Source organism: Halobacillus sp. A1-3, from assembly GCF_050971765.1.
In the GTDB taxonomy this organism is placed as follows: Bacteria; Bacillota; Bacilli; order Bacillales; family Halobacillaceae; genus Halobacillus; species Halobacillus mangrovi_B.
On the sequence record NZ_JBPCEO010000004.1, the window covers coordinates 230,686 to 346,028 of the forward strand.

The following is a 115,343-nucleotide window of genomic DNA, read 5'->3' on the forward strand; positions in this document are numbered from 1 at the left end:
CGGCACTGAAGAGCAGAAACGAGAATTTTTAACTCCACTAGCCAAAGGAGAAGCACTTGCTTCGTTCGGACTTACAGAACCAAATGCTGGGTCTGATGCAGGAGGAACGAAGACTCGTGCCGAATTAGAAGGTGACCACTATGTGATTAATGGAGAAAAATGTTGGATTACTAATGCTGAATATGCCCGCTCCATTACTGTTACAGCGGTCTCAGGAAAGCGAGAAGACGGAAAGAATATCATATCTGCCTTTATTATCCCTAAAGACACCCCTGGAATGAAAATTACAAGCCCTTACGACAAAATGGGTGTCCGTGGATCTAACACGTCTGAAATTATCCTTGAAGATGTAAAAGTTCCAAAAGAAAATATCCTCGGGGACCCGAGCAAAGGCTTCAAACAGTTTCTTCATACATTAGACGGTGGGCGGATTTCTATTGCGGCTCTAGCTGTTGGAATTGCTCAAGCTTCTTTAGACCGTGCTTTGGCGTATGCAAAAGAAAGAAAACAATTCGGACAGCCGATCTCTAAATTCCAAGCCATTCAATTTAAGCTTGCAGATATGGCGATGGAAGTGGAGCTAGCTAGAAATATGGTATTAAAATCAGCCTGGCTTAAAGATGAAGGAAAGAACTTTACGAAAGAATCGGCTTACGCTAAGCTGTTCGCTTCTGAAACCGCTTTCCGATCGGCGAATCAAGCAATCCAAATCCATGGTGGATATGGCTACATGAGAGAATACGAAGTTGAAAGATTTTTGCGTGATGCGAAGTTGCTTGAAATTGGTGAAGGTACATCTGAAATCCAGCGTATGGTCATTGCCCGTCAGCTTGGGTGCTAATTATTTTAAAGGAGGTCCACTGAATGTCCCTATTAGAATTAACCGTTGGTGAATTATTAGAAAAGCAGGCTGAAACCTATCCAGATCATGAGGCGTTTATTTACCCTGAGAAGAACTTGAGAAAGTCCTATGCCGAATTTAATCATATGGCCGATGAAGTGGCGAAAGGTCTCATGGCCCTCGGTATTGAAAAGGGTGAGCATTTCGCAATCTGGTCTGACAACAAGCCGGAATGGCTACTTTCCCAGTTTGCATCAGGCAAAATGGGAGGCATATTAGTTACTGTAAATACTAACTACCGCGCCCAGGAACTTGAGTATCTGCTAAAACAGTCTGACTCTTCAACTTTAATTCTTGCAGAAGAATTTAAAGGAACGTCCTATATAGATATTTTAAAAGAGATTTGCCCGGAATTAGAAAGTTCAGAAAAAGGAGATCTGCAAAGTGAACGGCTTCCATTTCTGAAAAACATCGTCGTTTTAAGTGATAAATCCTATCCCGGGTGCTATAACTGGCAGGACCTTGTGGACATGGGAATGACAATTAGTGATGAAGAATTGGATGAAAGAAAAGCGACCCTATCCTACAGGGATGTGATTAACATGCAATATACATCCGGGACGACTGGATTTCCCAAAGGGGTTATGCTGAGTCACTACAATATCGTCAACAATGGGAATCAAGTGGCAGACTGCATGCGTCTCACGGAAGAAGATCGATTATGCATTCCTGTTCCTTTCTTCCACTGCTTCGGTTGTGTCCTGGGGACATTGGCTGCCGTATCTAAAGGATCCACAATGGTCATCCTTGAACAATTCGATCCCAAAAAAGTCCTTCAGGCTGTCAAGGAAGAACAGTGTACAGCATTACACGGAGTTCCAACCATGTTCATAGCAGAGCTTAACCATCCTGATTATGAAGAATTAAAGCCAAAGACTCTTCGGACAGGAATCATGGCTGGTTCGACATGTCCGATGGAAGTGATGAAAAGTGTCATAGGAGATATGGGAGCAGAGGAAATTACTATTGCTTATGGACAAACGGAATCTTCCCCAGTTATTACACAAACGAAAGCGGATGATCCTATTGATTTACGCGTCAGCAGTGTCGGCCAAGCTCATCCAAATGTAGAAGTGAAAATTATTGATCCTGCAACAGGAGAGCAAGTAGAAGAAGGCATACCTGGTGAACTTTGTACAAGAGGTTATCTCGTTATGGAGGGCTATTACAAAAACGAAGAAGCAACAAGTGCAGCAATTGATCCGGACGGCTGGCTTCATACTGGTGACATTGCTGTGATGGATGAGAATGGGTACGTAGAGATCACTGGCCGAATCAAAGACATGATTATACGTGGTGGGGAAAACGTCTACCCTCGGGAGATCGAAGAATTTTTATACCAGCATCCAGATGTTCTTGATGTTCAAGTCGTTGGTGTTCCTGATCAAAAGTATGGGGAAGAAATCATGGCCTGGATCATACCTAAAGAAGGGAAAAAGCTAAACGAAGAGGACATTAGAAAATTCAGCGAAGGTAAAATATCTAAACATAAAATCCCGCGCTATATTTCGTTTACTGAAGAGTACCCGATGACAGCAAGTGGAAAGATCCAAAAATTCAAGTTAAGAGAAGAAGCCCTCGATATGATGAACTTGAAATCCTAAGATAAGGAGTGATGAGCTTGTTTGAAAAAATTTTAGTTGCCAACCGTGGAGAAATCGCCTCGCGTGTCATACGTACATGTAAAGACATGAATATTAGAACCGTTGCAGTCTACTCAGAGGCTGATCAAAACGCGCCTTATGTGTCTTTAGCTGATGAAAGCTATCTGATTGGTAAGCCAAGAGTGAATGAATCTTACTTGAATATCGAAAAAATATTGAAAGTCGCCAAAGAATCAGGAGCACAAGCCATCCATCCTGGTTATGGACTGTTGAGTGAAAATGCAGAGTTTGCCAAAAAAACTGAGGAAGCAGGTCTGACATTCATCGGTCCTGACGCAAAAGTCATCTCTATGATGGGAGATAAAATTGCTGCACGGGCAGAAATGAAAAAAGCGGGGGTACCGATTATTCCAGGAACTGATGAAGCTGTAGCGTCCGCTGATGAAGCAAAGGATTGGGCGAACCAATTTGGTTATCCTGTCATGCTGAAGGCTGCTGCTGGTGGTGGAGGAATTGGGATGCAAGCCGTCTATAACGATGAAGAGCTGGAAAAAGCTTTTGAAGGAAATTCGAAACGAGCTCAAACCTTTTTTGGCGATGGAAAAATGTTTATTGAAAAGTTGATTGCGGACCCTCGCCATATTGAGATCCAAGTGTTAGCAGACAAACAAGGAAATGCTGTTTATTTGTTTGAAAGAGAATGCTCCATTCAGCGCCGCCACCAAAAAGTGGTCGAAGAAGCTCCTTCGCCGGTATTGTCTGAAAAAACACGTGCTCAAATGGGGGAAAGCTCTTTAAAAGCCGTGCAAACGTTAGGCTATTCGCATGCGGGAACGATTGAATTTATGGTTGATGACCAAGAAAACTATTATTTCCTTGAAATGAATACGAGATTGCAAGTCGAGCACCCCGTAACAGAGGAAATTACAGGCATCGATCTCGTGGAGCAGCAACTAAAAGTCGCTGCGGGAGAATCGTTAACGATTACTCAAGACGATTTGGATATCCGGGGCCATGCGATTGAAGTTCGCATTTACGCCGAGGACCCGAACACCTTTTACCCTTCGCCAGGTCAAATTACTAAGCTTGTTTTACCGGAGGGAGAAGGGATCAGACATGAAGTCGCCGTAACAGGGGATTCTCAGGTCACTCCGTTTTATGACCCTATGATTGCAAAGCTGATCGCTTATGGAGCAAATCGGGATGAAGCAATTGAACGTCTGACAAAAGCTATCCATGAGTATGAGATTGAAGGCATCAAATCGAACCTGACCATGCTGAAACGCGTCATCACTCATGACAAATTCAAAGCAGGAGATACGAAAACCACTTTTATCCAAGACTATTATCTACCAACATTAACGAACCATTAAGGAGGAAATAACATGAACGAAGTTAAAGCATCAATGGCAGGAAGTGTATGGAAACTTGTAGCAAAGCAAGGGGAAGAGGTAAGCGAAGGACAAGATATCGCTATCTTGGAATCAATGAAAATGGAAATTCCGATCCCATCTGAATCCTCAGGTACCGTCAAGGAATTGAAAGTGGAAGAGGGAGACTTCGTCAACGAAGGCGACGTTATTGCCATCATTGAATAAGTAGGAGCGGATTAGATGCTTGAATTACCGAATCACGTCATGATCAAAGAAGTAGGGCCCCGGGACGGCCTTCAAAACGAGCCTAATGAAGTGCCAACAGAGGACAAAATTGCTTGGATCAATCAGCTTTCTGAAGCAGGATATAAATATATCGAATTCAGTTCCTTCGTCCACCCAAAATGGATCCCTCAGCTGAAAGATGCAAAAGAGGTCGCTGCTTCAATTGAACGTAAACCTGGTGTCACTTACGCTGCCCTGGTCCCCAACATGAAAGGGCTTGAAGGGGCGCTCGAAACAAATGTGGATGAGATTTCCGTATTCATGTCTGCAAGTGATACACACAACAAAAAGAATATCAATAAGACGATTGAAGAGACTTTTCCTGTCCTCAGAGAAGTTGTGACAGAAGCGAAGCAGGCGGGAAAAACTGTTCGAGGTTATCTGTCGACTGTGTTTGGCTGTCCGTATGAAGGAAATATTCCAGTTGAGCAAGTGATTGAAGTAAGCAGAAAGCTGCTTGATATGGGAATTGATGAGCTGTCTTTAGGGGACACGATCGGAATTGCTAACCCCAAACAAGTGGATACTGTGCTTGCTCAGTTGAAAAAGCAATTGTCTTTTGATGAGATTGCAATGCATTTTCATAACACGAGGGGAATGGCTCTTGCGAACGTTCTTGTCTCTTTGGAGCATGGCATTACAACATTTGATGGTTCTCTTGGGGGTCTTGGAGGCTGCCCATACGCAAAAGGAGCTTCCGGTAATCTTGCAACCGATGATCTTGTGCACATGCTCCATCAAATGAATATAGAAACAGGCCTTGAGGAAAGAAAACTAGAAGAAGCAGCTGTTTTTATTCAGTCGAAGCTGGATAAGGCTTTACCCAGCCATCATATGCAAGTATTGAATAAAGGAGGAGGTGTGTCCAATGGGTGAACTTGTCACTTTAGAACAAGTCGAAGATCATGTTCTCCTGATGACGCTGAACCGGCCAGAAGCTGCAAACGCTTTGTCTAAAGCTATGCTTGAAGAGATTGCCTTAACTGTTAAGGATATAGAAAAGCGTCCGGATATCCGAGCCGTTATGATTACGGGAAGTGGAAACAAAGCCTTTTGTGCAGGTGCTGATTTAAAAGAAAGAGCGGGTATGTCGGATAACGAAGTGATTAAGACGGTGGAAAGTATTGGTGATACCATCCGCCTGATCGAACAAATTCCAGTTCCAACGATTGCTGTCATCAATGGAGTTGCTTTTGGAGGAGGACTAGAGCTCGCGCTTGCCTGTGATTTAAGAATCATGAGTACGTCAACCAAAGTAGGCTTAACGGAAACATCCCTGGCCATTATCCCAGGAGCCGGCGGAACTCAGAGATTGACCAGGCTTATTGGACTTGGAAAAGCAAAAGCGATGATCTACTCGGCAAGACCTGTAGAAGCTGAGCGTGCTTTATCGATTGGTCTTGTTGAATACATCCACGAACCTCAGTTCTTACTTCAAGAATCTAAAGACTTTGCCTGTGCGATCGGAAGAAACGGTCCAGTTGCGCTGAGACAAGCCAAAAAAGCGATCAATTACGGTATAGAAACTGATTTAACGACAGGGCTTGAGTTTGAACGTCTTTGCTATCAGAAAACGATTCCGACTTATGATCGAACAGAAGGCTTGCAAGCGTTCAAAGAAAAACGCAAACCCGTGTATAAAGGAGAATAGAGGTGGAAAAAACGATGACCATTAATCAAACTTTAGAAGAAAAAGCTAAAAAAATCGCTTCAGGCGGTGCCGAAAAATATCATGCGAAAAACGCTGAAAAAGGAAAACTTTTCGTCCGGGAACGGTTAGAATTGCTCTTTGATGAAGATTTGGATATTGAAGATGCTTTTTTTGCCAATTGTCAAGATGAAAAGCTTCCCGCGGATGGAGTTGTAACCGGTATTGGCAAAATCAATGGAGAACAAGTCTGTGTCATGGCGAATGACTCTACCGTAAAAGCAGGCTCATGGGGCGCACGTACAGTTGAAAAGATCATACGCATCCAGGAAACAGCTATGAAACTCAATTTACCTATGCTTTATTTAGTTGACTCAGCTGGTGCGAGAATTACAGATCAAGTGGAAATGTTTCCGAATCGCCGTGGTGCAGGGAGGATTTTTCATAATCAAATTAAACTGTCAGGGCGAGTACCTCAAGTATGTCTATTATTCGGTCCATCAGCAGCCGGAGGCGCCTACATACCAGCCTTTTGTGACATTGTAGTGATGGTTGACGGCAACGCTTCCATGTACTTAGGTTCACCACGAATGGCAGAAAAAGTTATAGGAGAGAAAGTGACACTGGAAGAAATGGGCGGAGCAAATATGCACTGTTCTGTTTCTGGATGTGGGGATGTCCTTGCAAAAGATGAAAAAGAAGCGATTGAGTTTGCAAGAAACTACCTCAGTTATTTTCCGCAAAACTATAGCGGACTTCCGAAGCGCAAGGAGACTCTAGTCCCTTCTGATTTCGACAAATCTATTGAAGAACTTATTCCTAAAAACCAGAATGCTCCTTTTGATATGTATCAATTGATTGATCGGTTAATTGATGAAGGATCTTTTTGTGAGATTAAGAAAAAGTTCGCTCCTGAGCTAATTACTGGGCTATCTCGAATTGACGGTCGTTCAGTGGGGATTATTGCCAATCAGCCCCGAGCGAAAGGCGGGGTATTGTTTCCTGATTCAGCGGATAAATCCGCAAAGTTCATTCAGTTGTGTGACGCCTTCAATATTCCCTTATTATTCCTGATGGACATTCCTGGCTTCATGATCGGGACAAAAGTCGAGCGGGCAGGGATCATTCGCCACGGAGCCAAAATGCTTTCTGCAATGAGTGAAGCGACGGTGCCGAAAATCTCTGTAGTAGTCAGGAAAGCATACGGGGCGGGCCTCTATGCGATGGCAGGTCCAGCGTTCGAGCCTGACGCTTGTCTGGCCCTTCCTACCGCACAGATCGCTGTAATGGGGCCTGAGGCTGCTGTGAACGCAGTTTATGCCAACAAGATTGCAGAGCTTCCTGAAGAAGAACGCCCAGCATTTATTAAAGCGAAACATGAAGAATATAAGGAAAACATTGATATTTATAGGCTAGCTTCTGAGATGGTGGTCGATGACATTGTACAGCCAGATCGACTACGGGATGAACTAGCGAAACGTTACGAAGCCTATGAGAATAAAGGGGTACAATTTACAGAGAGAAAGCATGGGGTTTATCCTGTTTAAAATGTAAAAAGCCTTCGGAGTATTTAACTCCGAAGGCTTTGTTGTGTGCAAGAGAACTCCCTGTAATAAGGGAGCTCTTTCATTTATTTTCTGATATGAACGGTTTTACCGATTTCTTGAATTTGATTGACGGCATCTGGATTTTCAAGAGCGCTCAGATCTCCTGACTCTTTATTAAGATAAGCGGATTTTATGGCCCGGCGCATGACCTTAGCGTTTCGCGTTTTAGGAAGATCGTCAACGACAAATACTTTCTTAGGAGCTAAAGCCTTTCCAAGCTTCTGATCCAAATGCAGTCTGATTTCATCAATTAATTCCTCAGTGTTCGCTGCTTTTGGAGATAGAACGACAAAGGCGACAGGTTCTTCTCCTTTCACTTCGTGAGGAATGCCAATGACTCCCGCTTCAATGATGGAAGAATGCTCAACGAGCACAGACTCCACTTCAGCAGGTCCGAGCCTTTTTCCGGCAACGTTCAATACATCATCGGAACGCCCTGTAATCGTGTAATAGCCCTCGTCATCTAAAATGACCCAGTCACCATGAACCCACGTATCTTTGAATCGGTTCCAGTACGTATTTTCATAGCGTTCATTTTCTTCATAAAATCCATGCGTCATTCCTACCCAAGGTTTTCGTAAAACGAGCTCACCGACCTCATTGGATAACGATTGGCCGTTTTCATCATAGACACCCACGTCCATCCCTGGCAATGCTGCATTGAAGGTGACCGGTTGTATCGGTTTAACGAGAACATTGCCTAAAATGCCTCCGGAAATTTCAGTGCCTCCGGAATAATTGAAGATAGGGACTTTTGAGTTTCCAGCGTGCTTAAACAGCCAGTGCCATGGTTCAGGGTTCCATGGCTCACCCGTAGACCCAATCAATTTTAATGAACTTAAGTCATGCTGTTTGATCCATTCTTCTCCGTGCTTCATCATAGAACGAACAAGGGTTGGAGATATCCCCAAGTGGGTAACCTGATACCGTTCCACAAGCTCCCATAAGCGGTTCGGCTTTGGGTAATCAGGAGTGCCCTCGAACATGACGATGGAAGATCCATTTAATAGCCCGCCGTACACAAGGAACGGACCCATCATCCATCCCATATCCGTATACCAGAAAAGAGTGTCTTTTTTTGTTACATCCATACATACGCCCGCATCAAATGCTGCTTTGATCGGAAACCCAGCATGTGTGTGAACTGCTCCCTTCGGCCTTCCAGTCGTCCCAGAGGTGTAAATCAGCATAAATGGGTCATCCGCTTTTTTTACCTCAGCTTTGTAAACGGTTTCATTTTTTCGTAAGCTTGACCACTCAATATCACGGTATTCGTTCCATTCAACTTCACAGCCGGCACGCTCGACGACGATTACGTGTTCGAGGGATGGACACTGATCCGCTGCCATATCCGCTTCATCTTTCATCGAAATCGTTTTTCCGCGACGGAAAAACCCGTCAGCGGTTATGAGGGCTTTTGCTTTCGAAGCTTGTATTCTAGTAGCCACGGCATTTGCTTTATAACCTGAAAAAGCAGGGGAGAAAATGGCACCAACCTTTGATATCGCTAGCATAGCAATCAGAGTCTCAGGAAGCATCGGCATATAGATGGTTACGACATCTCCGTTGGAAATCCCAAGATTGTCTAACCCATTTGCTACAGCATTTACTTCTTTAAGCAGTTCTTCATAAGTGTAGGTGATGCGATCTTCGTTGTCGCCCTCCCAATACAGGGCTATGGAGTCTTTTTTATCCTCATTATTTGCCCATTTATCAAGGGCGTTGTGCACAACGTTGATTTCGCCTCCGATGAACCAGTTCGGATAAGCGATGCCTTTTGAGAGATCTAAGGTTTCTTCGTACGGGGTGTACCATTCAATACCTAACTCTTTAACTGCTTCATCCCAGAACCAATCAATATTTTCAATCGATTTTTTATGAAAGTCATCGTAATTTTGATATCCTTGTTTATCCATCCACTGGAAAAGTCTCGTTTGTTTTACTTGTTTCTCTGAAGGTGTCCACGCCTTCTCGTATGTAGCCATATAAACTTCCTCCTCCTTAAGCAAAAATTCAGAAATATCCCAATTTAATTATACCTTAATCACGGGAGACAATGAATGATTGTACAAATTTCACAAGTGAATTATCTATAAAAGAAGATTTATTCGAAATATGTTGAAAAATAGGTGAAACTTTTTAAGGGTTGTAATCGATATGTAATATACATCCCATTTTTTACATAAGTTTTTGAAAAATGGTAGATCAATTTTAAGAAGGAGTTGAAGAACTAATATGCTAGAAGGAGCACTATTTTTAGTCATTTTAGGAATTATCGGAGCCGTCGTGCTCGTCGGCGGGATTGTCACATTCGTTATTTTCCGTCTTCGCTACAAAACAGCGAGTTCAAATGAAGCACTTATTGTAACAGGACCAAAACTTGGAGATCCGGAAAAAGAGAAGAATGTGTTTGAAGATGATAACGGCCGTTCTGTAAAAATTATACGTGGCGGAGGCTACCGCCTCAGGATGTTTCAAACAGCTACACCTATTGATTTGACCTCATTCCAGCTGCAAGTCAATTCGGAGAAAGCGTACACGAAAGAAGGCATCCCGGTAAGAGTAGCAAGTACGGCTGTAATCAGTATCGGCAGTGAGCTTGAAATCATGGCTAATTTTGCTGAGAAGTTTCTTGGGAAAAAGCAAAAAGAGCGTGAATCCGAGTTAAAGGATGTATTGAATGGACATTTACGTTCCATCATCGCCTCACTTCCTATTGAAAAAATCTACAATGATTTTAAAGAAGTCAACACACAGGTCAAAAAGATTGCAGAATCCGATTTGAAAGGGATGGGCTTTGAAATTACTTCATTCGCTTTAAACGACGTGGAAGACGTAGATGTAGAAAACGGCTATATAGACGCTTTAGGTCGTCCTCATATTGCTGAAGTGCAGAAAAAAGCCAACATGGCAGAGTCTGATGCAACGAAGGAAACCCGAATTTATCAGGCAAAAAACGACCAGGAAGCTCAGGACGAGGAAAACCGCCGATTGACTGCGGTAGCTGAATCTACAAAAAATAAAGACATTAAGGAAGCGGAATTCCAAAAGGATACGAACAGAGCCAAAGCAAATGCCGATCAGGCCGGAGAACTTGAACGTCAAAAACTGGCCCAGCAGATCAAAGAAGAAGAACTTAAAGTCCAATACATTGAAAAGCAGCGAGCAGTTGAACTTGAAGAAGAAGAAAATAAACGTCGCCGTTCCGTTGCTGATGCCGAGGCTTATGAAGTGACGAAACGTGCACAGGCTGAAGCAGATAATGAGCGAATCAAGGGTGAATCCGAAGCAGAAGTTATCCGCCAGCGTGGTATTGCTGAAGCAGAATCTAAAGAACGTATGGCAAAAGCAATGGAGCATTATGGAGAAGCGGCGATTATGGAAATGCTAATCAGCGTGCTTCCTGAATACGCAGAAAAAATTTCTGCCCCATTGTCACAAATTAAAGACATGAAAGTGATTGATATGGGAGGCTCAAACTCTCTAGGAGGTTCAGCTAAAGTTGCGAACAGCGTGACTTCGACGATGCTTGGAATTCAGGAATCACTGAAAGAAACGACAGGCATGGATTTAAAGGCCATGCTCGAGAGTTACGTCTCTCGAGGTAACGTAAGTAATTTTGACACGGCTAAAGCGCCTGCTTATGAGCAAGCATCTGCGACAAAGGAAAACATGGATAACCGTCTAACTGAAGACGATGACCATACATCGGAAGAAGAGAGTCGAAACGAAGAAGTTGCTAATTCATCAGATAAAAATGCTTAACAGTCCATTGCGGTGCAGTCATTTAACTAGGCTGCACCTTTTATTATCTCTACACCCTGGTTTTGTAATGGTTAACCAAAATTATTTAGGGTTGACAAGACCGGTGGTATTCTTCTACTCTTAATCTAGCATCAAGAGAATAGGAGATGGAAACATGTCATTAAAAACGATGGTGTATGCTTCATTATTTGCAGCAATTGTAGGAGCTCTTGGTCTGTTACCTCCGATTGCATTACCTTTCACCCCCGTACCGATAACGGCACAAACTCTAGGCGTAATGCTGGCTGGTGCGCTACTCGGAGCTCGACGAGGTGCGCTGAGTTTACTTGTGTTTATTTTACTTGTTGCGATTGGCGTTCCATTATTATCAGGTGGCCGTGGAGGGATTGGAGTGTTCTTTGGTCCTTCAGGCGGGTACATTTTAAGTTGGCCGATTGCAGCTTTCGTTATTGGATTAATGGTAGAAACCTTTTATCATCGTCTACATATTAGTTGGTTGATCTTAGCAAATGTAGTCGGAGGAATTATTGTGGTTTACGGGTGTGGAATCACCTATTTATCACTGATCACAAATACCCCATGGACGAAAGCCGCGATTAGTGCTCTTGCTTTCATTCCAGGAGACTTCGTTAAAGTCGTTGCTGCAGCATTTATTGCAAAACAAGTTCATCGGGCATATCCCCTCATCGAAAAAGGGCGGAAGGAGAAAAAATCCAAGCAAGCAGCATAACCACAAAGACAGGCCATCCATGAGTGGCTTGTCTTTTCTTTTTTACAGATTGGAAAGGTGGAGGATAGTCATGATTGGAGATTTGCCTCAGACATTGGATGAAAAGAAAGCTATAATTTGTGGCAAAAAGAATGTGACGTATGCGGAGTTAATCGAAAACCAAAAGTACCTCGAAGGTAGATTGAAATATAAGCTAAAAGATGTCAAAAATAAAAAGATCGCTTTCTTATTGGAGAATGGAATCGACTTTATTCAATTATTTTTAGCTGTATGCCGTGCTGGCGGAATAGCTGTCCCTCTGGATCCAAAATGGAAACGAGAGCAACATACATACGTTCTTCTTGATTCCAAACCAGATCTTGTCATCGTTCATGAAAAATTCAAACCGTGTATTGTGGACTCACCCTCTGTCAACTTACATACGTGGGAGCAATTGTATGGTGATAAGAATTTACCTTGTCACGATAACCATACGTCAGTGCCACCAGAAGGCAACGATCTTTTTTACATCGGTTACACCTCAGGTACAACGGGGCGACCTAAAGGTTTTATGAGAACCCATATGTCCTGGGCGGAGTGTTTTCCTTATTGCAGTGATGTTTTTCATCTAGGAAGTGAAGATCATATTCTTTCGCCAGGTCCGCTTGTTCACTCTCATTTTTTGTTTGCTGCGATGCAGACCCTTCACTCAGGGGCCACATTATATTTATGTGAGGTGTTTGATAGAGAAGAAGTGTTTCAGGTTTTGAATCGTTTACCGATTAGTGTCATGTATATTGTCCCTACGATGTTTGAATCCCTGTTAGTCCATAAACAGACAGAATTTTATGGGGTAAAGAGGATTTTATCTTCAGGTGCAAAGTGGGATAAAGGTTCGAAAAATAAGGTCCGTTCACTATTTCCTAATGCAGACATCATTGAGTTTTATGGAGCTTCAGAACTAAGTTTTGTCAGTTATCTTCTAGATAGAGACCATAAAGCAAAGGGACACACCGTTGGTCGCCCGTTCCCGAAAGTTCAAGTGAAAATTATAAAAGAGGACGGTTCTGAGGTGAGTCCAGGAGAAGTCGGTCTTTTGAGTGTCAAAAGTCCCTGGTTGTTCGATGGGTACTTGAATCTACCAGAAGAAAGTAGACAAGTGATTCATAACGGTTGGGCAACTGTTGGAGATTTAGCCTTTATGGATGAGGATGGATACTGCACGATTATAGGCCGAAAACACAATATGATTATTAGCGGTGGACTGAATATCTATCCGGAAGAAGTAGAAAACGTCCTTATACAGCTATCTGAAATTAATGAAGCTGCGGTGATTGGTATTCCTGATTCTTATTGGGGTGAAAGAGTGGTTGCTGGGGTATCGGTGAAAGAAAACTTTGAATGGAATGAGGATCAAGTGATCAACTACTGTAAAGGTTTACTGCCTAGCTATAAGTGTCCGAAACGATTACTAGTCATTGAAGAATTCCCTTATACAAGCAGCGGGAAAATCGCCAGAAGAGAATTAAGAGATAAGTTAATTGGTAGTCATTTAACTGAAAGGATGGAGACTCATGAGTGAACCCGTCATCATTACCGCTAAAAGGACAGCTATCGGAAAGGTAGGAGGAATGTTCAGTCTTGTTCCTCCTGAACAGTTAGTAAGCCCTCTAATAAAAAATATCCTCGAGGAAACCTCCCTCGATCCGAGAGAGGTCGATGATGTTATTTTGGGAAATGCTACTGGCCCTGGGGGAAACCTCGCCAGGTTATCTGCTCTAGAAGCGGACCTTCCTTTTTCGGTACCTGGAGTAACCGTAGACCGTCAATGTGGTTCAGGTTTAGAGGCCATTCAAATGGCTGCTCGGTTCGTTCAGGCAGGAGCAGGAGAAGTTTATTTGGCAGGAGGAGTAGAAAGCTCAAGCACGGCACCATGGAAGATAGAAAAACCTACGGATTTATACTACCCTGCCGGACCTTCCATTTTTACGAAGGCACGCTTTTCACCTGAGAAGATTGGCGACCCTGGTATGGGACAAGCAGCTGAGAATGTAGCTGAACGCTATGGTATTTCCAGAAAAGATCAGGATGAATATGCCTTTTACAGTCACCAAAAAGCAACGGAAGCTATAGAGAATGGACGATTTAAAGAGGAAATTGTGCCTATTCAAGGAATAGTGCAGGATGAGTGTGTTCGATGGAATACATCAATAGAGAAACTTGCAGATCTCCCCCCTGTTTTTAAAGAGCATGGAACCGTAACAGCAGGAAACGCATGTCCGATTAATGATGGAGCGGCACTCGTTTTAATTATGTCAAAAGAGAAAGCTAAGGCACTCGGTTTAGATCCTGTTTTAACATTCAAAGATTCAGCTTGTTGTGGTGTCGATCCTCATTATCTTGGTATAGGACCGATCCCTGCTGTTACTCGTTTATTAGGAAAACAAGATCTTCAAGTGGATGACATTGATACCGTAGAATTCAATGAGGCATTTGCTTCTCAAGTCCTTGCGTCTATACATTATCTATCCATCCCTATTGAGAAAGTCAATCGAGGTGGTGGAGCCATCGCTTTAGGTCATCCATATGGAGCGTCGGGGGCTATCCTTGTAACAAGATTATTCCATGAGATGAGATCAGCGAATTTCAAACGAGGATTAGCAACGTTAGGTATTGGTGGAGGCATGGGTCTAGCTGTATTATTCGAATTTGGTTAAGGAGAGGATGGAATGGAAACTCTAAAAAATGAGGTTGTCATTATTACCGGTTCAACAAGAGGAATTGGAAAAAGTATTGCTCTGTATTTAGCCGCTTCTGGAGCGGCAGTCATTATAAATGGAAGAGATGCAGAGGCTGTTCACCACGTTGTTGAAGAGGTGAGATCTTACGGAGGGAAGGCTACCGGTGTTCCTGGATCAGTGACAGAAGAGAAAACCGGAGAGAAACTTGTAGACTCTGCCATTAAGGAATACGGCAAAGTTACAGGCTTAATTAATAACGCTGGCAATGTAAACGACAAGATTTCTTATCGCATGAGCTTTGATGAATTTAAGGAAGTTATCGATGTCCATATCAATGGAGCTTTTTCTTCTACACTCCCTTTTATTAGAAACATCCGTGAACGTAAACCAAAACAGCAGTCTGTAATTATAAACATGTCTTCATCATCAGGATTAACCGGAAATATAGGTCAGGTGAATTATAGTACAGCAAAAGCAGGTCTAATTGGATTGACCCGAACACTTGCAAAGGAAATGAACAAGTATAGAGTATCTGTTTATGCCGTAGCTCCTGCAGCCTTAACAGATATGACACGTCCTTACATAGAAATGGCACAGAAACAAGCTTCATCACAAGGAAAAGACTTACCTGATTATTGGAAAGTTGGGTCGGCAGAACAGGTAGCCGAATATATTGCGGAAATGTTTTATGCACCCGATCAGTTTGAGAGTGGAGAGGTTTATGCAGTTAACGGCGAGCAGAGAAGCTATTGGACGCCTTCAGAACAAAGATTTTTTGACTCTCATTCAAAAGACTAATAAACAGGTAGTGATTGTTGTTTGTTTTAATGCTTAATAAAATGATAAAAACTGGAAATTATAAACGATTCCTAGTGCCTTGTAAAGTACTTTAACAATTAATTTATTGTTTCAATAACAATTTAATGGTAAAGTCAAAAACGAAAGAGTTTCCCGAATTTTGTAGAATACACAGATAATAGAGAGCATAAGGATTTCATTACCATGGTTATCGTAAACAATGTTATTCTATATAGGGAATGATTATGCTAGATGTAACTAGGAGGTAGATTATGAGAATTATTGTAGCAGGGGGAGATGGTTTTTGCGGTTGGCCGACTGCACTATACCTATCCAAGCAAGGACATGATGTAACCATCGTAGATAATTTAGCACGTAGAAAGATTGACGACGAGCTTCATTCCAACTCTGTAACACCGATCGCTTCACTTGAAGACCGTGTAGCTAAGTGGAAGGAAGTAAGTGGCAAAGAAATCAAAACATTCATTGGAGACTTGAATCATTATGATTTCCTAAGCGAAGTATTCCGTCAAGTAGAGCCAGAAGCGTTTGTTCATTTTGCTGAGCAGCGTTCAGCTCCATATTCTATGATTGATCGTGAACACGCCGTGTATACTCAAACCAATAACGTAATGGGTAATTTAAACGTACTATACGCTATTAAAGAATTTGCTCCTGAATGTCACCTGATCAAATTAGGTACAATGGGCGAATATGGCACACCAAATATTGATATTGAAGAAGGCTATATTGAGATTGAACATAAAGGCCGTAAAGATGTTCTTCCTTATCCTAAACAACCGGGTTCTTTTTATCACCTATCTAAAGTGCATGACAGCCATAACATCATGTTTGCTTGTAAGATCTGGGGAATCCGCGCAACAGATTTAAACCAAGGTATCGTATATGGTCTACATACCGAAGAAACGAAATTAGATCCAGTCCTCGCAAACCGCGTGGACTATGATGGAGTATTCGGTACTGCTCTAAACCGTTTCATCAATCAGGCTGCAATTGGACATGATATAACTGTATATGGAAGCGGTGGACAAACGCGTGCGTTCTTGAACATTGAAGATACGGTTCGTTGTGTAGAGATCGCTGCAGAAAACCCTGCAGATAATGGGGAATTTCGCGTATTCAACCAATTCACTGAGTGGTTCTCCGTACAGGAACTTGCCGAACGCGTGCAAAAAGTTGCTAAAGAGGAAGGGTTAGAAACAGAAGTTAAGAAAATTGAAAACCCTCGTATCGAGAACGAAGACCACTACTATAATGCAGTAAACACGAAACTTCGTGATCTAGGCCTTGAGCCACATTTACTGACGGACGATGTTATCCGCGATATTCTACGTACAGCACTTGATCATAAAGACCGCATTATCGTAGAAAACGTACTGCCGTCAATTACCTGGAAGTAAGGAGTTTTCCGCTTTGAAAATCGCCATAATTACAGAAACATTCCTCCCATCGACGGATGGAGTAGTAACTAGATTGAAGGAAGCAATCAAATATCTACGAAACCAAGAGCATGAAGTTGTCGTCATTGCTCCAGACCTTGGTGTGAAGGAGTACGAAGGGGCGATTGTCGAAGGCGTAAAAACGACTAAGTTGCCTTTCTACAGGTCGAAGGAATTTTCCATGCCTCAAAGAAAGGTAAAGGATTTATTAATCAAGCATGATCCTGACTTGGTACATGTTGTGAATCCAGCTTTTGTCGGAGTATCGGGAGTGTATTATGCGAATAAGCTTAATTATCCTCTGATCGCTTCTTATCACACGCATGTACCAAAGTATATGGATTATTATCGATTGTACCCATTAAAACCAGCTGTTTGGTGGTATTTCCGTAAGCTTCATAATTTCGCAGATGTGAACCTTTGTACATCAAACGCGATAAAGAAAGAGCTGGATGCCAGGAACTTCCATAATGTTAGTGTTTGGGATAGGGGCGTAGCGGTGGATCACTACCATCCTCGACATAAAAACGAGGAAATGAGAAACCGTTTGTCCGATGGGAAGGAAGATAACAAACTTCTTGTGTTTGTCGGGCGACTGGCAGCTGAAAAAGAAATCCACAAAATAAAGCCCTTGTTAGAGGAGCGGGATGACATATCCTTAGCGATTGTAGGGGATGGTCCTGTCAGAGGGCAGTTAGAGGAGACCTTTAAAGGAACGAACACGGTATTTACAGGTCTTCTACACGGGGAAGAGCTTGCTCAGGCGTTTTCTTCTTCAGATGCTCTTATCTTTCCGTCTGTTACCGAAACGCTCGGACTTGTCATACTAGAATCTATGGCTTCAGGACTTCCAGTAATCGCTGCGAAAAGCGGGCCGACAATGGAGCAAGTGGAAGATGGGAAAACTGGCTTGTTATTCGAAAATGAAAAGACCGACACCATGATAGATGCCATCAATCGACTCGAAGATGAGGATCTATATCAGGAATTGTGCAGGAACGCTCGAAAGGAAGCAGAGAAGTACAGCTGGCAAAAACCTTCAGAACAAATACTCGATTATTACCACGAAACCTTAAGAGTATTTCAAAAGAACCAGTCGCATTCCTCAAAAAAATCAAAGGTTAAAGTCACAGAGTAAGCCTCTGTGACTTTTCATTTTGTAGAGGCCATTTTAGTTAATAGCGTAAGAGTTGTTAATCCTATGATTCTGATTCATACATAGTAGCAACTCCGAACAATAAGAAATATAAACCTCAAAAACCAACAATAAATTTCGCCTCCAATGGATATCCCCAAACCATTCCTCTTACAACTTAGTAGCAACTCCGAAGATAAATCCAAAAACAAATCATTAAGTTATATGGAAGCGATCAAGGAACGAAACAAATTGTTGTTCTTTTGACCCATTATTTTGATATAAAGCATAGATAGACGCTGTAGGTAATTCAATGAAGGGTGCATCAATAGCCAGCAAACGTCCTTCATTGATTTCTCGTCTTATTATGAAAGTGGGGAGGAAGGAAACTCCCATACCTTCTAAAATAAACCGTTTAGCCGAATGTGATTGAGAAACCGAAATAAAACGATAACCTGATATATGCATTTGTATATCACGCTTCAACCGTTTCCAATACACCGGGTGGTGGTCTGTAAAAATAATCGATTTTGATAAGAGTTCATACGGATCTATAGGAGGGGCTACTTCATCGTCCCATCCATCATGAATAGTAACCAGTGAGATTGTATCTTCAATTACTTTATCGCATACAAGGCTCGAATAGACTGAAGGGAGACATGAAAAGGCTAAATCTACTTCTGATGCTTCGACCATCTTCTGTAAATCTGCTGATTCCGCAACTTTTATGGGAATTTCTATGTGAGGGTAAGTTTCCGAATACTTTCGCAGGATGGTTGGAAACAGACTTTCTACTAACAATGGTGTCATAGCAATGGAAAGGGTGGAGGAGTACCCTTGCTGGTGCCGGTGCACTCTTTGAATCACTGTTTCGTAATGTTTTAAAAGATCATTAGCCTCAACGCGAAACGCTTTTCCAAACTCCGTTAATTGAATGTGCCTGCCTTGCTTTTGAAAAAGCTTTGAACCTAAATAATCTTCTAATTGACGAATATGCAGGCTGACGGCTGGTTGTGTAACAAATAATTGCTCTGCGACTTTACGGTAGTTCAGCTCTTCAGCAGCCAATAGAAACGTGCGCAGCCATTTGAAATCCATATCGAATTCCTCCCATAAATTTTGGTTATTGATTATATAATAAATACTTAATTTTGTTTATTGATAAAACCTTATACAATTAAATTAACATAAAGAGGAGGGAAGACGTTATGTTTGAACCTGGTTTAAAAGGGGTTACAGCTATCGAAACGTCGATCAGCCATATTGATGGAAAAGATGGAGTATTACAATATCGCGGAGTTCTTGCTAAAGAACTTATTGGAAAGTACAGATTTGAAGAAGTCAGTTTCTTTCTTCTGAAAGGATACTTTCCAGATGAGAAAGAACTTGAACATTTTTCACAAGCTTTAGTAAATCACAGGTTTTTAAGTGATGAATATAAGAAACAGTTAGAATTAATCATTTCTCAACAATCGTTAATTTCCGCTATTCGTTCAGCAGTATCACTACTTGATCAATCGACTGACGTATGGCCAGTAAATCTTGAAGAAGGTATTCAATTAATCGCAAAAATGCCAACGATCATTGCGTATATTTATAGAAAGAAAAAAGGGTTAAATGAAATTGAACCTGAAACGAGCTTAAGGCATACGGCAAATTTCCTTTATATGCTTTTTGGAGAAGAGAAATCAGCAAATGAACTGGATGCATTAGAAGCTTATATGATTCTAACAGCTGAGCATGGTCTGAATGCATCAACCTTTGCAGCAAGAGTGGTCACTTCAACACAAAGTGACCTTTTCTCAGCAGTAACAGCAGCCATAGGTGCTCTGAAGGACCATTACACGGCGGTGCACCATCAGGTGTAATAGAGTACATGAAAGAAGCCCAGAAATCATCTGTTAACGAAATAATTAGAAAAAAACTAACTAATGGAGAGAAAATTATGGGTTTTGGACACAGAGTATACAAAACTAGGGATCCACGAGCTGAAGCATTAAAAATTCAATTTAATTCCATTAATCCAAAACCAGCATGGGCAGATTTTACTTTAAAATTAGAAAAAGAGACGGTAAACCAATTACAGCAATTAAAGCCTGGTCGAGAGCTTTATGCGAATGTAGAGTTTTATGCAGCAGCTATAATGAAAGCAATTGGAATTCCTAATCAATTGTTCACACCAATTTTTTGTTGCAGTCGGATGGTTGGCTGGGTCGCACATATTAAAGAACAATCAGAACATAATGTGATTTTCAGACCAAATGCACAATACAAACCATTTGTGTAATTTTTATTTCTGTCTCAATATCATAAGTATACTTAGGTATTGAGACAGAAATATATTTTTCACCTTAGCTTCCTAGAATTTATATTATGTTAACTAGATAAAAGTTAAAAAATATGGTGAGTATTTAATTGTTACTCTCCTACTCTTTACATACCATTCGAAATAATTCTTTCCACTGAGACGCGAAAATCTTGATCTTCTTTTGGCCACCTTCGATAAGTGTTTAATTGAATTCCTACAATTTCACAAGCAGCATCAATATGAGATTTGTGCTTCGAAATTTCTCCATAAACAATGTGCTTTCTATCAGATATTTGATTTACATCTATTTTTTTATTAAACTCATCTAATTTTCTTTTTATTAGAAGATCACTTTATTGTAAATCCAATATTAAAAATTGTTTAATTGATTTTCTTCCGTTGATATAGATTCTGAAGTGAGTGATTTATTAGAGTGCATTCAATGTAATTCGATCAAGTTTGTGCGCATAATTTTACTATTAATTATTAATAAATGAACACCAGTCTTCATGTATGCCATGTTATTCGACCACGTCCTGAAATACTGTTCATTTACCTTATATTCACGTCTCCAGCTTCCTTTTGGCCTCCGGTCGACCTTGTGTTTACTTAAAATCTGATTGATCAACCTTACCGATACATTTGCTTTTTCAGCTATGGAAACTGTTCGTTCGCCAGACTGGTACTTTTTAATGGTTTCCTCATCAGTTAATGTACGTTTTCTCAATAATATTCAGCTCCCTCCTCTTGATATTCTTATCATATCGAACATTTGTTCGTATAGGGTGAAATAAGCATTTAAAAATATAAAATTCGATTCGTTTCACTAAAAAAAACAGCATCCCTGCGTTAGGTTGCTGCTTTTTCGAATCCCTTCAATTGTTCTGATGTTGCAAAGACAATCAATAAATCATTTTCTTGAAACGTTTCGTTTCCCTCAGGGTTACTGATGATTTTATCATTTCTTTTAATCGCAACGATATTGACTCCAAATGATTGTCTTATCTCAGATTCTTTAATTGATTTATTCAATAACGAGGAAGTATTACGGATGAGAATTTCTTCGATATTATAATCATTAAGAGGGTCATGGAGAATCGTTTCAACATATTCCACACTTACTGGCTTTGTAATCGCAGTTGCCATTCGTTTTCCGCCTATGTTCGATGTATTGATTACTTTGTCTGCACCTGCTCTGTAAAGCTTTTCTTCCGAAAAGTCTCTTTCTGCTCTAACCACGGAATAAATATTAGGATTCATCCCTTTTACGGTTAAAGTTATAAAGACATTATCAGCATCATCCGGTAGAGTGACAATGACTCCCTTAGCACGGTCGACTCCTGCTTGAATCAGTACACGGTCTTCTGTTGCATTTCCTTTAACGTATAGAGCATTCTCAGGCAATTGTTCTATAACGTTTTCATCCATTTCCACTACGACCAGAGGCTGTTTTTCATGGCGCAATTGCTGAAAAACTTGCTGGCCGACCCGACCATAGCCGCATAAAATTATGTGCTGGTGAAGATCTTGTATCTTTAATGTCATTCTTCTCTTCCTCACTTCGTTGGATAGTTTACCGCCTATAATGGCGCCCGCCAGTTGAGCCAACATATAAGTTGTCAGACCAATAGCGCTTGGTATTAAAACCAAGGTAAGCAGCTTTCCCCCATTGGATTCAGGAGAAATATCTCCATAACCAATCGTCAATACAGAAACAATCGTAAGCCACAACGAATCGAAGAAAGCCAGGTCTTCAAAAAACATGTATCCGAAGATTCCTAGCAAAATAATTATATGTAAAAGGATTATTGAAACAAGGATCTTTCTATATTCCATTACTCCACCTCTGTTGAATCCTTATTCATTAAACCACTCTTCTCCATCATACCAATTTTCCCGTTCAGTTATCTACTTTACATAATGTTATTATAGTATCTAAACCACATAATGCTTAATCTGTATCTAAAAGTTTGAAGCTTAGATGTCTTATTCTGATAAAATGAAGGAGCGCTCTTTATGCGAGTATTCATACATCCACTTACAATTATGTTATAATCGAACCTCCAATAGGATATAGAAAATAGAGTCCAGTAAAGCAAAGTGAGGAATATCATGCGTAGAAAATCTTTTTTTGCTGTTTTAGCTTTTATGATTAGTTTATTAGGTTACATATTCTTGCCAAAGAAAGTGAAAGCACCTACCATACACACAAACCCTGACACCTACCCTGGCACGGATATTACTATTGAACCAGGGGATTTGCTATTCTCTCCATTAGGAAAAAGCGAATCTAAGTATGTGGGTCATGTAGGTATGGTCAATCATGCTAAAAAGGTTGTTCATTCTATCCCTGCTGGTTTAGTTCAAGATGATGTTCTCTCCTACTATCATAAATTCAGATCAATTAAAATCTATGCACCACGAGTTTATTCTCACGGACATTTGGCTGCTACGTATCTTGAAAAGCTTTACTTAGATCATAAGAATGCCCATTATCGAATAATGACGCCCATAGGCTCAAAAACGGATGAGCAGTATTGCACTAAAATTGTTTGGCAGTCCTACTATTATGGTGCTGGAGTCAACCTCGGAGATTTTAGTCAAAAAGCGAAAGCTATTCATCCAGAACTCTTAAAGGATAGAAATTATATCCTGCCAAAAAAACTTATTTAAATATGCTAAAAACACGAGGGCTGGAACGTTTGTTCGTATATTTAAGTGGTTTTTGATTTGAATAGTATTCGGAGTTACTACTATGTATGAATTAAAACTGGCAGGTCGACCAAATACTCATAATAGGACTTTTAGCGTCATTTATCACTGTGATCTTCACGAAGTGAAAAAGCTGCAGAAAGGCTCACCTTAGTTGGATGAGCCTTTCAATTTCTTCGTAAAATCTTTCTCTGGTAGTACTTCTATAGAATGACCTTGACTTAACAATGTTTCCACTCTTTCTAATTTAGTGCTTTTTTTCCCCGCTAAATAATTCTCATAGGCTTTATTTCCAACCACTACATAATTCGTATTAGAATCGATATTGTGATGGAAATGGCCGCCGGCATTAATCACTTGCCGGATGGCTTCCTCTCGCTTCAAAGCATCTAATCTTCCAGTAAAAGCAAAAGAAGACCCATAACAAGGATGAGAACGATCAAATTCTGTAGTGGCTGCTATATAGGAGTTTGCCTCTGGCTTTCTCGAACGCTTTTTTCCATTCAAACGTGCTGGTTCATAACCCTTATCGTACATCATACCATTCAAAGTGCCAGTTTTATTTACTAAATCTTTAATATTGGAGGCTTCAAGGTGCTCTCCTGCTTTCATTAGAATTTCACCAGCTGCTCTCGCATCATCTAATGCGTGGTGGTGATTCAATTGAATCCCTAAGTGATCTGTGACAGCTTTTAAATTATATTTCGGTAATTTCCACGTCTTTTTTGAAATGTTTACTGTACAGTTATAGGCAAGCATAGGGTATGGCAAATTGTACTGGTCAAGTACGGCTCGTAATACTCCCATATCAAATTGGGCATTATGAGCAATAAGGAATTTGCCCTCTATCAGATCCTTAATTTCTTTCATCCACAACTCATCGAATTCATATGCGTCTTCTACATCCTTTTTTGTAATTCCATGAATATTTATATTCATTGGAGAAAAATAATTACGCTTCGGTTTGACTAACCGATAATATTCGTTCTTTTTATACCCCTGTTCGAATTCTACCAACCCAATTGAACAGACGCTTCCTCTAGATGAGTTTGCTGTTTCAAAATCAAGAGCAACAAAATTCATTTCCAGACTCCTTTATACAAATATACCTCTATCATAAAGTTTATAAAGAGACTCGTCTATCATCATGTTTTAAGCGTCTGAAAATCATTTTTTCGTACGGTTCACAGAATGAATAATTAACTTCTTTACATTATCACTATACACAAAATACAGGATGCTATTTATTTCGATACAGCATTGAAGAATCCTGTTATAAATCCTTCCACTTCGAATAAGCCATGATATTTCGATGATACTAAGCTAAAAGGAGGAATAAGCAATGTCATTTGATTATGCTAACCTTTCCCAAGATAAATTAAGTGAGATCAAATTGCTGGAAAGTAAATTAGGAGTTGTATTAATAGCTTTTGACGAGAAATATAGAGAAAAATCAGATGAGAAGCCTGCAAAGCATTAGAAAAAAGGCTTTCTCATTTAAGAAGTGCGCCTATGAGCATGTGTTTTCTGTTTAGTAAAATGATATATGGCTCCAGTTCCTATTAATACGCCGCACACAATTAAAATCAGCCCAATGATGTGGTTCACCATGATTTTCTCACCTAAGAAAAAGGACGCACCTAAGATAGCAAAGAATGTGTTGAAATTAATAAATATAGCAGACTCAGCCGGACCTACTTGTTTGATCGCAAAATTGTAAACCATATGTCCAAAAGCTGTACAGATAAACGCACTGAACAGAAAAACCCCTAATAATTTGGCATCAATGAGTTGAATAATTTGAGCTGGATCTGATTCGATAACAAGGCTTGTTAGAAAAATAAAAACAGAGCCGATAAGCAGCATATAGCCTGTTAAAAGTCGAGGATCCAGCCTGGGGTTTAACTTTCCTATCAATATGAAACTGAAGGCTTGTGCGGCAATTGATAAAAGGATCAGTACATCTCCCAGTGAGACACCGCTAAAGCCTTCTGCTCCTGTAAGTGTTGTAATGACTACACCTACAAATCCTAGTATGAACCCAAAGGTTTTAAAAAGGGTTATCTTTTTGCTAAGCATTATTGTAGATAAAATCATCGTTAATAGTGGTCCTAATCCAACAATTAATCCGGCATTAACTCCAGAGGTATATAAGAGCCCCACTCCCATTAAGGCATGGTGCAGCACAACATTAAACAAAGATATGTATAAGATGATGGCGAATTCTCTCTTTGAGGGTTTTCTCAATAACCTCATAAAATACAAGGTTATAAGAACACCCACACCAGCTGTAAAAATTCGAATGGATGTAAGAAGAATAGGATCGATATTGGCTACGAGAACTTTAATGGCTGAGACATTAAATCCCCAAACCATCATTACAAGCAGTAAAAGTATGTAGATTCTTTTCAACTGATCACCCTGCTTTCATTCGTTACTCTATCATTGTACGGAGTCTTAATGAACCTGTCTAATGAATGAACTGAAATGGAATTAAAATAGGAATACAAAGCATATGAATATTCCGGTAAAAGTAAGAGCTTATAACAAAAAAAGCACACCCTAACGTGGGCGTGCTTTTTGCTGTTTAGTGTTTGTTTTTGTATATCGTCAGCTTTTCTTCTATAGGTGTACGCTGTTTCGGCTTCGGCTGTTTATCAAAATAACCAAGGTGTAAGAACCCTACAATTTTTTCTCCTGGTTCTACATTTAATAATTCGCGAACTTTTGGTTCGTGAATTTGAGTATTTGTTTTCCATACGACTCCTAATTGTTTTTCCCAGGCAAGCAGTTGAAAGTTTTGAATGAAACAGCTGATCGCTCCAAAGTTTTCTTCCCATTGCTTTTGACGAGGGTCTTCCTTCATAACAGCAATAAGAAACGCAGCAGGCTGGCTGAAGTAGTTTCTTCTATTTTCTTGCATGTCTTTCGGGAAAGTTTTTACCAAATCTTCAACGAAGCCTTTTGTCTCTTCTGTAGGGATATAAATGAAACGCCATGGTTCTCTAAGGCCATGGGTCGGCGCATAGCTGGCATCCTCCAATAGCTCTTTGATTAAATCTTCAGGGACTTCTCTATCTAAGTATCCACTCTTTACGGAGCGGCGTTCGCGAATGATTCTAGCCAAATCTGTTTTAGTGTGTTCCATATTCTCTCACCTTCAAATCTATTATTCTGTTACGATAATGATAATCGTTCTCACCATGCATGTCAAATGTCTCCACATGTCCTCAAGATTATAAATGCTTAGACATCACAAGGTCTGTAGTATCAAATTTCATTTTATTATAGAGATGAATCGCACGCTTATTATGACCAAAAACGTGAAGGGATAACTTCTTTATCCCTTCTTTTCTCATATGCTTTTCAAGTTCTTCTAAAGCCTTTCTTCCATAGCCTTTACCTTGATGACCATCGAAAATAAGAAAGTTATAAATGAACGCTTCCTTTTGATTGTTGGATTCATTAGCAAAATGGTACCAGAAATACCCTACATTCAAACCATTATTTTTAATGGACAAAAAGTAATGATCAGAAGTCTTTAATCCATCAGGCAATAAGTTATTAAACGATTCATTTGATTTCTCAAAAGCTTCCTCTTTAGTCCACGTCCCTGCTTTCACCTTTTCATCTGCGTAGTCTTTAATTTGCGCTACTTTAATAGCATCGTATTCGTTTTTAGTCATCGGAGATAAGGATATCATGAATGAAGCACTCCTCCTTCTGTGAAGCCATCTTTCTAATATTGTATATTAACGGAAATTCGAATTAATGGCAATGTTCAGAAAAATAAAAAGGAGCTATAGTTCCATAGCTCCTTTTGAAGAATTTACGATTTAAATTCGTCTAAAAATGCTCCATAACCTCTTGCTTCCATTTCCCCTTTTGGAATAAATTCTAGTGCGGCTGAATTCATGCAATAACGTAAGCCAGTGGGTTCAGGGCCATCTTTAAACACATGTCCTAAATGGGCGTCTCCTTCTTTACTCCGGACCTCTGTACGCATTCCAAAAATTCCAGGATCTTTTTTCGTTACAATATTTTCTTCTACCAGAGGTTTAGTGAAACTCGGCCATCCTGTTCCAGATTTATACTTATTCTCAGAACTGAATAATGGTTCTCCTGAAAGGAGATCAACATAAATGCCTTCTTCTTTATTATCCCAATATTCATTTTCAAAAGCTTGTTCTGTCCCATCTTTTTGAGTGACTTTGTACTGAATTGGACTCAGCAATTCTTTCAAGTCTTGATCTGTGTAGGTAATTTTATCGCCATTGTACTTCTTTACGGTTAACTCATTTGTTCTTTCCATATCTTCCTTCCCCTCTCCGGAAAGCTTTGTGAAAGATAACGTACCCACCACAGCTAAAAGGGCAATGCCTAGTACATAAAGCACACTTTTCATATCCCTTCTTCCTCCTTTTACTGATCTATGAGGAACTTATCTTTATTTTATCACCATCTAAGATGTGAACGAATTATAATGCTTACCACATCTCCATCACTTATTTATGAAATGATGAACTTTAGGCAATCCTATGAAAAAGAATGAGTGGAGGGATAGTCGTGAATAAGAAAATCATGTTGGTAACAGCGATATTAGGTGCGTCTTTGACTGCGTGTAATGATAGCGGGAAGGAATCCTATACGCAAGAAGTTGATGATACCCCAAGACCGATCAGTTACGAATACACGGAGAATAATTTAAGAGAAGAAAATCAGTTTACATTTAAAGAGTTCGATCTTGAAGTGGATTATGTCGATCGTATTTCATACGAAATCGAATTCCATCAGTCCAAAAACACCATAAAAGCTACCATTAATGATTTGGACCAGCAAAAAGTTACTGGGCAAGAAGCTTATAATCAATTGTCGCCGCTATTTCAGGAAATGAGTTTTGATGAAGACAGTTCAGAGGAAGAAGTTATTCAAGATGTCCTTGATGTTTTAGACCTTGACCAAACTTATAAGGAGTTTGAATTGGATGTTACGTATAAAAATGGAATAGAAAAAGAATACGAAGATTAAATCAAAAAGCCTCTCGATTTGTTCGGAGGCTTTTTCTTATTGATTGTTTTTTTATTTTGAAATTCGGAGTTGCTACTAAGTTTGAATCAAAAGCGCCTAGTGTTTGATAGTCGTTTTTCCATCGTTCTGTTCGATTTTTCCTGCTTTCATCAATTGGCCAATGGCACGCTTAAATGCTGCCTTACTAATGTTGAAGGTGTCCCTGATCTCTTGAGGATCGCTTTTGTCATGGAGATGCATAACTCCATCATTTTCCAGGAGGTAATCATAAATTGTCTCAGCATCCTCTTTCATGCTTTCTTGTTTTAACGGTCGTAAGGAAACGTTAATCGTACCATCTTCTTTCACATCGATAACCCGACCTTCAATTGTTTCGCCAAGCCTCGGCTCTTCTTTTCGTTCATGAGGATGAATAAACCCTCGATACCCTTCTTCTGTTAGAATAGCCGAGCCTGCCTTTGTTGAACGGTACACTCGTGCAGTGACAACCGTGTGAATCAGAGATTGTGGGGCTTGTTCCAAATCATCGAGCACCTCTTGTTCGGTGATAGGCTCAGCCAATAGCCTGCCTTTTTTATCTAGCTCTAAACTTACGAATAAAAAGTCTCCTTCTTTCGGCCACACAGACTTTAACAAAGGAAGATTGTCACTCGAGACTAAGATATCCTTATCTTCCAACCCAATATCAACAAACACTCCTAAGTGAGGAAGTACTTCTGCAACCGCAGCCCAGCCATAGGAATCTCTGGTCGCTTCAGGAAGATTCATCGTTGCTACAGCTTGTCCTTTTTTATTTTCGTAGATGAAAACTTCAACTTCTTTTTCCAATTCGACTTCTTCAGTGGCATGTTCGTCTGCAAGAAATAGTTCTGCTTCCTGTACACTGATCGTAAATCCTTTTGTAATCTTCTTTAAAATTTTAGCTTTGTGAACAGTTCCAAGTAGTTGGTGATTCATTTCATTCCATCCTTTAAAAGTCATAATGTATTTTATTATAGCGTACAAACCGTTCGAATGAAACGAGAAGCGTAAAGTACCTAGAAAATCGAAAAAAGCGTGGCATACGCCACACTTTTATCAATTAATACCACCAAGCAGCTCCTACAATAATTAGGAGAATAAACAAAACTACAAGAAGCGCGAATCCGCCGCCATAACCTCTACTCATTCCAATTCCCCCCCTTTACTTCTTTATATGCCGATAAAGGGTGCAAGGTATGGGTGAAAGTAGGATAAATGAAAGGGATTGGGCAAATGCCTATAATTTAAAGATTCAATTCCTTTGCTAAAAGCCGGTAGGATTCCTTTTTCTTCTCAAAATCATATACATTCGTAATAATAAGGAATTCATCAGTCTCATAAGCTTCTGCTAGTCGAAGCAGTTCCTTATGTACTTGATCAGGGGTACCAATAATGCTGCGTTCCCTATTCTTATTAATCTTTTCCTTTTCTCTTAATGTAAAGGTGTGTTCTTTGACTTCTTCTACAGGAGGAACTCGCGTTTCAATTCCCTTCTCTACTTGAAGCAGCCACATATCTTGACTTAATGCTAATCTTTCAGCTTCTTCCTCCGTTTCAGCACAAACTACAAACACACAAGCATTAACTCTTGGAGAAGCCAAGCCTTTTGACGGTTTAAATTTCTCTCTATATGCAGTTAGAGCTTCCACTGCCTGGGCAGGGTTAATAAAATGACCGAATGTAAAGCCTGTTCCGTTCACAGCTGCATGGCGTGCCCCTCTTTCCGTTAACCCTAAAACCCATAAGTCTGGTTGAGCAGAAGTGTCCGGTCTTGCATGAACACCAAAATGAGATTCACCTTTGGAAAACGAGTCATATAAAAACTTCTGTAATTCTTTTACTTGTCTTGAAAAAGAACTCAACGGTTTTTCAACATTGTCAGTAAGCGCAAGACGTGTTTTTTGCCCTCCACCGGGTGATCTACCGAGACCTAGATCAACACGTCCCGGATAAAAGCTTTCAAGCATACGAAAGGTCTCAGCTACTTTAAGCGGACTGTATTGTGGCAGCAACACACCTCCAGAACCTACTACAATACGATTTGTAGAAGCAAGGATTTGTCCAATGAGGATTTCAGGCGACGTGCTTGCTAGACCATTTGTGTTGTGATGTTCTGCTACCCAATAGCGGCTAAAACCAAGTTGTTCAGTGAATTTAGCTAATTCGATCGACTGCATTAATGCTTCTTTTGCCGTTTGCCCCTTTGAAATAGGACTTTGATCCAGGACTCCTAGTTTCACAATTGCCACCTCTTCGATGAAAACTTATTTGTAAACGTCCTTCATAATTTGATTCAATACTTGTAATTGCTCTTCAAATAGGATTTTATATCTTTTCTTTAAAACATCAAATTCTTCTTTCCCCTGATCCGTTAAATAATACCAGTACACCTTTTGTCTCTTCTTATCATGTGATTTATAATCTTCTTTGCGATACAATAAACCTTCCTCTGTCATCTCATGGAGAGTGTCCAGCAGCGTGGATGGTGCAGGAATCCAGTTCTTCGTCAATGCTTTGAATTTTCCTTTAAAGTGTTCACTGATCATTGGCTGATGAACTTGCAACAAATGCATAATGTAAAACTTCGTGAATTGGGCCGCACTCATATTTAGTGCAAAGCGTTTCGGATTGTTCTTATGAGACAAAATTATCCACCCCTTCGCCAATAAAGTCTTTAACTTTATTTTACAATAAGGGATGGATGATTTGTCCAGCTATACGCACATTCGTTCGATATTAAATTAAATATGGTTTTTATTCAGTATTCTGAGTTGCTACTAAGTTTTAAGTAGAATTACCTGAGAATCATTTTTTGTCGATTAAAGAAAATTTAGCCCTCAATCTTAAACCCGATTTTCCCGAAATTTTTCGTATCCTGTAAATATTCAAAAGCTTCTCTGTATTCCTCCAATTTAAACAATCGATCTAGTTGCGGCTTGATTTTGTGTTCTTCTACAAAGGAAAGCATCTCACGGAACTCTTCTGCGCTTCCCATGGTAGAACCAAGCAAGTTGTATTGACCGTAGAAAAATTCTCGTATGTTTATCTTTACTTCATCGTTTGTCGTGGCTCCAAAAGTGACGATGGTTCCACCTTTCCTAATGATATGAAGAGATTTTTCAAACGTGGCTTCGCCAATACTTTCTATCAGCAAGTCTACGCTTTCATCAGAAAGTTCTTCGGTCCAGTTACTATTTGTATTTATCGCACGATCTGCCCCCAACGCTCGTGCTTCTTCTAGTTTCTCATCTGATCTCGATGTAACAATTACGCGGGCTCCTTTCGCTTTAGCAAATTTTAAAGCGAAAGTCAGTACACCACTGCCTATTCCCGGAAGCATGACCGTTTCCCCAGCTTTTAGCTGCCCCCTTGTTATAAGAGCACGATACGCCGTTAATGCTGCTAAAGGCAACACACCCGCTTCCTCAAAATTTAAATGGGACGGTTTCTTTTCAACGTGATCCTCCGTACATTTATAATACTCTCCGAATGTTCCATGATCAGGTAATCCGACTATTTCAAACCCTTTAGGAGGTGCGTCACTCTTTTCCTGCCACCCAAGACCTGGATTAACGACGACTTCTTCTCCTGTATGAAATTTTGTTACAGATTCACCCACTGCTTCAATAACTCCCGCCGCATCAGAGCCTGGGATAAGTGCTGGGTCTTCGGCTTTATGCCGCTTCGTTACCACAGCAACATCTCTTCGATTCATTCCTGCTGTATGTACTTTTACGATTACATCTTTATCTCCAAGCTTTGGCTTTTCTACCTCTTGCACCTTTAACCCTTCAAATCCATTCTTTCCCTCATGGACAATCGCTCTCATAATAAAACACCTTCCTTCTCTAGATTTGCTCTTAGTCTACCAATAACCACTCATAACCTAAAGCAAAAAGAACAGGAAAAACCCACTTTTCGTCGAAAAGTGGGTTTTATATATAATATAAAAGCAAATTGCTTCCAATTATTCACTTAGTACTTGAACTTTAACAGACTTGCGTCCGAATTCTAGTGCATCTTCACGATCTGGCATGAAGACGTCGATACGGTTTCCGTTGATTGCTCCGCCTGTATCACCAGCGATTGCTGTACCATAACCTTCTACATAAACTTTAGAACCTAGTGGAATAACATCCGGGTCTACAGCGATTACTTTCTGGTCAGGATTAGCACGAAGGTCAATTCCTGTTGCTGTTACGCCGCTGCATCCTGTGCAGTAAGCTGTGTAAGCTGTTGCTTCAGCAGTAAATTCTTTTACAACTTCTTCGCTGGAACTATCGTTAGAGCTTGTCTCAGTTGCGGAAGTGTTACTTGAGCTATTATTGCTTGTTTTCGTTGATGCTGGAGCTACTTCTCCTTTAACAGAGAATTTGTCTCCAGGATAAATCATTGTAGAAGAAAGATTATTCCAAGACATCAACTGATCAACAGAGACTCCAAACTTCTGAGAGATTTCCCATAGTGTGTCTCCTGATTTAACTGTGTATGTGGATGCATTGCTAGACTGATTGGATGAATTTGATGTTTTAGAATCGCTAGAAACGGTTAATTGTTGATTAGGATAGATAAGATTTGAATTTAAATCGTTCCAAGATTTTAGTTGATCGACGGATACATTATATTTCTGAGAAATACCCCAAAGAGTGTCACCTTTATCGATTGTATATTCCTCTGCACTGACAGACGTTGCGAATGCTCCTGTTAATGCTACAGTAGCTGCTACAGTAAAGACTGTTTTTTTCATAATGAGATTCTGCCTCCTCTAAAAGTGTTACTTAATCATGTGATTGCGCGTTGTTCATTCACAATTACTAGATTATCAGAATCTCAATAGATTTTAAGAACAGGAAGCTAACAGTTTGATTTCAAAGTTAACATCCACATTTCATAAACATTACAAACCGCTAATTTTTGCTTATACTATTACATATTTAGTGTAATAATGCATCTTTAAGGGTGATTTTTCACATAAAATACTTATAAAAAACGTTCTATTTTTGTCGTTTAAACATGGTAATTTTTAGTTGTTAAGGTAGAAAAATAAAAAAACCTGCCAGTTAATGGCAGGTTTTTTACATTATTCAGCTAATGCTGCAGAACGTTTTTGGATCTCTGGATCTGCTAAATATTCATCATAACTCATCTCTTTGTCAATAATTCCATTCGGTGTAATTTCAATAATTCTGTTCGCGATCGTTTGAATGAACTCGTGGTCATGCGATGCGAAAATGACAGAACCTTTGAAATTGATAAGACCTTTATTCAATGAAGTAATTGACTCAAGGTCAAGGTGGTTGGTCGGCTCATCCAGAAGAAGAACATTTGCTCCGGAAAGCATCATTTTAGAAAGCATGCATCGTACTTTCTCTCCCCCAGACAAGACATTTGCTTTCTTCAGCGCTTCTTCACCTGAGAAGAGCATACGACCTAAGAAGCTTCGCAGAAAGGTCTCTGTTTCATCTTCAGGAGAATATTGACGGAGCCACTGCACAAGGTTTAAATCAGACCTTTCAAAGAAGGCAGAGTTGTCTTTAGGGAAATAGCTTTGAGATGTCGTTACACCCCATTTGAAGGTGCCTTCATCCGGTTCCATTTCGTCCATAAGAATTTGGAATAAAGCCGTTTTAGCTGTTTCATTTGACCCGACCAAAGCAACTTTATCATCTTTATTTAACGTAAAGCTGACATTGTCCAGGACTTTCACTCCATCGATGGTTTTAGACAGATTTTCAACTGTTAATAAGTCATTTCCGATTTCGCGATCTGCTTTAAAAGCAATATAAGGGTACTTTCTTGATGAAGGTTGGATATCATCAAGGGTAATTTTATCGAGCAGCTTCTTCCTAGACGTTGCCTGTTTTGACTTCGAGGCATTTGCACTAAAACGCGCGATAAATTCCTTTAGATCTTTTATTTTTTCTTCTTTCTTCTTATTCTGCTCTTCTGCCATTTTCATGGCCAATTGACTGGATTCATACCAGAAATCATAGTTACCCACATAAATTTGAATTTTTCCAAAATCAAGGTCTGCAATATGGGTACATACATTGTTAAGGAAGTGACGATCGTGTGAAACGACGATCACCGTATTCTCAAAATCGATTAAAAAGTCTTCAAGCCACTGGATCGCTTTAATATCAAGGTGGTTAGTCGGCTCATCCAGAAGAAGAACGTCAGGATTACCGAATAAAGCTTGGGCTAAAAGTACTTTAACTTTCTCAGATCCCGCAAGGTCTTTCATTTGCTTATCATGCAAATTTTCATTAATTCCTAGGCCTTTCAACAAACGAGCAGCATCCGAATCTGCTTCCCATCCATTCATTTCAGCAAATTCACCCTCAAGCTCTGCGGCACGCATACCGTCTTCTTCCGTGAATTCACCTTTCATGTAGATTTCATCTTTTTCCTTCATCACTTCGTACAATCTTGTATGACCCATGATTACTGTTTCCAGAACCTTGTACTCGTCATATTCAAAGTGATTTTGTTTTAAAACGGCAAGACGCTGGTCATTCTTCAGAGAAACGTCTCCTGTTTGCGGTTCGATTTCCCCACTAAGGATCTTAAGAAAAGTTGATTTTCCTGCTCCATTAGCTCCAATCAATCCGTAACAGTTGCCCGGTGTGAATTTTATATTGACGTCCTCGAACAGTTTCTGATCACCAAAACGAAGACTTACGTTATTTACTGTTAACATAGTTAAATCCTCCAGTTTCACGAATGTATAACATTAAAATTATACCAAACTACAGGAGGATATAACAGGTGTGCGTTAGGATTTAAAAAATTCTTGTTCTCTCAACCATTCGTTGAAGAGCTCGTAATCCCTTTCCACAATATCCTGGTAATGATCTGACCATAAACTGAGCTGATGGCGGAAAAGCTTTTTCTTTGAGCCGATTGCTTCAAGGATGGCATCTTCACTGTGATAATTTAATATACCTTCTTCAAGATCCGCATCTGCACGAGAGTGGATTTTGGCACTGATTTTCGCCATCGTTTTAACGGCACGCTTCATCCCTTTATAATCCTTTACATCTTTCTCTTTCAGATCCTTGGAATAGGGGGAGCGCTCTCTTACATAGAAATCACGGCTGTTCATAGAAAAATATCCAAGATAAGGATCAGCTCTGTGGTGCATGGCTCTTTGAGTGTGGATGACCCTTCGTCCTTGATGCTTATTATCAGACCAGAATTGTGCATCATACGGGAAGAAATAAGCAGGGATCGGTGTTCTTGCCTCCTTAGCTTCTAGTATGATGTCATCATGATGGGATTTTTCCGCTTCTCCTTCTATTAAAATGTAGTACCTTTGAAGGCCTGTTGACCCTATACCTGAACCTTTTTTCTTCACGATATCTTTTATTTGATAAAAAGCATCCTCTCGCTTGGAATCACGATTAAGTGATGCAATGTAATCCTTCCACGCTGAAGCTATTTGATCACGCTCCTGCTTTGAAACGGAAGAGAGTTTTTCTTTGCCGATATCAAAGGAGCGAATTGAATCATGGTCAATGACCGTTTGCTTGTCTAATTCATGCGATGCTTTTCTTTTTTCAATCTTCTTTAATACCTTCTTAATCGGTTTTTTTGTATTTTCGACAGTAAATTGCAAAGAAAGCGGCTCTGCTTCTCCTTCTTTAAACGCGTTCAGTTGTTTGACATAGGTCTTCAAATAGTGATCGACAAACTCATCCTGTTCTTCTTTTGTAAACTCTCCCTGTTTGGCAAAAAGCCGAATACTTACGACCATTCTTAACACGTCGTATAAATAGGAGCCTAAATAGCCTTCATCGAAATCATCGACGTCAAATACGATATCATGGGATTCATTTTGAAAAGCACTGAAATTATCAAAATGCATATCTCCCATAATCCACGTAGGCTTGTCCTCTGGAGTGTGGAAGGTAAACGGATAATCAATCACATCGTAAAAGAACAAGTAAGCACTTCCACGAAAAAAGCTGTACGTATCCTGGCGCATTTTATCATATTTCTTCTTCCTGCTTGACTGGGATAAATTCATTATATGTCCATCAAACTGCTCTAAGATCGTAGATAGAGTTTGTTTTCTTAACTTGTTTTTTGTGGAAAGCACCCGCTCCAGCTGCTGATCCATTCTGACCCCTCCCATTTTCTTCAGTACTAAATCACCATTCCCTTTATAGGGGCATATGAAAACAGAAAAAGCGATTGCTTTTGGCAATCGCTTTTGTTTAGTCTTGCTTATAATAAAGGCTGTTGTTTTCTACGACTTGAAGAACTTTGTTTTCTTCTTCCATTTTACTTCCGCACATCGGACAAATATTCTCTTCATTTGTTCTGAAGTTGTCTCTCATCCAGCAGTTACAATCGTCGGAAGTACACACCCAAATTTTTGTTTCTTCTTCTTTAATTTCTGTCTGATTCTTTTTACCGAAAGCCATTTATAAAGCCTCCTCTAGACATGAAAATTATGTAAAAGAGACTGACTAACGAGCCAGTCTCTTTTATATTTTACGAATATCGTTCGTTTTTTAAATTATAGTTTAGTTACGTTCGCAGCTTGTGGTCCACGGTTACCTTCAGTGATTTCAAATTCTACGGATTGACCTTCTTCAAGAGATTTGAAACCTTCTTCATTGATTGCGCTGAAGTGTACGAATACATCATCTTCGCCCTCGATCTCGATAAAACCAAAACCTTTTTCCGCGTTGAACCACTTCACTGTACCTGTTTTCATGTAATTGGATCCTCCATTGTTTCTTAAAATTAATATGCGTTTTACCATCATAATGAAAAAATCACATATTATAAAAAGTACCAATAATGATTGATCACTCTTTATAATAGGTGACTCGAAAAATCGAATTCATGTTATTGGTAATTCTTTAACCTTATAAACCACTATACTATGACTCACCGGTGAAGTCAAGCACAGCTTCTTAACAACCCTACAAGGTTAGTATATACAATCATATTGACATTTATACCATAAATTTACGATCTTTCTATAATTGCACATGCAATCCGCTTTCCTGAATCCCCGCTTGGCTGTGATTGATAATCATCAGGTCCTTCGTGGATAATGACAGCTTTTCCGATGATATCCTTTACCTGAAACCGGTCCGTAAAAAAGATCATCCTTGCCCGCCCCTGGTTGGAGAATAACACAGGAAAATCCCCTACATGGTTTCCGTGAGGCTGATCGTCAGGATTCCAATGACCACCTGCTGATGCAAAAGGATCTTTTCCGTCTCCTATTTCACATACTCCTTTTTCATGTATGTGAAAACCATGAGGTCCGACTTGTTTGCCGTTTTTCTTTTTCTGAAACTCCGGCAGTCCCTCCACCTGCACGAATACTTCAACTCCATAAGGCATCTGATAAAACATCATGGTACCTTTTAGTTCTGGTGCTAAAGGGCTGCTTCTAAACTTAGCTTGAGCGGTTTGAGAAGCATATGTCTGCCTGTAAGTAACTTGCTGTGGATGATAATACATTTGTCTTCCCTCCTTTCCTAAGATAATTATGCATTAGCCTCTACTTTCATTCCTCGTTTCCTTCTATAGGAAATAATTTACAAGTCATAACCTTTGTGCTACACTCCCCTTAAATGAGACATCAAAGGAGAGCAACTGGATGAAAAAACTATTCAAGACTTTAGCAATTTTGATCATCGCTGTCTTTGGACTCACGGCCTGCAGTTCAGGGGAAGAAACAGAATCAAACAAGGGTCAGGAGCAAGAAAAAGTTAAGAGTGCGGAAACTGAAACGGACGAGCTGCAAGGCAGCGGACCAGTTGCGGTCGTCAATGGGGAAGAATTGTCCCGAGAAGACTTCAATGCTCAATATAAAAGCATGAAGGAACAGTACTCCCAGATGGGTATGGACCTTGAAGGAAAAGAAGAACAATTGAAAAAGAGTATCGTGGATCAAATGATTGGTTCTGAATTGTTAATCCAATCCGCAGAAGCAGCTGGAATCGAAGTCTCAAATGAAGAAGTTGAAAAAAAATATTCAGAGTTCTCCCAGCGTTTTGAAAATGAAGAACAAATGAAGCAAGCTCTTGAAGAAAATGATACAAGTGAAAAAGAGATTAAAGAACAGTTAAAGCTTCAGGTCAAGGTGGACGAATTTATCGCCAATAATACAAAACAGCCTGAAGTAACAGAGGAAGAACTAAAGAAAGAATACGATGCTCTTAAGAGCCAACAGGAAGACGTAGAAAGTTTCGAAAAAGTTAAACCAGCGTTGGAACAGCAACTTCAATCTCAAAAAAAACAGCAGCAAGTCGTAGAACTTGTTCAGAAACTGCGTGAAGATGCAGAAGTCGAAGTAAAAATTTAAGTAATAAACAGTCTGATTCTTCATCAGGCTGTTTTTTCATGGAAAAGCCCCCATCTAAGAAGGAGGAAGTAGTCCTTAGATGGGGGTTAGTTTTTTATAGCATATGTGCGTGATTTTAATTTAGAACAACATGCTTTCCATTTCTTTTTGTGCTTTTTCAATTTTTGTCGTGTCTAAAGGATGCTCGAGGTTATAAGAAAGTCTATCAAATGTATGACGAACTTGACGTTCCCATTCCCCTTTATACGTTTGCGCCCTCACTTCATAATACTTACAGTAATGATCATTTACCACATCTAACGCTTGCTCGAACGCTGTCTTTAATAAGGGAGAGACCATAGAGGAAAGATCCTCTTTCATCGATTCTTTTTCATTTTTCTCAAAAAAAGCTTTTGTCGATTTGAATTGTTTAAGAATGGCATTTGATTTTTTCTCATCTAACTGAACAGTACTACTAAAGCTCGGAAGGTCCAGCGGTTCCCACTCCACTTCATTTAAACGCAGGCTTTTACGGGTTTTTTTCAATTCCCGCTGAATATCTTCTCTCCGCTTCCTAATCAAATCTTCCATTAGCCGCTCGATTCTGAGACTAATCGCTCTTAACTCCTGCTTCATCTCAAAATTAACTTCTTCCACAAGCTTGTCCTTTGCTTCATTCAATTGAGAGGAAATGTCCTTGTCTTTACCATTAATTGTAGCAGGATTAAAATGCTGCTTGAATAAATCGTTAAACTGAAGCATCAGACGTTCATGAGCGTAAAATACCTGTTTTTCCGCTTTATTTTTAAGCGTCTCTGTCCCGCGTCCCATTCCTTTATCGCGTAGGGTCGAAATAGCTTCGTTTTTCTGCTCTTGGAATAAGGATAATTGGTACTCCCGCTCGTTTTCTCCGAGTTCAGCATTTTTGATAAACTCTTGAAGGGTTGCTGATACTTCCTCTATGACCTGACGGATGGAATGAATAAGAACCTCAGCAAGCTCTTTTTCTAAAAACTGATGGAATTCGGTCTCGAACACATCCAGGTTAGAGGGCTCGGTTCGTTCCCCCTGCTTTTCTTTTAATCCGTTGAGGCTTGATACGGAGTAAAGACGGGGGTTTCGAATCTGGAATCTAACTAACTGATCGATAAGATATTCTTCCACACTGTTCAATTCTCGTACAGAATTGGCCAGATCTTTCGCGTTGATGATAAAAAACATCTTGTCCATCGCAAAGCTGTCTTTCACACGGCCTAGCTGTGTCAAAAAAGCTTGGTCAGCTTTTGAAAAAGGATGGTTGTAATAAGTGACGAATAAAACTGCATCTGAATCTTTAATATATTCAAACGAAACGTCGGTGTGTCGTGCATTTGCCGAATCTGCTCCGGGTGTATCCACAAGGGTAACCCCGGCCCTCGTTAAAGGGCAGTCATAATAAAGTTCCATCGACTCGATAAAACAAGAAGTTTTCTCTTCTGAGACATATCTTGAAAATAGCTCCCATGGAATAGTAATGGTTTGATTTATATGCTGCTTCATATCCGGAAACCCTTCTAAGAAAGCCTGCAAGAATGAATATTGTTTATGCTCAAGGTATTCTTTGTTTTTTTCCGGCATTGTAAGCAGGGCATGATAAACGGATTCCAAATCAGTCTCATTGACACCAAGGCGTTTGAGTAGATTTTTTAAATCATCCATCATTTGAGATTCCGTTTTTACATCGACCTGAATAGAACAATCTGGATGTTTCTCAGTGGGCGGAGAAATTCTGTTAATAGTTGCGGTTGTTGGATTTGGTGAAACGGGAAGTACTTTATCTCCGAGTAAAGCATTGGCAAACGAAGACTTACCTGCACTGAACGCTCCGAATAGAGCGACCGTGTAATGTCTGTTTCTCAGCCGTTCCTTTTTATTCTTTAACTGATCAACTAATTCCTCTAGCCCTTTAATATCTTTGACATTCGAAAGAGTCCTGTCAACGTTGTCTAAAACAGATTCAATTGACTTTTCCTCATTTGTACGTGGTGTGGATGTGTCGACGTCTTTAGAGATTTTGTCTTTTGGTTCTTCTGGTTTCTTTTCTGAGCATCGTTTCGTTCCCACTTGAATCTGTTCGTTCCGCTTCTTCAAATCACGTTCGACCAGTTCTCTCTCTTCTTTAGACGCTTCTGACTCGAGTTTGAAGTACAGCTCATCCCGGTACTTTTTCAATCGATTGTCAAAGTGATCCAATTTCGTTTTGACTTCAGCAGCCTTTTCTAATGCATCATAGGCTTCTTTATGTTTCTGGTAGTCGCTATCCTTCTCTTTTTGAATAGCCGCTTCCATCTGCTTTTGCAAATCTGTTGAAAAGCGACGCGCTTCTTTCTTTATGTCACTCGCTACTTGATCGGTATATCTTAATATATACTCACCAGTCACTTCAGCTCCCTCTTGTACTAGATCAGCTAGCCGATCTTTTTTATAGTTAAAAGGAAACTCCTGAATCATTTGGATGAAATCAGCCTCTGTCACCTCATGTTTTTCTGCTATTTCCATCCAACGGTCTCTTAGCGGCCATTTCAAGTTCTTTTCAATGACTTCATCAAGGTGATGAAAGAATTTCTCTTTACGGATTCTTTTCTCCTCTTCCGTTTTCTTGTTAGAGAAAAGCAACCCAACTTTAAATTCTTTCTGTTTGGATTCAAGAAATGCTTTGGCATCTTCTCTAAGTGCACTCGGCATAAGGTAAGCATTTGGAATAAATGAAAATATTCTTTTTTCAATGTCTTGATTGGCCTGTTGCAATGATCCCTCGGTAGTGGAAGGATGATCTATACTTAGGTGGCTGTTCTCAACGATGGTCTCAAGCTCCCGTTTACGTTCAATGAGTTCCTGTTTGTCTTGATCAATATCTTCTTTCGCTTCTCTTACACACTCATGTACAATGGACTGAACATCGAGCTTTGCTTGATTTTCTATAAGCTCATATGGCCGTTTGAACAACGCTTCAAAATCAGCTTTCAATTCCTCAAAGCCATTATGAGGCAAATCAAAATCTCTCATCGAAGTGTAAAAAATCTTTTCTGCCGCGATTCCCCACTGATCAAGAGAGTTTTCGACGCTCTCACAAAAGCTCTGAAAACTGATTTCTTTTTCGTTATGTTTGTCGATCTGATTGATGACGAGCGAAAAAGGTGTCCCCCGCTTTTGCATTTCCCATAGGAATTGAAGGTTTACTTCAGATTGCACATGATTGTAATCCATTACATAAAACATATGATCCATTAGATGCAAGGAAGACTCTGTAATTAATCGGTCCGCATCATTGGTAGAATCGACCCCTGGAGTATCAAGAACAGTGACATCTTCAGGCAGACCGCTCTCAGGGTGGCTTATGTCTACTCTTGTAATCTCTTCGCCATCTTTACAGAGGGCTTGGACAAGGTCAAAATCAACCGTCCCTTCATATTTCACAGGAAGCTCATTATGAAAATAAGCTACCGTAAAAGGCTTGCCGCTTTTTAGCTGTACAATGTTCGCACTTGTCGGAATGGGGCTAGAAGGAAGCATTTCCCTATTTAAAAGAGTGTTAATTAAAGTTGATTTACCTGCAGAAAAATGACCGGCAAAACCGATCATCATTTTGTTGTTATCTAGCTTTTCAATAATATCTAAGATTTTTTCACTATGATTCATACCAACGTGTTCTTTCATATAAGCATATAAAGATTTCATAGATTCTACTGCATTTTCAGTGGTGAGAGCCATTCGAAGAACTCCTTCATAAAATTAAGTGTACATCGATATTTTACGCTTAGACGGGCTTACTTCTCAAGTAGGAACCTAGCAAAATGGCATAAAAAAGTAAGCGATTCAATTTTCTATATAAGGGAGGGGCTCGGTGGTATCAAGCTTCCCTAAAATTCGCTTGAGTGGCGTTTTTCCATTTTCCAGCCAGCGCTTAAAAGAAATGAGAACAGGGCTCGCATCCCCACCTAATCCAAACATCATAGATCCCTCCACAGGAAAGTAGCAGCTCGTGTGAATGGTTCCTGACCAGCGGCTATAGTTTTTGGAGAAGATCGGCTGTGAGGTGCGGTTTAGAAAATAAAACGCCTCTTTTCCCGTGTTGATCGTGCCGTAAAACTGTTCTAAACGGTCCATTCGCTCCATCGAGTCAGTAAGATGTTTTCTATTCTCCGAGGCAAGTTCATCAAAATGATTCGTACAAACCTGACCTGTTTTCACTTTGACTCCTCTTGGGGAGCCTTCAATGATTCTGCTGTTCCCTTCTCTATCATAGAGAATATAGTTAAAGGAATGGCGATGTGGCAGTTCAGTTAATAACTCTACCGCTTCCCTGACGTTTTTCGCAGTTTCTAATATGATCCGTGTTATTGTGCAGCAAATGAGTCCATCTTCAGGCTTGATGCGATTGACAAAATTATAGCCGATGCATAGCCCGTGCTCATTCATACCATCCGTTCTTCCTATGAGCCGCTGGCCAGGCCCAATGGACGCAAATCCATTGTTAGGCTTAAAGAGAAGAAAGCGGCCTTCGTAAGTTTTCGGATGATAATCATAATTCCTTGCGAAAAAACCTTCCCCAGTCATAACTGAACATCCTGACCTTACCCAGTCCTGTTGAAAGCCACTGTATTCATGAAGGACTTCTGCTAACCCCCACCCTAATCCATCCGCAAGACCTTGCAGTTCTTCCCATAATCCAGGAGCATAATGGATAAAAAATCGGCGAACTTCTTGCTTGTTAATAGTATAGCGGCGTATAGATTTTTTTCTGCGATTCTTATGAACTTGATAAAGTGGGGTTTTTTTGAAGTGTTTTGCCTGGTAAAGACCGAAGTCATAATCATTCCCTTGGAACTGAATAACTTCGGAATATACTTGTTTCATCTAGGTTTCTCCTAATTTATATAATTTCTGCAAACCTGCAGTGAAAATCGTTATGGTGAAGGATATGATTATGGTCGGTTCCTTCAATTATTTCAAGTTGTAAGTCAAATTTATTTCTGTACCATGCTGCTAATTTTTCTGCAACAACGACTTCATCTTGATCACCTACAAAAGTAAACACCTGTTCTTCGATTCCTTCGAATAAATCATCAGGTATAACTTCCAAGAATCTTGAAGCCATCAGCCTAAAGCTCAGCTTAAGAATGCCGCTGTCATCAAACTCATCCGGAATGACAGCGACTGTTTTATGAGAAAAACGGTCTATGTTCATTTTGTATAAAGTCATAAGCAGCATAACTCTTTTTTGATAGACAGTATAATCCACGTCTGTTTCCGGTTTATATTGGTCTGTTGCATCATCTCTATAAACAGAAAGGTTTGGGTGGAAAAAGGGCGAAACGAAAACAATACGGTCGGCGATTTTCTTATTTTTGTTCAATAGGCGAAGAATATTAGCGCACCCCATAGAATGACCGATCAATATTACCTTCTCATAACCTTTCTTTTTTACAAAATGAACAAAATCAAATAAATCATCGTCGTAATGCCCCATATAACCCAGATCTCCACGTTTACTCATCTGATCGTATCCTCTCAGGATAGGTATAAAAACGTCGCCCTCAATATTTAAGGATTCTGCAAATTTTTCCTGATGTGAAAGCTCAGCTGTGATTCCGTGGATGAGAATCACAGCAGCTTTGGCCTGTTTGTCTATAGGTTCGTGACACACATACTGCAACCTTGTAAAATCCCTTGCTATATAAGTTTTCCATGTCGTTTGGACCATATTAAGTTGCTCCTTTACTTCATCTCAGATAAATATTTTTCAAAACCTTTAACAGGTAAGTCCTCCATAAACCTTTTCTCAAGACTATTTATATAATCTGCCGATAAATAGGAAGAGCCTCCCCGATGAATTTCCCTCGCATAGTGAAGAGGCGGGATCAAGTCTGTTTTCTTTTCAACTACGGTAAACGAAAGAGCCGAAACGATTTGGTCATTTAATTCAACCTCTACAATAACTGGGCGGTACCCATTGCTGTAAACCCCTTCGCGTTTATACAAGTAATGAAGTGCCTCATGGGAAATTTCATAGACAATACCTTCTACTCTTTTTCCCTGTTTTTCTATGATGTCCGCTCTTCCTCCATCGTGTTTATGATGAGAGAAAATGAGATCATATCCATCGAGTTTCCCGCACCCTAGCGCATTTGTAAACAAATGGTCGACTTTTCCGTCCCTGAATCTCTCCTGGTCCATGCACGATCCAAATGCAAAATACTTCAATTTTTCCTGTTTCAGCATACGAGCAACTTTCCAGTTACCATGTGGGACGGGCGCCCCGTTTTTTTTATGGGGGTAAAAATAGGTGTAGGATTCAAATGATTGATCCTCAACGAAGACGGTTGCTTTCTCCCTCAGAAATAATGAGTCTGGAGCTGATTTTTTGTATCCCTCCAGTCTATCAAGTTTATTTAATGTATTTTCATCAACTTCATACAGCTCACCGAAGGTTTTTGCATGAGGGTTCTTTACTAGTAGAGGGTAATAAGAAGAACCTGAGAAGAGTTCACCATACAGCCACGCTTGTTCGGATAATAATTTGGCATCTTTTAAATAATGATGATTTTCCAAACCTTTACACAAAGATCCATAAACAAATACTTTCATATCCATCCCTTCCTTTTATAGCAAATCTTGATAAGAAACTAATCCATAAGCCGTTTCTGCAGATTTTACAGCATTGACCACCGCTTTTTCCACCACTTGAACACTTAAAGAGGCAAGGCTATTTAAATCGACTTCTATATCATTAGTAGACATCGTAAATAACGTATCCCCATCTACAAATGTATGGGAAGGCCGAATTGTTCTCGCCAGACCATCATGGGAAATTGAAGCCAACTTGTTTGCTGTGGCTTTGTCTAATGCGGCATTGGTTAGAATCGCTCCAATAGTCGTGTTACCGCTGAATCGGTTAGTTTCGTTATCGTGTAATTGATTTATAAGCACTTTTTCTGTATTTAGAAGTGTTTTCTTCTCATGTACACCCGCTATGAGCTTACCAACGGCTGGGTCAAAAACATCCCCAAAGCTATTCACGGCAATCACGGCGCCTATTTTTAACGAACCAATTTGGACCGCATAACTTCCTACCCCTCCTTTCATAGAATGTCGGGGACCAAGCGCTTTTCCGACCGAAGCTCCTGTACCCGCTCCATAATTTCCATCCTTAAAAGTTTGATTGAGAAGAGCATCTTTACATGCCCTATAACCCATTTCTTTGTCTGGTCTTCTACCAGATTCCCCTACCAACATGTCAAAAAGGATCGCGCCTGGAACGATAGGTACTCTTGCTACAGACACATCAAAGCCTATATCTCGCTCTTCAAGAAATTTCATCACTCCCGAACCTACATCCAAACCATAGGCACTTCCACCAGCTAAAAAACAGCCATGGATCCGCGGAACGAGGTTCTCCGATTGTAAGAGATCTGTTTCCCTGGTTCCAGGTGATCCTCCTCTAACATCTACTCCTGCTACAGCACCTTCTTCACAAAGGACTACTGTGCAGCCAGTTCCTGCTGACTCATCAGACGCTTGGCCAATGCGGAAGCCTTCCATTTCCTCTATCGTAAGTTTTTTCATTTGGTTTCGATCCTTTCATGTTTTTAATAAAAGCCCTTGAGGGTAACCTGTCTATATACGTATGTAGGAGGTGTTTCAATGGCTAGAAGTCATATCGTCGTGCACGGACGCGTCCAAGGTGTCGGTTTCCGAGCAACGACAAAACAAATCGCGGAACAGTTAGAGCTCAAAGGATGGGTGAAAAACAAAAGTGATGGTAGCGTCGAAATTGAAGCAGAAGGAGATGCAGCCAACTTAAAAGAGTTTGTCGATCAACTGAATGAAGGTCCCACTCCTTTCGCAAAGGTCCAAGCGATCGATATTGAGGACTTTGACTCTGAAGAAGGCTACAAAAAATTCAAAGTGAAAGAGTGAAGGTAACCGCAGGGAATCAACTCCCTGCGGTTTGTTTTTATCGAACTGTTATTTCTTGTGCATGGGTCTTACAATCACTTCATTGACATTCACATAATCAGGTTGTGTAACGGCATAAGCCACTGCTCTTGCGATATCATCTGCCTCCAACGGATCCATTTTCCGGTCCTTGAACATTTCGATGACATCTCCATCCGTAATGTGATCAGTCAATTCTGTATCGACCGCTCCTGGCGAGATGTTCGTTACGCGTACACCGGAGCGAGACAATTCCTTCTCCATCCCCATAGAAAGAGCTCGAACAGCATATTTTGTGGCACTGTAAACAGTACTTGATGGAAATACTTCGTGTCCTGCTACAGAGGATACGTTAATAATGTGACCGGACTCCTGCTCGATCATGCTTGGAAGAGAGGCATGGATTCCGTACAAGACTCCTTTAATGTTTACATCAACCATTTGTTCCCATTCATCAACATGGTCGTTTTTTAAGAAGGACAGAAGCATAACTCCAGCATTATTAACAAAGATGTCTACCGTCCCGAATTCTTCTTTCGTTCCATTCACTAACTCTTCTACATCTTCTTTTTTCGTCACATCTGTTTCAATAATTTTTACATTAACATCATATTTTTCGGTAATTTCATCAGATAATTCTTTTAACTTTTCAGATCGACGGGCAGCAAGCACTACATTTGCTCCTTCTTCGGCTAAGTGATGAGCGATGGCCCTTCCAATTCCACTGCTGGCACCTGTGATGATGGCGGATTGATTTTTCAATTGTGTCATGATAAATTCCTCCTATTCTAGCAGTTTCACATATGTATCTACCCATTTTTATAAAGCTGTATGCATTTAAATGGGCTTTGGTCTTTAATGACAAATAAAAAACCGCCTCTTTCAAATAAGAGACGGTTTCGTTATGTGTGTTATTGTTCTTCAAAAAACTTACGGTTAATTTCGATGTATTCTGTTTCCTCTTCAGGGACTTCGTCCTCTATATAAATAGCTTCAACCGGACACACAGCTTCGCATGCGCCGCAATCGATACAAATCGCAGGATCGATGTAGAACATATCTTTGCCTTCTTCAATACAATCTACAGGGCACACATCTACACATTCACCCGCTTTTTCATCTTTACAAGGGGATGTTATTACAAATGCCATCGATATCTCCTCCTTCTAATTGATTTAAATGTGCTTATAATACTCTATAAACGAATATCGGTTCCAATAAACACAACTTCTATAATAACGATTATACATAAAAATCGCAATTCTTCATTAAAATTCGACAATTCTTTCAAAAATTGGGCAGATCAATCTTCCCAAATACGCTCAACTGTGTACTCTCCACCCTGCTTTTGAACGAGAAATACATCCGGTCTAGTTAGCCGTTTCCAGTCATAAAAACCGATCTCCCGGTTGTATTTCTGGAGTAGTAAGGCTAATAAGTTTCCATGCGTAACGAGTACAACGTTTCCGCAATCGTCATTTTCCAGCTCATCAATTAAAGAAATCACTCGTTCCTTTGCTTCATCAGAAGATTCTCCTCCATTGAGTTTTAAGCTGGGATCTTGAAATGTATCGTGAAGGACTTCTTCCCAATCATCGAGAGGGTCATGGCTTAAGATACGCTCTTCCAAACGTTCATCTGCTTCGATGGACATCCCTTTTTTCATTGCATAAGGTTTGATTGTCTCAATCGCCCTTAAAAAAGGACTGGAAATGATGCGATCGACCTCAAGACCAGAACGATTCAGAAAAGAAGCTAACGATTGAGCCTGGCGTACTCCCAGCTTTGTCAGCGGTGAATCCTCATGCTGTCCCTCCGTCTCACTGTGCCGCACTAAAATTAGTTTGTCCATACACAACCATCCTCCCTTTCCTTCACCTTATCCTTATTATCGCTGATGGACCGAGTGTTGACAAGGAAAGCAAGGGAAAATTGTCACTTTTTATACACTTGTTTCCCTCTATGCCAGGTTTCCAGAACTTTAATATTGTGGATCTCTTCATCAGCAACATCTAAAGGATTACGGTCAAGCAGTACGAAATCCGCTTGATAACCAGCTTCTATTCTGCCCTTTTCTTCATCTTTGTATTCCAGTTCCGCTGGTGTTTTTGTAAAACCTTGATAGGCTTCAGCTAAGGAGATCTTTTCTTGAGGCATCCATCCTCCTTCAGGATTCCCTTCCAGATCCATCCGGGTGACGGCCGTGTACATACTTACGAAAGGATCGAGAGCCCCAATTGGGAGATCTGAGCTTAGCGTAATCGGAATATGTTCTTTAACGAGGCTGTTGAAAGCATCGCAATACGGCACGAGTTCTTTAGGTGACCATTGATCTTTTTTATCCCACTCGCCTAACAAAAAGGATGGTTGTGTTTCTATATATGGTTTCAGTTCTCTAAGTCGTTCGATAAGATCAGGGCCAAGCGTCTGGGCATGGATAATTCTATGCCTCAATTGCTTCGTGTTCGCTGCCTCTTGTTCAAGTGCCGTAATGGCTTGTTCTATAGCTCTATCTCCTATGGCATGCATGGCTACTTGCATGCCATTTTCGGAGGATACTCTTATCATCTCATTTAACTGCTCTTGACTATAAATCAGCGTTCCATTTGTTGAAGGAGCTACAGGATAAGGATTTCTCATAGCTGCCGTATAAAGCCGCTGAGTGCCATCTAAAAATATCTTAACTGAGCCTACTTTAACTTGATCGGTCCCATCACCGGTACGCATCCTACTTCTTTCTAAATAATTATTCAAATCGTTAATATTAAAGATGTAGTGATGCAAATGCGCGTCAATAGGAAGCAGTCCTTCGCTCTCTAATTCTGTGTAAGCCTGCCAGAGTTGTTCATAAGACCCAATAAAGTTAATGTCATCACTGTGAACAGAGGTAATACCATATTCACTGAGATAAGGAATAGCTTTCTTCAGTGCTTCTTTAGCATCTTCTACAGAACGGCCCCAAAAATGGTGCTTAATGTAGTGAACGGCGGTATCCTTAAAGCGCCCATTCCAATTTCCGTTTTCATCTGTTTCTTTAAATTCGTCCGGTTCATCTTCAAATGCTTCCTCTTTTTCTAGCAGCTCAAGGGCCTTTTCACTGACAACACATTCGTGTCCATCTTCGTGCATGAAGTAGATATAGGCATTGACTTGAATTTCACTTAGGTCCTTGGCTGTGAGAAGATGGTCGATATCATCAAATTTGGAGTCATCAAAACCTTTACCAAAAATCCAGTCGTACTCTTCCATTTCATCGTAGTGGTTTTCCACAAGCTCTTTCATCTCTTTCCAGCTTGTTACTTCGGTAAGGTCAAGCTCCTTTTTTAATAACCCGAATCTCAATAGATGCATGTGACTATCATTAAAGGAAGGTGTCAGTACTTTCTCCCCTCCATCAATAACCTCTTTGCTGCCTGTATAAGGGGTAGGGAGGATGGCTATAATTTTTCCTTCTTCGATTTCAACTGCATGAAGCCCTTCTCTTTGATAAGGCCTGGACGGATCATAGATGTATACATTGTCAATAATCATTTTCTGTGACTCCCTTCTACACTTTTCTCCTATATCAAAACTACCCTATAAAAGTTATCCCTTAAACATGCAAACAAGTACTGGAAAACCATCCCATTATTTTTTTTGAAACTTATTCATATTTAGTATTTTTATTTTGTATCATCCTTCGTCGAGCATACTATAAGCTGACTTATAGTTTTTCGGATGATCTATACTGTATTGACCCGGATTGAGTTCTCGTGGTAAATAAAAAGAACCGTAAGTGAGTCTCACTTACGGTTCTTTTTACACTTCTTTAAAATAGTCTTTGTAAAATCCACCCATTCGCCCTGAGTTGTCAATGACGAAATAAAATTCTTCACTTTCGTTTTTAACGTCATACACTTTTCCTGGAGTCAGGACATTTTCAACTACAAACTTTTCTGCATTATTATGAACACATTCGACTTTTTTAAGTGTTGGGTTGTTTTCCCATGTTTTATGAATCATCGATACATCCTCCTTGTTCCTTCGTGCTCCTATCATACAATGAACGTGTCAATGACTCAATAACCATCTGGTTACAATTGTTCTTTATACCAATTGGCAGCTTCTCGAACTTCTGCTTCCGTCAGCCTATGACCCATTTTCTCCCAGTAATTCGTCACTATGGCTCCTGCCCCCTCAAGTAGTTCTGTTAAGTCATCCGTTTCTTGAGCAGGGCATATCGGATCGTTTTCACCTGCACCGATAAATACAGGAAGTCCGTGAAGATCAGGAAGTTTAATCCCTCGCCGCGGAACCATCGGATGGAACAAAATAGCGCCGTCAAGGCTTTTTTCAAAATGGAATAAAAGACTTCCTGCAATATTTGCACCATTAGAATATCCAACAGCTACGACTTTATCTCTATCAAATCCGTATTCTTCAGCCGCTTCACTTAAAAACGTGTTCAATTCATTGGTCCGTTCAACTAAATCTTCTTCATCGAACACGCCTTCTCTTAGCCGCTTGAAAAACCGTGACATGCCATTTTCAGAAACATTTCCTCTTACAGATAGTACAGAGGCTTCTTTATCAATTAGGCCTGAAAGCGGCAGCAAGTCCTCTTCAGTACCGCCAGTGCCATGCAAAAGCAGCAACACACGATCGGAAGTTCCTTGTTTGAAAATATGCTTCATATTCATGTCTTTTTGCCTCCTTAAAATCGTGAAGTAGATTAGTAAGATGATAACTAATGAAATTTTATCTTTAATTCGAGATAATGTCAAAGTTCATGTACCCTAGGCAGGATTTTTTGAAATAAAAGGGGCAGCACCATGACTATGAATAATAGACGAATCATCTGTAAAGAACTGACAAGCGCCGGTTGTGCTCCCGCTTCAGTTGCAGTGATAGACATCTCTACTAACCCTCCTGGAGCCAAACTCAAAACAGCCGTTGCAAAATCCATCCCTGTCCACGACGTTAGCAGCCAGCCTAAGAAGATCCCTAAAGTGATGATAATAATGGATAAACCGAAATATAAGCTGCAATACTTTCCAGCAATAACCAAGTCACGGATACGAATGGAATTACCTAAATGTACCCCAATAATCACCTGCGCACCAATATAGAATACTTGTGGCAATTGGTATAATGGAAAGCCGAATGCCTGCAAGAGACCTATGAGAAGCATCGGCAAAATTACACAGGAGGCAGGTATACGGTCTTTGAAACGGTACCCTAATCCAAATGCGGCCAAATAAATAAGTGTCGTCCAAAGAGGACCTTGACTGCTTTCACTACTGATAACAGCCTTCTGAGCCTCAGAGCCACTCAAAAAATGAGTAGCGATAAACGGGATTATAAACAGAACGGATAGAAGACGAATCGTATGGAATATGGTCACTAGTACTGTATTCCCTTTCAGTGATTCACTTACTGCCAACATAGCAGAGAGCCCTCCAGGTGCACTGCCAATCATACTTGTCTTCATATCTATTGCGGTTTTCTTAGCAATAAGATAGGCTAAGAACAAACTTGTCGAAATTAATAGTAGGGACAGGACCGTATAAGGCAGCAAATAAGGAAACACGAGTGTGAACGTCTGTGCAGTGAAGGTAAGACCAATTTGGACTCCTAAAATGGTAAATCCAATGTCCCTTGCCGACCTGACCGTGGAAGTCTCATAACTCAATAGTAGTTTTAGCAGCAACAACCCCGTAACTGGACCTAAAATCCAGGGAAGAGGCAAATGTAAGCTTTTAAATCCGATGCCTGAACAGAGAGCAATACCATAAGTAACAAACGTTTCTTTTCTTACCATACGATTTTGGACCTCCTCCCTCAAACGGCTGAACCTTTATTATTTTGAAAGGGGAACTATTACGATGGATAAATGGATATATGGATATGACAAACAAAGATCTGTTTTTAACCACTTACATATTAGAAATTACGAATCAAAGGATTTTAATAAGTTAATCGAGATCCAAAAGAAGGCTTTTCCTCCGCCTTTTCCTTCCGATTTATGGTGGACAGAAGATCAGCTGGAGAATCAAATCCAAACCTTTCAGGACGGGTGTATCTGTATAGAAGTTGATGGCGAAGTAGCTGGATCAATGACCACAATGATCACTACACTTCAGGACGAAAATCTTGATCATCGATGGGATGAGATCACGGCAAACGGCACAATGAAAACTCACGAATCTAACGGCAACACTTTGTATGTAGTAGACTTATGTGTAAACCCCGAATACAGGTCCATTGGATTAGGTAAGCAACTCACGCAAGCCATGTATGAAACGGTTGTCCACCTGAAACTTGAAAGGCTGGTAGGCGGAGCCCGGATGCCAAATTATTATTTGTATGAGAATGAGCTCACTCCTGAAGAATATGTGAACCAAGTGATAAAAGCTGAAATAAAAGACCCTGTCGTCTCTTTTCTGCTCAAAGCAGGCAGATCACCAATCAAGCCTGTTAAAGATTATCTCGAAGATGCAGAGTCTTGCAACTATGGATTGTTGACAGAATGGCGTAATCCGTTTTATAAAATGGTTGAGCCAGAGTAAAATGAAAGCCGCTCCTATGTAGGGTGCGGCTTTTTTGGATTACTTCTTCTTTAGAGAAACGCCGTTCTCGATCATACTGAACAACTGAGAAGCGAGCTCTTCCACTCCAATTTTGTTTCGGCTTGGCAGTAAAATGGAATGAAATAATAGATCACCGATTAAATTCGAATCCATTTCCCTGCTCCAGAGCTCAAGATCCATAGCCTCCTCTATCCATTGAATCATTAGATCATAAGTCTGCATCAAATCAATATGCAGTTCGTCTCTAAAAAATGATGCCATTTGCTTGTTGCTCGATTGCAGCTCACGAATCATTTGATCAATCTGATGAATTTGAGCATGAGTTAGGATGACCTTTAAAAGCTCATAGAGTTTTTGATTGGGGGGATTTTCACTCGGTATCTTCTCAACTTTTTCATTCATTTCGTCCATTAAGGTTTTCATATAGGCAAGAAGGAGATCATCTTTGTTCTCAAAATATTCATATAAGGTACTGCGCCCGACGTCGAGTTTTGAGGCAAGCTTTTTAAAGTGAACTCCGTGGAGCCCTTCTTTCATGAGGATTTCCCGTGTTGCCTTAAATACATCTTCTTTTGTTAGTGCTTTCTTTCTTCCCATTTGGAAACCCTCCTCATCCACTCCTATTATATCATGAGGGTAGTAAAAAGCCTCCTCATGCGTTCTCTTACATAACGTTCCCTTTTGAGTACTGAACAAAAACACAAGCACCTCGGGATTGCCATGACCTCGAGGAGATCACAACGTAAAAAGTTATCTAAAGTCAATTAAGAATCATTTCCTGGACAACAAGAAAGACAGGCCTATGCAAGCCTGTCCCTCTGATCAATAAAACAAGTGGGTTAAATATCCATACCCTTTTTCTTCCATTTTATCCTTTGGAATAAACTCAAGGGCTGCTGAGTTAATGCAATACCTTAGTCCACCTTTATCTCTGGGTCCATCTTCAAAGACATGACCAAGATGGGAATCAGCTTGGTCACTTCTTACCTCAATTCTTCTCATTCCATGAGAAGTATCCATCGCTTCCGTGAGGTTCTGTCGCTCAATTGGCTTTGTAAAGCTTGGCCATCCACAACCGGCATCATATTTATCCTTTGAGCTAAACAATGGTTCTTTTGAGACGATATCTACATAAATACCTTCATCTTCGTGGTCGAAATATTCGTTTTGAAATGGACGCTCTGTTCCATTTTCCTGTGTCACTTTATATTGTATATCGGATAGACGCTGCTTTAATTCCTTCTTGTCTTTCTTAAAGCCCCAATGATCTTTAATAAATTTAGCTCGTCCAGACCCTTTTTTATAAAGCTTGTAGTGAAAGGAGTTCTTTTTGTAATAATCCTGATGTTTCTCTTCTGCAGGATAAAAAGTTTCTGCAGGAAGAATCGGTGTAACGATAGGTTCTTTAAAAACCCCTGAATTTTGAAGGCGCTTCTTACTTTCTTCAGCAATCTTTTTTTGTTCTTCATTATGGTAATAAATCGCGGTTTTATAGGACTCTCCTCGATCTGCAAACTGTCCACCTTCATCTGTTGGATCAATCTGCTGCCAGAATAGTTCCACGAGTCGCTCATAAGGGAATTTTTCTGGATCGAAGGTTATTTGTACAGCCTCACGATGTCCTGTGTCTTTAGTAATAATATCCATATAAGTCGGATCTACTGTATGCCCTCCAGTGTAACCAGAGACAATGGATTCTATGCCAGGGCGCTTATCAAAGGGTTCAACCATGCACCAGAAGCACCCACCTGCAAAAGTAGCTACTTGTAATTGTTTATTCATAATGAAGCCTCCTAACTTCTCGACTAAGCATTTCATTCAGCTTGACCTTATTCTTTCTAATTCACAAAAAAAAATCAAGCCACACGCACAGCCTAAATATATAATTTAGGCTGTGATGCACCTTGACGTCGTCTGCCCTTTGCCGAGGAAGACTTAGATTCGGATTCTTCAGCTGTAAAATCATTATAAGGAGACGGTGACTCTAATTCACTTTCAGTGTCTGCAACGTCATCGTCGTCCTCATCATCCGGCTCACTCATGATTTTCATCATATTAATCATCGCCGGGATATTTTTAACCATTGGGCCGTACTGCTGTACCATAGGAGCAGCACTTTGCATCGCCTTTAATGCTGTTTGGATATTAGAGAGCCATCCAGCCCCTCCTGACTTAGCAGCTGTACCAGCACCACCCAGCATTTTACTCACTAACCCTTGAGAACCTGCTCCTCCTGCACCTTGTGCTCCAAATCCGCCGAATCCGGGTACTCCCATACCTCGGGCCCCGAACCCGCCGTAACCTGCAGCACCGTTATTGAGAAAAGGTGTCACTGATCTCATCATTCCTTGCGGCGCAGCAGCTCTTTGGAAACCTTGCAGCCCTTGCATCATACCTGGTCCTTGAGGAGGGAAAGGAGGTTGACCTGTGGGAAACATAGAAACCCCTCCGAAACTTTAGAATACTGTAGCATATGCCTGGTTTTCTATTCGGATTGGGCTATTATCCCATCTGGGCTTTGTGGCAGAGACCAGTCGACAGGCTCCTGGCCTGTTGTTTTCAAAAACTCATTCGTTTTTGAAAAAGGACGGCTTCCGAAAAAGCCTCTGTGAGCTGAAAGTGGACTCGGGTGGGGAGAAGTAATGATTTTATGTCTCTTTCTGTTTATGGAAGCTCCTTTTTTCTGGGCATGTCTTCCCCACAAAATAAATACGATTGGTGTTTTTCTATCATTTAACCGTTCAATTACGTTATCTGTGAAATATTCCCAACCAAACCCTTGATGAGAATGAGCCTGATGTGCACGAACAGTTAAAACATTATTTAATAATAGGACACCTTCTTCTGCCCATGACTTCAAATATCCATGGGAAGGCGGAGTAACGCCGAGGTCGTTTTCCAGTTCTTTATAAATATTTCTAAGCGAGGGAGGCAGGGAGACCCCAGGCTTGACAGAAAAACTGAACCCATGAGCCTGATCCGGACCATGATAAGGGTCTTGTCCCAGGATAACGACCTTCGTTCCTTTATAAGAAGTGTGTTGTAAAGCAGCAAATATTTCATACATATCAGGATAAATGGTGTTTTCATTGTATTCTTGTTTCAATTTCTCTCTTAGATGAAGATAATATTCCTTTTTAAATTCTGGTTCTAAAATTTCTGCCCAGTCGTTTTTAAAAATCTTCAAAGTAAAACTCCTTTACTACCAGTAAATATACTAGAGAAATATTTGATCTATTTCCCGGGCAAGCGCATGAATTGACAGGAGTGCCGGTTTCCTAGTTCTTTAATTGACGGAATTTAAAGAAATCAATCGGTATTTACAATGTGTAGAGTGATCTTTTAAGATTAACTCTTCAATTACGCAGAAGCCTATACCATTTGAAGAAAGATATTTTCTAATTTCCAAAGGTTCATTGATAGGAAATAACTTATATCCCTCATAGGCAATCTCAAATAGGTTTTCCCCTTCATTCACCCTTTTCTCTCTTCCTTCTGTAATTATGAGCCATTCCATTGTAAAAGGTGTGGACATCCAGGCTCCTCCTCTTATTTATTGAAAAACAAACTTCACTTTAGACCCGTCAGGACCGGTGTCAATTTGCAGCTTTGCAGGGATTTCCTCTTTCAGCTGAGGCACATGAGATATGATGCCAAGCATACGGTTACCATCCTGAAGCCCTCGCAAGCATTCAATCGCCTGTTCGAGGGAAATTTCATCTAATGTTCCAAACCCTTCATCAATAAACAAAGTATCAAGTTGGACCCCTCCAGCGTGAGACTGTACGACGTCCGCCATACCAAGGGCAAGGCTTAAAGAAGCTTTAAAACCTTCACCACCTGATAGAGTTCTTACAGAACGCTGTTGTCCTGTATGATGATCGATAACTTCAAGGTCAAGCCCGCTCTGCGCCCCACGCTTAGCTACTTCATCACTTCGGATCAGCTGATATCGATGATCCGTCATTTGATCAAGCCTAATATTTGCTTGCACTAGTATCTCATCTAAAAAAGCTGCCAATACATAGCGTTCAAGCGACAAACGGAGGTGGTTATCTCCCTTAGCAAGCTGCGCCAATTCAGCAATGTCATAATACTGTTTTGCAAGCTCACCTTGGTCTTCCATGAGATTTCCAAGATTTTCGTGCACCTGTTCATTCTGCTTTATTGACATATGCATTTCATTGACCTTCTGCTGCTGTCGATTTAGCTCCTGCTTAATTTCTTCCCATTTGATTTTAAGATTTTCTAGGTTCGGTTTCTCTTTTCCTTTTAGTTTTTCATGTAGATCCGAAACCCGTTCGGTAAGGATCGCCCTTCTTTGTTTATAGTCATCGATTGTCCTTTGTTTGTTTCTCATATCTTTCTCTGATAAAAGGGATTTCTGATAATCTTCAATAGACATAAATTGGAATTGATCAAACGTTTGTTTAAATTCTTCATAATGCTGTTGTACCACTGTTTCTACTTGATTTTTATAAATTTCCGCTTCATTTTCTGATACTTTTGCACTATTAAATTCATCTCTTATTTTTGAATAACGTTGTTGAATTTGTTCCCAATCTTTCTCTTCTTTAACGTATTGATCTTCTGCTTTTTGGACGAGCTCCTTCAGTTCAAGTTCATCTTTAGTGCTGAACGTATAGTTTTCACGATAAGATTGTTCCTTTGTTTCTAGGCGGGTTAGTTCTTGCTGTTTTTCATAGAAACGCTGCTTTTCTTTCTCAAGGGTTTCTTCAAGCGAGGCAAGCTTTGTTTCTATATTTTCCATTTCCTTTAACGTGTTTTGAATTTTCTTTGATTCCACATCAAGTGTGGATATCCTTGTCTGAACAGATGAAATTTCATCACTCATTTGATTATATGCTTCTTTCACGGATGTTTCTTCCAAATTGGATGTGAGTTCACGTAAATCATGATAAAGCGCTTCTGTTAATTGACGCTGAGTCTCTCCCTCAGATTTCACTTGAACCGCTTTTTCCTGCGCTCTTCGGAAGGCTTCTTCTGCCTTTTCGTAAGCTTTTTTCAACTGATCTAATTCATTCTCTGCCATTATATGTTCTGGCTTTTGAGCGGGATTAGGATGACTGTGAGAGCCGCAAACAGGGCATTTATTTCCTTCATCTAATTCCAGAGATAATGTATAAGCATGATGTTTTCTTATCTCTTCTAAAGCACCTTCATAGGCTCGTTTTGTGCGTTCTTGTTGGGATTTAACCTCTCGATAATCTTTCATAAATGTTTGGTAATGACTTCTCATCCGGTTGAGCTTTTTCAATTCATTCCAAAGCCTTTCGAGTGAGTGAGACTGTTGCTTTAGCTTTTCAAGTAAATTTCTTTTCTCTAATCGTTCGTTCGTGATTTCTCTCTCACTAGTCGTTTTATTCTTCAACATTTGGTATTGCTGACGTAACTGTACTTGATCTTCCTCATATTTTTTTATTTGAAAACGAAATTGTTCGGTTTTGTTTCGAGTCTCTTGAAGTTGACGGTTGATCGATAAATAGTCGTTCAATCGTTTCTGTTCTTCCAGCTTACTTTTCCAATTTTCCTTTAAGGCTTGCCGCTCGTCTTCCTGAGCTTCTTTCTCCAAGTACATTTGTTTGATAGCTTCGTATTCTTTGCTTTTTTCTCCTAGCAACTCTTCTTTTTTGGATAATAATTCTTTTTGTTCTTTAAGTTCCTGCTCTCGCTCTTTCCACTGCTTCTCATATGGAAGCACTTGAGCCGCCTGTTTTCCTTTTGTTAACTCGTCTTCGATCTCACGAATCACGCCTTCACGCTTTTTAAGCTGCTGATGTTCCTCTTGAGTTTTCTCAAGCTCATCAAAGTTTTCTTGAAGTTGTTTTGCTTTATGAAAATCGTTCTGATACTGCTCGGACTGGTTAGTTAAGTCCTCAAGATGAGATCTTTCTTCATTGATCCATTTTGTTTGTTCATCCAATCTCTTTGCTAATAACCCGATAATTTTTTCAGGATCTTCATCCTCTATGGAAATATCACTGTCTAGACCCCAATTGACTTTATGAATCTCTTGATTGATTTTCCATTGAAATTGTTCGATCTCTTTTTCAAGAGATTTAGAACGGATTTTGAAGTATTCAGTCAGCTCCGAATAAAATTGGGTTTTAAAAATACGTTGGAGAATCTCTTCTCGCTCTTTACTATTCTCTGAAATTAGTTTTCGGAACTCCCCTTGAGGTATCATAATCATTTTTCTGAACTGTTCGTAGTCCAGGCTTAAAACTTCTTCTATGTGCTCGTTTACTTCTTTAATCTTTGAAGCAATAAGCTTTTCTCCATCTTCTTGAACCATATATAACTCAGCGCGTGCAGGGTCCTCTTTCCAGCCTTCTCCGCGCTCTTTCTTTCTCATTTGTTTTGGCATGCGCAGAATGCGATAGGACTTCCCTCTAAGCTCAAATTGAAAATCCACATAAGTCGTTTCTTCTTGATCGGCGAAATGGCTTCTCATGCTATCCTGATCCCTGTCACTACCACTAGCTCTCCCATATAAGGCAAAACACATCGCGTCAAAAATCGTCGTTTTCCCCGCTCCAGTTGGTCCTGTAATTAGAAAAATCGACTCCTCCCCCAAGGTAGAAAAATCTATCGTCTGTTTAAGCCTATAAGGACCGAAAGCATTCATCGTTAAAGACAGTGCTTTCATATTACTCCCCCCTCTCCCTTTCTTTCAAAGATTCTATCGCCTGTAGGACTAGATCCTTCCGGTGTTCGGGTATTGAATCTCCTTTAATATCTTCATAGAAAGAGCGGAATAAATCTTGATGGGATAATTTTTGCCGCTCCTTGACTTTATGCAGCTCCTCGTAAGAATTGTTAGTCGCTGTCCTTCTTCGCTCAAGGTGAAGAATATTTGGATATACTTTTCGAAGTTTTCCCATCGGATCGATCAATTGACCATCATCTAATAAACGTATATGAAGGTAATTATGTGCATGCGCGGCTGCCTCTCCATTTAATAGTTCTTCGAAGTAACCTTCGATCATTTCAAAATCATGTTGTGGAATCAATGGAATTTTATTTATTCTAAATGATCCGTCAAACTCTAAATCAACCGAAGTGACAGATTTGTTATGGTTTGCTTCTGAGAAAGAATATTTTAATATCGACCCACTATAGCGAATGTGATCTGCGGTCACCCTTTGAGCCTGATGTAAATGGCCCAGTGCCACATATGAAAAGTCTTCAAATAAACGGGCATCAATATAAGGGCTTCCACCGATCATGGAAAGGCGCTCTTCAGATTCCGTTTCCATGCCCCCTGCCAGAAACGAATGTCCGATCCATACGTGACGCTCGTCCATGTCAAATTGTTCTTTAATGTCCTCGATCAATCTCTCTGCCGCTTGCTGATGAGAACGTATAGATGAATCATCAAATACATGAGCAACCTCTGCAGGTTCAACATATGGAATCAAGTGAAAATGAACAGGACCCTCTTCGTCGTAAAGAGTTACAGGTTTCCTATCCGGTTTAACTTTTGTATCCAGGAACAAACCTTGTCTACGGAACAGCTCAGTCCCAAACTGCAGCCGGTCGGGGCTGTCATGATTTCCTGATATAGCAAGGACTGGAATGTTAAAATCGTTAATCAATTTTGTCAAAGTCTTATTAAGAAGGTCAACCGCCTGTTTAGGAGGAATCGAACGGTCATAAAGGTCCCCCGCGATAATAATCACATCCGGTTCTTCTTTTTCTACAATTTGAATGAACTGATCTAAAATAAACTGCTGGTCTTCGGTCATGTGCACGTAATTGACGATTTTTCCTAAGTGCCAATCCGCTGTATGTAAAATTCGCATACAGGCTCTCTCCCCTTAACAATATAGTTATTCTTCATCCAGTTTGTAAGTTTCATATAGTCGGTCAAATACCGAAAGCGCGTTTGGGAACGGAATGTTCCACTCCAGATAGCGGCTGAGCTCATCATAGGATTTCGCTTGTTTAGGAAAGCTATGGTCTTCAAACATCCAATCGGCCAATCTTTTTTCATCATCATTTTTCCGATTTCCACGGTAACGCATCATATAATGGTAAAAGGATCTCATTGTTTTTCCTCCTGTGTTTATACTATTTCTGTTTTATCACGTATTCATAGTTTCGGCAAAGGAATTGATAAGGACGAACGCGGCTATCCCTCGCACATGGAGATATTAGCTGATATAAAAAAGAATCCCCTGTATGAGGATTCTTCTTGTTCCTAATCATTTTCCATGAATTCCTGATGGTTCTTCAATTTCTTTCTGAACACAATTCTAGATAAAACAATACTGATTTCATACAAGACGATAAGGGGGATGGCCACTACAATCTGAAGGATAAAATCGGGAGGAGAAATTATCGTCCCGATAATAATCAGAATAAAATAAGCATACTTCCGCACCTTTACTAGAAACATAGGATTCACGATCCCAAGGCTAGTTAAAAACATCGTCAGAATTGGAATTTCAAAAAGAACGGCAAATGGAATGGTGACTCTGAATAAAAACTTGAAGTACCTTTCCACCGTATAGATTTCATTGAACATACCATCATTCAATGAAAGCAAAAATGGGAGGATCATTTGAATAAAAACAACGTAGCCGAATGTCAGCCCTGCTAAAAATAATAGAAAGATGGCGGGAATATAGGCTAGGGATACCTTCCGTTCTTTGGGTGTCAGCGCAGGCTTTATAAACAGCCATACTTGCAGGCATAGAACCGGCAACGTACCGGCAATGGCTACAATACTCGCAATGGTAAAGAATATCCAAATAATCTCGCCTGGACTTGTCATATTCAATTCAAACGGCAGTTCTTCGACAAAGAAATTTTGAATGGTTCTTACATTCAAAAAACCAACAGCAAAAAACGCGACAAAGAATACGAGTGTCCATATGATCCTTTTTCTCAATTCACTTAAATGATCTGTAAAGTTCATTTCTATATCTTGGGTTACTTTTTCATCTGACAAATTGTTCCACCTCCAGGCTCCATACAGCCTGCAAAAAAGAAGATGTAAGAGGGAGCCCCCTTACACCTTTCTATATTATTCGTCGTTAGACTTCTTCTTCGTGTCATCGTCTGACATGATATCTCCAGTTGCTTTTTTGAACTCTTTTAAGGAGCTTCCAAAAGCTTTCCCGATTTCCGGCAATTTGGAAGGACCGAAAATCACTAAAGCGATAATCAAAATCAGGATGAGACCTGGTACACCAATGTTTGATAACATGGTTTATCACTCCATTATTTTTTCACTTCTGGCTTCTCTTCTTTAACATCATCAGTTAAATCGCGTGCTGAACTTTTGAATTCTTTCAAAGTCTGTCCAGCAGCTTTCCCTATTTCCGGAAGCTTCTTAGGCCCAAAGATGACGAGAGCAATCGTCAAAATTAAGATGAGGCCTGGAATTCCAATGCTTGACAGCATGTACTTCACCGCCTTCTGTCACTAGCTATTTAAGTTAAGGTTGAACATTTTTCTTACCTTCATAAACATGAAGTGGATTTGTTAAGTATTTTCAATTTCATGATATCATTTTCTAAACGAAATGTCTTGATTACGCTAGATTTTTTGCGATTTCCTTTGCCTTTTGATAATCATCAGGAGTGTTCATATTGAAAAAATGGAGATCTAGGTCTTTTGCTCGAAGCTCGCCAAAATCTTCAACATAGTATGTGTGGACCCTGTCTAATAATTTTCCTACTTGGCGATCGCCGTTTTCTAATAGAGACACAAGTTCAGGATAGATACTTTTATGATAGAGCCCTGATAAAGGCTGAAAACGTCCATTATAGATAGGGATAATGGTCTGTCTCTGATCATTGACAAAGTTTGTTAAATACTGATAGACATCTTTTTTTATAAAAGGAGTGTCGCAGGCAGATACGATGAACCATTCTTCTTTTCTCACTTCCATTACTGCCTGGAGGCCTCCGAGCGGACCCACATTTTCATACACATCAGAGATCGTCGGCAACGGTGTATTTATGGGTTCTTTTTTGTTTAATACCACAGTAGAAGTAAGATTGTGCAATTCTCTGATCACTCGTTCCTCTACGGTTGAATTCCCAAGAGGAAGCCTGGCCTTATCTGTACCCATTCGGGTCGAACCGCCCCCTGCAAGCACCGCTGCACAGTAATCACTTAAGAGTTTCATGTTTGAACGCGATCATACGTACGGAAGTAATAATCATAAGGGTTCTTATCATCCTTCTGCCCTTTCGTTTCAGAGATCAGCTTCCACTCGCTCTCATCATACTCTGGGAAATGGGTATCCCCTTCAAAAGCGTGATCAATGTAAGTCAAGTACATACGGTCTGCATAAGGGAGCATCTTTTCGAACAGAACACTGCCTCCAATAACGAACCATTCTTTATCTGGATGATTTTCTTCCAACTTGAGAATTTCATCGATGGAATGGATGACTTTGCAGCCTTCTTGGCTGTACTCACGATTGCTTGTAATGACAATGTGTTCCCTTTCAGGAAGCGGTTTTCCAAAAGATTCGAAGGTTTTTCGCCCCATAATAATTGTCTTACCCCAGGTCATATCTTTAAAAAATTTAAAATCATTGGGGATGTGCCAAGGAAGGTCGTTGTCTTTTCCTATCAAGCGATTTTTGTCCATAGCGAAAATAAATGAGATCATCGTTTATCACCTCGTGTATGTTATACGGCTACAGGTGCTTTGATTCCTGGATGCGGTTCATAGCCTTCTACCTTAATATCTTCTATTTCAAAATTAAATACACTCTCAATTTCCTTGTTTAGAAAAAGAGTTGGCAATCCTTTAGGCTGTCTGGATAACTGCTTTTTAATTTGTTCTATATGATTCGTATATATGTGTGCATCTCCAAGAGTATGGATGAATTCTCCAGGTTCCAGGCCACACTCGTGAGCAATCAGATGTGTTAACAATGCGTAACTGGCAATGTTGAATGGAACGCCAAGGAAGATATCTCCACTTCTCTGATAAAGTTGGCATGAAAGTTTCCCGTCTGCCACATAGAATTGAAACATCGTATGACACGGTGGTAAAGCCATATTAGAGGGCACGTCTTCAGGATTCCAGGCGGTAACAATATGTCTTCTAGAATCAGGATTGTTTTTGATACCCTCAATAACTTTTTTTAATTGATCAATGGTTTCTCCCTGAGATGTCTTCCAATCCCGCCATTGCTTCCCGTAAACAGCACCTAGATTGCCATATTTCTCGGCAAAATCGTCATCTGACAATATCCGTTCTTTAAAGTTAATCATTTGTTCATCATAGCGCTCTTTAAATGCTTCATCCGTTTGGCTTCTTCTTCCAAAATCAGTCATATCAGGACCGTCATATTCGTCGCTCTCTACCCAGCTCTGGAATGCCCATTCGTTCCAAATATTATTGTTATGTTTGAGCAAGTAGCGGATATTTGTATCCCCTTTGATAAACCAGAGCAGCTCACTAGCAATCAACCGAAAGGGAATTCGTTTTGTCGTTAACAGAGGAAAGCCTTCCTGCAAGTTAAACCTCATCTGATGTCCGAAAACGGATAACGTCCCCGTGCCTGTTCGATCACTTTTTTCTGTACCTTCCTTCATGACATGACGGCATAAATCCAAATAAGCTTGCTCATTCTTTAACATGATCTGCATCCCCCTGATATTCTTCATTGTTGTATGTTCGTTTCTTTATGAAATTGCTCTAAAAACTCCAGCATAAATTGATGTCTTCGTTCTGCTTCTTGCCTTCCAGCGGATGTGTTCATAAGCGTAGATAGCTTTAATAATTTATCATAAAAGTGTTGGATCGAGTTTGCTGTTTGTTGATTTTCACTGAAAATAACCTGGCCTCTTGACCCTCCATAGGCAAATGTCCGTGCTATGCCGATTGCTCCCATAGCGTCAAGACGATCAGCATCCTGGACTATCTTGCCTGGCAAAGAGCATGGAATTTGTCCTTTTCTAAAGGACACGCTATCCATGACCGACAGAATTTCGTCTATAGTTTCCTTGGTAAAACCAAGTTCTATTAATAAGCTGACCAACTGTTCTTTTGCATGTTCTGGATAGTCAAAAAGCTTCGAATCACCAATATCATGCAACCAGCCCATCACTTCGCAAAGAAAAGAATCCGCTCCTTCCTTTTGGGCCAGCTCTTTTGACCATTGTGCCACCCTTTTCATATGAGAATAATCATGCCCGCTGGGGTCTGTGCCAAAATATGAGTTAATGTATTCTTGTATCGTCAATAACGCTTTCTTTTGATCCATGAAACCTCCTAAAATTGAAACAAATCCATCTGCCTAGGATTCAGGTCGTCATATTGTAAATTAAGTATATTCATCATTTGTTTCGCGTTATCGGCGGCATCGCCACCAGAATTGTTGTTGAACAGCATTGTGATAGATGGTGTCTTTTCCTTCAGCTCTTTAATCCGGCCCGCCCATTCTAGGAGTTCTTCCTTGTTGTAGCGGTATAAAAAACGAACTTTCCGCCAATCTTTGCGTCCATTTTTATTCCAGCCATGTACATTTCTACCATGAAATCGAACCAGAGTCTTTTCAGAATGAGTCGGTTCTAATACACGGGGCACAGACCCTTCTCCTGCTTGTGGTTCATCACAGATAGCATGGATCCAATTTTGTTTTCTCATAAAGGCAATGGTCTGTTCATAATAAGAAGGCTGAAACCACGTTCGATTCCTAAACTCAAGCGCAAGAGGATAATCATCCATCCATTCACGGATCAATCGCAACTTCTGAATATGTTGTTTTCTTACATCAAACCAGGGAGGAAACTGAAACAAGAGAGCTTCGAGCTTTCCTGCTTCAACAACTGGCTGGATTGACTCTTCATAGCGCTTCATCAAATCCTTAGCTTCCTGAACTGTCCTTGACTCACGATCGTGTCCGGTCAGCTGACTGAAAGCTTTGACCACAAATTTAAAGGATTCCGGAGTCTGCTGCACCCATTTTTCATAGTGCGTTTGAGGCTGAATAGCATAAAAAGCTGTATCCACTTCGACAACAGGAAAGTGAGAAGCATACTCAGAAAGCTTGTTTGCAGGCTTTGTCTGATCTGTATATAACGAAGCGTGATCGCCCCATCCAGTCAATCCAATATTAATACCCAAGCAGCATCCTCCTTCCATCTATGTATTACTGCTATTTTAGCAAAAAAAAGACCCTCTGCACAGGATCATGCAAGAGGGTAGATCTATTAAAATAATCCTTTAATCACTCCGGACTCAGTAACGTCCATTTTTAGAGCTGCCGGTTTTTTTGGCAAACCAGGCATCGTCATAACATCCCCAGTAAGAGCGACGACGAATCCAGCCCCTGCAGAAACATGGAGCTCTTTGACAGAAATTTTAAAGCCACCTGGTCGTCCAAGTTTGGTGGGGTCGTCTGATAAAGAATACTGAGTTTTAGCCATACACACAGGTAAATCACTAAAACCAAGTTCATCCATTTGGATCAATTGTTTCTCTGCTTTAGAAGAGAATTCAACTCCGTCTGCTCCGTATACCTTTTGAGCAATTTTATTAATTTTTTCATCGAGAGAATCATTTAATTCATAAGTGTAACTTAAAGAACCTGATTTCTTTTCACACAGACGAATAACTTCTTCTGCCAATTCAAGACCACCACTGCCGCCTTTAGAAAACACGTCTGCAAGTGCAGCAGGGGCCCCTTGCTTCTCACACCAATTCATTAAAAATTCAACCTCAGCTTCCGTATCTGCTGGAAAGCGATTTACGGCAACGACAAATGGCAGATTAAATCCTTCGATTGTTTCCATATGTTTTTTAAGGTTTTCTACTCCTTTTTCCAAGGCTGTCACATTCTCAGTTTCAAGTTCCTTTTTATTTACTCCGCCGTGCATCTTAAGCGCTCGAATTGTAGCTACTATTACGACAGCGGCAGGTTCGAATTCCCCTGCGCGCGTCTTAATATCAAGGAATTTCTCAGCGCCAAGATCAGCACCAAAGCCAGATTCAGTAACAACATAATCTCCGAGCTTTGAAGCAATTTTCGTAGCAATCACACTATTGCATCCATGAGCGATATTTGCAAAAGGACCACCATGGATAATTGCCGGAGTATTTTCCAATGTTTGAACTAAATTTGGCTTGATGGCGTCTTTAAGTAAGAGTGTCAGAGCCCCTTCAACCTCCAGCTGTTTTACAGTGACCGGCTGTTTCTCATACGTGTAGCCGATGACGATCTTAGCAAGGCGTGACTTTAGGTCTTCTAGATCATTTGCTAAGCATAAAATAGCCATAATCTCTGAAGCAACCGAAATTTTAAAGCCGTCTTCACGTGGGACTCCCCTTGCCGGTCCACCCAGTCCTACGATAACTTGCCTTAACGCCCTGTCGTTTATGTCCAAAACTCGTTTCCATTCAACGCGGCGTGGATCTATATTCAGTGCATTGCCTTGATGGATGTGATTATCAATGAACGCCGATAATGCATTGTTAGCGGCAGTAATGGCGTGGATATCTCCAGTAAAATGCAAATTGATTTCATCCATAGGTACGACTTGGGAATAACCACCCCCAGCTGCTCCTCCTTTGATGCCCATAGTAGGTCCGAGAGAAGGTTCCCTAAGTGCAATAATCGCTTTTTTGTTCAATTGGTTCAGCGCTTGTCCTAAACCGACTGTAACCGTTGATTTTCCTTCACCAGCGGGAGTCGGATTAATAGAAGTTGTCAAAATGATTTTTCCGTTTGGACGCTCAGATAATTTTTTCAATAATTTGTCAGATAGTTTAGCTTTATAATGACCATAAGGCTCCCAATCGCTTTCAGTAAGCTCCAATTGGTCCGCAATTTCTCTAATAGGCTTCATGTCTGAAGCAAGAGCAATCTCGATATCAGATTTCATTCCATCATTCCTCCCTTTAAACGCTTTCTTTCCTTATTGTAACCTAGTCTTGATGACCTGAAGAGAAAAAAGAAAAAAATTCTCCAAACTAATTATTAAGAATATTATGATGATTTAGGAAACACATAAAAAATTCGGCCAATTTGTTGACGCTCTACTTTTGATACGATATATTATGAATAAGCAAATAAGTCGATCGGAATCATAAATGACAGGTAGTTCCCATAGAAGTGCTTTGGAATTTATATTCCGGCGTTTCTATGGGGTTTTTTTATGAGATAGATGGACTATTTGTAATTTTTTACGCACGATGTGCAAGTTTTTTAGGAGGAATCATAAAATGCAAAACGGTACAGTAAAATGGTTCAACGCAGAAAAAGGTTATGGCTTCATTCAAGTGGAAGGCGGAAATGACGTATTCGTTCACTTCTCTGCCATTCAAGAAGAAGGCTTCAAGTCTCTTGAAGAAGGACAAGAAGTATCTTTTGAAATCGTAGAAGGCGACCGTGGCCCTCAAGCGGCTAACGTTGTAAAACAATAAATTAAGGAAGCGGCAACCGTAAACGGTTGCCGCTTTTTTCATCTCTTCTGTATCTACAAACTCAGCCTTAATAGGCATAGATAAAATTTCAAGACCTTAATTAACTCTTACTTACTTCTCTTCCCTTGAAATTACTCCTTCATCCACGTATAATTTACGTTTGGTTCAAAGAGCCCGCGGTTCGTAAACTCCCGCGATACCAAAACTAAGGAGGAAGGAACAATGAGCAATGAATGGTTATGGATTTTATTCGCCATTATTAATTTTACTTTATTACTGAGTGTGTATAGAATTTTCGGTAAACCTGGACTGTTCGTATGGATTGGGATGTCAACGGTTATAGCAAACTTTCAAGTCGTTAAAACGGTTGAACTATTCGGACTGAATGCAACATTAGGAAATATTCTTTACGGAACAGCTTTTTTAGCTACAGATATACTCAATGAAAAATATGGCAAGAAAGATGCCCAGAAAGCAGTTTGGATGGGTTTTACCACTCTCATTGTGTTAACTATTCTTATGCAGATGGCTATTTTATTTACCCCAGGTGAAAATGATATCGCCCAGTCTGCTTTCACAACAATTTTTGGAGTCGGTGCCCGCATTGCTATCGGGAGCTTAGTTGCCTACATTATCAGTCAATACTTCGACGTATGGCTTTACACAAGATTAAAGCGTATGTTCTCAGGTTCCCGTACACTTTGGATTAGAAACAACGGAAGTACGATGGTCAGTCAATTAATGGACAGTGCGATATTCTGCGCAATTGCATTTTACGGACTTTATCCTATAGAAGTTTGGCTGGAGATATTCCTGACAACTTATATTATCAAGTTTATTGTGGCAGCACTAGACACGCCGTTCCTTTATATAGCAAGACGATTCAAAACCGAGGAATGAAAGGAGATGACTTAACGTGATTGAAGTTTATACAGATGCGGCAGCAAGTGGAGATCCAGGTCCAAGTGCAGCAGGTATAATTATTAAAAAAGGCCAATCGTTAAGTGAATATACCTTTTACCTTGGTGCAAAAACCAATCATGAAGCTGAGTTTTTAGCTGTCATTAAGGCCCTTGAGATTTGTGTGGATTTGTTTCCTGGTGAGATCATATCTGTTCGTTCCGATGCTAAAATTGTCGTAGATACGATGGAAAAGAACTTCACAAAAAACGAACAATTCCGACCCATGTTTGAGAAAATTTTAATATTGCAGGAGCGCTTCCCATACGTTTTTTATAAATGGATCCCCGAAAAACATAACAAGAATGCAGATCGTCTTGCCCGGGAAGCTTTGCAAAATTATACCAAACCCAGATGATGGGTCATCTGGGTTATTTATGTAATGGCATTTTGGAGTAAAACCCTCGTTTTTCCAGTGAACGATAAGCTTCTCGCTTCGTCTTCACTTCAGGTTTAGCTATATGTTCCAACACGCTGATAAAGAAGCTTGGATCAAATTTATGCTGAAACTTCAATGTTACTTTAACTGCAATAATGGCTTTCCACTGGGCTGCATTTGTAGAATTCTTTCCAAAGTATATAAACCGTACATCTTCGTCACTTAGTTTGAAACCTTTCGACCATAAATCTTCTAAAAAATAAGCCAACGCATGATTATTTTTCATAGTCCGCTCCTTACCTATCATCTTCAAAACACTTCTTTAAGCTTATCATGAATATTTTTTGTATCCCAAAGCGTAAATTGCCCACTCTTTAAGGTTAAATCGCCACTATTCGACGGATATCGCCAATTTTCATCATTATAACAAAAATAAAATCAGGTGAGATTCACCTGACGGAAATTGTTTGCTCATAGGTTTTTCGTTTTTGAGGAAGTGAACGCTTTGTATTCCCTTTTACTAAATTCAGTACCGATTGTGCAGGAACCGAGCCTACCTTTGCGAGAATCCAAACCATTAAACTGCTGTATACAGCCACAACAAGTAATATGAAAAGGATCATCTTGCCCTCACCCTTCTAACTGATAATGATTTTCATTTCTATTTAGAAGTATAGCAGACTCTTTTTATGGAAGCAATAGAGATTCAGAAAATTTAAACCCTCTCCTGCAAAGCCTTCTCTTCCGCAGGGATCCTAACCGTTAACACCATTAAATGAAGGAACGGAAATATTAACGCGGTATAGTAGGCGTGGAACAGGACAGGAATGACGAGCAGCTCAAAAAATACAATGACATAATTAGGATGTTTAATAATACGGTATAGTCCTTTACTAATTGGCTCTTCATCGGGCAATACCAAAATTCTCGTATTCCACCTTCTTCCGAGTGTCGCAATACACCAAATACGCAATACCTGCAATATAAAAAAAGCCGTTAGTGCTGGGTAGAATAATGGATTCCATTGAAATGAAGTGAAGTAAAATTCCATCCCTATCGAAACGAAAAATAAGCTGTGAAGCACAATAAACAGGAAGTAATGATTCTCTCCTACTTCTCGTGCTCCTCGTTCAAGCATCCAACGTCGATTTGATCTAGCTATAACGAGTTCCCCAAGCCTTTGGAATACAAGGAATAAGTATAAAACAATAAGCAGTATTTTCATCTATACCCACTCCAAAGAAACAATTTCAGAACTGAAGCCAGGGCCTAATGATGTCATCACTGATTTCGTTCCCTTTTCCGGTACTGTCAACATCGCTTCATACAAAACAAAATGAACGGTTGGTGAGGACATGTTTCCGTGGTTACGTAAAACGTTTTTTGAGATTTCCAACGTTCTTTTTGGTAAGTCAAAGATTTCCTGATACCCTTCCAACACTTTTCTTCCACCCGGATGAGCTATGATGAACGGCAGCTCTTTTGCTTCCATTCTGTTTTCTTTCAACACGTCTGCCATATGGACACTCCAAAAATCTTTAACCAGCCTTGGAATACTCTTATTAAAAATGACTTCAAAACCATTATCAACGACTTTCCACCCCATAACATCCGTACTGTTTGGTTTAATCCTGGAACTAGAGGAATAGACATTCAAAAGAGAGGACTCACTCATGCCTTTTATTAAAGAGTGATCTCCTGCCATCAATACAGCTGAAGCTCCATCGCCGAATAGTGCAGTCCCAACAAAATTGCTTACTCTCGAATCATCGTGTTGAAACGTCAAGCTGCATAACTCCACACAAATGATCAATACATTCTCTTCGGGATGACCAAGTAAATACTCATAAGCTTTAGCAACGCCGCTTGTCCCGCCAGCACATCCAAGCCCGAAGATCGGTGTTCTTTTGACGGAATCTTTAAGCTTCAATTCATTAATGAGATAAGCATCAATAGTAGGTGTTGAGATTCCAGTAGAAGAAATAAAAATAACGTGATCGATCATGGATGGCTCAACTTCCCCACTTAAAAACCTTTCATCTGAAAGGCAGTTTTCTACTGCAGATTTTGCATACTGAATCGCTTTCTCATGATAAACCTTGTTTCGTTCAGCTAACCCATGCTCCTCCTTAAACCAATCTAGTTCCATTGCAAATTGGCGTTCATTGATATCTGCATTTTCAAAGATAGGAAGCAATCGGTTTATTTCATGAGGTTTAAGAGGAAAAAGTTCTTTGACTATATTCTGGATGTCCGTTTGAGCGTAAGTATGGTCGGCTTGCTGTATGCCTGTTGAGAGAATGTATGGCATGAGTCTCCCTCCTTTTCTTCTATTGTTGGCAAATATAGTGGAATTATGAGTTGTATGCGCCATATTAATTCACAAAAAAAGCAGACGTTTGTCAAACGTCCGCTGCTTAATTATTCAAAATCCATAAATCGTCATGCCTCCATCTACGAACAGCGTCTGTCCGGTCATATAGTTTCCGGCCTCAGAAGCTAAAAAGACAGCAGCTCCTGATAATTCCTCTAATTTACCAATTCGGTTCAGAGGAGTGCGCTCCAAGATTGATTGAACATAATCTTCATTTTGAAGGAGTTCTTCTGTAAGCGCCGTTGGAAAGTACCAGGGCCCAATCGCATTAACATTGATCTGGTGTTTTCCCCATTCAAGGGCAAGGTTTTTGGTCATTTGGATAAGAGCACTTTTAGTCATCGCATAAACTACTCCAGTTCGCAAAGCTGTATGACCACCGACAGAAGAGATATTTATGATTTTTCCTTCTTTTTTCTCTTTCATTACTCTTCCTGCATACTGAGATAGAAAGAAGGCGCTTTTCATATTTGTAGAAACAATTTGATCCCATTCTTCCTCACTTACTTTTTCTGCTTCACTCCTTATGTTCATTCCAGCGTTATTTACCCAAACATCTATATGTCTGTTCCCTCTTAGTTCTTCCACTTCTTTTATGATATTCTCGTATTCATTGATGTCCAGACAGATGGTATTCGCCTGTCGGCCAAGTTCCTCTACTTCCTGCTTTGTCTTCTCTAAATCTTTTTCGTTTCTAGCGATGATAATGACATCTGCCCCTGATTCGGCAAATGCTAATGTGATCGCCTTTCCTATCCCTTTTGTTCCTCCGGTAATAACGGCTAATTTGTTATCTAGTCTAAAACTTGGTAAAAACATAGGATTCCTCCTGTTGATTTTGATGGATTGAATTTTCAGTATAGTATAACATTTTTGCAAATTCTTTACATATGTAACCGGCTCCATTAAACTATAGTTTGTCATACAAAAAGGGGGTCTTTTTACATGAAAAGATGGTTATTGGCTTTAGGTCTTACAAGTGCACTAGTTGTAGCTGGATGCAGCGGTGATTCTGGAGAAGAAGACAGCAGTGCCGAATCCGACAGCCAGACTGAAGAGAAGGATCAAGGCAATGATGAGCAAGCAACAAAGAAAGAATTGCTAAATGCTCAGATGAATTTAAAAGATACGTTTAAAGAATATCAAGCTAAAATTGCAGCTTATGAAGGAGCGGTTTCTGCAGAGGAACCAGACGTTGAAGCGATTAAAACAGCCGGTGAAGAAGCCCTGACTGCAGCGCAAGAAGCAGCAGAGGAAGCAGCAAACTATACAGTTGAAGCTGATTTGTCTGAAGATATTAAATCTCAACTCCAGGAGGCTGTAACTACATCATTAAAAGCTTATTATGAAGAAGTTGCTTCTGCTTTAGAGGCCAATGTCGAAGAAGCAGACCTTTCAACTGCAGATGAGAAATTTACTGAGTTCAACGATAAACTCGGTACGATTTATGAAGAAGTCGGGTTACTGACTCCAAATATGAAAGACGAGCTTTCATAATATAAAAAATCCCAACAGAAAGATTCTGTTGGGATTTTTTATTTATTATTGGATTCGATTTAAGAACTGTTTCGTTCTTACTTCCTTTGTCTGATTAAATACTTGATAAGGTGTTCCTTCTTCTATTATCTTTCCATGGTCCATAAAAACGACCTTGTCTGCAACCTCTTCAGCAAAGCTCATTTCATGTGTAACGACAACCATTGTCATTCCCTCTCTGGCCAGTTCCTTCATAACATCCAATACGTCTCCTACCAATTCAGGGTCGAGAGCTGAAGTTGGTTCGTCAAATAAAATGACTTCTGCTCCCGTCGCGAGTGCTCTTGCAATTCCTACCCTCTGCTGCTGCCCTCCAGATAACTGGTGAGGGTATGCTTCCAGTTTATTGCCAAGACCAACTTTGGTGAGTATTTCAGCAGCCCGCTCTTTTGCTGATTCTTTACGTACCTTCTGAACCGTAACAGGACCTTCCATGACGTTTTCCATAGCCGTAAAATGCGGAAAAAGATTATGGTTTTGAAAGACCATCCCCGTTTGTTTCCTGAACTGAATCAGCGACTTCTTTGATATGGGTTGAGCAAAGTCTAGTTTTTGATCACCAATCTTAATTTTGCCTTCTTCGGGCTTTTCCAAAACATTTAAAGTTCTCAAGAAAGTTGTCTTTCCTGATCCCGAAGGGCCGATTACTACAACAACCTCACCTTTTTGTACATCCACTTCGATATCTTTTAATACGTGTAATGACCCAAAATGTTTATTTATATTCATAGCCTTAATCATCAAATCTCTCCTATGTTGATACATAACGTTCCAGTCTTGTTTCTACACGGTCTTGTACAAACGACAAACCGACACAGATGATCCAATAAATCGCAGCTGCTTCTGTATACACGAGAAGAAATTCGTAATTCTGCGATGCGATTTCTTGAGCCTGACGGAATAGTTCACCATATGTGATTGTTGAGGCAAGGGATGTATCCTTGATGAGTCCAATAAAGGAGTTAGATAACGGTGGAATTGATACTCGAGTCGCCTGGGGAAAAATGACCCGTCTCAAAGATTGCAAATACGTCATCCCTATGGATTGAGAAGCTTCCCACTGCCCTTTAGGTATAGACAAAATAGCGGCTCGGATAATTTCTGAATTATAAGCACCCATATTAAGGGAAAATCCAATGATTGCAGATATTAATGGGTTGATTGTTACTCCTACAGACGGAAGTCCGTAGAAAATGATATACAATTGTACGAGTAGAGGCGTCCCCCGAATAATTGAAACATAAACTCTGGCTACCCCTTGGAAAACCTTTATACCAGAAATTCTCATCATTGCCGTTATGATTGCTAATACAAGCCCGATGGCAAATGAAATTAGTGTAAGCGGAATTGTATAATAGAAAGCCCCTTTCACCAAAGGGAGAAAAGAGCTGACTAAAATGTCGATATATTTTTCCTGCATTGCGCTGTCGGTGAAAATATTACTTAGAAACATCTTCACCAAACCACTTCTCGGAGATTTCCATGTATGTTCCGTCTTCTTTCATTTCATTTAAAGCTTGATTGACTGCTTCTACTAACTCGTCATTACCTTGTCTGAACAATAATCCACTTTTAGACGCTTCATCCTGCCTAGCGGCAATTTTAACAGGTGCATCTGGACGTTGTTGTTTAAAGTCAAGTACCGATAATCGGTCGTTCACAGTCGCTTCAACACGTTTTGAGCTAAGTAATTGCATAGACTCATTAAATCCTTCAACACTCGTAATGTCCGCCCCGTTTTCTTTAGCAATCTTAGCGAAATTACTTGTCATTGACTGGGCTGTCTTCACGCCAGATAAATCCTTAAAACTCGTAATGCTCTTATTATCTTTATGAGTTACAATTACAGCCGAAGACTGGATGTATGGCTCTGAGAAAGAGTATTTCTCCTGACGCTCAGGGGTAATTCCTACCTGGTTAGCAACCATATCAAACCGTTCGGAGTTTAACCCAGCAAACATAGAGTCCCACTTGGTTTCTTTGAATACAGGTTCAACTCCTAATCGTTTGGCTACCTCCCTTGCAATTTCTACATCGAAGCCTGTCAATTCGTCCTGTTCATTATGGAAGGTGTATGGCGGGTATGTGCCTTCTGTGCCAATCAATAATTCACCATTAGCTTTTATATCCTCAAGCAGATTGTCGGAAGACTTTGTGGCTTCCTCACTGCTTCCTTCTGAATTTGCTTGCTTTTCCTCTGATTCACTGTTGCCGCAAGCGGATAAAACTACGGCCAGTACTAGAAGAACTAACCCAAAAAATGTACGTTTCATTTCTATTCCCCCTAAAACCAAGTAAAATGATATGTTTTATTGCCTTTTTGATGTTATAGGAGATTAATAGAAATGTCAATTATTTAACAAAAAAAGTCCAATGAAAGTCCAATCGCTCATTCCATGAATGTTCAACTAAATTCGAACGTCCTGTGCCAACGTTGAACTGTCCTTCGTCCTGAGGACCGCTGACCTGCAAAACAAGTTGTGGTTGGATGGTTTTTAACAACTTAATTGATTAACCTTATACCAGAATTGTTAGGCGTTAGAGCCGAAAGAAGGATCACACCGTTATTACTTTCTAAAAAACAAAAAAGCCGGGGTTTAACACCCGACTCGATTACTTTAAAATTGATAAATTTTCTTATATTTTTCTGATAAATATTGGATGATATAATCCGGGTTCAACCCTTCCCCCGTCACGTCATTTAATATTTCTAGAGGCTTCTTCATTTTCCCATATTGATGAATATTCTTTGTAAGCCATTGCTGAATTTTTTCAAAGTCTCCAGCACGAATGACGGATTCAATATCCAAGTCATTTTTCATTTGGTGAGCAACTTGAGCAGCATACATGTAGCCCAATGCATAAGAAGGGAAATAACCAAAGTCTCCCCCGGACCAATGGATATCCTGAAGTACACCTTCAGCGTCATTAGAAGGTCTAACACCAAGGTATTCTTCCATCTTATCGTTCCATAGTTGAGGGAGGTCTTTTACTTCAATCTCTCCGCCAATCAATGCTTTTTCCAGTTCATAACGAACCATAATGTGGAGGCAGTAAGTAAGTTCATCCGCTTCAATTCGAATTAAAGAAGGCTTTACTTCGTTAATCGCTCTATAAAAAGCATCCATTGGTAGGTCTTTAAAGCTCTCAGGTGCAAAGGATTTGAACAGTTCGTAATGGTTCTCCCAAAATGCTTCACTTCTAGAAATAAAGTTCTCCCAGAAAAGAGATTGGGATTCGTGAATTCCCATTGAAGTTCCAGTCGCTAACGGGGTGAAAGCTAGTTTAGGATCAATATTTTGTTCATACAATGCGTGACCGCCTTCATGGATTGTACCGAAAACGGCCGTTCGGAAGTCCTTTTCATCATACTTTGTCGTCACCCTTACATCGTTCATATTCAAACCAATAGCAAACGGATGGACCGTTTCATCCAAACGTCCTGCTTCGAAGTCATAGCCCATTCGCTTCAATATTTCCAAACTGAATTTTTCCTGCATTTCTTTAGGAAATTGTCCTTCTAGCACAGAAGGATCGGGCTGGTTAGGAGCCGATTGGATTTTCCCGAGCAGTTCTGTTAAAGCTTGTCTTACTTGAGGAAATACACGATCAATCACTTCAACAGTTACACCCGGCTCGTAGTTGTGAAGCAAGGCATCATAACGATGGTTTTTATATCCCCAATAATCGGCAAAACGTCTGTTATATTCAACTAGCTTCTCTAAATATGGACGAAAACTTTCAAAATCATTATTTCCTTTTGCTTCCGCCCACATAGATTCTGCTTTTGACTGCAAAGTGACATACTCCCGATATTCCTTAGTTGGAATCTTTGCTGTTTTTTCGTACGTTTCTTCTGCTTCTTCCAGTGATTTTTGCACAACTGGATCGGTTACGTTCCCTTTAAGCTCATCTATGTATGATTTCATTTCGTCTGAGGTTTGAATTTCATGAACTTTTTGAGAGAGCACTCCTAAAACCTCAGAGCGGTTATCGACACCTTTTTTTGGTGCCTTTGTCCTCATATCCCAGGCCATTAATCCGATAGCTTCCCCGTAGGATGCCTGCTCTTTCAATAACGCCATAAACTTTTGCTCGGTCGTTTGACTCATCTCTATCTCCCTTTCTTTTTTCTGATCTATTATAATCTTATCAATTATATTGGTTAAGGGCTATTTTTATTACCAAGTGGTCTACATACTTTGGAAATCTTTCTAATCAACTCAGGTGAAAACAGAATATTTGAATGCAAGAACGGAAAAACTAGTATGAATTCGTTATGAAATTTTAAGGATGTGATTGGTTGTTCAAATATTACCTTAAGCAGTTTAAGAATATAGACAATTTTAAATGCTGGGAGCTCATGGATAAATTAAAATTTATCGGTATTTCAAATCTCCTTGTTCTTGCATTATTGAGTGTTATTCCTACAATAAAATGGTTGACTTTTTTACTTACACTTGGAATGTTTATGTCCCTGGGGTATATCATTTTTCTTACCATTGATTTTTTATTTTCAAAGATTAGCATTAGGAAAAAGAACAGAAAAAATAGTATGAAAGGATATCTACTTAATGAAATAGATAAATTGAATGCCGACCAATTTGAAGAATTGCTCCTGCACCTATTCAAGCACCAGGGTTATTTCGCCAAACGAACTTCTGATTCGCAAAAATACAGAGCAGATGTACTGTTAAAAAAGGGTTCACAATCGATCGATGTGTATATGAAAAAGTCATCAGATAAGATTGTGCTGTCTGAAGTTAACAAAATTATCGAAGTAGATGGAAATTATAGCGTAAATAAAAAATGGATCGTTACAAACAGTTATTTTACAAAAGCAGCTAAAGTTCAAGCTCAAAAGGATAAAGTAGAGCTTTTTGACAGAGGGGATTTAGTAGAGTGGATGAACGATTACCATTTACATTCAATCCGTTTAAAAAAGAACGATAATGAATCCTCAAAAAAAGCCAGGAGTAAATAATTACCCTAAAAAAGTTCAGAAAAAATAAGACCAGACTTTTTCTTCCATTTTAAAGGAATAGAGAAAGTCTGGTCTTACTAATTCTCTTTAGACAACAAAAGCACAGCTTATTTATTTGCTGAAACCTTTGTCATTACTGAATTTTGTCTTTTTTGACTTACCAAAGTACTGGTAGTAATCAGTTTTGATAAATCCGTTGAAAAGTTTTCGTTTTTTTGTTGCAGGCTTTCCATACAGTTTCTCGAAACCTTCATGGGACGTCAGGATATACACACTCCATGATGGGTGGTCTCTCATAATCGAACCGAGATCGCGATACATCTGCTCCACTTCTTCTCGTTCACCCATACGCTCTCCATAAGGTGGGTTAGAAACTAGATAACCGCTATCCTGTTTTGGTTTAAAGTCGCTCATTTGCATCTGCTTCCATGTAACCAAATCACCAAGACCTGCTTCCATAGCATTGTTTTTGGCAATATTAATTAAGTCTGGGTTTATATCAGAACCCGTGATATTTAAAGGCTGATCATAGTTAGCAAAATCCTCTGCTTCTTGAAAAGCATCATCCCAAGCTTTTTGGGAGATAAATCCCCATTCTTCAGAGGCAAATTCTCTGTTGAACCCTGGAGCAATGTTTTGACCAATTAAAGCAGCTTCAATCGCAATGGTGCCAGATCCACAAAATGGATCAACGAATGGCTGATCTGGATGCCAGTTTGTAATTTGCACTAACGCAGCAGCAAGGGTTTCTTTAAGAGGAGCTTCCCCCTGTCCGACTCTGTATCCGCGTTTGTGAAGCCCGCTTCCAGATGTATCGATTGTGAGAAGGGCTTCATCTTTATGAAGAGCTATTTCAACACGGTAAAAGGCTCCAGTTTCTTTCAGCCAGGAAGCAATGCCATATTTCTTTTTCAGACGTTCGACAATGGCTTTTTTTACAATGGATTGACAGTCCGGTACACTATATAGTTTGGACTTGACTGATTTTCCTACTACAGGAAATTCCCCATCTTCAGCAATGAAATCCTCCCACGGGAGAGCTTTTGTTTTTTCGAATAACTCGTCAAAAGTAGTTGCCTTAAAGCGACCTGCAAGCAATTTTACGCGATCTGCTGTTCTGAGCCACAGATTAGCTCTAGGAATAGCAGACGGTTCAGCAGTAAAAACTACTCTCCCGTTTTCTACTTGTACATCTTCATACCCAAGTGCTTTGACTTCTCTAGCGACAATAGCCTCGAGACCCATAGCAGCTGTTGCGATTAAAGTAACCTGTTGAGACATTTTATCCCTCCGAATCTATCGTTATGTATCCAATAAAAAACCCTTCCTAAAGCGAATGGCTTTTAAGAAGGGTGTCTTGTAAGTAATTAGCGACCTTTGAATACTCTGTAAGCCATGTTCTGTACCATCGTACTGCCAGCGGCGGTCAACCTCGTACTCCGGTGGTAATCATCTATCTGCCGTATCAACGGTTTCTTCTCTGGTTCATTTCCCATTGAAGAATGCCCCTACCTTCATTTGGGTTGCTCGCTCGTGGGGTTTACCTCGTTCCACCCAAAATATTTCTATTTTGGCTCCGTCACTGTGGCACTTTCAAGGTATTCATTCCATATCCGAAGACGTAGGAATTTTCCCTGCCGTTAGTCTAAAGACTACCCTGACTTATGACTTCGTCAGGCACGAACACTACAGACATCGCAGTCTGTGCGAGCATGGACTTTCCTCTGTATGAATACATACAGCGATTACCCGAGTATTCAAATGCTTTTTCATTACTATTCAACATTAGCACCGAATCCGGCGCACTTGAACATTATAGCAAATCACAAACGTTTTGTCATATGGTAATTAATGGTATTAGTCCGCGTATTTTTTTCCGAAAACGGCTTTCTCCAAGTTTGAAACTCTTTTCAGGATATCATAATTTACCTGGTGATTTCCCGTACCATTTTGTCTCTGTCTTGGCGCTGTTTCCCTGCTTGACATTCTCTTCAAACGATCGTTTTCATGTTGAAGACGTTCAATCTCCTGTTGAAACTTGTCATAATCTTGAATAATCAGATCTAAATATTCATCCACTTCTTCTTGATTATACCCACGCATTGAAGTTTTAAAATCTTTTTCGAGAATTTCTTTACTCGTCAAATGAATTTCTTCTGAACTCATTTTTTATCACCTCTGTTCAACACATTAATCTTATTTTTTCAAATGCTAGCGAAATTGTCAATTTTATTCAATTTGAATCTATTGTTGGCTCCAGTAATCAGGGTCCGACATACGCAATTCTTCGACCGTTTCCTCTAAATCTAAAGGAGTTATGTACAAAATCTTGTACTTCCCCATCTCCTCTGATTTACGTGCATGTCTTAAAAAGTATTCGGGACTACCGGTGGTTTCTTCATCAAAAAGAACAAGGCAGCCATCGGAGTGTTCAACGAGAAACTGGTCTTTCGCTTGAAATTGATAAGGTCCATCGTAGCTTTTTTCGTATACAGGCTTATGAAAGTCTGCAATCATGGTTACTTCCTCATAGACCATTTGGATATCTTCTGGCCAGCGTTCTTGCTGATTTGTAAAAGGGGGGATCACTCCCAGATTAATATCATACGCTTCTTTCAAATCCAGCACTACTTCGCCGGTCCAAAGTTCAATCCCCATTTGCCCTGAAATAAGAATCCATTCCAGTCCTTCTTCTATCATTGAAATTAACCTTCGTCTAATCGTTTCTTTAATAAAGGCTATTTTAGGATCATTCTGTTTAAATATCCCCATTTCCATTGGTTTATATCCTGTGACTACAATTGTTCTCATTCGGATCACTCTCCAATCCTATTGTATGACATCCTATTAAAAGTTTCTATCTGAAAAAAAGAAAATAAGCCACTCAAAAAGTGGCTTATTATAACTTCTATGAATCAGATCCTGGCATTTGACCCATAGGCATCTGCCCTTGAGGCATCATCGGCATTTGACCCTGCCCCATCATCCCTTGCTGCGGCATCATTGGCATCTGTCCTCCGCCCATCATCCCTTGTTGCGGCATCATTGGCATCTGTCCTCCGCCCATCATCCCTTGCTGCGGCATCATTGGCATTTGACCTTCACCCATCATCCCTTGCTGCGGCATCATTGGCATTTGACCTTCGCCCATCATCCCTTGCTGCGGCATCATTGGCATTTGGCCTTCTGTATCACCTTCGCCCATCATCGGCATTTGGCCCATATCCTGAGGAGACATAAACTCCATCCAATTGTAATCCGGAGATTGTCCTTGAGGGAAATTATATTCTTGAGTCTGGAAATTATTCTGTTCTGATACTAATAGTGGGAAGTAATTATAATTGTTCAAGAGATGGTTATTACGCACTAATAGGTGTGTAGGATGAATAATGTCTTGGTTTTCTACAAAATAGTTATCCATCACACAGTGCTGCATTGGACATACAATCGGGCGTCTATTAATTGGGGCGTGACACTGACCCGGCATTGTTTGATGATGCATTATGTTCACTCCTTGTTCTTAGTCTTCCTTATCAGCGTATGTCATGGGTGAAATAGATGTACTGGGCGATATTCTCAATATTACCCATTTTTTTAGGCTCGAACGTGGATGGTGTATGTATGTATAAGAAGCGGACCATAAAAAAAGGAGGTTTTCACCTCCTTTTCTCACTCATCCTCATGTGTTAAATCCATGGCGCCAAAGGAAAAAGGCAAAATCTCTTCCATTGTCATCGTCCTAGACTCGCCATAAAGATTAGACGTATGAATTTTGGTTTGTGGCGGGAAAAATTCGCTCATCACTTGGCGGCAAGAGCCACAAGGCGGCACAGGTCTTTTTGTATCCGCGACGACTGCCAGCTCTTTAAAATTAGTATATCCTTCTGAGATTGCTTTGAATATAGCAACTCTTTCAGCACAGCACGTCACTGGATAGGCAGCATTCTCAATATTACACCCAGTGAACAATGTGCCGTCTTCTGTTACAAGCGCTGCACCAACGGGAAATTTAGAATAAGGAGTATAAGCGCGTTGCCGTACCTCTTTAGCTTGTTGAATCAATTCTTCTTTCTTCATCTGCATATCCTCCCTTTCAATGGGAAGCTAATTATAAATGAAAAAGGTTTTTAAGTAAAGCGATTACATAAATTAATAAGAGCACATCCAAGCAACCGAAGTAAATGACACATGTGTCAAAAAAAGTTTATACTTAAGAAGCACAATCGAGAAATTATTCAATCATCTATAAACAAAGGAGGAACCTTTAATGAAGAAGTTACTTCAGTACAATAAAATTGTCTGGGTTTTTATTGTGCTTCTTATCTTTACAGGGATATTCACTTACTTTCAGCTGCCTAAGCGAGAAATTCCTGAGATCAATATAAACGTAGCCTCTATTTCTACAGTGTATCCTGGAGCCACTCCACAAGAAATGGAAAGGACAGTAACAAATCCAATCGAACAAGAACTCCTTAATGTGCAAGGAGTGGATGAAGTTACATCTGCATCTACTACCGGGTTCGGTACGATAACCGCTACATTGAGTGGTGAAGCAGATTCAAATACCGTCAATTCAAAAATAAGACAAATCGTTTCGGACGTTTCACGGGGATTTCCAGATGAAGTACAGGACCCTGAGGTCAACACCGACCTGACTACTTCCTCTGTGGCCTCCTACCACTTACTGGCGAACTCAGATGAAGACCTCTATGATTTAAGAGAAAAAATTGAAACGTGGCGCACAGAACTTACAAGTATAACAGGTGTGGAATCGCTACTAGTCAAAGGTCTTCCTGAACAAAAAGTAGCTGTGCAGTTAGACAATGAACAACTTCAGGAGAACCAACTGGCGCCATTCCAAGTAATTGAATCAATTAATAAAGAGATTGCTCCTTCAGCTATTGGTACTCAGCAAGAAAATGGACAAATTTATCAATTGATCTTCAACAAGTATTCTGACATAGAGGAGCTTGAAAAGCTTTCAGTAGGTACTACACCAGAAGGAGAGCCAATAACTCTTCAAGAAGTAGGATCTATCACCTTTACCAATAAAGACGCTGATGATTTAATTTCAGTAAATGACCAATCTGCGTTATCGATAACTGTCTTAGCAAAAGAAGGCGTTAACATCTCTTCTTTGCAAGAAGAAATTACGGCGAAGGTGGAAGATCTTGAAAAAGAATTGCCCTCTTCGGTATCTGTTGAGCAATTTTATACACAAAGCACGATCATTGAGGAAGTTTTTAACAATTTGATCAGTTCCTTCTCCATATCGCTTATAGCCGTTATTATTATTATGGTACTTGGGTTGCCCATTTCATCTGCTTTACTTGTTGCTTTGGCAATTCCGATCTCAATCATAATCGGGTTAATTCCTCTTCCTTATGTAGGAGTAGATTTAAACCAGATTTCAATTATCGGAATGATTATCGCAATCGGAATTCTCGTAGATGATGCCATTGTAGTCAACGATAACATTCAACGAAGATTTCAGATGGGTGATAAACCGTTGGAAGGGACGGTTCGAGGCGTAAGAGAAGTTGGAAAGTCCATTGTTACTTCAACTTTGATGATTATATTCAGCTTCTTCCCTTTAACATTTCTTTCCGGTACAAACGGAGATTTCATTCGGGCATTGCCTTCCGTACTCATCTTTACGGTACTCGCCTCGACGATTATGGCACTGACCTTTATTCCTACGGTGCAGTATGCAAGAAGAAAAAGAAGAAAGAAAGCGGCGGCGAAGCAAGGACTACTTGGTGACTTGTTTAATTGGCTCGAGAGGTTTTATGCAGATACTCTTTTACCAAAAATAACAAAGAAACCTTGGATTACCTCGATTACTGGTTTGGTAATTTGTGCACTTCTGGCTATGCTTGTCATTAAAATACCATTTGAATTCTTTCCAGCTGCTGACAGACCTGAAGTTACAATCTCCGTTGAGTACCCTCAGGGAACTCCAATTGAAGAAACCGAAAAGCAGTTAAAAGAAATGGAAGATTTCTTAAAAGAAAACGAGGATACCATAACTGAGTCAGCTGTTTACACCGGTTCAGGGTTACCAAACTTATTCAGTTCTGGTTTACAGCGTTCCGGGGAAAATACGGGTCAAGTGCTCGTGCGGGTTGATAGAGAAAAAACCAGTGCCACAGCATTTATTAATGAGTGGGAGGAACCTTTAAGAGATGAATTTGAAGATGCTGAAGTATTCCTTGAGACCATAGTGTCAGGTCCACCTCCGTCTCCTCCTGTACAAGTAAAAATACAAGGACCTGAACTGGACACTTTAATTGAGGAAGCCAATCAAGCGAAAAGCAAGTTAGGGAAGCTTGAAGAAGCTGAACTGGCTACGATTAATGCAGGCAGTGGCCAGCCATTTATCCGCTACAATCCTGATCGAGATCTTTTAGCAGAAAACAATATCCCTATTGACCAAGTCACTTCTCAAATTCAAGTAGCTAATACAGGTATTCCGCTAGGTACCTTCGACAATGGAGTGGAACGTTTACCAATTGAGGTCATTCTTAATGACGGAGAGCCTGAAGGAGTAAACTTAGAGGACCTAAACGTAGTGAGTCAATCGCAAAGTGGCAATCAGCCACCTGCGTCCTTCACTCTGGATGAAATTATCACTACAGAAGAGATCGAACAAGTTGGAGTCATTCCTCACCTCGATGGAAAACGAACAATTACTATTGAAGCCTATCCAAAAGAAGGATCCGAACAAGCCTTCTCAAATGAAGCAAACCAGGTAGTAGAAACCATAAAAAATGACCTTCCTGAAGGTTATTCCTTAGTAGAAACTGGTCAAACCGATGCTCAAACAGAATTTTTCATAGAAGTATCTAAGCTGTTTGTAATCGTGTTGTTCCTTATCTATTTGACTATTGCCGTTCAATTTAACTCATTATTGATGCCGCTTCTCATTACAGGAACCGTGTTCCTGGCGATTACAGGTGCCATCATTGGTTTGTTTGTATCCGGAGAGCCGCTGAGTTTCTTAGCGACACTTGGTATCGTTTCTCTTTCTGGAATTGTCGTTAGAAATTCCGTCATCTTAATCGAATTTATCGAGCAAAATCGTTCAGAGTATTCTTCCGTTATTGAAGCTGTGATCGAAGCCGGACGTGCTAGAATTCGCCCGATTGTCCTAACTTCCTTAACTTCAATAGCAGCCTTAACTCCAATTATCTTTACAGGCGATGTACTCTTTAAACCATTGGCTGTATCCATTGTAGCGGGATTAATGTTCTCAACTGTGCTAACCTTACTGCTCGTACCTGCTTTCTATTTGATAATAAAAAGACCAAAGAAAAAAACAACATAAACAAAAGCTCCCTGGCAGGCCAGGGAGCTTTTGTCACTTGTTCAGATCATCTAAGATCATATCCAAAACATAGTGAGCAGACTGAAATAATTCTTTAAACCGTTTCCTGTGTATATCTAAATAATAACTGTGCAAGATAATCATCTCAATATTTTCATGTGTCGATTTTACTTGATTGGGATGGACCGTAGCTTTTCTATTCTTGACAAAAGCTTCAGCTTCATCCCTCCAACTGTTATTTAAATTGAACATTGGTTTTGTCTCTTTTTTTACCTTGTCAAAAAAAGCATGGTCTTTCTTATCTATAGGACCTTCCGTTTCAACAAACTGAATATGTTGCTGGTCTATAAGCTGCTTTAATTCTTCTGTATGTTGTTTAAGCGACAATTAGACACACACACCTTTTTTCTTTACTTTATCACGTAAAGAAATCCAACAGCAACCTTACCCTGCCGACCTCCGTTTTGCCTGGTAGGCAATTTTCTCAAGACACTTGGCCTTTTGTTCCTTTTCCAGTTTTCTTATTTGTTCACGTAATTGGAGGACGTCTTCTTTTAAATGATCCGTTTCTTTGCGATGAGCAATAGCCATATAAAAAACGATCTCGTCGGTTTTTAGGGACAGTCTTTTTTCCATAAGTGTGAACTTTTCTTTTAGTTGAAACAATAACTCTTCAAATTCATCCGGGGTGACCACGCCGTTTCTGATCATCCAGATCGCCTCCCTAATCGTTGTACATTAAAATTCTTCAGATTATGAATAAGTCCTTCCATGATGACAAGACTAGAACTAAAGCTACAAAACCAGTCATTATAGGCTGGAACCTTCGACAGAAAAGGAGGATTATTATGGCTAAAAAGAATAAAGAACGAAACAATAAAAAACCTACCCCTGCTAAAACTGACAATCCTAAATTGGCTGGCGAGAACCGCCCGGCTACTTAATAACCTGAACTGCTGCTATTCGTATAGCAGCAGTTTTTTTAGAATTCATCCCCAGAAATTTCATCGTCTCTTCGAATGCAATAATTGGTGTTTAATCAAAACAATTCAGGGTAAAATCACATCAGTATTTACAACCAAACTTTTTTCATAAATCTGTCACATTTAAAGAGATAATCCATGAAACCTTCTCTCTTCTCAAACGTCTAAGTTTTTGAACCAAAAAAATGTCCTTTGATTTCATTTTTTGGTATGATACTCTCATGGAAATAGGGAGGGATGGAGTTTGAATTATCCCAATGGAAAGCGCGCATCGAAAAGGATGAACGTTTCTAAGCATCGCAGCAAACCAAATTTCAGCAACCGTGGGATGTCATTAGAAGAAGATATAAATGTGACAAATGAATATTATTTAAATGCTGGGATTGCAGTAGTTCATAAAAAACCAACCCCAGTGCAAATTGTTAATGTTGATTATCCTAAGCGAAGTGCAGCCGTCATTAAAGAAGCATATTTTAAGCAAGCATCTACAACTGATTTTAATGGAGTTTATCGAGGTAAACACATCGACTTTGAGGCAAAAGAGACTCGAAATAAGACCTCTTTTCCTTTAAGTAACGTACACCAACATCAAATTGATCATATGAAGGCCGTCCATGAACACGGAGGAATTTGTTTTATGATAATCAAGTTTACTCCATTGGATGAAGTATACTTGCTCCCTTCCCCCCAACTATTCCATTATTGGGATGATCAAATAGGCGGAGGCAGAAAATCGATTCCATATCATCATGTACAGTTAGAGGGTGTTCAAATCCCCTTCCATTACCAGGCGAGAGTCGATTATGCCAAAGCCCTGGATAAGCTCTATTTCTGAATTGGAGGAAATGTAAAATGGCCAACGATAGCCAATCACGATCAGCAAGAAGAAAGCAAATGCAGGGTTCCAAAAAAAGAAAAGGCAAGCCAAGTTTTAAAAAGATTTTAATGACCCTATTCATCATCGGTCTCGTATTGCTAGTCGGTGTCGGAGGGTTATTTGCCTATTATATATCTAGTGCACCTAAGCTTGATGAAGCGCAATTATCCGATCCCTTTTCATCAAAAGTTTATGATATGAATGATAACCTGGTTGCTGACTTATCCGGTGAACAAAGACGAACGAAAGTCACATACAAGGAATTGCCTGATGTGCTAAAGGATTCTGTCATTGCAACAGAGGACTCTAGATTCTACAGTCACTTCGGAATCGATTTCCAACGAATTCTCGCCGCTATTTGGGCTAACGTCACAAGCGGTTTTGGAGCTGAAGGCGCGAGTACCATTACACAACAAGTGGTCAAAAGATCCTATTTGTCGAGTCAAAAGACATTAGAAAGAAAAGTACAAGAGCAATATCTTGCTATTAAACTAGACCAGAATTATTCAAAAGATAAGATTTTAGAAATGTATTTAAACAAAATTTATTATGGAGCTGGCGCATACGGGGTAGCAGAAGCAGCAGACACTTACTTCGGTAAAGAAGATTTAAGTAAATTGACACTTCCTGAAGCAGCCCTGCTTGCAGGGCTGCCTCAAAGACCGTCAGGCTACAACCCTTTTGAAAACCCTGATTTAGCAAAAGATCGAATGAATACCGTGTTAAGTCTAATGGTTCAACATGGTAAGATCACTGAAGCAGAAGCTGAAGAAGCTAGAAAAACTAAGATTGAAGATATGCTTGTCAAGCAAGAAGCAGAGAAAGAAACACCTTATGACGCGTTCATTGAACAGGTGCGAGAAGAGGTCAAAGCCAAAATGGATGGCGCAGACATATATGAAGATGGTCTGAAAATTTATACGACCTTAGACCCTAATGCACAAGATACTGTACAACAGTTACTAAGTGACGAAGGCGGTATTCCCTGGCCTGATGAAGAATTACAGACAGGGCTTGCTGTAACAGATACACAAACAGGTGCAGTAAGAGCGATCGGTGGTGGTCGTAATTATAAAAAAGGAAACTTGAACTACGGAACAGACATTAAACGCCAGCCCGGTTCTACATTCAAACCTGTCACAGCATACGGGCCTGCCATTCAATATAATAAGATCTCTACCTACCATCAAATCAATGATGAAGAAACAGACTTTGGAAATGGATACTCTCCGAACAATTTTGATAATCGATTCCGCGGATGGGTGTCCGCTCGTTATGCTTTAAGTCGTTCTTTAAACATACCGGCTCTAAAAACACTTGAAGAAACAGGAATCAGTAAGTCTCAAGAATTCGCTGAAGGGTTAGGAATTAAATTCCCCGAGAACGGTATGGTGCTTAGTGATGCAATTGGCGGCGGAACAAACGTTAACCCCCTCCAAATGTCCGGAGCCTATGCTGCTTTCGGAAACGAAGGTGTCTATAACGAACCGTACACAGTACGTAAAATCGAAATTCCTGGTGAAGAAACAATCGACACAAAACCAGAACCAAAATCTGCGATGGACAGTTACACAGCATATATGATTTCTGATATGCTTCAGACGACAATGTCAGAAGGTTCAGGTGTCGCAGCTAACGTGCCTGGCCTTCCTGAAGCGGGTAAAACAGGTACAACCAACAGAGAAGTAGATGAGCAGCAAATCGCTCCTGACTCCTGGTTCAATGGATATACAACGAATTATTCGATATCGATATGGACAGGATATAACGATATTAACTCTGGCTTGTCGCAGGCAGCGAAAGATATACCGAAACAAATATTTAAGCCACTTATGGCTAAGCTCTCGGAAGGAAAAGATACAGCGGACTTCAAGCAGCCAAAAACTGTGACAAAAGTGGAAGTAGAAGAAGGCTCACGTCCAGCAAAGCTACCTAGTGAGTACACACCTGAAAGCCGTATTGTAACGGAGTTATTCCATGTGGACAATCAACCATCGAAGGTTTCAAAAGAATATAAGAAACTCGAACCCGTTCAATCACTAGCTGGCAAGTTTAATCAGGAAGATGGTTCAATAGATTTAAGCTGGTCATATGGTGACTCTGAAGGCGTTTCGTTCAAAGTCACTTATAAAATTGATGAGGGCGAACCGAAAGAACTGACAACAACCAAAGATACAAGCTTGAATATTACGAATGTAAGCCCTGGCTCCACATACACCTTCTCAGTAGTTGCAGTCAGTGATGAAGGAAATGCACAGAAGAGTGACCCTGCAACTACTCAAGTTCAGACTGCAGGTTCTGAAGAGGAAAAAGATAAAGAGAAGGAAGAAAAAGATAAAGAAAAAGATAAAGAAAAAGATAAAGAAAAAGATAAAGAAAAAGAACAAGGCGACGAGGGTGACAGCCAAGGCGAAGACGAAGGCAATGGCCAAAACCCTGACGGTGATACCGGTGGCGACACTGGTGGTGATACCGGTGGTGACACTGGCGGCGATACTGGTGGAAATACTGGTGGCGACACTGGTGGCGATACCGGCGGCGACACTGGTGGCGATACCGGCGGCGATACTGGTGGAGATACTGGTGGCGACACTGGCGGCGATACCGGTGGCGACACTGGCGGCGATACCGGCGGAGATGATGGCGGAGCGGGTTCTGACTCCCCGTCCTCCCCTGATTCACCATTAGATGAAGCTGCCTAATAAAAAGAACTCCCTATTTCGGTTAAGGAGTTCCGATATCAGGGTTAGAAAATGCATCATTAGGTAAAATAACAACTAAAAGCCGGTATGTTTAGCACCATAGTTAACAATGCAAAAAGCAAAGAGAACGCCTGGATACTAATATCCTTGCGTTCTCTTTTTACATTAATTTAAAGCTAAATATTGAGTACACCTTGAAATCTTTATGTTCCCCCTTTAACATACATTACTCTACTTATACCTTCATAAGACATACCTAACTTCTCCATACCATGCTCTGAACCATGGTTTGCTAAAAAACATCTCGCCTGAATACGAACTAAGTTCATACTTTCGAACCCAAACCATAAGTAGTTTGTTCATATTAGCTACCTCTCATTGTGTTATCGTATGCAAATTTATTTGTTTATCTCCATATATGGAAAAAAAGTAAGACCAAATCCCTTATGATTTGGTCTGCTAATTAGTATTTTACTTTGTTTGTTGTTTATCCACCGAAACAAAACTTCCTACTATTTAGGATGTCCTATTTTATTTCCGGTTTTGTTTTTTCATGCGCTTCTGGCCTTCTCTGCATAATATCAACAATGGGCATTCTTCACAGTTTGGTCTTTGGGCCTTACAATGATACCGTCCAAAAAAGATCATTCGGTGATGGGTATCACTCCACTCTTCTCGGGGAATTTTTCTCATCAATGTTTTTTCAACTTCTAAAACCGAGTCTTTCCAACGGCAAATCCCTAAGCGTTTAGAAACTCGTTCCACATGAGTATCTACTGCAATAGCCGGCTCTCCAAATGCAACAGATGCTACGACGTTCGCCGTTTTTCTTCCTACTCCTGCCAAGCTCTCTAACTCTTTTTTTGTTGGAGGAACTTCTCCGTTAAAATCGCTGACGAGCGTTTGAGATAACTTCTTAATGTTTTTAGCTTTGTTCCTATATAAACCGATTCGTCTAATATCTTCCTGGAGCTCCTCCAGTGAAACGGAAATATAGTCTTCGGGTGTTTTATACTTTTCAAACAACCCAGGGGTTACTTTATTGACTAAAGCATCAGTAGCCTGAGCGGATAATACCACAGCAACTAGTAATTCAAAAGGGTTGCTGTGGTTCAACTCACATTCTGCTTCCGGAAACATTTCTTCGAACGTGTCTAAACAGAAACGAATTTGTTTTTTATTCAACATGGAATTGTATTATAAGTCCTCCTCTAGCCAATTGTAGTATAAAGAGATATCTCGTTTTTTCCTTGTTTCGGGTTGCTCTTTTCTAGAATTTTGTCCTTGACGGAACTGTTTGCCGTGTTCACGTGCTTGCTGAACAGTTTGAATACCCTTCTTCTTCCACTCTCTTAGAATTCTGTCGATGTATTTAAAGTTTAATTTACTCATGAGCACAGCTTCTCTAAGTGCGGCTTTAATGAGAGCAGGAGACTGTCCATCTTCATCCAGCCAAATGTTAATCGTCTCTATTTCAAATGGAGATAAAGGACGCCCGAATTCTTGTTCAAAAAGAGGAAAAATATTTTCATTAAATTCTTGCGTCTCCGGACTCTGAACAGGAGTGTAAGTGAACAGCTTTTCCCATAGTGGTTCGAGGGAATAACACTCATTTAACACCTGTTGTTCATTATGCTGCTGTTCTATAGAAAGCAACTGTTTTTGTATTAAGCTTCTCAGTATTTTCGAACATTCTTGACTTGATACAGTTAATGTACTTGCCAGCTCTTCTGGAGTCGGAAAAGAATTTCCTTCTGTACGGTAACGGTGAATTTGCATGATCAAAACCAGCTCAGTCTCTCCCAAACCTAATTTCGTGTAATCCGTCAAGAGCTGTTTGGGAACCATGACTTGATTATCAAGAATGCTTTGAAAACTCTGGTATTTAGGCATATGGATCACCTCTTTTCATCATATCACAGGAAAAAACACCGATGCCGTCTGCAATGGAAGGATCGGTGTTTGAAAAACTGCAAATTTCTTAAGGGTATAGTCTATTTAATAAACGAGGGAATGGAATCGTCTCACGGACGTGTTCTACTCCCGCAATCCATGCTACCGTTCTTTCTAATCCAAGTCCGAAGCCTGAGTGCGGCACACTTCCGTATTCACGAAGCTGCAAATACCACTTATAGGCTTCTCCAGTTAAGTCATGTTCTTCGTACCGCTTTTTCATAAGCTCAAGATCATCAATTCGCTGAGAACCGCCAATTATCTCTCCATAGCCTTCAGGCGCGATCAAGTCGGCGCATAGAACAACATCAGGGCGTGTAGGATCTGGTTTCATGTAAAATGCTTTAATTTCTGCTGGGTAGTTTGTGATAAATACAGGTTTATCATAACTTTCAGCAATAGCCGTCTCATGAGGTGCACCAAAATCTTCTCCCCACTCAATATCTTCAAATCCTTTTTCTTTAAGAAGCTGGATCGCTTCATCATAGCTGATACGTGGGAATGGAGCTTGAACTTTTTCTAGCTTCTCAACATCACGCCCTAGCGTATCAAGTTCGATCTTACAGTTTTTAAGAACGGACTGAACTACATGGGAAACGTATTGTTCCTGTACTTCTAAGCTGTCTTCATGGTCCATAAAAGCCATCTCTGGTTCAATCATCCAGAATTCAATAAGATGTCGGCGTGTTTTTGATTTCTCAGCACGGAATGTCGGTCCGAAGCTGAATACTCGGCCAAAAGCCATCGCCGCTGCTTCCATGTAGAGCTGACCACTTTGAGAAAGATAGGCATCTTCATCAAAGTACTTTGTATGAAAAAGTTCGGTTGTGCCTTCAGCAGATGACCCTGTAAGGATTGGTGGATCTATTTTGACATACCCGTTTTCATTAAAGAACTCATACGTCGCACGAATGATTTCGTTCCGTACTTTCATTACGGCATGCTGGCGGCTTGAACGCAGCCACAGGTGCCGGTGATCCATCAAAAATTCCGGCCCGTGTTCTTTAGGTGTGATTGGATAATCCACTGCTTCATGAATGAGTTCGAAATCATTCACTTGCATTTCAAAGCCTAATGGAGAACGAGTATCTTCAACGATTGTACCCGTAACATAAAGTGATGATTCTTGAGTCAAAGCTTTTGCTTCCTGAAATTTCTCTTCACCAATATCAGCCTTCACGACAATTCCTTGCATGAAACCTGTTCCATCACGAAGTTGTAAAAAAGCGATCTTACCGCTTGAACGCTTATTGGCAAGCCACGCACCGATGGTGACTTCTTCTCCTACGTGTTTTGATACTTCAGAAATCGTTGTTTTCACACTAATACCTCCAGCTAACGTTTATGATTGATGTTTTTGAACAAAGTCTTTAATGCGCTTAGCCGCCTCTTCCAACTGATCTAATGAAGTTGCGTAAGATAAGCGTACATTCTCAGGAGAACCGAAGCCGGATCCTGGTACCAGCGCCACTTTCTCTTCATCTAGGAGCGCCTTCACCCACGAATCGACGTCTTCAAATCCGCACGTTTCCACAGCTTTTTTCACATTTGGAAACAAGTAGAAAGCACCGGAAGGCTTGGCACATTCTACACCTGGAATATCAACCAACAATGAGTATAATACATCAAGACGCTCTTTGAAAGCTCGTTTCATCTCGTCTACTTTCTCCTCTGTAGCAGTGTAAGCAGCCAACGCTGCGTATTGAGCCACAGAGGTTGGGTTTGAAGTAGAATGGGATGCCATGTTTGACATTGCTTTAATTATTGTTTTATTACCTGCTGCAAACCCAATTCGCCATCCAGTCATTGAGTGAGACTTAGAGACTCCGTTAATAATGACTGTCTGATCATATAACTCTTCTGAAATTTGTGCAATCGACACATGATTTTCATCAGTGTAGATGAGCTTCTCATAAATTTCATCGGAAACAATAAGTACATCATTTTCTAAACAAACTTGCCCGATAGCCTCCAGCTCTTCTTTAGAGTACATCATTCCCGTTGGGTTACTAGGAGAATTTATAATGACAGCTTTCGTTTTTGGAGTGATCGATTCCTCTAGCTGTTCTGGTGTCACCTTAAAATCATTTGATTCATCAGCCGTTACAATAACAGGTTTCCCTTGAGCAAGTTTGATTTGCTCGGGATAGCTCACCCAATAAGGTGCAGGGACAATAACCTCGTCCCCTTCATTCAACAGCACCTGGAATAGCGTGAACAAAGCGTGTTTAGCACCTGTTGTAACAATAATCTGCTCATTTGTGTAGGTAAGTTCTTGATCACGTTTAAGTTTAGCCGTAATGGCGTTTTTTAATTCCGGAATCCCACCCGCAGGGGTATATTTTGTTTTTCCTTCATCCATAGCACGTTTAGCCGCTTCTAAAATAAAAGATGGGGTATTAAAGTCCGGCTCTCCTGCTCCAAGACCTATGACATCGTGTCCTTCAGCTTTAAGAGCTTTTGCTTTGGCTGTAATTGCCAAAGTGCTTGATGGGGTAAGTGATTGAACGCGGTCAGCAAGTTGCATGATATGTTCACTCCTTCAATTAATTCTGCCTAAAGGCAAATCTTTGATCAAAACTTTCACCAGATAGTTTAAAGTAGTCTAAAACATAACGGTTTTTTTCATCAATGTAGCTCATCTCATAAACAGGCTGATTCTCTTCAAATGCGTATTGAATATATTTAAATTCACAGCCTCCACAACTCTGGCTCCACTTTTGCTTTAGTGCTTCTTTTGAAATGACTTTCTCATTAAATAACTGCTCAATTACTTTCTTTTCTTTAAGATCGATATAGATAAGCCCATGATCTCCTTGGTTGGACTTTCCTTCTACAATATGTACCGTTTGTTCGCCACGGTAGACTGTAACCTGATCAACCTCAGACAATTTAGTTTCTTCCAAGGCAATTTTAGAAGCGTCTTCCTGCCCTGCTGTACGATCCTTATTAATTTCAAAGTACATCCATGAAAAGAATAGTAGAAAAATAATAACCAGCACAGCAAAAGTCAATGATGTCCACTTCACCCACCTAGGTACGGTAAATTGTGAAGACTGCGGTTTGATCGTCCTCATCATCTAGAGCCAACCCAAACATTAAATTTTGTTCTTTCAAAGTTCGATTTAAAGAATCTACAACTTTATACAAGTCGTCTGATTTTTTAATCCGTACCGTCGATAATGTTTCAATTTTATTATCCAATTTAAACCCTCCATAAATCAGCCGAGATAGTCAAACATCTAGTGGGACTCGCTCTACATTATAACAGGTAAGAAGTAAGAAGTTGAACGGTAACTACAACCATTTGTCTATTTGGCTAATCAATTCCTTAGTCTGGCTATAGGTTATAGGTACATCAGGGATGGAAGAAAGAAAATATTTCCCATATTTTGCCTCCATCAGACGCTGATCACAAATGAAGACCACCCCTCGATCGGTACTCGATCGGATCAACCTACCAAATCCTTGCTTGAAGCGAATGATAGCATGCGGGAGCGACCTTTCCATAAACGGATTTCTCCCCTCTTCTTTTAACCTTTCATTTCTTCTAGTTTGTACGGGTTGACCTGGTGGCTGAAAAGGGAGCCTGACAATCATTAAGCAGGATAGATCATCTCCAGGTATATCCACGCCCTCCCAAAAAGAACTTGTTCCTAAAAGAATGGACTGCTCAAAGGCCTGAAAATTCTTTTTCAAGCGGTCTCTGCTTCCACTGGATACACCTTGAGCAAATACCATGAACTCATCCGGATCAATGAATTCTCTAAGCAGATGATACGTCTTTTTTAGCATCTCGTAAGATGTAAATAAAACGAGCATTCTTCCCTTAGTCACTAGAGCCGTAGAATAAATAGCTTCACTAATCGCTTCAATAAATTCTTCAGGATGAGATTTAATACTAGGAAAATCGCTCGGCACCATTAACTTAACTTGTGATTCATAATCATAGGGTGAAGGGAAACTTACTTCAGTTACAGCATCACTTTGGTCTAACCCCAGGGTTTTCCTGAGATAATCAAACGATCCGTTCGTTGTCATCGTAGCACTGGTCAAAGTGACGCTCAGTTTCTTCGAGAAAAGACGTTCATGAAGAAGGTCTGCAATATTCAGAGGCTCGCCAAACAGGTATACGGCGTTTGTAGCACCTTCTCCTTCTATTTCAATCCACTTCACTTCATCCTCATCACTTACGCTAAAATAATCCATTAGCTGTTTACGCACATGGTTGCAAAAATCTATTTTAGTATCCAGTCTTGACCTGAGTATAGCTATCGAGGGATTTTCAGCTAGAGGTTCCAGTGTATAAAGATGATCGCGTATCTTTTCCATCCCACCCATTAACTTACGGATCGCAGCCAGAAATCGATGACACATTTCATGCGCAGTAACGCGAAACGAGTCTTCTTTGCGTCCGCTAATCAAATACTGGATTCTTCCTACATCACTCTTCGCTTTTTCCTTTTTACTTTGTTTCTTTACTTTTTGAAAAATGAATCTGGAAAAATGGTTCAATTCTTCCTTGGCTTCATCCACGATAAACTGACAGCGGTCTAGCTCTCTAAAGATCGCATCGGAAACATTAAGCTTCCTATAGCCTCTCTTTTTGAAAAGCTCGGAGAACTGAGTCAACTGTCTCTGCAGTTCTTTATAATTTAAGCGAATACCAAAATACCGGCTTGCTACAGATTCGAGGTGATGTGCTTCATCCACAATCGCATACTCATAATTCGGCAACCGATCTTCAGAGCTGATAAGATCCATACATAAAAGAGCATGATTCGTAATAATGATATCTGCCTGTTCAGCTTTTTTCTGTGCCCATCTGAAGAAAGAGTTTTCTCCTATATCTAATTCTACCTTCTTAGTGGATTGCTCCGATGACACTTTGTGCCAAAACTGTTTCCCATTCGAAGGAAGTTGAATCTCGTCAATATCACCTGTGGATGTTTCCATTAACCAGACTAATATCATGGCCTTAGCCAGAGCACTATCATAATTATCCTGATATGACTGGTCAAGTTCATAACTGAAATGAACTAAACTGATGTAATGACTTCTTCCCTTGTAAAGCACAGCTTGAATTTGCCTGTTTGACATCTTTTCTATTATAGGGATCTCATCTTCGAGCAATTGTTTCTGCAAACTAGTCGTGTGTGTAGTAATGACAACTCTGTTGTTACTGTTTAAGGAATGATGAACAGCGGCTAATAAATACGAGATCGATTTCCCTGTGCCGGCTCCAGCTTCAATCATAGCATGGTTACCATTATTTAAAGCTTGCTGCACGGTTTCTGACATCTCCATCTGTCCTTTTCGTGGTTCGTAATTAGAGAGGTGTTTTTTCAACCCTTCAGGCTTATGGAAAGCCTTTTCTATCCAGTCCTTAAAAGGGGGCAGATGGTTCCCTTCTTTATTCAAAGAGCGATCTACTTTTCTAATTGGAATACCATGAAAAAGATCATACTCGAGTTCAAGACCTTTTAAATTTTTATACCGTTTCAGTTGAATGACCTCTTGAATCAATGGCCTTAGTTCACTTTTCAACTTTGATTCAACTTTAAGCATATGCTCAAGGGTTCGTTCCGGCAATCCTTCCAATCGTTTTAATAAAAATCCAAGCAATTCCCCAGTAACTTTAGCATCTGAAAGAGCTCGGTGCGGCTGGTCATGTCCCATATCTAACCATTCAGCCAGCTGACCAAGTTTGAAGCTAGGAGCCATAGGAAGCATAATTCTCGATAACTCAACTGTATCTATCACAGGGTTATGTATTGGTGGATAGCCACAACGTTTGAACTCTTCATTCAAAAAGCCTAGATCAAATTCAATATTATGTGCAACAAAATAAGTACCCTTGAGGATTGAATTGATTTCATCTGCGACTTCTGTAAATAAAGGAGCATCCAAAAGATCATCCTCTTCAATACCTGTCAAGGATGTAATAAAGGGTGGAATTTCTCTTTCAGGGTAGATCAAAGAAGAGAATTCCCGAACAATCTCTCTTTTCTCATCCATCAGGACAATGCCAATTTCAATAATGCGGTCACCCTTAGATGCCGAATTTCCTGTTGTTTCTAAATCAACAATCGCAAATGCAGTCATAAAATCACCTCTTTTAGTTAAAGAAAAAGACAGTCGCTCCTAAAGAGACGAAGTGCTTAAATTCAGTCCAGTAGAGTAATACCATACCCATTGATCAAGTTTGAAAGATTGCAGCAGCCACTGGGACAAAAAGGAAGGACCCTGCCTTGTCAATCGGGCAAAGATCCTTAACACGTCCCGTTATGCTTTTCTCCTTACATTGGTAAAGCAGTCAGTGGCGGTTCTTCTTCAACAATTTCTTCAACTTTGTTATTCTCTCCCATTAGGGCGATCTTTGGCTTAAAATCAGCCAGTTCGTCTTCACTCAACATAGCATAGGAAACGATGATAACAACGTCGTCTGGTTGAACGAGACGGGCTGCTGCACCGTTTAAGCAAACGACGCCGCTTCCACGTTCACCTGCAATAACGTAAGTTTCAAGCCTTGCTCCATTATTATTATTTACGATCTGAACCTTTTCATGAGGAAGAATCCCTACTTGGTCCATCAGATTCTGATCAATGGTTATGCTCCCGACGTAATTTAAGTTCGCTTCCGTTACGCGGGCTCTGTGTATCTTTGACTTCATCATGGTGCGAAACATGTATAATCCCCCTTGAAACCTTATCCTTTACTAATAAATCCATTCTGATCGAAAACAACGTTGTCGATCAACCTTGCGCGTTCGAAGTAAACCGCAGCCGCAAGTATAACCTGCTGATTTATTCGTTCAACAGGCTTCAAGTCAGGATAAGATAATAATTCAATATAGTCTATTTTACCATGAGTTTCATTTTCAAGAAACTCTCTAGTTGCCTCTATAACCTGCTGCGGATCCACCATCCCTTCCTGCACCATCTGCCGGCCCATTTGTAATCCTTGTTGGATAGCAGGAGCCTCACGCCTTTCTCCTTTAGACAAATTAACGTTACGGCTGCTTTTAGCAAGTCCGTCAGACTCCCGAACCGTAGGAACAGGAACTAGCTGAACAGGAAAGTTATAATCCTCTATAAGAGCATCCACGACAGCAACTTGTTGAGCGTCTTTCATTCCAAAGTATGCTCTCGTCGGCTGACATATATTAAAGAGTTTCGCAAGAACAGTCACAACGCCTTCAAAGTGACCTGGGCGACTTCCTCCACAAAGTACGTCCCCTCTTTTTGTCACTGTCATTTCGATAGAAAGAGGGTTAGGGTACATCGTATCCTTTGAAGGTAAGAAGATGAGATCGACACCATTTTCTTTGGCAACCTTTCTGTCGTGTTCTTCATCCCTTGGATAATGTTCGAGGTCTTCCCCCTCCCCAAATTGAAGAGGATTAACAAAGATACTTAGAATAACAAAGTCATTTTCCTTACGGGCCTCTCTAATCAGATGCACATGGCCTTCATGCAAATAACCCATGGTCGGTACAAAACCAATGGATTTTCCTTCTCTCACAAGAGTCATAGCTTTTTTCTGCACCGTTTTAATTTCATGATAAACTTCCATACAAATGCTCCTTACAACTTAGGCAAGCTCTCACTAGGCATTGTAAACGTATGTTTTTCCTCTGGAAATCTTCCGTCTTTTACTTCCCGTACATAGCTCTTAACTGCTTCGCCTAATTGCTTATTACTGTCCATATATGATTTTACGAATTTCGGCACACGTTCTACACCATACTTGAGAATGTCATGGTAAACAAGCACCTGCCCGTCACATTCTGCTCCCGCACCGATTCCTATGGTGGGAATACTTAAGTGGGAGGTAATTAATTCTGCCAATTGCCTAGGTACGCATTCCAGTACAATCGCCATTGCACCTGCTGTTTCAATTTGCTTAGCCTCTTCAAGCAGATGCTCTGCAGTCTCACGGTCTTTTCCTTGCACTTTATATCCGCCAAGCACGTTGACCGATTGTGGTGTGAGTCCGATGTGTCCAACTACTGGAATGCCCGCATGAATTAAGCGTTCAATCGTCTTTAATACTTCACCGCTACCTTCAAGCTTAAGCGCTTGAGCACCGGTATCTTGAAATAAACGCATGGCGTTCTTTAAAGAATCCTCCGTTGAAATATGGTAAGACATGAATGGCATGTCTACGACTTTGAACGTGTCCAATGCTCCTCTGGTAACCGCCTTTCCGTGATGAATCATATCTTCTAAAGTTACCGGAATTGTAGAGTCGTATCCAAGAACAGTCATACCGAGACTATCGCCAACAAGAATCATATCCGCTCCTGCTTCCTCTGCCATTTTAGCAGAAGGATAGTCATAAGCCGTGATCATTGCGATCTTCTTATTTTCCTCTTTCATTTGCGACAGATTGTGTTTATTAAGCATGGTATCCTCCTTCTCCCCAATGGATCTCTGCTGAATATAACTTCTCTTCATTCCCATCCTTATCTTTAGCTCTCAAGGCTCCATCGGGCTCAATCCCCACAAGAGTAGCCTGCCAGGTTCGTTTCATGGTAGAAATCGTAACTTCTTCTCCGATGCGATACCCATAATGCTCCCACTGCCGTTTCACTTCTTTGAAACCCAGATCAACGTACTGGTCGTATGTAGATTCAAACAAGCGTAGGATTTGTTGGACGGTCTCATGAATATTCCAATCCTGACCTGACTCAATTTTCAGTGAAGAAGCCTTATGATGCAGATCAAAAGGAATATCATCGATGTCCTGATTAACATTAATGCCCATTCCTAATACAACATATTGAATCTTGTCCTGTTCCGCCTGCATCTCTGTGAGTATGCCAGAAACTTTTTTATGGTTGATTAAAATATCATTAGGCCATTTGATTTGAGGTGTTATCCCCCCGCGGGTATCGATCATTTTAGCGAGCGCTGTAGCTGCTAGCAAGGTTAGCTGGGGGGCTTGAAAAGGAGGAAGATCAGGGCGAAGCAATATACTCATCCATATCCCTTTGCCTTTTGGTGAATCCCAGTTTCGAGCCATCCTTCCTTTACCTTTCACCTGTTCATCCGCAATAACGACAGTCCCATGTGGTTTGCTTTGTTTAGCCATCTGATGCACAACTTCCTGAGTGGACTCTACTTGATCAAAATGATAGAGATGCTGGCCAACCCATTTTGTATCTAGGCCCCACTGAAGAGTATTTGTACTGATTTTATCAGGAGAGGATATAATTTTGTACCCTTTTCTTTGTACGGCTTCTATTTCATATCCGTCTTTCTTTAATTCGTTCATATGTTTCCAGACAGCTGTTCTTGATATATCCAAAGCCTCAGAAAGCTGCTGTCCTGAAATATGTCCTTCTTGCTTCTGCAATAATTCAATTAACTGTTTGCGGGTGGATTCCATTTTGATACCCACTCCTTTATCTTTTCAAATTCATTTGGTACTACAGATGTCACAACGGCATATTCCAACTTTTCCATCGTTTCAGATATCCATGGTCCTTTTGGATGATCAGGATATAATAAAAGGAGATCCTTCGGCTGAAATGCTAGATCTTTTCTCGCTTGTATAGGAAGATGCAATATTTCCTTCTCAATCTTCTGTAAAATGTGATCATCCATTTTGGTTCTCGCACGAATTAACCGGGCAAAAGATGGATATAAGTGACTAGGAAGTTGATAGAGCAGCCATGGTGTTAACTTACTATTCCTTTCATACTCCAGTAGCCCCTCCAAAAGAGCCTCAGCATTACGTTGAGACCTTTTTGAAAGTTTCCAACCTTTCACCCATTCCTTAACACCTGCTTCTGAGTATTCGGAAGTATAGTAGGCGATCACTTCAGGCCAGGTCTGTAAACTGATATATGGAATCGTTTTTATAAGGTCAATTTTATTTAATTGAGGCAAGTAGGGCTTTAAACCTAAATCCGTAATCAATTTCAGTCCAAGTTTAAATCCTTTTCCTTTATACAATTTGATCGTTTCCTCAGCGATTCTCTCAATAGAAATGTGAGACAGCAATTCAGCCTGTTTTAAAATGGATAATTTTGTCCTGCTTTCGATAAAGAAATTGAGCTGACTCGCAAAGCGGACGGCACGCATCATACGCAGTGGATCCTCCTGAAAACGCTCTGTTGGATTGCCTACTGCATTAATTTCTTTATTTTCAATGGCTTTGCGGCCTTTATATGGATCTACGATTTGACCGTAACGGTCCATCGCTATGGCATTCATTGTGAAGTCCCGCCTTGCTAAGTCTTCATTTATGTCCCTTACAAATGTAACTTCATCAGGATGGCGATAATCCTGATACCCTTTTTCGGTTCGATAGGTTGTTATTTCATAGGATTCGCCACCATACCTAACGAGAACTGTACCATGTTCGATTCCAACAGGGATGACTTTTTCAAATATTTCTTGAATCCGTTCGGGTGGTTCAGAAGAGGCAATATCAATATCCCCGACTTCACTTCCTGATAAATAGTCTCTCACAGAGCCTCCTACGATGTATGCTTCTCCTCCGTGTTGCTCAATTTCTTCGATGATTGCAAAGGCCGATCGGAAAATGGATTCAAATGTCGTTCCCATCACTCAACACCTGCTTATATAATGCTTCATACTGCCCCAAAATAGTAGAGGAAGCAAATTTATCTTTTACTACTTCTCTAGCTTGACTAGAATAATCAGTCATTGTCTTCTCATCTGTTAGCATACGAATTGCGAATGAAGCTATTTGGTCGATATTCCCCAGTTCTACAATAAATCCAGTTTCTCCATGATCAATGACTTCAGGGATACCTCCAATATTTGTACCAATACAAGGGACTCCGCAAGCCATCGCTTCTAGTAATACCAGGCCGAAGCTTTCCTTTTCTGAAAGTAAGAGTTTTAGATCAGAGATTGACAACAAGTCACTGACATTCTCCTGCTTACCAAGAAATAACACACGATCTTCAATCCCTAACTCCTGCACTAGCTGATAACAGTCTGAATACTCTGGTCCATCACCGACTAACAATAGCTTAGAAGGGACTTCAGAGACGATTTTCGAAAAAGCATGAATGACATCTGGGACCCTTTTTACTTTTCTGAAGTTGGAGATATGAATAATTACCTTTTCATGTTCTTCGATACAGTAATCTTTTTTCAATTCCTGAGTCGATTTCCGGTAATATTCTCTCTCATCAACAAAATTATAGATCACTTCAATTCTTTTAGTTGTATCTAGCATATCCTGCGTTTGACTAACAAGGCTATTGGAAACGGCCGTCACTTGATCAGATTGTTCAATTCCGAATTTGATCATCTCTTTCAAACTTGAGTCGATTCCTAAAACCGTAATATCCGTCCCATGTAAAGTCGTAATAATTTTAACATCACGCTTACACATTTGTTTGGCTAAAATAGCGCAAATGGCATGAGGCATAGCATAGTGCACATGGAGGATATCCAACTCTTCTCGGTTAATCACTTCAGCCATCTTTGCTGCTAGAGCTAAATCATAAGGTGGATGTTGGAAAACCGGATAATTGCTCACTTCGACTTCATGATAATAGATGTTCGGGTAAACACGGTTCAACCGAAAAGGTACTTGCGAAGCAACAAAATGAATCTCGTGTCCTTGCTCCGCTAAGAGTTTTCCTAACTCAGTAGCGATCACTCCCGATCCACCCACCGTAGGATAGCAAGTAATTCCTATTTTAGCCATAAAACTTCACTCCTGATCTTTCTTCTTATCTTTTATTACATTTCGCCACTCAAAGTCACCTCTATCGAGTGCACGTATAAGTATCTCAGCACCTGCAAGATTTGTAGCAAGGGGAATCTGGTGAACATCACATAATCGCAGCAAAGCACTAATATCAGGTTCATGCGGCTGAGCTGTGAGTGGATCTCTGAAAAAAATCACCATATCCATCTCATCCTCAGCAATTTTTGCCCCGATTTGCTGATCCCCTCCAAGCGGACCAGATTGAAACCGATGGATAGGAAGACCTGTTGCATCAGAGATCTTCTTACCTGTCGTGCCTGTTGCAAACAACTGATGGTTCTTTAGGATACCGGTGTACGCTGTAGCAAACTGGATGATTTCTTTTTTTCTCTCATCATGTGCGATTAACGCAATATTCATGTCCGTTTCCTCCCTTTAATCAAGCAAATGCTCTAAACCATATACAAGCTGATCCAATTCCATTACTTTCTCAGTAGCAAGCTTCACACCGCTCATAAAGGACTCCCTGTGGTGAGAATCATGCTTAATCGTCAATGTCTGGCCAAGACCTCCAAAGACTACTTCCTGATGAGCAATAAGACCAGGCAGGCGCATACTGTGAATTTTCATACCATCTACATCTGCTCCTCTTGCCCCATCAATGGTTTCCTTCTCATCAGTATGTCCCTGCTTATGAGAATCTCTTACTTCTTGAATCAATTGAGCCGTTTTAACTGCCGTTCCAGAAGGGGCATCCAATTTTTGATCATGATGCTTTTCAATAATTTCTACATCAGGGAAATGTTTAGCGGCCCATTTAGAAAATTGCATCATGAGCAACGCTCCTACAGCAAAATTAGGAGCGATTACGACTCCAAGTTCTTTCCTCTCAGCTAAATCTGTAATTTCCTCCATTTGCGCCTCTGTAAAACCAGTAGTTCCTACTACTGGTCTCACCCCATGCTCCAGCGCAAGCTTTGTGTGCTTATATCCATGTTCAGGGGTTGTCAAATCGATTAGTACATCTGCTTCTAGTTCACCTAATGCTGTTTCAGCGCTTGTATAGATAAGCGCGTCCAATTTGGGAAGCCCTTCTATCTCCGCTACCTTCTGTCCATCATGAATACGATCTATACACCCTACAAGTTGAAAAGCAGATTCCTTTTCAATCATGCGAAGAGCTTCACTGCCCATTTTACCGCGTGGTCCCGCTACGATCACTTTAATATCAGCCATCAGTTATCCTCCCTTTCTTTTCTTGTCCAACGGTCTTTATCTCGGCTTTCGATTTTACTCATCGACTGTTCAAATGCTTCTGACAAATCTATATCCAACGAATTTGCAAAGCAGGTTAATACAAACAGAACGTCTCCCATCTCTTCTTCAAGAGCTTTTTCTTTTTCACTATCTTTCTTTGGTTTTTCCCCATAACGATGGTTGATTTCTCTAGCCATTTCTCCAACTTCTTCCGTCAACCTCGCTTGAAGACTTAAAGGCGAAAAGTATCCTTCTTTAAATTGTGATATGTAATCATCCACACGTTTCTGGATCTCTTTTGTAGAATAGTCCAAAATGAGTCACCTCTTTTATATTTCATACGTATCTCTCTAAATGTTAGCCAAAAGGGGGGCGTTTGACAAATTTTTTAGTTTAAAACATTTAATTGTCGTTTCAAAACAAGTTCTCTATAATATGAAACGTGTCACATATTACGGAGGTGAGAATATGAAGCTCTTTGGACTTCGAATAAAAAATATTATTTTTATTTTAATTGGGGCCGCAATCTTTTCTTTTGGTCTTGTCCACTTTAACATTCAGAACGAATTGGGTGAAGGCGGCTTTACTGGAATTACTTTACTTCTTTTGTACTTGTTTAATTGGGACCCTGCACTTATGAATATTGTTCTTAATATCCCAGTTTTAATTGTTGGGTGGAAAATACTGGGCAGGAACACATTTTTGTATTCACTAATCGGAATTGTTGCCGTCTCAGTCTTCATACGTCTATCACAGAAATACATGGTAGAAATCGATTTAGCTGATGATTTAACGCTTGCCTCACTTTTTGCGGGAGTGTTCATAGGGGTAGGTTTAGGGATCATCTTTAGATATGGCGGAACTACAGGCGGTGTAGACATTATCGCACGTTTAATCAACAAATATTTGGGCTGGAGTATGGGACGAGCCATGTTTATGTTTGATGCACTTGTCATTTTTGTGTCCATCATCACTTATCTTAACTCTATCAAGGGCATGTACACGCTCGTCGCTGTCTTTGTAGGGGCTAGAGTCATTGATTTCATACAGGAAGGTGCCTATGCAGCAAGAGGCACAACGATTATTTCAGAAAAAAGTGAGGAAATTTCCCGGAAAGTCCTTCAGGAGATGGATCGAGGAGTGACCGTTTTGGAAGGTCGAGGTTCATTCTCAGGAGCGAAGCGAGATGTCCTTTACTGCGTGATTGGAAAGAATGAAATTGTGCGTTTGAAAACAATTATTGACAGCATCGATCCTCATGCATTTGTTGCAGTTAGCCATGTCCACGACGTCATGGGAGAAGGCTTCACTCTGGATGAGAATAAAAATCCTTTAGAAGATTAGATTACTTAATAAGGCCAAGAGGCCAAATTAGTAACGTCAATAAATCTTTTTGAGTAGAGCTTTTTTAGCTTCCCTATCGTTTTCGCTACCAAGGTTATGCTGTCAGTATATCAATTTACCTTATAATAAAAGTATAAAAAAACAGAAAACCCCTGATCAATAAGATCAGGGGTTTATAAGCTAGGTTTATTCTTCACTCATTCCTGTAAACATTAAAATGAAACGAAGCAATTCTGCTACAGCTACAAGAGCAGCAGCTACATAAGTCATCGCCGCAGCGTTGAGAACTTTCTTTGTCTGACGTTCTTCATCGTTACGAATAATACCAGTGGAAACCAACTGACTCATAGCTCGGTTCGAAGCGTCGAACTCAACAGGGAGAGTAACTAATTGGAATAGTACGGCGGCGGAGAAGAAAATGATCCCGACAAGGGCAAGGTTAGCCAATCCCATTAAGAAACCAGCGATAATCAAAATGAATGAAATATTGGAACCAAAGCTTGCTACAGGTACTAGAGCACTACGAAAGCGCAAAAATGCGTAATCTTGAGCATCTTGAATTGCATGACCTACCTCGTGTGCTGCAACTGCTGCACCTGCGGCAGAGCGTCCATGAAAGTTGTCAGAAGATAATCGGACAACCTTCGAACGTGGATCATAATGGTCAGAAAGCTTGCCTCGCACTTCTTCAACACCAACATTGTATAATCCGTTATCATCTAGTATTTTTCTTGCTACTTCTGCTCCAGACATAGATGAGGAGGTAGCCACTTTTGAATATTTTTTGTACGTACTTTTAACTTTTGATTGAGCCCAGAAAGGGATGATCAAAATCAGCGCAAAGTATATGAGAAACTCCATGTTTCATTCCTCCGTCTTGGTTGTATTCACTACTTAGGTCAATTTTAGTCAAACTTAGCGAAAAAATCAACTATTTTCACTTTTCCGCGAATGGACCATCGCTTTGTGCCCTTTAAATTTACGAATAGACACATAAGAAAGGGTCAAGATTATTGTACCTCCTATGGTTAAGATCGTCCACAATAAAGCATCTAATGTAGGAGTTTTCGAATTCTTTATAAGGTCGTCAAGTTGCAGAAACGCGGTGTCACGGGCTTCAACCGTATCGTTTGAGTTTAGACTGGATATGGAAACCGTAATCCCTTCAATTTCTGCTCCGGGATAAAATACCTGAACGGTTGGTGCAAGTACATCCCATTGTTGAGCTATATCATCTACTGGTATAAAAACGTTCTGTAAATCCCGACTAATTTCTATCAAAGCTTGTTTGGTGAATAAAGTTGGATTTTCATCCGTAACCGCATTCATAAACATAACTAAACGTGCAGCATCTTTATTAAAGTCATCACTATTATTTGTAGCCAGTGGTTCTACTAATATATCCCACATGGACCTTTCTTCATCAGAAAGTGTCTCAACATATTGTTCCATTTGAGGAAGGCGATTATGCAGCATTCGCTCAGCCAGCTCATATTTTTCATCAGAGATTAAATATTGAAATTGAAGAATAAATGTATCCCACTCTTGGGAAGCACGGACCTCCATTTTGCCATGATGATTGATCGGCGTAAGCGCGAACAAAACGGAACAGAGGATCATTAGTATAGCCCGTCCCATTCCACTTCTCCCCTCTCGTAAAATGTCTTACAGAGAGTCTATGAGAGAAACAGCAAGATTAGACCGAAGGCTGGTTCTTTTTAGAAAGGAAATAAGCAATCCCGATACTAAGAATACTTAGCCAGAACGTAAAATAACCAATTTTGTCCATATACTGTACGATTGCAGGATAAACAGGCATCTGTCCAAAAACATAATCGATAACATCATTGTGAAGCGTCCAGACAGCAGCAACAATTAAGTGTTTAAGTCGTATAGCGTAATAAGGCCCGTACAACAAACCTTGAATAGCCATCGCTCCATGTGAAATCACCAGCATGTACCCTGTCCAGGGAAGACTGCCGTATTCCATAAAGGTTAATCCATTCATAACGACCGCCCAGACACCATATTTAAATAAAGTAATGACCGCCAAAGCTTCAACATATGGAGCGTTCTTCTTAAAAATGAAAAATGCAAGAAAAATAGTGAAGAAAAGGCTCGCCGTCGGGCTGTCAGGTACAAAAATAAGGAAAATTGGTTCAGTTTTAGAAAGCTGAGATTCATACCAAATATAACCATAGATAGTACCAAAAAGATTAACAAAAAATAGTAAAATTAAAAATGCCTGATTCGTAAGTATGTAGGAAATCATACTTCTCATCCTGCGTTCCTCCTATGTAAAAGACAAGCCGCGCTCAGTGAGCACGGCCTCTTATCTTTCTTATGGTATTTTACTCTTCAGAGCCGGATTCTTGACCAGATTCAGACCCTTCGCCAGAGCCTTCTCCTGAGCCAGATTCTTCGCCGGAACCTTCGCCAGACTCAGAGCCCTCGCCGGAGCCAGAACCTTCTCCTTCAGAAGATCCACCTTCTTCAGAACCGCCCTCAGAAGAACCACCTTCGCTTCCTCCACCAGAACCTGCGTTCTTAATAAATTCAGCAAGCTGTTGAAGTTCTTCATCAGATCCATTGAAAACACCCGCTGGCATCTGCCCGATACCGTTCACAGCAATGTCTTTAATCTCTTCAACAGATTTTTCTGTTCCCATCAGAGCTGGGTAACTTCCTTGTCCTTGAAGTGCATCACCATGACAGCTTAAACAGTTAGCCTCGTAAACTGCATAGCCAGGAGCGTCCTTGTTAATTTCAGATTCTACCGCTTCAATATTTACACCATACTTCTCAGCACGATGAGCATAATCAGCATGTTGTACAGATTCATATGTTAACCAGAAAGTTGCAAAAAATCCTAGAAGCATTAGTCCTACAGCGATTGGACGCTTATGTGGCCGACGCTCTGGACCACGGTCCAAGAATGGAGCAAGTAATAAAGCTCCGAAAGCTAGTCCTGGCATTACAATCGCACCAAGTACGATAAATTCTCCACCAGCAAACTCATATTTTAGAAATTGGTATAAGAATAAGAAATACCAGTCTGGCAACGGAATATAACTAGCGTTCGTCGGATCGGCCTGTTGCTCAAGTGGTGATGGGTGAGCAGCAGTCAAAATTAAGAAGCCGATCAAAAACACAGATCCCACAAGCCATTCTTTTAACAAGAAGTTCGGCCAGAAGGCTTCCGTACGACCCGGATATTCCGAATAGTCTTTTGGTAAATTGGCTTTTTGTTCAGCGGTGACACGCGAATCACCAACGAACTTCATCCCTTTTCCCCTATGCACAGCTTTCCCTCCTTTTTTAACTTACAGTTTTATAGTGGACCGGAAATACCTTGTTTTCGGATTAAGATAAAATGGAATGCCATTAACCCAAACAATGCAGCCGGCAAGAAGAATACGTGTATCGCAAAGAATCGTGTAAGCGTTTGTGCTCCTACGATTGATGGGTCACCAGCAAGCAATGTACGTATTTCATCACCTATAAGTGGAGTCGCTGCGGCAATTTCTAAACCAACTTGCGTGGCGAAATATGCCTTGTTATCCCATGGCAGCAGATATCCTGTGAACCCAAGACCTAACATGACAAAGAACAGCAATACTCCAATTACCCAGTTCAATTCACGTGGTTTCTTGTATGCGCCTTGGAAGAATACCCGCAATGTATGTAGAAATAACATTACGATAACAAGACTTGCGCCCCAGTGGTGCATCCCACGCACGATCTGGCCGTATGCTACCTCTCTTTGTAAATAATAAACAGATTTCCAGGCATTCTCGATATCAGGCACATAATACATCGTTAAGAACATACCGGATAAAATTTGGATAACCGTTACAAAGAACGTCAATCCGCCGAAACAATAAACAAAAGCTGAAAAGTGGTGTGCTGGGTTGACATGCTCAGGCACTTCGTGATCGGCGATATCGCGCCATAAAGGGGTAATATCTACACGCTCGTCCACCCAGTCATAAATTCTTTGCAGCATGAACTATACCCCCTTCTTTCTAGATTGTGCATCTCCAAGATAAAGCATGCCATCTTTTACTTCGTGTTTAAAAACAGGTAGTGGTGCTGTTGGTGGTGTTCCTGGTACGTTAACACCATCTTTCGTATAGCGTCCACCATGGCATGGGCAGTAGAATTGGTTAGGGTATTCTTCATTAGAACCCCAGTCTACTGTACAGCCCAAGTGAGTACAAATCGGTGAAAGTGCAACAATGTCGCCATTTTCATCTTTGTACACCCATGCCGTTTTCTGAACTTCCGATTCATACCAGGCATCAACCTGATCAATCGTCCATTCGACACGTGTTGGTTCATTCGTAATTTCATCAACTGAAGCAACAGATTTCAAATCCCCACCCTCTTGTTTCTGTAAGACAGGGTCGATCGCGAATCGAACCATCGGAGCAAGCATTCCAGCAGCCATGAAACCGCCTACACCAGTCAGTGTGTAGTTTAAAAATTGACGACGGGATACTCGTTTTTTATCACTCATTCTTTTCCCCCCTCTATGCTGTAATCCATGCGACATGGATTGTTTACACACAGTTTACTAGGACATTACCATGATAGCGCAATCTTACAGCCCGGTCAATAAATTATCGGACCTTGTCGTAACTTTTCAGATCACCAGAAGGCCTGAATGAATTCACTGATTTGATGGGCCTGTTCCTTTACAAAAGATTGTGTTTCTGTTGACTGAATATTACCGGACTGCATTCCAGGCACCCAGAGCAGTTGTCCCGTTAATTCTTTCTCATACTTCTTCCATTTTGGATCGAAAGTAAACAGGAAAATATGTTGAAATGGCTGCTTGTCGAATTGCTCTATCCATTTGTTAAGTCTCTCAACCTCTTGCTCCAACTGTCCATGTAAGTAATAATATTCAGGAGACAAAAACACCCTTCCCCTATACTCCTTCTCTACGAGTTGAGTAAAAACTTGGTTGAGCTCCCTCTGAAAAGCGTGTTTGGGCATCTGGCTGTCATCAGCTGGATCGAAAGGGATCAAAGGTATGATGACAGTATCGATGTATTCTTTTTCTGGTAAGTATTGTGTAGTATCTGTTTTAATCCAACGCATGATGCATACATTCCTTTCTTTACTTAATTTTCATTGTACTAAAATTTTGAAAAAATAAAAATCAGGAAACATCCAAAGATGCTCCTGATTTTCTAAAAAATGAATTAGACGTATGCTTTTAATTCGTGCTTCAACTTAGTAAGTGCATCGCATAAGTCTTTGAATTCTTCCCGTTTGCCATGAATAAGAGCTTCATCTATCTTATTTTCTATCTGCCTTTGTCTATGCTTTAACAAGCTTAGAGATAATAGCCGGTCCGCTTCATTTTTATCACGTTCGTTCAAATAATAATCTTTCGGTAGGTAGGGGTTTTCTTCTAAAACCAGAGCATACTTGGAACATTGCTGAGCTTTATCAAAATTCATTTGGATATAAACAGGTTCATCTTGATTCATACGGAGGTCATGAAACGATTTCTCGGCGTCATTAGTCATGACTTGACCTTTGTAAAAACGGAATGGAGGATCAGATACCCCTTGAGCACTGATTTCCATACCTCGAGGGCAAAATTTGACCTCTTGAACGAAATGCACGCTTGATAATAACGTTTCGTGATTCATCAGATAGTTAAGAATCCACACACTTTCCCTTTTCTTTAATTGATAATGATTTAAGAACCAGCGGACAAAATCCTTTTTCTCATTGACAGAAATAGGTGTTTGCATATGCGCCCCTCCTGCGCCCTTATTAATCGTTTTGTTCCTTTAGCCTCTCTACAAAATCCTCAATTTCTGTATCTGCAGGGTCTATTGATAAATATTCACTTAAGACTTGTTGGGCTTCTTTCATTCGCCCTTCTTCAACTAAGAAATAACCGTATGATTTTAAGAAGTCTGTATCTTCCTTCAAAGAAGGATAAGCTTGTTTGTATTGTTCATAGGCTTCTTTAAATTGTTCCTCTTCCTCATAAGCTTGAGCTAGTTCCCAAAGATAATTTGGGTCCTCTTCTCCAAAGGATATCAGCTGATTGATGAGTTCAATAATCGCCTCAAAATCCCCATCACTTTTATAATTTTCAATTAAGAATAAGACAGCTTCTTTATAACCTGGATCCAGCGCCACGGCTTCCCGCATTAGTCTGTATCCTTCCTCTTTGTTCCCCTGTCTATGTGAAAGGGTAGCTGCGAGGTGATAAAGTTCCTTATTAAATTCATCTTTCTCTAGACCCTTTTTCGCCATTTCCAAAGCTTCTTTTGGCATCCCCTCAAAATCGTAAGCTTGTGCTAAGTGAGGATAAACGGATTGGAAGTAAGGGTCTTTCTCCATCAGCTCTTCCCAGACCTTGATGGAGATATCATTCCGGTTGGCTTGAAAAGCAACAAACCCATAGCGGAACATGACATCTGGATTATCTTCTTCAACTCTTTGGAAATAATCTAGAGATTTTTCAAACTCTCCATTCGCTGCATATGCCTCAGCCAGCCTTGTAGCTACCTCAATATCCCCTATGACCGGCTGGTGGTGCATGGCATTCTCATAATACGGAACACTCTTCATGTATTCCCCATTTGAAAAAGCCAACTCCCCTAGAGCAAAATCAATGATCGCTGAATTAGGTTCTACTTGTTTAGCTGTAAGCAGCTTTTGTTCCGCCACTTCATAAAGGCCTTGTGCCTGATAAAGGTCTGCCAGCTGTACAAGTGCCTGCAAATAGTCCTCATCTTCGGGTCCAAACTGATTTAATAACTCAATCGCTTCATCGTCTTCATCCAAATCGATATGGATTTCTGCCATCATCACTTTCAATTCTTGTTCTTTTGGATAGCGCTGAATCAACTCATGAAGAACCATTTTAGCTTCCTCAAGCATCCCCCATTGGATATATAGCTCCGCAATGGTAAAGCGCTCCTCTTCATCTGCTTCTGGTAGATACGTTGTAAGAGTGTTAATTGCCTCTTCCGTCTTATGCTCTTCCATAAGGCGAACTGCTTTTTGTATTTCCTCCATGATGACATCCTTTCTTCCTACACAAAATGCTTGTGGATTTTCACTTTTAAGTGTGAACCTGGATCATAGTTTACAACCTTTTGATTAACCTGTTTGATCGTACCATTCATAACCGTTACTTTCGGAACAGAATTATGATATCTGAAATTCCTTTGTTCATCAAACATAGTGGCTTCATCAATGAAATATAAGTTGTAGTCAGCTTGACCACCTGGCTGAAAACCTCCCTTTGAAGGAAAGATTCCACTATCCCTTAAGTTCTGTGCAGTTACCATTTCATCGTCCTGCATATCTGTTAACCCTATGATACCATACTGTTTGCGAAGTGAAGACCACATTTCCAGGTAATTATTTGACGTGTTTTTTTGATCTTTGACGATTAATGTGAATGGAATACGCTTATGAGATTGAGCCTGAACCAGCCATTCCCACTTAACTTCTGCTAGTTCTTCTTGAGAATTTACAACTATACATAAAAAGGGACAACCTCTTCGAGAGTAATAGCGCACCATTTCTGGTTTTACTGCCTTTGCTTTTATTACAGGTATCACCATATAGTCAATTGGCAGTTCATCTAATTTCTCCAGAAAAGTGTCATATAGCTCTCGGAAGTGGCGTATGCTAGTCACTAGGTGTTGAATCAATAACAAGGTGCATCCTCTTTTTATGTATTCCACAGCTTCTGCAATTGGGGAGTCAGAAGTCTCTAGTGGAGCTTTTCGGTCGACCATAATGTGACCTGGCGAAACATAGAGTCCGTTTGTATTCATCTGCCAGTATGAACCAGACCCTACTCGATCCCTTACAAACTTCTCTTTACAAACCGTCAACTCCTCAAAAGTTGATCTATTGTTCCTAAACCAATAAGCTCCCATACGATAGTAACCTCCAATAGGCTTTTTATATCGTATGAGAGCTTTCATAAAACTATGAAGTTTATTTACTTTCTTATTTTATCTAAATGAGAAAAGAAGGATGGATAAGAAATATTGATACATTCTTTTCCTACAATCGTAACAGAGGTTTCACTGATTAAGGAAGCCACGGCTCCCATCATTCCAATTCTGTGATCTCCAAGTGAGTCCACAGTGCCACCATTTAAGGTGCTCCCTCCATGAATGACAAGCCCGTCTTGACGTGCTTCCACGTGTGCCCCTAGCTGATTAAGGTTGTCAACTACTGCAGAAATGCGATCAGTCTCCTTGTACCTTAGCTCTTCTGCATCCTTTATAACGGTCGTCCCTTCTGCTTGGGTAGCCGCAAGGGCAATAATTGGAATCTCATCAATTACGTTTGGAATCATTTCACCTTCTATGGTAGTACCTGTTAAAGTACTTGACTTAATATGGACGTCCCCTACTGGTTCTTTTCCTACATAGGTGTGGATATTTGTTTCAATGGAAGCGCCCATGGCTTTCATTACACGAATTATTCCATCACGAGTAGGGTTTAAGCCTACATTCTTTAATGTCAACTCACTTCCAGGCGTCACGACAGCTGCTACTATGAAAAAAGCTGCTGAAGAAATATCTCCTGGGAC

120 protein-coding genes, 1 other RNA gene and 1 pseudogene (2 of these 122 only partly in view) are annotated in these 115,343 nt (G+C 40.3%); 30 read left to right on the plus strand and 92 right to left on the minus strand.

Going from position 1 to position 115,343, the window contains the following annotated elements:
- The 7 genes in view from ACRYKC_RS08980 to ACRYKC_RS09010 are tightly spaced (at most 23 nt apart) and all read left to right on the plus strand, a layout consistent with a single transcriptional unit that may run on beyond the window.
- Positions 1 to 841, plus strand: partial view of an acyl-CoA dehydrogenase gene (locus tag ACRYKC_RS08980; RefSeq protein ID WP_433806396.1) — the 3' portion only. The gene continues 302 nt to the left of window position 1, outside the view; the window shows 841 of its 1,143 coding nt (coding positions 303-1,143); the start codon falls outside the window, past its left edge; it ends in the stop codon at positions 839 to 841.
- 23 nt (positions 842 to 864) lie between these two features.
- The gene (locus ACRYKC_RS08985) at positions 865 to 2,505 is read left to right on the plus strand and encodes an AMP-binding protein (RefSeq protein ID WP_433806397.1); all 1,641 of its coding nucleotides are present in this window, start codon (positions 865 to 867) and stop codon (positions 2,503 to 2,505) included.
- Positions 2,506 to 2,522: 17 nt separating this feature from the next.
- Positions 2,523 to 3,878 (plus strand): acetyl-CoA carboxylase biotin carboxylase subunit, encoded by a 1,356-nt coding sequence (locus ACRYKC_RS08990; RefSeq protein WP_433806398.1) that lies wholly within the window; start codon positions 2,523 to 2,525, stop codon positions 3,876 to 3,878.
- Between the two features lie 12 nt (positions 3,879 to 3,890).
- Entirely contained in the window at positions 3,891 to 4,103 is a 213-nt protein-coding gene (locus ACRYKC_RS08995; RefSeq protein ID WP_085029835.1) for an acetyl-CoA carboxylase biotin carboxyl carrier protein subunit, read from the plus strand.
- Positions 4,104 to 4,118: 15 nt separating this feature from the next.
- Entirely contained in the window at positions 4,119 to 5,039 is a 921-nt protein-coding gene (locus ACRYKC_RS09000) for a hydroxymethylglutaryl-CoA lyase (protein WP_433806399.1), read from the plus strand.
- Positions 5,032 to 5,814 carry an enoyl-CoA hydratase gene (locus ACRYKC_RS09005; protein WP_433806400.1) on the plus strand — a complete coding sequence of 261 codons (783 nt, stop codon included), beginning with the start codon at positions 5,032 to 5,034 and terminating at the stop codon, positions 5,812 to 5,814. Before ACRYKC_RS09000 ends, ACRYKC_RS09005 begins: the two co-directional genes overlap by 8 nt.
- A gap of 14 nt (positions 5,815 to 5,828) precedes the next feature.
- Complete coding sequence (locus ACRYKC_RS09010) at positions 5,829 to 7,358, plus strand: acyl-CoA carboxylase subunit beta (protein ID WP_433806401.1); 1,530 nt, start codon at positions 5,829 to 5,831, stop codon at positions 7,356 to 7,358.
- An 83-nt stretch (positions 7,359 to 7,441) separates the two neighbouring features.
- On the opposite strand, the gene ACRYKC_RS09015 is transcribed toward ACRYKC_RS09010, so the two are convergent.
- The gene (locus tag ACRYKC_RS09015; RefSeq protein ID WP_433806402.1) at positions 7,442 to 9,403 is read right to left on the minus strand and encodes an AMP-binding protein; all 1,962 of its coding nucleotides are present in this window, start codon (positions 9,401 to 9,403) and stop codon (positions 7,442 to 7,444) included.
- 250 nt (positions 9,404 to 9,653) lie between these two features.
- Between ACRYKC_RS09015 and ACRYKC_RS09020 the strand changes: the two genes are divergently transcribed.
- The 7 genes from ACRYKC_RS09020 to ACRYKC_RS09050 all read left to right on the plus strand — a co-directional run bounded on the left by ACRYKC_RS09020 (position 9,654) and on the right by ACRYKC_RS09050 (position 18,029).
- Entirely contained in the window at positions 9,654 to 11,183 is a 1,530-nt protein-coding gene (locus tag ACRYKC_RS09020) for a flotillin family protein (protein ID WP_433806403.1), read from the plus strand.
- A gap of 154 nt (positions 11,184 to 11,337) precedes the next feature.
- The gene (locus ACRYKC_RS09025) at positions 11,338 to 11,913 is read left to right on the plus strand and encodes a biotin transporter BioY (protein ID WP_433806404.1); all 576 of its coding nucleotides are present in this window, start codon (positions 11,338 to 11,340) and stop codon (positions 11,911 to 11,913) included.
- 70 nt (positions 11,914 to 11,983) lie between these two features.
- Positions 11,984 to 13,474 carry an AMP-binding protein gene (locus tag ACRYKC_RS09030; RefSeq protein WP_433806405.1) on the plus strand — a complete coding sequence of 497 codons (1,491 nt, stop codon included), beginning with the start codon at positions 11,984 to 11,986 and terminating at the stop codon, positions 13,472 to 13,474.
- A complete protein-coding gene (locus ACRYKC_RS09035; RefSeq protein ID WP_433806406.1) occupies positions 13,467 to 14,609 on the plus strand; it encodes a thiolase family protein in 1,143 nt (380 codons plus the stop codon). Before ACRYKC_RS09030 ends, ACRYKC_RS09035 begins: the two co-directional genes overlap by 8 nt.
- 12 nt (positions 14,610 to 14,621) lie before the next feature.
- On the plus strand, positions 14,622 to 15,431 hold the full coding sequence (locus ACRYKC_RS09040; protein ID WP_433806407.1) for an SDR family NAD(P)-dependent oxidoreductase: 810 nt from the start codon (positions 14,622 to 14,624) through the stop codon (positions 15,429 to 15,431).
- 272 nt (positions 15,432 to 15,703) lie between these two features.
- Positions 15,704 to 16,852 (plus strand): NAD-dependent epimerase/dehydratase family protein, encoded by a 1,149-nt coding sequence (locus ACRYKC_RS09045; protein ID WP_433806408.1) that lies wholly within the window; start codon positions 15,704 to 15,706, stop codon positions 16,850 to 16,852.
- Between the two features lie 13 nt (positions 16,853 to 16,865).
- Complete coding sequence (locus tag ACRYKC_RS09050) at positions 16,866 to 18,029, plus strand: glycosyltransferase family 4 protein (RefSeq protein ID WP_433806409.1); 1,164 nt, start codon at positions 16,866 to 16,868, stop codon at positions 18,027 to 18,029.
- A gap of 213 nt (positions 18,030 to 18,242) precedes the next feature.
- Here the strand turns inward: ACRYKC_RS09050 and ACRYKC_RS09055 are convergent, their stop codons facing one another.
- The gene (locus ACRYKC_RS09055) at positions 18,243 to 19,124 is read right to left on the minus strand and encodes a LysR family transcriptional regulator (RefSeq protein WP_433806410.1); all 882 of its coding nucleotides are present in this window, start codon (positions 19,122 to 19,124) and stop codon (positions 18,243 to 18,245) included.
- A gap of 110 nt (positions 19,125 to 19,234) precedes the next feature.
- Here ACRYKC_RS09055 and ACRYKC_RS09060 point away from each other — a divergent pair.
- Positions 19,235 to 20,313, plus strand: a pseudogene (locus ACRYKC_RS09060) (citrate/2-methylcitrate synthase).
- Between the two features lie 460 nt (positions 20,314 to 20,773).
- On the opposite strand, the gene ACRYKC_RS09065 reads toward ACRYKC_RS09060, so the two are convergent.
- Entirely contained in the window at positions 20,774 to 21,061 is a 288-nt protein-coding gene (locus ACRYKC_RS09065) for a hypothetical protein (RefSeq protein ID WP_433806411.1), read from the minus strand.
- 122 nt (positions 21,062 to 21,183) lie between these two features.
- Positions 21,184 to 22,170 carry a potassium channel family protein gene (locus ACRYKC_RS09070; protein ID WP_433806412.1) on the minus strand — a complete coding sequence of 329 codons (987 nt, stop codon included), beginning with the start codon at positions 22,168 to 22,170 and terminating at the stop codon, positions 21,184 to 21,186.
- A 276-nt stretch (positions 22,171 to 22,446) separates the two neighbouring features.
- Here ACRYKC_RS09070 and ACRYKC_RS09075 point away from each other — a divergent pair, with 276 nt between their 5' ends.
- Positions 22,447 to 23,007, plus strand: coding sequence for a hypothetical protein (locus ACRYKC_RS09075; RefSeq protein WP_433806413.1), 561 nt, complete (start codon positions 22,447 to 22,449; stop codon positions 23,005 to 23,007).
- Positions 23,008 to 23,196: 189 nt separating this feature from the next.
- On the opposite strand, the gene ACRYKC_RS09080 is transcribed toward ACRYKC_RS09075, so the two are convergent.
- A complete protein-coding gene (locus tag ACRYKC_RS09080; RefSeq protein ID WP_433806414.1) occupies positions 23,197 to 24,129 on the minus strand; it encodes an exonuclease domain-containing protein in 933 nt (310 codons plus the stop codon).
- Positions 24,130 to 24,388: 259 nt separating this feature from the next.
- On the opposite strand from ACRYKC_RS09080, the gene ACRYKC_RS09085 reads away from it, so the two are divergent.
- Positions 24,389 to 24,526 carry a hypothetical protein gene (locus ACRYKC_RS09085; RefSeq protein ID WP_433806415.1) on the plus strand — a complete coding sequence of 46 codons (138 nt, stop codon included), beginning with the start codon at positions 24,389 to 24,391 and terminating at the stop codon, positions 24,524 to 24,526.
- Between the two features lie 17 nt (positions 24,527 to 24,543).
- Here ACRYKC_RS09085 and ACRYKC_RS09090 read toward each other — a convergent pair whose 3' ends face one another.
- The 4 genes from ACRYKC_RS09090 to msrB (ACRYKC_RS09105) form a co-directional block, all read right to left on the minus strand.
- Positions 24,544 to 25,458, minus strand: coding sequence for a DMT family transporter (locus ACRYKC_RS09090; protein ID WP_433806416.1), 915 nt, complete (start codon positions 25,456 to 25,458; stop codon positions 24,544 to 24,546).
- Positions 25,459 to 25,633: 175 nt separating this feature from the next.
- The gene (locus ACRYKC_RS09095; RefSeq protein ID WP_433806417.1) at positions 25,634 to 26,194 is read right to left on the minus strand and encodes a nitroreductase family protein; all 561 of its coding nucleotides are present in this window, start codon (positions 26,192 to 26,194) and stop codon (positions 25,634 to 25,636) included.
- A gap of 88 nt (positions 26,195 to 26,282) precedes the next feature.
- Positions 26,283 to 26,750 carry a GNAT family N-acetyltransferase gene (locus ACRYKC_RS09100; protein WP_433806418.1) on the minus strand — a complete coding sequence of 156 codons (468 nt, stop codon included), beginning with the start codon at positions 26,748 to 26,750 and terminating at the stop codon, positions 26,283 to 26,285.
- A gap of 125 nt (positions 26,751 to 26,875) precedes the next feature.
- On the minus strand, positions 26,876 to 27,451 hold the full coding sequence (gene msrB / locus ACRYKC_RS09105) for a peptide-methionine (R)-S-oxide reductase MsrB (RefSeq protein ID WP_433806419.1): 576 nt from the start codon (positions 27,449 to 27,451) through the stop codon (positions 26,876 to 26,878).
- A gap of 161 nt (positions 27,452 to 27,612) precedes the next feature.
- Between msrB (ACRYKC_RS09105) and ACRYKC_RS09110 the strand changes: the two genes are divergently transcribed.
- On the plus strand, positions 27,613 to 28,074 hold the full coding sequence (locus ACRYKC_RS09110) for a YusW family protein (RefSeq protein WP_433806420.1): 462 nt from the start codon (positions 27,613 to 27,615) through the stop codon (positions 28,072 to 28,074).
- A gap of 96 nt (positions 28,075 to 28,170) precedes the next feature.
- Here ACRYKC_RS09110 and ACRYKC_RS09115 read toward each other — a convergent pair whose 3' ends face one another.
- The 11 genes from ACRYKC_RS09115 to ACRYKC_RS09165 form a co-directional block, all read right to left on the minus strand.
- Complete coding sequence (locus ACRYKC_RS09115; RefSeq protein WP_433806421.1) at positions 28,171 to 29,031, minus strand: CvfB family protein; 861 nt, start codon at positions 29,029 to 29,031, stop codon at positions 28,171 to 28,173.
- 124 nt (positions 29,032 to 29,155) lie between these two features.
- Positions 29,156 to 29,242: a YjcZ family sporulation protein gene (locus ACRYKC_RS09120; RefSeq protein WP_035551702.1), complete on the minus strand. Its 87-nt coding sequence runs from the start codon at positions 29,240 to 29,242 to the stop codon at positions 29,156 to 29,158.
- A 97-nt stretch (positions 29,243 to 29,339) separates the two neighbouring features.
- Positions 29,340 to 30,338 (minus strand): LLM class flavin-dependent oxidoreductase, encoded by a 999-nt coding sequence (locus ACRYKC_RS09125; protein WP_433806592.1) that lies wholly within the window; start codon positions 30,336 to 30,338, stop codon positions 29,340 to 29,342.
- 21 nt (positions 30,339 to 30,359) lie between these two features.
- On the minus strand, positions 30,360 to 30,740 hold the full coding sequence (locus ACRYKC_RS09130) for a hypothetical protein (protein WP_433806422.1): 381 nt from the start codon (positions 30,738 to 30,740) through the stop codon (positions 30,360 to 30,362).
- Between the two features lie 185 nt (positions 30,741 to 30,925).
- Complete coding sequence (locus tag ACRYKC_RS09135; RefSeq protein WP_433806423.1) at positions 30,926 to 31,924, minus strand: zinc-binding dehydrogenase; 999 nt, start codon at positions 31,922 to 31,924, stop codon at positions 30,926 to 30,928.
- A gap of 138 nt (positions 31,925 to 32,062) precedes the next feature.
- Positions 32,063 to 32,842, minus strand: a complete 780-nt coding sequence (locus tag ACRYKC_RS09140) for a 3D domain-containing protein (RefSeq protein ID WP_433806424.1) — start codon at positions 32,840 to 32,842, stop codon at positions 32,063 to 32,065.
- A gap of 333 nt (positions 32,843 to 33,175) precedes the next feature.
- Positions 33,176 to 34,795, minus strand: coding sequence for an ABC-F family ATP-binding cassette domain-containing protein (locus tag ACRYKC_RS09145; RefSeq protein WP_433806425.1), 1,620 nt, complete (start codon positions 34,793 to 34,795; stop codon positions 33,176 to 33,178).
- A 75-nt stretch (positions 34,796 to 34,870) separates the two neighbouring features.
- A complete protein-coding gene (locus tag ACRYKC_RS09150) occupies positions 34,871 to 36,217 on the minus strand; it encodes a DUF2252 domain-containing protein (protein WP_433806426.1) in 1,347 nt (448 codons plus the stop codon).
- 97 nt (positions 36,218 to 36,314) lie between these two features.
- Complete coding sequence (locus tag ACRYKC_RS09155) at positions 36,315 to 36,524, minus strand: cold-shock protein (RefSeq protein ID WP_085029808.1); 210 nt, start codon at positions 36,522 to 36,524, stop codon at positions 36,315 to 36,317.
- A gap of 95 nt (positions 36,525 to 36,619) precedes the next feature.
- A complete protein-coding gene (locus ACRYKC_RS09160; RefSeq protein WP_035541471.1) occupies positions 36,620 to 36,820 on the minus strand; it encodes a cold-shock protein in 201 nt (66 codons plus the stop codon).
- Positions 36,821 to 37,077: 257 nt separating this feature from the next.
- A complete protein-coding gene (locus ACRYKC_RS09165) occupies positions 37,078 to 37,581 on the minus strand; it encodes a superoxide dismutase family protein (protein WP_433806427.1) in 504 nt (167 codons plus the stop codon).
- Positions 37,582 to 37,720: 139 nt separating this feature from the next.
- Here ACRYKC_RS09165 and ACRYKC_RS09170 point away from each other — a divergent pair, with 139 nt between their 5' ends.
- Complete coding sequence (locus tag ACRYKC_RS09170) at positions 37,721 to 38,428, plus strand: SurA N-terminal domain-containing protein (RefSeq protein ID WP_433806428.1); 708 nt, start codon at positions 37,721 to 37,723, stop codon at positions 38,426 to 38,428.
- A 120-nt stretch (positions 38,429 to 38,548) separates the two neighbouring features.
- On the opposite strand, the gene ACRYKC_RS09175 is transcribed toward ACRYKC_RS09170, so the two are convergent.
- The 5 genes from ACRYKC_RS09175 to ACRYKC_RS09195 all read right to left on the minus strand — a co-directional run bounded on the left by ACRYKC_RS09175 (position 38,549) and on the right by ACRYKC_RS09195 (position 46,012).
- A complete protein-coding gene (locus ACRYKC_RS09175; protein WP_433806429.1) occupies positions 38,549 to 42,157 on the minus strand; it encodes a dynamin family protein in 3,609 nt (1,202 codons plus the stop codon).
- A gap of 105 nt (positions 42,158 to 42,262) precedes the next feature.
- Complete coding sequence (locus ACRYKC_RS09180; protein ID WP_433806430.1) at positions 42,263 to 43,303, minus strand: C45 family autoproteolytic acyltransferase/hydrolase; 1,041 nt, start codon at positions 43,301 to 43,303, stop codon at positions 42,263 to 42,265.
- A gap of 16 nt (positions 43,304 to 43,319) precedes the next feature.
- On the minus strand, positions 43,320 to 44,150 hold the full coding sequence (locus tag ACRYKC_RS09185) for an alpha/beta hydrolase (protein WP_433806431.1): 831 nt from the start codon (positions 44,148 to 44,150) through the stop codon (positions 43,320 to 43,322).
- Positions 44,151 to 44,164: 14 nt separating this feature from the next.
- On the minus strand, positions 44,165 to 45,034 hold the full coding sequence (locus tag ACRYKC_RS09190; RefSeq protein ID WP_433806432.1) for a gamma-glutamylcyclotransferase: 870 nt from the start codon (positions 45,032 to 45,034) through the stop codon (positions 44,165 to 44,167).
- A gap of 15 nt (positions 45,035 to 45,049) precedes the next feature.
- Positions 45,050 to 46,012 carry a P1 family peptidase gene (locus ACRYKC_RS09195; protein ID WP_433806433.1) on the minus strand — a complete coding sequence of 321 codons (963 nt, stop codon included), beginning with the start codon at positions 46,010 to 46,012 and terminating at the stop codon, positions 45,050 to 45,052.
- Positions 46,013 to 46,090: 78 nt separating this feature from the next.
- On the opposite strand from ACRYKC_RS09195, the gene ACRYKC_RS09200 reads away from it, so the two are divergent.
- A complete protein-coding gene (locus ACRYKC_RS09200) occupies positions 46,091 to 46,366 on the plus strand; it encodes an acylphosphatase (RefSeq protein ID WP_433806434.1) in 276 nt (91 codons plus the stop codon).
- Between the two features lie 48 nt (positions 46,367 to 46,414).
- Here ACRYKC_RS09200 and ACRYKC_RS09205 read toward each other — a convergent pair whose 3' ends face one another.
- The 7 genes from ACRYKC_RS09205 to ACRYKC_RS09235 form a co-directional block, all read right to left on the minus strand.
- Positions 46,415 to 47,155: an SDR family oxidoreductase gene (locus tag ACRYKC_RS09205; protein ID WP_433806435.1), complete on the minus strand. Its 741-nt coding sequence runs from the start codon at positions 47,153 to 47,155 to the stop codon at positions 46,415 to 46,417.
- A gap of 140 nt (positions 47,156 to 47,295) precedes the next feature.
- A complete protein-coding gene (locus ACRYKC_RS09210; RefSeq protein ID WP_085029799.1) occupies positions 47,296 to 47,535 on the minus strand; it encodes a ferredoxin family protein in 240 nt (79 codons plus the stop codon).
- Between the two features lie 152 nt (positions 47,536 to 47,687).
- The gene (locus ACRYKC_RS09215; RefSeq protein ID WP_433806436.1) at positions 47,688 to 48,236 is read right to left on the minus strand and encodes a histidine phosphatase family protein; all 549 of its coding nucleotides are present in this window, start codon (positions 48,234 to 48,236) and stop codon (positions 47,688 to 47,690) included.
- 83 nt (positions 48,237 to 48,319) lie between these two features.
- Positions 48,320 to 49,915: an amidohydrolase gene (locus tag ACRYKC_RS09220; RefSeq protein ID WP_433806437.1), complete on the minus strand. Its 1,596-nt coding sequence runs from the start codon at positions 49,913 to 49,915 to the stop codon at positions 48,320 to 48,322.
- A gap of 267 nt (positions 49,916 to 50,182) precedes the next feature.
- Positions 50,183 to 50,386, minus strand: a complete 204-nt coding sequence (locus ACRYKC_RS09225; RefSeq protein ID WP_433806438.1) for a DUF6501 family protein — start codon at positions 50,384 to 50,386, stop codon at positions 50,183 to 50,185.
- 71 nt (positions 50,387 to 50,457) lie between these two features.
- The gene (locus ACRYKC_RS09230; RefSeq protein ID WP_433806593.1) at positions 50,458 to 51,057 is read right to left on the minus strand and encodes an alpha/beta hydrolase; all 600 of its coding nucleotides are present in this window, start codon (positions 51,055 to 51,057) and stop codon (positions 50,458 to 50,460) included.
- Between the two features lie 86 nt (positions 51,058 to 51,143).
- Positions 51,144 to 52,184 (minus strand): AbrB family transcriptional regulator, encoded by a 1,041-nt coding sequence (locus ACRYKC_RS09235; protein ID WP_433806439.1) that lies wholly within the window; start codon positions 52,182 to 52,184, stop codon positions 51,144 to 51,146.
- Between the two features lie 64 nt (positions 52,185 to 52,248).
- Between ACRYKC_RS09235 and ACRYKC_RS09240 the strand changes: the two genes are divergently transcribed.
- Positions 52,249 to 52,932 carry a GNAT family N-acetyltransferase gene (locus tag ACRYKC_RS09240; protein ID WP_433806440.1) on the plus strand — a complete coding sequence of 228 codons (684 nt, stop codon included), beginning with the start codon at positions 52,249 to 52,251 and terminating at the stop codon, positions 52,930 to 52,932.
- Between the two features lie 39 nt (positions 52,933 to 52,971).
- Here the strand turns inward: ACRYKC_RS09240 and ACRYKC_RS09245 are convergent, their stop codons facing one another.
- The 17 genes from ACRYKC_RS09245 to ACRYKC_RS09325 form a co-directional block, all read right to left on the minus strand.
- The gene (locus tag ACRYKC_RS09245) at positions 52,972 to 53,550 is read right to left on the minus strand and encodes a TetR/AcrR family transcriptional regulator (RefSeq protein ID WP_433806441.1); all 579 of its coding nucleotides are present in this window, start codon (positions 53,548 to 53,550) and stop codon (positions 52,972 to 52,974) included.
- A 225-nt stretch (positions 53,551 to 53,775) separates the two neighbouring features.
- Positions 53,776 to 54,735 (minus strand): peptide-methionine (R)-S-oxide reductase MsrB, encoded by a 960-nt coding sequence (gene msrB / locus ACRYKC_RS09250; protein ID WP_433806442.1) that lies wholly within the window; start codon positions 54,733 to 54,735, stop codon positions 53,776 to 53,778.
- A 92-nt stretch (positions 54,736 to 54,827) separates the two neighbouring features.
- Positions 54,828 to 55,391 carry a VrrA/YqfQ family protein gene (gene vrrA, locus ACRYKC_RS09255; RefSeq protein WP_433806443.1) on the minus strand — a complete coding sequence of 188 codons (564 nt, stop codon included), beginning with the start codon at positions 55,389 to 55,391 and terminating at the stop codon, positions 54,828 to 54,830.
- Between the two features lie 47 nt (positions 55,392 to 55,438).
- Positions 55,439 to 56,140, minus strand: a complete 702-nt coding sequence (locus ACRYKC_RS09260) for a uracil-DNA glycosylase (RefSeq protein WP_433806444.1) — start codon at positions 56,138 to 56,140, stop codon at positions 55,439 to 55,441.
- 99 nt (positions 56,141 to 56,239) lie between these two features.
- On the minus strand, positions 56,240 to 56,488 hold the full coding sequence (locus ACRYKC_RS09265) for a DUF2584 family protein (RefSeq protein WP_433806445.1): 249 nt from the start codon (positions 56,486 to 56,488) through the stop codon (positions 56,240 to 56,242).
- 18 nt (positions 56,489 to 56,506) lie between these two features.
- A complete protein-coding gene (locus tag ACRYKC_RS09270; RefSeq protein WP_433806446.1) occupies positions 56,507 to 59,623 on the minus strand; it encodes an AAA family ATPase in 3,117 nt (1,038 codons plus the stop codon).
- A gap of 1 nt (position 59,624) precedes the next feature.
- Positions 59,625 to 60,779, minus strand: a complete 1,155-nt coding sequence (locus tag ACRYKC_RS09275; protein ID WP_433806447.1) for an exonuclease SbcCD subunit D — start codon at positions 60,777 to 60,779, stop codon at positions 59,625 to 59,627.
- A gap of 27 nt (positions 60,780 to 60,806) precedes the next feature.
- Positions 60,807 to 61,025: a YozE family protein gene (locus ACRYKC_RS09280; RefSeq protein ID WP_433806448.1), complete on the minus strand. Its 219-nt coding sequence runs from the start codon at positions 61,023 to 61,025 to the stop codon at positions 60,807 to 60,809.
- A 152-nt stretch (positions 61,026 to 61,177) separates the two neighbouring features.
- Entirely contained in the window at positions 61,178 to 61,897 is a 720-nt protein-coding gene (tatC, locus tag ACRYKC_RS09285; protein ID WP_433806594.1) for a twin-arginine translocase subunit TatC, read from the minus strand.
- Between the two features lie 108 nt (positions 61,898 to 62,005).
- Complete coding sequence (gene tatA / locus ACRYKC_RS09290) at positions 62,006 to 62,188, minus strand: twin-arginine translocase TatA/TatE family subunit (RefSeq protein ID WP_085029785.1); 183 nt, start codon at positions 62,186 to 62,188, stop codon at positions 62,006 to 62,008.
- Between the two features lie 14 nt (positions 62,189 to 62,202).
- Entirely contained in the window at positions 62,203 to 62,385 is a 183-nt protein-coding gene (locus ACRYKC_RS09295; RefSeq protein WP_085029784.1) for a twin-arginine translocase TatA/TatE family subunit, read from the minus strand.
- A gap of 130 nt (positions 62,386 to 62,515) precedes the next feature.
- Positions 62,516 to 63,115: a molybdenum cofactor guanylyltransferase gene (gene mobA / locus ACRYKC_RS09300; protein WP_433806449.1), complete on the minus strand. Its 600-nt coding sequence runs from the start codon at positions 63,113 to 63,115 to the stop codon at positions 62,516 to 62,518.
- Positions 63,112 to 63,606 (minus strand): dihydrofolate reductase, encoded by a 495-nt coding sequence (locus ACRYKC_RS09305; RefSeq protein ID WP_433806450.1) that lies wholly within the window; start codon positions 63,604 to 63,606, stop codon positions 63,112 to 63,114. Before ACRYKC_RS09305 ends, mobA begins: the two co-directional genes overlap by 4 nt.
- A gap of 20 nt (positions 63,607 to 63,626) precedes the next feature.
- A complete protein-coding gene (locus tag ACRYKC_RS09310; protein ID WP_433806451.1) occupies positions 63,627 to 64,586 on the minus strand; it encodes a thymidylate synthase in 960 nt (319 codons plus the stop codon).
- A gap of 23 nt (positions 64,587 to 64,609) precedes the next feature.
- On the minus strand, positions 64,610 to 65,212 hold the full coding sequence (locus ACRYKC_RS09315) for an HD domain-containing protein (protein ID WP_433806452.1): 603 nt from the start codon (positions 65,210 to 65,212) through the stop codon (positions 64,610 to 64,612).
- Between the two features lie 8 nt (positions 65,213 to 65,220).
- On the minus strand, positions 65,221 to 66,075 hold the full coding sequence (locus ACRYKC_RS09320; RefSeq protein ID WP_433806453.1) for a DUF72 domain-containing protein: 855 nt from the start codon (positions 66,073 to 66,075) through the stop codon (positions 65,221 to 65,223).
- A gap of 86 nt (positions 66,076 to 66,161) precedes the next feature.
- Complete coding sequence (locus tag ACRYKC_RS09325; protein WP_433806454.1) at positions 66,162 to 67,832, minus strand: formate--tetrahydrofolate ligase; 1,671 nt, start codon at positions 67,830 to 67,832, stop codon at positions 66,162 to 66,164.
- A gap of 340 nt (positions 67,833 to 68,172) precedes the next feature.
- Between ACRYKC_RS09325 and cspD the strand changes: the two genes are divergently transcribed.
- From cspD to ACRYKC_RS09340, 3 genes are all read left to right on the plus strand, one after another.
- The gene (gene cspD, locus ACRYKC_RS09330) at positions 68,173 to 68,373 is read left to right on the plus strand and encodes a cold-shock protein CspD (protein ID WP_085029777.1); all 201 of its coding nucleotides are present in this window, start codon (positions 68,173 to 68,175) and stop codon (positions 68,371 to 68,373) included.
- Positions 68,374 to 68,595: 222 nt separating this feature from the next.
- Positions 68,596 to 69,273, plus strand: coding sequence for a queuosine precursor transporter (locus ACRYKC_RS09335; protein ID WP_433806455.1), 678 nt, complete (start codon positions 68,596 to 68,598; stop codon positions 69,271 to 69,273).
- A gap of 16 nt (positions 69,274 to 69,289) precedes the next feature.
- Complete coding sequence (locus tag ACRYKC_RS09340; protein ID WP_433806456.1) at positions 69,290 to 69,691, plus strand: ribonuclease HI family protein; 402 nt, start codon at positions 69,290 to 69,292, stop codon at positions 69,689 to 69,691.
- A 13-nt stretch (positions 69,692 to 69,704) separates the two neighbouring features.
- Here the strand turns inward: ACRYKC_RS09340 and ACRYKC_RS09345 are convergent, their stop codons facing one another.
- From ACRYKC_RS09345 to ACRYKC_RS09360, 4 genes are all read right to left on the minus strand, one after another.
- The gene (locus tag ACRYKC_RS09345) at positions 69,705 to 69,998 is read right to left on the minus strand and encodes a DUF6123 family protein (RefSeq protein ID WP_433806457.1); all 294 of its coding nucleotides are present in this window, start codon (positions 69,996 to 69,998) and stop codon (positions 69,705 to 69,707) included.
- A gap of 429 nt (positions 69,999 to 70,427) precedes the next feature.
- A complete protein-coding gene (locus tag ACRYKC_RS09350) occupies positions 70,428 to 70,937 on the minus strand; it encodes an isoprenylcysteine carboxyl methyltransferase family protein (protein ID WP_433806458.1) in 510 nt (169 codons plus the stop codon).
- Positions 70,938 to 72,023: a type III polyketide synthase gene (locus tag ACRYKC_RS09355; protein WP_433806459.1), complete on the minus strand. Its 1,086-nt coding sequence runs from the start codon at positions 72,021 to 72,023 to the stop codon at positions 70,938 to 70,940.
- A gap of 114 nt (positions 72,024 to 72,137) precedes the next feature.
- Complete coding sequence (locus ACRYKC_RS09360; protein WP_433806460.1) at positions 72,138 to 72,905, minus strand: SDR family NAD(P)-dependent oxidoreductase; 768 nt, start codon at positions 72,903 to 72,905, stop codon at positions 72,138 to 72,140.
- A gap of 126 nt (positions 72,906 to 73,031) precedes the next feature.
- Here ACRYKC_RS09360 and ACRYKC_RS09365 point away from each other — a divergent pair, with 126 nt between their 5' ends.
- Positions 73,032 to 73,583, plus strand: coding sequence for a hypothetical protein (locus ACRYKC_RS09365; protein WP_433806461.1), 552 nt, complete (start codon positions 73,032 to 73,034; stop codon positions 73,581 to 73,583).
- 45 nt (positions 73,584 to 73,628) lie between these two features.
- Here ACRYKC_RS09365 and ACRYKC_RS09370 read toward each other — a convergent pair whose 3' ends face one another.
- The 4 genes from ACRYKC_RS09370 to ACRYKC_RS09385 all read right to left on the minus strand — a co-directional run bounded on the left by ACRYKC_RS09370 (position 73,629) and on the right by ACRYKC_RS09385 (position 77,734).
- Positions 73,629 to 74,363, minus strand: a complete 735-nt coding sequence (locus ACRYKC_RS09370; protein WP_433806462.1) for an amino acid ABC transporter ATP-binding protein — start codon at positions 74,361 to 74,363, stop codon at positions 73,629 to 73,631.
- 10 nt (positions 74,364 to 74,373) lie between these two features.
- On the minus strand, positions 74,374 to 75,075 hold the full coding sequence (locus tag ACRYKC_RS09375) for an amino acid ABC transporter permease (RefSeq protein ID WP_433806463.1): 702 nt from the start codon (positions 75,073 to 75,075) through the stop codon (positions 74,374 to 74,376).
- Positions 75,062 to 75,895, minus strand: coding sequence for an amino acid ABC transporter substrate-binding protein (locus tag ACRYKC_RS09380; RefSeq protein ID WP_433806464.1), 834 nt, complete (start codon positions 75,893 to 75,895; stop codon positions 75,062 to 75,064). The genes ACRYKC_RS09375 and ACRYKC_RS09380 overlap by 14 nt, the downstream gene beginning before the upstream one ends.
- 345 nt (positions 75,896 to 76,240) lie before the next feature.
- On the minus strand, positions 76,241 to 77,734 hold the full coding sequence (locus tag ACRYKC_RS09385) for a carboxypeptidase M32 (RefSeq protein WP_433806465.1): 1,494 nt from the start codon (positions 77,732 to 77,734) through the stop codon (positions 76,241 to 76,243).
- Positions 77,735 to 78,177: 443 nt separating this feature from the next.
- Between ACRYKC_RS09385 and ACRYKC_RS09390 the strand changes: the two genes are divergently transcribed.
- On the plus strand, positions 78,178 to 78,606 hold the full coding sequence (locus tag ACRYKC_RS09390; protein ID WP_433806466.1) for a restriction endonuclease: 429 nt from the start codon (positions 78,178 to 78,180) through the stop codon (positions 78,604 to 78,606).
- A gap of 111 nt (positions 78,607 to 78,717) precedes the next feature.
- Here the strand turns inward: ACRYKC_RS09390 and ACRYKC_RS09395 are convergent, their stop codons facing one another.
- The 6 genes from ACRYKC_RS09395 to ACRYKC_RS09420 all read right to left on the minus strand — a co-directional run bounded on the left by ACRYKC_RS09395 (position 78,718) and on the right by ACRYKC_RS09420 (position 82,683).
- On the minus strand, positions 78,718 to 79,887 hold the full coding sequence (locus ACRYKC_RS09395) for a THUMP domain-containing class I SAM-dependent RNA methyltransferase (protein WP_433806467.1): 1,170 nt from the start codon (positions 79,885 to 79,887) through the stop codon (positions 78,718 to 78,720).
- Positions 79,888 to 79,990: 103 nt separating this feature from the next.
- Positions 79,991 to 80,363: RNase P RNA component class B (gene rnpB / locus ACRYKC_RS09400), an RNA gene on the minus strand.
- Between the two features lie 100 nt (positions 80,364 to 80,463).
- The gene (gene gpsB / locus ACRYKC_RS09405; protein WP_433806468.1) at positions 80,464 to 80,772 is read right to left on the minus strand and encodes a cell division regulator GpsB; all 309 of its coding nucleotides are present in this window, start codon (positions 80,770 to 80,772) and stop codon (positions 80,464 to 80,466) included.
- Between the two features lie 78 nt (positions 80,773 to 80,850).
- On the minus strand, positions 80,851 to 81,417 hold the full coding sequence (locus ACRYKC_RS09410; RefSeq protein WP_433806469.1) for an SLOG family protein: 567 nt from the start codon (positions 81,415 to 81,417) through the stop codon (positions 80,851 to 80,853).
- Positions 81,418 to 81,514: 97 nt separating this feature from the next.
- Entirely contained in the window at positions 81,515 to 82,108 is a 594-nt protein-coding gene (locus ACRYKC_RS09415) for a CotD family spore coat protein (RefSeq protein WP_433806470.1), read from the minus strand.
- Between the two features lie 167 nt (positions 82,109 to 82,275).
- A complete protein-coding gene (locus ACRYKC_RS09420; protein ID WP_433806471.1) occupies positions 82,276 to 82,683 on the minus strand; it encodes a cytidine deaminase in 408 nt (135 codons plus the stop codon).
- Positions 82,684 to 82,873: 190 nt separating this feature from the next.
- Here ACRYKC_RS09420 and ACRYKC_RS09425 point away from each other — a divergent pair, with 190 nt between their 5' ends.
- On the plus strand, positions 82,874 to 85,933 hold the full coding sequence (locus tag ACRYKC_RS09425; RefSeq protein ID WP_433806472.1) for an efflux RND transporter permease subunit: 3,060 nt from the start codon (positions 82,874 to 82,876) through the stop codon (positions 85,931 to 85,933).
- A 33-nt stretch (positions 85,934 to 85,966) separates the two neighbouring features.
- Here ACRYKC_RS09425 and ACRYKC_RS09430 read toward each other — a convergent pair whose 3' ends face one another.
- On the minus strand, positions 85,967 to 86,320 hold the full coding sequence (locus ACRYKC_RS09430) for a YppE family protein (protein ID WP_433806473.1): 354 nt from the start codon (positions 86,318 to 86,320) through the stop codon (positions 85,967 to 85,969).
- Between the two features lie 57 nt (positions 86,321 to 86,377).
- Positions 86,378 to 86,644 carry a hypothetical protein gene (locus tag ACRYKC_RS09435; RefSeq protein WP_433806474.1) on the minus strand — a complete coding sequence of 89 codons (267 nt, stop codon included), beginning with the start codon at positions 86,642 to 86,644 and terminating at the stop codon, positions 86,378 to 86,380.
- Between the two features lie 516 nt (positions 86,645 to 87,160).
- Between ACRYKC_RS09435 and recU the strand changes: the two genes are divergently transcribed.
- Both recU and ACRYKC_RS09445 read left to right on the plus strand, forming a co-directional pair.
- Positions 87,161 to 87,751, plus strand: a complete 591-nt coding sequence (gene recU, locus ACRYKC_RS09440) for a Holliday junction resolvase RecU (protein WP_433806475.1) — start codon at positions 87,161 to 87,163, stop codon at positions 87,749 to 87,751.
- Between the two features lie 17 nt (positions 87,752 to 87,768).
- Entirely contained in the window at positions 87,769 to 90,495 is a 2,727-nt protein-coding gene (locus ACRYKC_RS09445) for a PBP1A family penicillin-binding protein (protein WP_433806476.1), read from the plus strand.
- Positions 90,496 to 91,026: 531 nt separating this feature from the next.
- Here ACRYKC_RS09445 and nth read toward each other — a convergent pair.
- The 16 genes from nth to ACRYKC_RS09525 all read right to left on the minus strand — a co-directional run bounded on the left by nth (position 91,027) and on the right by ACRYKC_RS09525 (position 105,720).
- Positions 91,027 to 91,683, minus strand: coding sequence for an endonuclease III (gene nth, locus ACRYKC_RS09450; RefSeq protein WP_433806477.1), 657 nt, complete (start codon positions 91,681 to 91,683; stop codon positions 91,027 to 91,029).
- A 9-nt stretch (positions 91,684 to 91,692) separates the two neighbouring features.
- Positions 91,693 to 92,388: a DnaD domain-containing protein gene (locus tag ACRYKC_RS09455; RefSeq protein ID WP_433806478.1), complete on the minus strand. Its 696-nt coding sequence runs from the start codon at positions 92,386 to 92,388 to the stop codon at positions 91,693 to 91,695.
- An 88-nt stretch (positions 92,389 to 92,476) separates the two neighbouring features.
- On the minus strand, positions 92,477 to 93,769 hold the full coding sequence (asnS, locus tag ACRYKC_RS09460; RefSeq protein WP_433806479.1) for an asparagine--tRNA ligase: 1,293 nt from the start codon (positions 93,767 to 93,769) through the stop codon (positions 92,477 to 92,479).
- A 21-nt stretch (positions 93,770 to 93,790) separates the two neighbouring features.
- Positions 93,791 to 94,975: a pyridoxal phosphate-dependent aminotransferase gene (locus ACRYKC_RS09465; RefSeq protein ID WP_433806480.1), complete on the minus strand. Its 1,185-nt coding sequence runs from the start codon at positions 94,973 to 94,975 to the stop codon at positions 93,791 to 93,793.
- A gap of 19 nt (positions 94,976 to 94,994) precedes the next feature.
- Positions 94,995 to 95,525: a cell wall elongation regulator TseB-like domain-containing protein gene (locus ACRYKC_RS09470; RefSeq protein ID WP_433806481.1), complete on the minus strand. Its 531-nt coding sequence runs from the start codon at positions 95,523 to 95,525 to the stop codon at positions 94,995 to 94,997.
- Entirely contained in the window at positions 95,482 to 95,652 is a 171-nt protein-coding gene (locus tag ACRYKC_RS09475) for a YpmA family protein (protein WP_085029749.1), read from the minus strand. Before ACRYKC_RS09475 ends, ACRYKC_RS09470 begins: the two co-directional genes overlap by 44 nt.
- Before the next feature lie 93 nt (positions 95,653 to 95,745).
- The gene (gene dinG, locus ACRYKC_RS09480; protein WP_433806482.1) at positions 95,746 to 98,553 is read right to left on the minus strand and encodes an ATP-dependent DNA helicase DinG; all 2,808 of its coding nucleotides are present in this window, start codon (positions 98,551 to 98,553) and stop codon (positions 95,746 to 95,748) included.
- A 194-nt stretch (positions 98,554 to 98,747) separates the two neighbouring features.
- Positions 98,748 to 99,137, minus strand: coding sequence for an aspartate 1-decarboxylase (panD, locus tag ACRYKC_RS09485; protein WP_433806483.1), 390 nt, complete (start codon positions 99,135 to 99,137; stop codon positions 98,748 to 98,750).
- A 20-nt stretch (positions 99,138 to 99,157) separates the two neighbouring features.
- Positions 99,158 to 100,024, minus strand: coding sequence for a pantoate--beta-alanine ligase (gene panC, locus ACRYKC_RS09490; protein ID WP_433806484.1), 867 nt, complete (start codon positions 100,022 to 100,024; stop codon positions 99,158 to 99,160).
- Positions 100,025 to 100,035: 11 nt separating this feature from the next.
- Positions 100,036 to 100,857 (minus strand): 3-methyl-2-oxobutanoate hydroxymethyltransferase, encoded by an 822-nt coding sequence (panB, locus tag ACRYKC_RS09495; protein WP_433806485.1) that lies wholly within the window; start codon positions 100,855 to 100,857, stop codon positions 100,036 to 100,038.
- Positions 100,850 to 101,842, minus strand: a complete 993-nt coding sequence (locus ACRYKC_RS09500) for a biotin--[acetyl-CoA-carboxylase] ligase (RefSeq protein WP_433806486.1) — start codon at positions 101,840 to 101,842, stop codon at positions 100,850 to 100,852. The genes panB and ACRYKC_RS09500 overlap by 8 nt, the downstream gene beginning before the upstream one ends.
- Positions 101,818 to 103,026, minus strand: a complete 1,209-nt coding sequence (locus ACRYKC_RS09505) for a CCA tRNA nucleotidyltransferase (RefSeq protein ID WP_433806487.1) — start codon at positions 103,024 to 103,026, stop codon at positions 101,818 to 101,820. Before ACRYKC_RS09505 ends, ACRYKC_RS09500 begins: the two co-directional genes overlap by 25 nt.
- Positions 103,010 to 104,146, minus strand: coding sequence for an N-acetyl-alpha-D-glucosaminyl L-malate synthase BshA (gene bshA, locus ACRYKC_RS09510; protein ID WP_433806488.1), 1,137 nt, complete (start codon positions 104,144 to 104,146; stop codon positions 103,010 to 103,012). Before bshA ends, ACRYKC_RS09505 begins: the two co-directional genes overlap by 17 nt.
- Before the next feature lie 6 nt (positions 104,147 to 104,152).
- Positions 104,153 to 104,569 (minus strand): methylglyoxal synthase, encoded by a 417-nt coding sequence (locus ACRYKC_RS09515; protein ID WP_433806489.1) that lies wholly within the window; start codon positions 104,567 to 104,569, stop codon positions 104,153 to 104,155.
- 15 nt (positions 104,570 to 104,584) lie between these two features.
- Positions 104,585 to 105,385, minus strand: coding sequence for a 4-hydroxy-tetrahydrodipicolinate reductase (gene dapB, locus ACRYKC_RS09520; RefSeq protein WP_433806490.1), 801 nt, complete (start codon positions 105,383 to 105,385; stop codon positions 104,585 to 104,587).
- On the minus strand, positions 105,385 to 105,720 hold the full coding sequence (locus tag ACRYKC_RS09525) for a nucleotide pyrophosphohydrolase (RefSeq protein ID WP_433806491.1): 336 nt from the start codon (positions 105,718 to 105,720) through the stop codon (positions 105,385 to 105,387). The genes dapB and ACRYKC_RS09525 overlap by 1 nt, the downstream gene beginning before the upstream one ends.
- Positions 105,721 to 105,874: 154 nt before the next feature.
- Here ACRYKC_RS09525 and ACRYKC_RS09530 point away from each other — a divergent pair, with 154 nt between their 5' ends.
- Positions 105,875 to 106,750, plus strand: a complete 876-nt coding sequence (locus tag ACRYKC_RS09530) for a YitT family protein (protein ID WP_433806492.1) — start codon at positions 105,875 to 105,877, stop codon at positions 106,748 to 106,750.
- A 186-nt stretch (positions 106,751 to 106,936) separates the two neighbouring features.
- On the opposite strand, the gene ACRYKC_RS09535 is transcribed toward ACRYKC_RS09530, so the two are convergent.
- The 11 genes from ACRYKC_RS09535 to aroA all read right to left on the minus strand — a co-directional run.
- A complete protein-coding gene (locus ACRYKC_RS09535; protein ID WP_433806493.1) occupies positions 106,937 to 107,611 on the minus strand; it encodes a zinc metallopeptidase in 675 nt (224 codons plus the stop codon).
- 66 nt (positions 107,612 to 107,677) lie between these two features.
- Positions 107,678 to 108,388, minus strand: coding sequence for a sporulation protein YpjB (locus tag ACRYKC_RS09540; protein ID WP_433806494.1), 711 nt, complete (start codon positions 108,386 to 108,388; stop codon positions 107,678 to 107,680).
- A 58-nt stretch (positions 108,389 to 108,446) separates the two neighbouring features.
- On the minus strand, positions 108,447 to 109,022 hold the full coding sequence (gene lhaT, locus ACRYKC_RS09545) for a lipoprotein heptaprenylglyceryl N-acetyltransferase LhaT (protein WP_433806595.1): 576 nt from the start codon (positions 109,020 to 109,022) through the stop codon (positions 108,447 to 108,449).
- 79 nt (positions 109,023 to 109,101) lie between these two features.
- A complete protein-coding gene (locus ACRYKC_RS09550; RefSeq protein ID WP_433806495.1) occupies positions 109,102 to 110,052 on the minus strand; it encodes a c-type cytochrome in 951 nt (316 codons plus the stop codon).
- Between the two features lie 29 nt (positions 110,053 to 110,081).
- Complete coding sequence (gene qcrB / locus ACRYKC_RS09555; RefSeq protein WP_433806496.1) at positions 110,082 to 110,756, minus strand: menaquinol-cytochrome c reductase cytochrome b subunit; 675 nt, start codon at positions 110,754 to 110,756, stop codon at positions 110,082 to 110,084.
- Between the two features lie 3 nt (positions 110,757 to 110,759).
- On the minus strand, positions 110,760 to 111,269 hold the full coding sequence (locus ACRYKC_RS09560; RefSeq protein WP_433806497.1) for a QcrA and Rieske domain-containing protein: 510 nt from the start codon (positions 111,267 to 111,269) through the stop codon (positions 110,760 to 110,762).
- Positions 111,270 to 111,400: 131 nt separating this feature from the next.
- Positions 111,401 to 111,856 carry a YpiF family protein gene (locus ACRYKC_RS09565; RefSeq protein ID WP_433806498.1) on the minus strand — a complete coding sequence of 152 codons (456 nt, stop codon included), beginning with the start codon at positions 111,854 to 111,856 and terminating at the stop codon, positions 111,401 to 111,403.
- 104 nt (positions 111,857 to 111,960) lie between these two features.
- The gene (locus tag ACRYKC_RS09570) at positions 111,961 to 112,521 is read right to left on the minus strand and encodes a ReoY family proteolytic degradation factor (protein WP_433806499.1); all 561 of its coding nucleotides are present in this window, start codon (positions 112,519 to 112,521) and stop codon (positions 111,961 to 111,963) included.
- A gap of 22 nt (positions 112,522 to 112,543) precedes the next feature.
- Positions 112,544 to 113,803, minus strand: coding sequence for a tetratricopeptide repeat protein (locus ACRYKC_RS09575; protein WP_433806500.1), 1,260 nt, complete (start codon positions 113,801 to 113,803; stop codon positions 112,544 to 112,546).
- A 17-nt stretch (positions 113,804 to 113,820) separates the two neighbouring features.
- Positions 113,821 to 114,678, minus strand: coding sequence for a hypothetical protein (locus tag ACRYKC_RS09580; protein WP_433806501.1), 858 nt, complete (start codon positions 114,676 to 114,678; stop codon positions 113,821 to 113,823).
- Between the two features lie 65 nt (positions 114,679 to 114,743).
- Positions 114,744 to 115,343: the 3' end of a 3-phosphoshikimate 1-carboxyvinyltransferase gene (gene aroA / locus ACRYKC_RS09585; RefSeq protein ID WP_433806502.1), read on the minus strand. The gene runs 690 nt beyond the window's last position; only the last 600 of its 1,290 coding nucleotides appear in the window; its start codon lies beyond the right edge, outside the window; the stop codon is at positions 114,744 to 114,746.

Coding starts and splice junctions, on each gene's coding strand:
- tatA (WP_085029785.1), bottom strand. CDS start 62,188: ATGTTATCAAACATTGGTGTACCAGGTCTCATCCTGATTTTGATTATC.
- ACRYKC_RS09500 (WP_433806486.1), bottom strand. CDS start 101,842: ATGGAATCCACCCGCAAACAGTTAATTGAATTATTGCAGAAGCAAGAA.
- ACRYKC_RS09185 (WP_433806431.1), bottom strand. CDS start 44,150: ATGGTCCAAACGACATGGAAAACTTATATAGCAAGGGATTTTACAAGG.
- ACRYKC_RS09335 (WP_433806455.1), top strand. CDS start 68,596: ATGAGCAATGAATGGTTATGGATTTTATTCGCCATTATTAATTTTACT.
- ACRYKC_RS09420 (WP_433806471.1), bottom strand. CDS start 82,683: ATGAAGAAAGAAGAATTGATTCAACAAGCTAAAGAGGTACGGCAACGC.
- ACRYKC_RS09505 (WP_433806487.1), bottom strand. CDS start 103,026: ATGGGAACGACATTTGAATCCATTTTCCGATCGGCCTTTGCAATCATC.
- ACRYKC_RS09265 (WP_433806445.1), bottom strand. CDS start 56,488: ATGTCCACACCTTTTACAATGGAATGGCTCATAATTACAGAAGGAAGA.
- ACRYKC_RS09190 (WP_433806432.1), bottom strand. CDS start 45,034: ATGAAAGTATTTGTTTATGGATCTTTGTGTAAAGGTTTGGAAAATCAT.
- ACRYKC_RS09175 (WP_433806429.1), bottom strand. CDS start 42,157: ATGGCTCTCACCACTGAAAATGCAGTAGAATCTATGAAATCTTTATAT.
- msrB (WP_433806442.1), bottom strand. CDS start 54,735: ATGAATAAACAATTACAAGTAGCTACTTTTGCAGGTGGGTGCTTCTGG.
- tatC (WP_433806594.1), bottom strand. CDS start 61,897: ATGAACTTTACAGATCATTTAAGTGAATTGAGAAAAAGGATCATATGG.
- ACRYKC_RS09240 (WP_433806440.1), top strand. CDS start 52,249: ATGGATAAATGGATATATGGATATGACAAACAAAGATCTGTTTTTAAC.
- ACRYKC_RS09535 (WP_433806493.1), bottom strand. CDS start 107,611: ATGGAGTTTCTCATATACTTTGCGCTGATTTTGATCATCCCTTTCTGG.
- ACRYKC_RS09570 (WP_433806499.1), bottom strand. CDS start 112,521: ATGCAAACACCTATTTCTGTCAATGAGAAAAAGGATTTTGTCCGCTGG.
- ACRYKC_RS09215 (WP_433806436.1), bottom strand. CDS start 48,236: ATGGACAAACTAATTTTAGTGCGGCACAGTGAGACGGAGGGACAGCAT.
- bshA (WP_433806488.1), bottom strand. CDS start 104,146: ATGGCTAAAATAGGAATTACTTGCTATCCTACGGTGGGTGGATCGGGA.
- ACRYKC_RS09080 (WP_433806414.1), bottom strand. CDS start 24,129: ATGAATTTTGTTGCTCTTGATTTTGAAACAGCAAACTCATCTAGAGGA.
- dinG (WP_433806482.1), bottom strand. CDS start 98,553: ATGACTGCATTTGCGATTGTTGATTTAGAAACAACAGGAAATTCGGCA.
- ACRYKC_RS09020 (WP_433806403.1), top strand. CDS start 9,654: ATGCTAGAAGGAGCACTATTTTTAGTCATTTTAGGAATTATCGGAGCC.
- ACRYKC_RS09055 (WP_433806410.1), bottom strand. CDS start 19,124: ATGGATTTCAAATGGCTGCGCACGTTTCTATTGGCTGCTGAAGAGCTG.
- qcrB (WP_433806496.1), bottom strand. CDS start 110,756: ATGCTGCAAAGAATTTATGACTGGGTGGACGAGCGTGTAGATATTACC.
- ACRYKC_RS09220 (WP_433806437.1), bottom strand. CDS start 49,915: ATGATTATTGACAATGTATACATCTATGATCCGTCCAGGCCTTATCAA.
- ACRYKC_RS09580 (WP_433806501.1), bottom strand. CDS start 114,678: ATGGGAGCTTATTGGTTTAGGAACAATAGATCAACTTTTGAGGAGTTG.
- ACRYKC_RS09270 (WP_433806446.1), bottom strand. CDS start 59,623: ATGAAAGCACTGTCTTTAACGATGAATGCTTTCGGTCCTTATAGGCTT.
- ACRYKC_RS09565 (WP_433806498.1), bottom strand. CDS start 111,856: ATGCGTTGGATTAAAACAGATACTACACAATACTTACCAGAAAAAGAA.
- ACRYKC_RS09315 (WP_433806452.1), bottom strand. CDS start 65,212: ATGGATCAAAAGAAAGCGTTATTGACGATACAAGAATACATTAACTCA.
- ACRYKC_RS09035 (WP_433806406.1), top strand. CDS start 13,467: ATGAGTGAACCCGTCATCATTACCGCTAAAAGGACAGCTATCGGAAAG.
- ACRYKC_RS09005 (WP_433806400.1), top strand. CDS start 5,032: ATGGGTGAACTTGTCACTTTAGAACAAGTCGAAGATCATGTTCTCCTG.
- ACRYKC_RS09465 (WP_433806480.1), bottom strand. CDS start 94,975: ATGCAACTTGCTGACCGCGTTCAATCACTTACCCCATCAAGCACTTTG.
- ACRYKC_RS09200 (WP_433806434.1), top strand. CDS start 46,091: ATGGCTAGAAGTCATATCGTCGTGCACGGACGCGTCCAAGGTGTCGGT.
- ACRYKC_RS09120 (WP_035551702.1), bottom strand. CDS start 29,242: ATGAGTAGAGGTTATGGCGGCGGATTCGCGCTTCTTGTAGTTTTGTTT.
- ACRYKC_RS09085 (WP_433806415.1), top strand. CDS start 24,389: ATGTCATTTGATTATGCTAACCTTTCCCAAGATAAATTAAGTGAGATC.
- ACRYKC_RS09010 (WP_433806401.1), top strand. CDS start 5,829: ATGACCATTAATCAAACTTTAGAAGAAAAAGCTAAAAAAATCGCTTCA.
- nth (WP_433806477.1), bottom strand. CDS start 91,683: ATGTTGAATAAAAAACAAATTCGTTTCTGTTTAGACACGTTCGAAGAA.
- ACRYKC_RS09540 (WP_433806494.1), bottom strand. CDS start 108,388: ATGGGACGGGCTATACTAATGATCCTCTGTTCCGTTTTGTTCGCGCTT.
- ACRYKC_RS09325 (WP_433806454.1), bottom strand. CDS start 67,832: ATGAAATCTGATATCGAGATTGCTCTTGCTTCAGACATGAAGCCTATT.
- gpsB (WP_433806468.1), bottom strand. CDS start 80,772: ATGAGTTCAGAAGAAATTCATTTGACGAGTAAAGAAATTCTCGAAAAA.
- ACRYKC_RS09095 (WP_433806417.1), bottom strand. CDS start 26,194: ATGGAACACACTAAAACAGATTTGGCTAGAATCATTCGCGAACGCCGC.
- ACRYKC_RS09350 (WP_433806458.1), bottom strand. CDS start 70,937: ATGAAAATACTGCTTATTGTTTTATACTTATTCCTTGTATTCCAAAGG.
- ACRYKC_RS09155 (WP_085029808.1), bottom strand. CDS start 36,524: ATGGCTTTCGGTAAAAAGAATCAGACAGAAATTAAAGAAGAAGAAACA.
- ACRYKC_RS09075 (WP_433806413.1), top strand. CDS start 22,447: ATGCGTAGAAAATCTTTTTTTGCTGTTTTAGCTTTTATGATTAGTTTA.
- ACRYKC_RS08995 (WP_085029835.1), top strand. CDS start 3,891: ATGAACGAAGTTAAAGCATCAATGGCAGGAAGTGTATGGAAACTTGTA.
- ACRYKC_RS09140 (WP_433806424.1), bottom strand. CDS start 32,842: ATGAAAAAAACAGTCTTTACTGTAGCAGCTACTGTAGCATTAACAGGA.
- lhaT (WP_433806595.1), bottom strand. CDS start 109,022: ATGATTTCCTACATACTTACGAATCAGGCATTTTTAATTTTACTATTT.
- ACRYKC_RS09230 (WP_433806593.1), bottom strand. CDS start 51,057: ATGAAGCATATTTTCAAACAAGGAACTTCCGATCGTGTGTTGCTGCTT.
- ACRYKC_RS09040 (WP_433806407.1), top strand. CDS start 14,622: ATGGAAACTCTAAAAAATGAGGTTGTCATTATTACCGGTTCAACAAGA.
- ACRYKC_RS09115 (WP_433806421.1), bottom strand. CDS start 29,031: ATGAATCACCAACTACTTGGAACTGTTCACAAAGCTAAAATTTTAAAG.
- msrB (WP_433806419.1), bottom strand. CDS start 27,451: ATGAAAAGTGTGCTTTATGTACTAGGCATTGCCCTTTTAGCTGTGGTG.
- ACRYKC_RS09390 (WP_433806466.1), top strand. CDS start 78,178: ATGAAAGGATATCTACTTAATGAAATAGATAAATTGAATGCCGACCAA.
- ACRYKC_RS09000 (WP_433806399.1), top strand. CDS start 4,119: ATGCTTGAATTACCGAATCACGTCATGATCAAAGAAGTAGGGCCCCGG.
- ACRYKC_RS09015 (WP_433806402.1), bottom strand. CDS start 9,403: ATGGCTACATACGAGAAGGCGTGGACACCTTCAGAGAAACAAGTAAAA.
- ACRYKC_RS09135 (WP_433806423.1), bottom strand. CDS start 31,924: ATGAGAGCGATTGTCCATGAGGGAAAGAATGGATTTGAAGGGTTAAAG.
- ACRYKC_RS09435 (WP_433806474.1), bottom strand. CDS start 86,644: ATGATCAGAAACGGCGTGGTCACCCCGGATGAATTTGAAGAGTTATTG.
- ACRYKC_RS09195 (WP_433806433.1), bottom strand. CDS start 46,012: ATGAAAAAACTTACGATAGAGGAAATGGAAGGCTTCCGCATTGGCCAA.
- ACRYKC_RS09560 (WP_433806497.1), bottom strand. CDS start 111,269: ATGAGTGATAAAAAACGAGTATCCCGTCGTCAATTTTTAAACTACACA.
- ACRYKC_RS09445 (WP_433806476.1), top strand. CDS start 87,769: ATGGCCAACGATAGCCAATCACGATCAGCAAGAAGAAAGCAAATGCAG.
- ACRYKC_RS09305 (WP_433806450.1), bottom strand. CDS start 63,606: ATGATCTCATTTATTTTCGCTATGGACAAAAATCGCTTGATAGGAAAA.
- ACRYKC_RS09415 (WP_433806470.1), bottom strand. CDS start 82,108: ATGCATCATCAAACAATGCCGGGTCAGTGTCACGCCCCAATTAATAGA.
- vrrA (WP_433806443.1), bottom strand. CDS start 55,391: ATGTTTCCCACAGGTCAACCTCCTTTCCCTCCTCAAGGACCAGGTATG.
- ACRYKC_RS09380 (WP_433806464.1), bottom strand. CDS start 75,895: ATGAAACGTACATTTTTTGGGTTAGTTCTTCTAGTACTGGCCGTAGTT.
- ACRYKC_RS09310 (WP_433806451.1), bottom strand. CDS start 64,586: ATGTTAAAGAATGAGCAAGCTTATTTGGATTTATGCCGTCATGTCATG.
- ACRYKC_RS09180 (WP_433806430.1), bottom strand. CDS start 43,303: ATGAAACAAGTATATTCCGAAGTTATTCAGTTCCAAGGGAATGATTAT.
- ACRYKC_RS09145 (WP_433806425.1), bottom strand. CDS start 34,795: ATGTTAACAGTAAATAACGTAAGTCTTCGTTTTGGTGATCAGAAACTG.
- ACRYKC_RS09245 (WP_433806441.1), bottom strand. CDS start 53,550: ATGGGAAGAAAGAAAGCACTAACAAAAGAAGATGTATTTAAGGCAACA.
- ACRYKC_RS09100 (WP_433806418.1), bottom strand. CDS start 26,750: ATGATATCCTTATCTCCGATGACTAAAAACGAATACGATGCTATTAAA.
- ACRYKC_RS09385 (WP_433806465.1), bottom strand. CDS start 77,734: ATGAGTCAAACGACCGAGCAAAAGTTTATGGCGTTATTGAAAGAGCAG.
- ACRYKC_RS09170 (WP_433806428.1), top strand. CDS start 37,721: ATGAAAAAACTATTCAAGACTTTAGCAATTTTGATCATCGCTGTCTTT.
- ACRYKC_RS09395 (WP_433806467.1), bottom strand. CDS start 79,887: ATGTCTCAACAGGTTACTTTAATCGCAACAGCTGCTATGGGTCTCGAG.
- ACRYKC_RS09295 (WP_085029784.1), bottom strand. CDS start 62,385: ATGCTGTCAAGCATTGGAATTCCAGGCCTCATCTTAATTTTGACGATT.
- ACRYKC_RS09165 (WP_433806427.1), bottom strand. CDS start 37,581: ATGTATTATCATCCACAGCAAGTTACTTACAGGCAGACATATGCTTCT.
- ACRYKC_RS09205 (WP_433806435.1), bottom strand. CDS start 47,155: ATGACACAATTGAAAAATCAATCCGCCATCATCACAGGTGCCAGCAGT.
- ACRYKC_RS09530 (WP_433806492.1), top strand. CDS start 105,875: ATGAAGCTCTTTGGACTTCGAATAAAAAATATTATTTTTATTTTAATT.
- ACRYKC_RS09365 (WP_433806461.1), top strand. CDS start 73,032: ATGAAAAGATGGTTATTGGCTTTAGGTCTTACAAGTGCACTAGTTGTA.
- panB (WP_433806485.1), bottom strand. CDS start 100,857: ATGCTTAATAAACACAATCTGTCGCAAATGAAAGAGGAAAATAAGAAG.
- ACRYKC_RS09210 (WP_085029799.1), bottom strand. CDS start 47,535: ATGGCATTTGTAATAACATCCCCTTGTAAAGATGAAAAAGCGGGTGAA.
- ACRYKC_RS09370 (WP_433806462.1), bottom strand. CDS start 74,363: ATGATTAAGGCTATGAATATAAATAAACATTTTGGGTCATTACACGTA.
- ACRYKC_RS09275 (WP_433806447.1), bottom strand. CDS start 60,779: ATGCGAATTTTACATACAGCGGATTGGCACTTAGGAAAAATCGTCAAT.
- dapB (WP_433806490.1), bottom strand. CDS start 105,385: ATGGCTGATATTAAAGTGATCGTAGCGGGACCACGCGGTAAAATGGGC.
- ACRYKC_RS09280 (WP_433806448.1), bottom strand. CDS start 61,025: ATGAGATCCTTTTACCATTATATGATGCGTTACCGTGGAAATCGGAAA.
- ACRYKC_RS09025 (WP_433806404.1), top strand. CDS start 11,338: ATGTCATTAAAAACGATGGTGTATGCTTCATTATTTGCAGCAATTGTA.
- ACRYKC_RS09150 (WP_433806426.1), bottom strand. CDS start 36,217: ATGGATCAGCAGCTGGAGCGGGTGCTTTCCACAAAAAACAAGTTAAGA.
- ACRYKC_RS09160 (WP_035541471.1), bottom strand. CDS start 36,820: ATGAAAACAGGTACAGTGAAGTGGTTCAACGCGGAAAAAGGTTTTGGT.
- ACRYKC_RS09235 (WP_433806439.1), bottom strand. CDS start 52,184: ATGGTAAGAAAAGAAACGTTTGTTACTTATGGTATTGCTCTCTGTTCA.
- cspD (WP_085029777.1), top strand. CDS start 68,173: ATGCAAAACGGTACAGTAAAATGGTTCAACGCAGAAAAAGGTTATGGC.
- ACRYKC_RS09225 (WP_433806438.1), bottom strand. CDS start 50,386: ATGATTCATAAAACATGGGAAAACAACCCAACACTTAAAAAAGTCGAA.
- panC (WP_433806484.1), bottom strand. CDS start 100,024: ATGGAAGTTTATCATGAAATTAAAACGGTGCAGAAAAAAGCTATGACT.
- mobA (WP_433806449.1), bottom strand. CDS start 63,115: ATGAAACTCTTAAGTGATTACTGTGCAGCGGTGCTTGCAGGGGGCGGT.
- ACRYKC_RS09070 (WP_433806412.1), bottom strand. CDS start 22,170: ATGGAATATAGAAAGATCCTTGTTTCAATAATCCTTTTACATATAATT.
- ACRYKC_RS09425 (WP_433806472.1), top strand. CDS start 82,874: ATGAAGAAGTTACTTCAGTACAATAAAATTGTCTGGGTTTTTATTGTG.
- ACRYKC_RS09345 (WP_433806457.1), bottom strand. CDS start 69,998: ATGAAAAATAATCATGCGTTGGCTTATTTTTTAGAAGATTTATGGTCG.
- ACRYKC_RS09410 (WP_433806469.1), bottom strand. CDS start 81,417: ATGAGAACAATTGTAGTCACAGGATATAAACCAATGGAAATGGGGATA.
- ACRYKC_RS09360 (WP_433806460.1), bottom strand. CDS start 72,905: ATGTTTTTACCAAGTTTTAGACTAGATAACAAATTAGCCGTTATTACC.
- ACRYKC_RS09515 (WP_433806489.1), bottom strand. CDS start 104,569: ATGAATATTGCGTTAATCGCACATGATGAGAGAAAAAAAGAAATCATC.
- ACRYKC_RS09375 (WP_433806463.1), bottom strand. CDS start 75,075: ATGTTTCTAAGTAATATTTTCACCGACAGCGCAATGCAGGAAAAATAT.
- ACRYKC_RS09355 (WP_433806459.1), bottom strand. CDS start 72,023: ATGCCATACATTCTCTCAACAGGCATACAGCAAGCCGACCATACTTAC.
- panD (WP_433806483.1), bottom strand. CDS start 99,137: ATGTTTCGCACCATGATGAAGTCAAAGATACACAGAGCCCGCGTAACG.
- ACRYKC_RS08985 (WP_433806397.1), top strand. CDS start 865: ATGTCCCTATTAGAATTAACCGTTGGTGAATTATTAGAAAAGCAGGCT.
- ACRYKC_RS09470 (WP_433806481.1), bottom strand. CDS start 95,525: ATGAGGACGATCAAACCGCAGTCTTCACAATTTACCGTACCTAGGTGG.
- ACRYKC_RS09455 (WP_433806478.1), bottom strand. CDS start 92,388: ATGCCTAAATACCAGAGTTTTCAAAGCATTCTTGATAATCAAGTCATG.
- ACRYKC_RS09575 (WP_433806500.1), bottom strand. CDS start 113,803: ATGGAGGAAATACAAAAAGCAGTTCGCCTTATGGAAGAGCATAAGACG.
- ACRYKC_RS09045 (WP_433806408.1), top strand. CDS start 15,704: ATGAGAATTATTGTAGCAGGGGGAGATGGTTTTTGCGGTTGGCCGACT.
- ACRYKC_RS09030 (WP_433806405.1), top strand. CDS start 11,984: ATGATTGGAGATTTGCCTCAGACATTGGATGAAAAGAAAGCTATAATT.